Here is a 93748-nt window from a genome sequence, read left to right on the forward strand (position 1 = left end):
GAAAAGGCAACGTGGCGTCAGTCTTTCCGGCCTGTTGATGGGAATCGCGATCATCATTCCGGCTGCCCTATTGGGCATGAAAGTCACGCCGTCGGTGATCGAGTACTACAAGATTCTCAAAGCGGCGAAGACGGTCGGGAAGGACAGCGCATTGCAGAGTGCCAGCGTCCCCGACATTCGCAAGGCGTTCGACAAGCACGCAGAAATCGACAACTTCAAGAAGATTACCTCTCAGGACATCGAAGTCACCAAGGAAGGAGGACAACTCGTTGTTTCCTTCGCCTATCAGGACAAGATCCCTCTGTTTGCCAACGTCAGTCTGGTCATGGATTACGAGGGCAGTTCGCTCAAGTGAGTCATATGGGTCGTCTTGAAACGGCCCTGGGGCATCAGTTCGGCAATGCCGATCTGCTGCGGCAGGCACTGACCCACCGCAGTCATAGTTCGCCGCACAACGAACGGCTCGAGTTCCTTGGCGACGCGGTGCTCAATTGCGTCGTCGCGTCCCTCTTGTACCGGCGATTCGGCGATCTCCGTGAAGGGGATCTGTCACGGCAGCGCGCCAATCTGGTGCGGCAGGAGGCGCTGGCACAGGTCGCGCAAGGTCTGAGCCTGGGCGACCATCTGCGCTTGGGCGAGGGGGAACTGAAGAGCGGAGGCTTCCGCCGCCCCTCTATCCTGGCAGACGCCCTCGAGGCCATCATCGGTGCCATCTTTCTCGACGCCGGATTCGACGCGGCCCGTTCCGTGATCGAGCGGCTGCTGAGTTCGCTGCTCGAGCAACTCGACCCAAGTGACTCCGGCAAGGATCCGAAGACGGCCCTTCAGGAGTTTCTCCAGGCGCAGCGGCAACCGTTGCCGCAATATGCGCTGCTGACCACGCGTGGCGAGGCCCATGCGCAGGAGTTCGAGATCGAGTGCGCCATTGCCTCACTCGGCGTTCGTGCGCTGGGCATCGGCAGCAGCCGGCGCGCCGCGGAGCAGGCCGCGGCCCGCGAGGCCTTGCGCCTGCTGTCGGGGAAGTAATGCGGTCATGAGCGAAACGAGCTTTCGTTGCGGCACGCTGGCCGTGATCGGCCGGCCCAATGTCGGCAAGTCCACCCTGACCAACCGACTCGTCGGCGCCAAGGTCAGCATCACCTCGAAGAAGGCGCAGACGACGCGCCACCGCATTCACGGCATCCTCACCACCGACGCCTGCCAGTACATCTTCGTCGATACGCCCGGTTTCCAGACGGCGCACCGCAACGCGCTCAACCGCATCATGAACCGCAGCGTGACCCAGGCGCTGGCGGACGTGGACGTCGTGCTGTTCGTCATCGAGGCAGGGCGCTGGGGGCCGGGCGAGAAGGAAATCCTCAGGTTGCTGCCGTCCGACCGCAAGGTGCTGCTGGTGATCAACAAGATCGACCGATTGGCCGACAAGTCGCGCCTGCTGCCCTTTATCGACAGCGTCAGCCGCGAATACGACTTCGCCGAAATCATTCCCCTGAGCGCCGAGAAGGGGCACGGAACCGCCGAACTGCTGGCGACGGCCGGGAAGTACCTGCCGGAGTCGCCGCCATTCTTCGACGCCGACGACATCACCGACCGTTCAGAACGCTTTCTCGCCGCAGAACTGCTGCGCGAAAAGCTGTTCCGCAACCTCGGCGAAGAGTTGCCCTACGGCCTGACAGTCGAGATCGAGAAGTTCGAGGAGGAGGGCGCCTTGCGCCGCATCTATGCCGCCATCGTCGTCGACCGCGAGGGTTACAAGGCCATCGTCATCGGCAAGGGCGGCGAACGCCTCAAGCGCATCTCGAGCGATGCTCGCGCCGACATGGAGCGCCTCTTCGGTGGCAAGGTCTGGCTCGAGACCTGGGTCAAGGTCAAGGGCGGCTGGGCCGACGACGAACGCGCGCTGAAGTCGCTGGGCTACGAATGACCGTGCGTCAGCGGGTCGACGGCGCACAGGCCTTCCTCCTGCACGCCCACCCCTATAGCGAGACCAGCCTGATCATCGACGTGTTTGCGCGCGACCATGGCCGCTTGGCGCTGCTGGCGCGTGGCGCCAGGCGTCCACGTTCGGCCCTGCGCGGCGTCCTGCTCGCCTTCCAGCCGCTGGAACTCGGCTGGCACGGCGGCGGCGAGGTCAAGACCCTGGCCAAGGCCGAATGGATGGGCGGGCTGCCGTTGCCGAGCGGCCGCAGCCTGCTGCTCGGCTATTACCTGAATGAGCTGCTGCTCAAGCTGCTGCCGCGCGAGGATGCCCATCCGGCGCTGTTCGACATCTACGCGGCGACGCTGGGCGTTCTGGCGACCGATGCCGATGTCAGCGAACTGCGCCGCTTCGAGAAGGCGCTGCTGCGGGAACTCGGTTATGGGCTGAGCCTGGAGCGTGATGCCGTCAGCGGCCAGCCCCTGCGGCCCGAGGAGCGCTACGTCTATCAGATCGAGCGCGGCGCCGTTGCGGCGGGCGAGAGCAGCGAGGCGATCACTTATCGCGGCAAGACCCTGCTCGACATTGCCGTCGACGACTATCGCGATCCGCGAACGGCGGTCGAAAGCAAGCAACTGATGCGACAATTGTTCGGCCATTATCTCGGTGGCCAGGCGCTGCAGTCTCGGCGCGTCTTCATGGAGTTGAACGAGCTGTGATCGAACTCGGTGTCAATATCGACCACGTCGCGACCCTGCGCCAGGCTCGCGGCACTGCCTACCCGGATCCAATCCAGGCCGCCTTGCTGGCCGAGCAGGCCGGCGCAGACGCGATCACGCTGCATTTGCGCGAGGACAGGCGGCACATCCAGGACCGTGACGTCGAGGTCCTGCGCGGCCGCCTGACGACGCGGATGAATCTCGAGTGCGCCGTCACCGATGAAATGATCGAAATCGCCTGCCGCATTCGTCCGCACGATGCCTGCCTTGTGCCGGAAAAGCGCGAGGAATTGACGACCGAGGGGGGGCTCGAGGTCGCCGGGGCCTTCGAGCGCGTGCGGCATGCGACGCAGCGGTTGGCGTTGGCCGGTGTCCGCGTTTCGCTTTTCATCGACGCCGATCCGGCGCAGATCGAGGCCGCAAAGGAGGTCGGCGCGCCGGTGATCGAAATTCACACGGGGCACTACGCCGACCTGGCCGGTGAGGCCGCAGCGCACGAACTCGAACGCATCCGCGCGGCCGTGGTGCGCGGTACCCGCATCGGCCTCAAGGTCAATGCCGGCCACGGCCTCAACTTCGCCAATGTCGGGCCGATCGCCGCGATGCCCGAGATCGCCGAGCTCAACATCGGCCATGCCCTCGTCGCCGACGCCATCTTCATGGGCTGGCAGAACGCCATCCGCGAGATGAAGCGGCTCATGCTCGAGGCGCGGCAGCGCGGATGAGGTCAAGGCCGTGATCTTCGGCATCGGCACCGACATCGTCGCCGTCGCGCGCATGGCCGACCTGTGGGCGAGTCACGGCGAGCGGGCGCTGGAGAAGCTGCTGGGGCCCGGCGAGCGCGCGGCCTGCCGCGCGGCCGGCGATCCGGCCCGCTTCCTCGCCAAGCGCTTCGCCGCCAAGGAGGCGCTGGGCAAGGCCTGCGGCATCGGCATCCGTGCGCCGGTGCTGCTGCCCCGCATGGAGATCACTCATGACGCCGCCGGCAAACCGCATTTCGTCTTCCTGCCGCCGCTCGCCTCTTGGATGCAGGAGCGCGGCCTGACTGCCCACCTTTCGATCAGCGACGAGGCGGATGCCGCCGTCGCCTTCGTCATACTGGAGCAACGATGACACCTCTCGGACCCCTGATGATCGACATCGCCGGCAAGGCGCTGACGGAACTCGACCGCAGCCGCATGCGCGATTCCCGTGTCGGTGGCGTGATCCTGTTCACCCGCAACTACGACTCGCCGGAACAGCTACAGGGGTTGTGCGAGGAGATCCACGCGCTGCGCCAACCGCGATTGCTGATCGCGATCGATCACGAGGGTGGCCGGGTGCAGCGCTTCCGCGAGGGCTTCGCCGCCTTGCCGGCGATGCATGCGCTGGGCGAATGGTGGGACAAGATGCCGCGGGCGGCGGTCGAATCGGCGCGCGCGATCGGCTACCTGCTCGCCGCCGAACTGCGTGCGCGCGGCGTCGATCTGTCATTCACGCCCGTGCTCGACCTCGACTGGGGCACGAGCGGCGTGATCGGCAATCGCGCCTTCCATCGCGATCCCGCGGCGGTGATCGCACTCGCCGGCGGCCTGATCGCCGGCATGCGCGATGCCGGCATGGCCTGTTGCGGCAAGCACTTTCCCGGCCATGGCTGGGTGACCGCCGACTCGCATGTCGCCATTCCCGTCGACGAGCGCACGCTCGAGGAGATGGCGCCCGACCTCGAGCCCTATCGCCGGCTCAAGCTCGACGCCGTGATGCCGGCGCACGTGATCTATCCCAAGGTCGATGCGCGGCCGGCCGGGTTTTCGCCGGTGTGGATCGCCAAGCTGCGCAAGGAGTTCGGCTTCGACGGCGTGATCTTCAGCGACGACCTGTCGATGGAGGGCGCCAGCGTGGCCGGCGGCATCGTCGAGCGCGTTGAGGCCGCAGCGAGCGCCGGCGTCGACATGCTGCTGGTCTGCAACGCGCCGGACAAGGTCGGCGAAGTGCTGGAGCGCTGGCAGCCGGTGGCGGACCCCGTGCGGGCGGCGCGGATCGCCCGGCTGCTGCCGGATAAGCCGGCCATGGCCTGGGCCGACCTGCGCGACGACATCACCTGCCGCGCCGGCCACCAGGTCATTGCGCGCCTGGCCGGCATCGTGCCCGGCCCGGGGCTGGGCTAGGAACTCGCCGCAGAAATGCAAAGGGGCGGCCGCAGCCGCCCCTCGTGTCGCCAGGCCTTGTGGCTTACTTGACGCGGTTCTTGTACTCGCCGGTGCGGGTGTCGATCTCGATCTTGTCGCCGGTGGCGACGAAGATCGGAACCATCACTTCGAGACCACTGGGTTTGATGCGGGCGGGCTTCAGCACCTTGCCGGAAGTGTCGCCCTTGACGGCGGGCTCGGTGTATTCGACTTCGCGCACGACGCTGTTCGGCATCTCGACGGAAATCGCCTTGCCGTCGTAGAACACGACCTCGACCGGCATGCCATCGTCAAGATAGCTGACGGCATCGCCCATGTTCTCGGCCTCGACCTCGTACTGGTTGTAGTCGGCGTCCACGAACACGTACATCGGGTCGGCGAAGTAGGAATAGGTGCATTCCTTGCGCTCGGGCACGACCTGCTCGAACTTGTCGTCGGCCTTGTAGACGGCCTCGGAGTTGTTGCCGGTGAGCAAGTTCTTGAACTTCATCTTGACCACGGCCGAACTGCGGCCACCCTTGTTGTACTCGGCTTTCTGGATCACCAGCGGGTCGTTACCGACCATGATGACGTTGCCGACGCGGAGTTCCTGAGCGGTTTTCATGGTGTGTTGCCTCGGTTCCCCCAAGGGGGCAAATTGGAAAACCGCGCATTATATTCGGGTTTCGCAGAATTCCGCCAGGTTTCCGGCCAAGTCGCCCTGATTCCGCAACTGCGCCGCCCAGGTTCGAGCATGGGTCGCCAGTGCCGGCAGCACGGCGCGGAACGCCGGCCAGGCAGCGCCCGCATCACCCATGCCATTCCATGACCGCCAGAATTGCGCCACGCCTGAAGACGTTGGCCCGTCGAGTCCTTCGCTGTACAGATTGAGGAAGGCATCGAGCTTGCCGTGATGGACATTGTCGGCCTGCGGATATATCTGCCAGGCGAAAGGCCGCTCGGCCCACTGCGCCCGCACGAAGGAGTCCTCGCCACGGACGAAATTGACGTCGCAGCCGGCGAGCACGGCATCGTATTCCGGCTGGGCCACGAAAGGCAGGGCACACAGCCTCAGGCTGCCGCACCTCGCTTCTGCGCCGGCAGCGAACGCTGCGCCGAGCCAGGCTTCGACCTGGCGGCGCGGCAGGCCTTCGGCCACGCGGCATTCCAGCGGTTCCTTGCCGGCGGCCCAGGCGTCGAGCAGGCGGGGCAGGGCCGGGTTGTCGTAGCAGAACAGCGAGATGGTCAGGGGACTTCGAAAAGTCGGCGCTGGCGGCACGGTGAGAGAGCGTTCGCGGATCAGGCCGCCGGTGCCGGCAGTGAAGCCGGGAAAGAAGAAATGCTTGATCAGCGGCAGGCGTGGATGCGGCGAACCAAGGCCGTGGCAGCCGGTGACCCAAGCCTCGGCCGAGAGGTATTCGAGGTTGATCCACACCGGTGGCCGCGTCTGCCCGGCCATGGCGGTCGCGTAAGCGGGCGGCAGTTCGCAGGCGAAGGCCTCGATCACCACCTGCGCCGGCGTTGTGGCGGGGAACGTCGCGTTCCAGCGGCGGATTTCCACGCCATCGACCGTCTGTTGTTCCTGCAGCGGATCGATACCCGGCCGCAACAACGCCAGCGGCGCCGTGTCGTCGATCCACAGCCGCATCGTCCAGCCACGCTCTGCCGCGAGCTGGCGGGCGAGCCGCCAGCAGACGCCGGCATCGCCGAGATTGTCGACGACGGCGCAGAAGAGATCGCAGGAAACGGGCATGCGGTATCCTAGCCGAATGCTCGAAGAATGCACCGTCTGTCCGCGCCTGTCTGGATTCCTGGTCGAAGTCCGCGGTGCAAATCCCGGCTATTTCGCCCGCCCCGTGCCGCCCTTCGGCGACCCGCATGCGCGGCTGCTGATCGTCGGCCTCGCCCCCGGCATGCATGGCGCCAACCGCACCGGACGGCCCTTTACCGGCGACTACGCCGGCATCCTGCTCTACGAGACGTTGCACCGCTTCGGCTTCGGTTCCCGGCCGGTTTCCGAGGCGGCCGACGACGATCTCCTGCTCAGCGACTGCCGCATCACCAATGCGGTCAAGTGCCTGCCGCCCGCAAACAAGCCCGAGCCGGCCGAGATCCGCGCCTGTAATCAATATCTCGCGGCGGAATTGGCGACCGCGCCCGATGTTCGTGTGATCCTGGCGCTGGGGCAGGTGGCGCACAAGGCGGTGCTGATGGCGACGGGGTTGAAGCAGGCGGCGCTGCCCTTCGCCCATGGTGCGCGCCATGTCCTTCCCGACGGCAGGCTGTTGATCGATTCCTACCACTGCAGCCGCTACAACACGCAGACGCGGCGCCTCACCTGCGCCGGCTTCCACGATGTCTTCCAAGCCATCCGCGACGAACTCGACCGCTGCGTTTGACCCCGGGGAGTTCCTGGCGACACTGACCGAGGCGCCGGGGGTCTATCGCATGCTCGATGCCGGGGGTGCGGTGCTCTACGTCGGCAAGGCGAAGAACCTCAGGCGCCGAGTCGCTTCGTATTTCCAGAAGACCGGCCAGAGTCCGCGCATCGCCTTGATGCTGCAACAGGTGGCCACGGTCGAGACCACGGCGACGCGTTCCGAGGCCGAGGCACTGATCCTCGAGAACACGCTGATCAAGAAGCTCGCGCCGAAGTACAACATCCTCTTTCGCGACGACAAGTCCTACCCTTACATCTGTCTTTCGGGCGAGGAATTTCCGCGGCTAGCGTTCCACCGCGGCGCCTTCGACCGCAAGTCGCGTTACTTCGGGCCCTTCCCGAATGGCTACGCGGTGCGCGAAAGCATCCAGCTGCTGCAGAAGACCTTTCTCCTGCGGACCTGCGAGAACGCCGTATTCGCCCACCGCTCGCGGCCCTGCCTGATGCACCAGATACAGCGCTGCAAGGCTCCCTGCGTCGGCCTGATTTCGGCCACGGATTATGCCGCCGACGTGCGCATGGCCGAATTGTTCCTGCGCGGCCGCCACGGCGAAGTCGTCGAGAAACTGACAGCGGCGATGGAGACGGCCGCCGCCGCCCTGCGCTTCGAGGAGGCGGCCGCCATGCGCGACCAGGTCCGCGCGCTGCAGGCGGTGCTGCACCGCCAATACGTGAGCTCGACGCGCGGCGAGGACGTCGATGTGCTTGCGGTCGCCTGCGTTCATGGCGAGCTTTGCGTGAACCTCGCGATGGTCCGTGGCGGCCTGCACCTCGGCGACCGCGCCTTCTTCCCCAGGGGCGAGGCGGGCGCCACGCCAGCGGAGGCGCTGGCCGCCTTCATCGGTCAGCACTATGCCGCGCACCCGCCTCCGGCGCGGCTCATCGTCGGCGCCGATTGCCTCGAGGCCATCGCGGAGGAAGGGGCCTGGACGGGGGAGGGCAAGCCACTCGCCACCGCCGCCGCCCGCAACGAGATGGAGCGCGCCTGGCTGGCGATGGCCGAGAACAACGCCCGCCTCGCCATCGAGACGCGCCGGCGCAGCAAGAGCCGCGCTGGCGCCAGACTGGATGCGTTGACCGAGGCGCTGGGCCTCGCCGAGCCACCGGCTCGGATCGAATGCTTCGACATCAGCCACACCATGGGGGAGGGCACGGTCGCCTCCTGCGTCGTCTGCGTCGATGGCGCGATGAAAAAGTCCGACTACCGCCGCTTCAACATCGCCGGCATCGAGCCCGGCGACGACTACGCCGCGATGCGCCAGGCGCTCACAAGGCGCTACGAGAAGGTCGCCAGCGGCGAGGCGGCCGCGCCGGACCTGATCCTGATCGACGGCGGCAAGGGCCAACACGGCGTGGCGCGCGAGGTGTTGGGCGAACTGGGCCTGGCCTTCCTGCCCAGCGTCGGCGTCGCCAAGGGCGAGGAACGCAAGCCGGGCGCGGAGACGCTGTTCCGCGACACGCGCCCGAACGAGCCGCTACAATTGTCCCCGGACCACCCCGGCTTCCACCTGATCCAGGAAATCCGCGACGAGGCCCATCGTTTCGCCATTGCCGGACATCGGGCGCGGCGCGCCAAGGATCGCGGGCGCTCCAAGCTCGAGGACGTCGCCGGCATCGGACCGGTGCGGCGGCGCAAGTTGCTGGCGCAGTTCGGCGGGCTCGCTGGCGTGATGGGTGCCACGATCGAAGACCTGTGCCGCGTCGATGGCATCAGCCGCAAGCTGGCCGAAGAGATCCACCAACAACTTCATTCAAGCTGAAGATGCCGCTCAACATTCCGAACCTGCTGACATGGGCGCGCATCCTGCTGATCCCGCTATTCGTCTGCGTCTTCTACCTGCCGGCCGACTGGCTGGTACCTGCCCGGCAAAACCAGCTGGCGACGGTGTTCTTCGTCGTCGCCGCGGTGACGGACTGGTTCGACGGCTGGCTCGCGCGCAAGCTCGGGCAAATGACTTCCTTCGGCGCCTTCCTCGACCCGGTGGCCGACAAACTCATGGTCGCAGCCGCACTCGTGGTGCTGCTCAAGCTCGGCCGCGTGGATGCCATCGTCGCCTTCATCATCATCGGTCGCGAAATCACCATTTCCGCGTTGCGTGAATGGATGGCCAGCATCGGTGCCTCGAAGAGCGTCGCCGTCTCCTTCCTCGGCAAGCTCAAGACCACCGCGCAGATGATCGCGATTCCGCTGCTGCTCTATCATGATCCGCTCGGTGTGCTCGACCCGGAGCTGGCCGGCACCTGGCTGATCTACGTCGCCGCCGTGCTCACGCTGTGGTCGATGGTCTATTACATGCGAATGGCATGGCCGGAGATCCTTGCGCGGACAGGCAGGAACGGCGAGGGCGAGTGAATCGATAAAAAATTGCGCCCCGCGTTGACACAATTCGAAAGGCCGATATAATTCGCGCCTGTTCTGCGGGAGTAGCTCAGTTGGTAGAGCGATACCTTGCCAAGGTATAGGTCGAGAGTTCGAGACTCTTCTCCCGCTCCAGAATCCTGGGGGAAAGCTTTTTGCTTTCCCCCTTTTAGCTTCAGAGCCCCGTGTAACGGGCATGGCGCGGTAGCAAAGTGGTTATGCAGCGGCCTGCAAAGCCGTCTACGTCGGTTCGATTCCGGCCCGCGCCTCCAGAGATTTCTCCTCCCGCACATTGCGCCGATTCCGGCAAACTGATGCCTGAGCCCGGATGGTGAAATTGGTAGACACAAGGGACTTAAAATCCCTCGGCGCAAGCCGTACCGGTTCGATTCCGGTTCCGGGCACCACTGCCACCTGCGTCGATCGCGGCGACGTGCTCGTGCATCGGTACCCGTGCAATCCATGATCGTGCTCAACCTCATCTGCAGTGCAGGGCACCGTTTCGAAGCCTGGTTCGCCTCTGCGGAGATATTCGAGGCACAGGCCGCCACCCGTCTGGTCGCCTGTCCGCATTGCCAGGATACGGACGTCAGCCGTCTCCCGAGCGCCCCGCATGTTCGCCGCGCGTCCCCCGCGGAGGCGTCGTCCCCCGACATAGCCGCGGCTTTGGCCCAGACCATCGCCAAGATGTCGGCCGAAGCCGAGGACGTCGGCACGCGCTTTCCCGAGGAGGCGCGCCGCATCCACTACCACGAAGCCGCAGAACGCAGCATTCGCGGACAAGCCACCATTGCCGACACGCTGGAACTCCTGGAGGAGGGGATTCCGGTGCTGCCGCTGCCCTCGCCGGGGAAGAAAGCAACCCACTAGGAAGCCGCGGCACGGCGCTGGCTTTCGGCCGCCGATTCGGCAAGAATGTCGGCACCTCGAGACTTGAAACCCGCCGGCAGTCGATCACCGTGATCAAGCACATCCCGCGCAAGCTCAAGATTTCCCTTGCCGTCGTCGCCGGCCTGTCGATTGTCTGGCTGTTGTTCGCCTGGCTCGCGCTGCCGCCGCTTCTGCAGTCGCAGGCGATACGTTTCGTTGCCGAGAAGACCGGCCACCGGCTGCGGCTCGATGCGCCCGAATTCAACCCCTTCGAGTTGCGTCTCCGGCTTCGGAATTTCGCGCTGCAGGAACCCGGTGGTGCCCCGCTGCTGGCGTTCCGCGAACTGGAGCTTGACCTCTCGTCGGCCAGCATTGTGCGCCGCGCCTGGGTGTTCGATGCCGTCCGCCTCGAAGGCCTGTCCGCCGCACTGATTGAACGCTCCGGCGACAAGCTCAACTGGTCCGCCTTCCTCGCCGCGCTGAAGAGCAAGGAAGACAAACCCGACGAGCCGCTGCCGCGTCTGGAAATCCGTTCCTTCGTGCTCGTCGCCGGAAGGTTGGAAGTGGCCGACCAGCGCACGCCCGGCGGTTTCACGCGCCGCATCGAGCCCATCGACATCGAACTGAAGGACCTTTCGACGCTGCCGAACGCGCAGGGCAGCCTCCGCCTCGCGGCACGCACGGGCGTCGGCGAGAAGCTGGAATGGGAAGGCCGGATCATCCTCAATCCCCTTGCCCTGGCCGGCCACATCAGCGTCGCCGACGTCGATCTTTCGCGCCTGGCACCGCTGGTGGGCGACGTCCTGCCGATCGCGCCGCCGCAGGGCAAGGTCCAGCTCGCGGCCGACTACCGCGTCACCCAGAGCGGCGAAAAGCTTGACTTCGTCCTCGACCGGGTCGGTGCCAAGGTTACGGGCCTGCGCCTGCAGCGCGACGAGGACGGCGGGTCGGCGGTGACGGTCGAAACCATCGAGGCGCGCGATGGCCAAGTCGGCGTGGTGCAGTCGAAGGCGACGGCGACCCTGGGCAGTCTCGCCCTCGGCAACATCGAACTCGAGTTCGGCGCCAAGGAGGCGAAATCGGTTCAGCTCGGCAATCTCGCGCTTAGCGATGTCCGCGTGGATCTCGGCCAACGCACGGCGATGCTGGGACATGCGCTCCTCGGCGACGGGCGCATCCGCGCCGTGCGCGCGGCATCCGGTCGCGTCAATGTGATCGAGGGGTTGAAGAAGTTCCTGCAGTGGCGCGCCAGAGGAGCGCCCGTTGGCGCCGAAGGGGAGGGGGGCGCTCCGTCCTGGCGCTACCGCATCGAGAAAGCCGAAGTGGCCGGGTTCGCGGCCAGCTTTCGTGACGAGACCCTCACGCCCCCGGCGGAGATCGCGATCGAGGAAGTCGGCGCGTCGATCGAGGGCATCAGCGAAGACCTGAAGGCGCCGCGGCCGCTCACAGCCTCGTTCAGGGCACGCGACGGCGGCCGCTTCGAAGCCAGGGGAATAGTCGCACCCGTACCGTTCGTCGCCGACATCCAGGTCAAACTCAGCGACCTGGCGCTCAAGCTGGCGCAACCCTACGTCTCGGCGACGACGACCGTCGACCTGCGCGGCGGAGCCGTTTCGACCGAGGGGCGAGCGACCTACGGTGCGCGCGGCCCCGCTTATCGCGGTGGCTTCGCCGTGCGCGACCTGCGTGTCAACGAAGGCGGCAGCGACCGGGTATTCGTTGCATGGAAGGCCTTGCGGACCGGAAATTTGCAGGTGACGCCGGCGCGACTCGACATCGGTGACCTGGTCCTTGACGGCCTCGACACCAACCTCGTGATCGAGAAGGACAAGTCGGTGAATGTCGCCAAGATCATGAAGAAGCCGCCGGCAGCGGAGGCTCCAGCGACGCCGGCCGTTGTGGCCGAGGTGAAGGCGCCGGAGCCGCCGCCCGCCGCGCTGGCCGAAGCGAAGGTGCCGGACTTCGCAATCAGCATCGAGCGCCTGCGCGTCACGGATGGCGAGATGGATTTCGCCGATCATTCGCTGGTGCTTCCCTTCGCCACGCGCATCGTGAAGCTCAATGGCGCGATCAACGGTCTGTCGTCGCGTCCCGGGGCGCCTGGACAGGTCGAGATCGACGGTCAGGTCGACGACTACGGCCTGGCCCGGGTCGTGGGACAGATCAACGTGTTCAAGCCGGGCGACTTCACCGACCTCAAGGTCGTGTTCCGCAACGTCGAGATGACGCGACTCACGCCCTACACGGCCACCTTCGCCGGACGCAAGATCGATTCGGGCAAACTCTCGCTCGACCTCGAGTACAAGATAGCCAAGCGACAGCTGCAGGGCGACAACAAGGTTGTGATGGAGAAGCTGGTGCTGGGCGAGCGTGTTGACACCCCGGGAGCCCAGAACCTGCCGCTCGACTTGGCGATCGCCATCCTGCAGGACTCGGACGGCCGCATCGATCTTGGGCTGCCGGTTTCCGGGAGCCTCGACGATCCGCAGTTCAGCTACGGCCAGATCGTCTGGAAGGCGATCGTCAACGTACTCACCAAGATCGTTACCGCGCCGTTCCGCGCCCTGGGTGCACTGTTCGGCGGCGGCGAACAGTTCGACAGCATCGCCTTCGAGGCCGGCAGCCGGAAGCTGACGCCACCCGAACAGGAGAAGCTCGTGCGGCTGGCCGGCGCGCTCAACAAGCGGCCGGGTCTCGGGCTTGGGGTGCATGGCACCTACGCGCCGGCGGACCGCATCGCCCTGCAGGACCTGCAGTTGCGGCAGGCGGTGGCGGTTCGGAGCGGGCAGGGCGTTGAGGGGCAGAGTGACCCCGGCCCGCTTTCCACGGGGCAACCCAAGGTTCAGGCCGCACTTGAGAGCCTCTTTGCCGAGCGCTTCGGCGGTGGCGAGCTCGCTGCCCTAAAGGACGGCTTCCGCCGTGCCAATCCGGGGCAACTCGAGGAAGGTGCCGCCGGCAAGATGGTTTCGCGGCTGGCGAGTCTGGTGCGGGAGCAGCGCACGCTGGGCAACGACGAGGTGGCACGCCTGAAGGGGGCCAACTTCCATGCCGAGCTCTTCCTGCGCCTGCGTGAGAAAGAGGTCGTCGCCGAGCAGCACTTGGTCGAACTCGGGAAGACTCGAGGCGAAGCCATCGTGGCCGGCCTGCGTTCAGCCGGCGCACCTGCCGAACGCATCGAGCTGCGGGCGCCAGAGAAGCTTGAAGGTGACCTCGCCGGTCGCGACATCCCGGTCAAGCTGGTGGTCAACTCGGCTCGCAAGGGATCGAGCTAGGGTAGCGCTTGGCGCGAGAGGCGTGCGCACCTGCCGTCGGTGATCGTGGTGATCGCAAGCAATCGGGAATACAGCGAAGATAATAGTTTACATAATACACATTATGCGACATAACGAGTCCGGATCGCCAATGCAAGAAGCCCGTTCAACGTCTCCGCTGAACGGGCTTCTGGGCCGCTTTGCTCCACTTCTATCGCGCCGGCAAGCTGTCGAACTCGGCGCCGCCATTCAAGGCTGGGGCCTTGAGAGCCCCTGATCATTGCTGGGTGGCTTACATCGGTGTCCCTGTTTCAGCGCTAGGTTCCTCCGCGGTTTGCCTTCGTGTCGAACGCGATTCAACTGTATGCCCGCCCTACGGAATTGTCAATTCTCCTTCACGGCGGGCGGACTCACCGCGGCTCGACGCTTGGACCCATTCTCCAGCCAAAACAGCAAGATGTAATTGGCGACCGCGGTGTGCTTGTTGGCCAATGCGATATCGAGGGCAGTACGGTCCTTGCGATCGACTGGGTTTAGGTCGGCATTCATGTCGACCAGCCACTGGACGACTTCGAGATGGCCGGCACGCGCTGCGAGCATCAGTGCCGTCTGGCTGTTGGGTGCGCGGATATTGATCCCGGCGCCCTGTGACAACAAATACTTCGCGACGTCGAGATGGCCGGCGAAGGCCGCATAGTGCAGCGGCGTCCAGCCGTCGCGGTTTTCCTGCGCCCCGCCCATCTCGAGCAAGCGCTTGACCACAGGAAGGTGGCCGCCAAGCGCGGCGAGCATCAGCGCCGTATCGCCGAACCTGTTTAGAATCAGATGGTTGGCACGCCGCACGAGCAAGGTGTCGACCATGTCGAGGTTGCCGTTGCGAGCTGCCGTCATCAGCAGCGTGGTGCCGTCCGGGGTCGCCGTGTTGGGATCAAGGCCAAGTTCTATCAGCGACACCACGACGTCGATCTGGTTGTGCTCGGCTCCGGCGAGGATGTCTTCGTAGGCACCCGCCCGGGCCGTGCCGAGTTGCAAGGCGGCGGCGAGGAAGAGAGCAAGGGAAAGGACCGGAAACCTAGGCATGGGCGCCCTCCTTCGCCGTCGGGAACAAGCGGAAGAAATTCGCCGTGGTGGCGGCGCCGACTTCCTCGAGCGTGAGCCCGCGCAGACGGGCGATTTCCTCAGCCACATGAAGCACATAGGCTGGCTCGTTGGTCCTGCCGCGATGGGGTGTAGGCGCCAGGTAGGGGGCGTCTGTCTCGATCAGGAGGCGGTCAAGCGGGACGAACTGCGCGACTTCCTTCAAGGCCTTGGCGTTCTTGAAGGTCACGATGCCGGAAAACGACACGTCGAAGCCGAGGTCGAGTGCCGCCTGCGCGGTTTCCATGTCCTCGGTGAAGCAGTGGAAGATGCCACCGACGTCCCTGCCATGCTCTTCGCGCAACAGCCGCAGGGTATCGGCCGAGGCCGCGCGAGTGTGGATGATCAGGGGCTTGCGGCATTGCCGGGCGGCCGCGATATGCACTCGGAAGCGTTGCCTTTGCCATTCGAGGTCGCCGGTCAGGCGGTAGTAGTCGAGGCCGGTTTCGCCGATCGCGATGACCTTCGGGTCGGCGGCCAGGGCGACGAGCCGCTCGACGGTCGGTTCCTCGGCATCCTCCTCGTCGGTGTCCGGATGCACGCCGACGGCGGCGAAGATGTTCGGGTGACGCCGCGCGATATCGAGCACAGTCGGGAAGCGTTCCAGCGTCACGCCGGCGCAGAGAGCCCAGCCGACATGGTTGGCGGCCATGTGCTTGAGTAGCTGCGGCAGCGCGCCGTGAAGCTCGGGAAAATCCAGATGGCAATGCGAATCAACGAGTTGCATGAAGTCAGCGCGTTGGCCGGGGCGTCGCGAAGGTGGCGAGATAGCGCGCCGCCAGATCCTCGAGAAACAAGCGCGGGTTGAGCGGGTGGTTCGCAAGCGGCCGGGCGGTCTGCAATTGATTGTAGCAATGGAACAGCGCCGGGATGCTCGTGCGGGTCAGCAGCCGGCGGTGGATCGCCTCTGCGTCGGCGAAGAAGCGCGCCCGCCCTGCGATCTGCCGGCTGATCAGATCGCTAAGCCACTCCTGCAGCAGCGTGATCAGGTCCTCCATGGCGAATACCTCGACGTTTTTCAGCAGGGCTTCCCACGCGCTCGCCAGGCTCATCTCGTCCTGGTCGACGTCGCCCAGAGCCGCTTGCAGCGCCGCCACCAGCTTGCCCCAGCCCTGCTCGACCAAGGCGAGCGCGCGCAGCGGCATGCCGCCGGAGACACCGAGCAGCTTGCTCGCATCCGCCTGTCGCCCAGCCAGCCAGTCGCTGGCACTCTGGGCGTCAGGGCGGCTCATCGGCAGCATCCGGCAGCGGCTGCGGATGGTCGGCAGCAGCCTTCGGTATGAATCAGAAACCAATATGAAATAGACAGTTGCTGGCGGTTCCTCAAGTATTTTGAGAAGAGAGTTCGCCGCCGAAGGGTTCATCGCCTCGGCCGGCTGGACGATGATGACCCGCCCCCGGGCGCGGTGCGATCCGACATAGACGAAGTCGGACAGCGCCCTCACCTGTCCGACCAATATCTGGCTGCTTTTCTTTTTGTCGGACTTTTCGGCCTTGGGCGGCGCCTCGTCGGATTCGATCTCCTCGACATCGGCCTCGGGAATCAAGCGGCGGAAATCGGGGTGGTTGCCGGAGGCGAACCAGCGGCAGGAGTCGCATTCGCCGCATGCGCGCGACGCGTTCGCGGCCTGCTCGCACAGCAGGCGCATCGCGACCGCCTCGGCGAACTCGCGCTTGCCGACCCCGGCCGGCCCGGCGAGCAACAGCGCGTGCGGCAGGCCACCGGGATGCCCCCAGAGTGCTCCCCAGTCGCCATTAAGCCAAGGTAGCAATTCAGGAACAGACACTTGCGATTGTTTCTTCAAGTTGAGTCTTGACTTGATCAAGCGTCCGGCTGCCATCGATGACGCGGATTCGGGCCGGTTCGTCGGCGGCACGGGCGTGGTAAGCCGCGCGGACGCGGGCATGAAAATCCATCTTCTCCTGCTCGAAACGATCGGCCTCGCGCGCTGCGGCGGCCATGCGGGCCTGGGCCACCTCGAGCGGCACATCGAAGAGCAGCGTCAGGTCCGGCGAAACATGGGGATGAACCCATTGCTCCAGGGCCTGCAGTTTTGCCCAAGGCAGGCCGCGGCCGCCGCCCTGATAGGCGTAGCTGGCGTCGGTGAAGCGGTCGCAGACGACCCAGTCGCCGCGTGCCAAGGCAGGCTCGATGACTTGGGCGAGGTGCTCGCGCCGCGCGGCGAACATCAGCAGGGCCTCTGTTTCCAGATGCATGGGCTCGTGCAGCAGCAGTTCGCGCAGCTTTTCCCCAAGCGGCGTGCCGCCGGGCTCGCGGGTCTGCACCACGGTGTGGCCGCGCCGCTGCAGTTCGGCGACCAGCCAGGCGTGGTGGGTGCTTTTCCCCGCGCCGTCGATGCCTTCCAGCGTGATGAACTTCCCTCTCACTACCCTCTCCCGCCGCGCTGATACTTGTTCACTGCCCGATTATGCTCTTCCAGTGTGCGCGAAAAGACGCTGGAGCCGTCGCCGCGCGCCACGAAATAAAGGTAATCGGTCGGCGGCGGCCGTAGCGCCGCCTGGATCGAGGCCATGCCCGGCAGGGCGATCGGCGTCGGCGGCAAGCCGACCCGGGTATAGGTGTTCCAGGGCGTGTTGGTGCTCAGGTCGCGCTTTCTGATATTGCCATCGAAGGATTCACCGATGCCGTAGATCACCGTCGGGTCGGTCTGCAGCAGCATGCCGCGGCGCAGGCGATTGACGAAGACCGAGGCCACCTTGCCGCGGTCGGCGGCGATACCGGTCTCCTTCTCGATGATCGAGGCCATGATCAGCGCCTCGTAGGGCGTCTTGTAAGGCATTGAAGGATCGCGGCTTTCCCATTCCACGGCGAGCCGCCGCCGCATCGCGCCGTAGGCGCGGCGCAGGATGTCGAGGTCGCTCGACTGCTTGGCGAAGAGGTAGGTATCGGGGAAGAACAGGCCCTCGGGATGCGTCTCGGCAGCGCCGAGGCGTTTCAGTATTTCCGCGTCCGATACACCCGCCGTGGAGTGCCGCAGGTCGGGATGGGCGTCGAGTTGGGCGCGCAACTGGCGGAAGGTTCGCCCCTCGACGACAACGATCTCGGTCTGGGTCACGTCGCCGGAGGTAAGTTTTTTCAGCAGTTCCCAAGGCGTCACGCCTGCGGCGACCTCATAGCTGCCGGCCTTGATATTGCGATCCATGCTGGCCAGGCGGCCGAGCAGCGCAAACTGCCAGGGGGGGAAATCGACCCCGGCCGCCGCCATGGCCTGCGCCGCGCCTTTGAGGCCGAGGCCGGGGCGGATGTCGAAACTCTGGGGATTGACTTTGAGCGACACGGCCGCAAATGCGAACCAGGCCATCCACCCCGAAAACGCGATGGCGCCGAGCAGGCAGAGCAGGAACAGTCGCTTGATCAGGCGCATGAGAAAGCGGTTTCGGGAAGGTGGGTATGATACCAGCCGGCCACAGCCTCCCAAGGACCGTCATGAATTCGAACTGGAACGACTTTCTCGCCAAACAGGGCGCGCAGGACAATTTCGAGCACTTCGGCGATCCGGCCGGAGAACTGGCGGCCAGTCGTTCCGGCACCATCGTCGCGCCGCTGACCGACCAGGGCGTGATCCGCGCCACGGGGGAGGAAACCGCCGGCTTCCTCCACAATCTGCTGACCAACGACATCAACCATATCCCGGCCGATGGCGCGCGCCATGCCGGCATGTGTACCGCCAAGGGTCGATTGATCGCGAGCTTCCTGATCTGGCGCGAAGGAGGCGACTACCTGCTGCAACTGTCGGCCGACATCCTGCCGGCCATCCACAAGAAGCTCTCGATGTATGTGCTGCGCAGCAAGGTCAAGCTGCTCGATGCCAGCAACGAGCGTTTGCTGATCGGCATCGCCGGTCCGCAGGCGGAGGCGTTGGTCAGCGGCCTTGGCGCCAAGCCCGGCGTGGCGATGAGCAGCGCCGCCTTCGACGGCGGCACCGCCGTGCGCCTCGACGATCGGCGCTTCGTGCTCGCGGTCGCCGCGGCTTCGGCCGAATCCGTGTGGAACACGCTGGCCGCTGCGGCCAAGCCGGCCGGCCTCGCCGCCTGGCGGCTGGCCGAGATCGCCGCCGGCCAGCCGCGCGTCGTGGCCGCGACGCAGGAAGCCTTCGTGCCGCAGATGATCAATTACGAAATCCCCGCCGTCGGCGGCGTGAGCTTCCACAAGGGCTGCTATCCGGGGCAGGAGATCGTCGCCCGCACCCAGTACCTCGGCAAGGTCAAGCGCCGCATGTACCGCGCCAGGCTCGATGCCGCCTTCCCGCCCGGTACCGACGTCTTCACCCCCGAGGCCGGCACCCAGCACTGCGGCGCGCTGGTCAGCGTCGCCCCCTCGCCGGAAGGCGGTTACGAGTGCCTGCTGGTGGTGCAGTCCTCGGGCATGGAAGCCGGCGAGGTCCATGTCGGGACTCCGGACGGCCCCAAGGCGAGCTTCCTGCCGCTGCCGTACGCGATCGAGTAGATGTGTCTCATCCTCGTCGCCTGGCGCAGCCACCCGCAGTATCCGCTGGTCGTGGCTGCCAACCGTGACGAGTTCTTCGCCCGCCGTACCGCCAGCGCCGAGTTTTGGGCCGATGAGCCGAACGTTCTCGCAGGGCGCGACCTCGAGGGTGGCGGCACCTGGATGGGCATCGCCCGAACCGGCCGCTTCGCTGCGCTGACCAACTACCGCGACCCGGCGCGCCAGCGCAACGACGCGCCCTCGCGCGGCGCCCTGGTCGCCGATTTCCTGCGCGGCGACGATCCGCTCGACGCTCATCTGGAGAACCTCATGCACGGAGCCGGCGACTACAACGGCTTCAACCTGATGCTCGGCGACGGCGAACGGCTTCTCTGGTTCTCCAACGTTTCCGGCGAGCCTATCGAGCTGCCCCCCGGCGTCTATGGCGTCTCCAACCACTTGCTCGACTCGCCCTGGCCCAAGGTGGCCGCTGGCAAGGCGGCGCTGGCAACCGCGCTGGGTGCCCTACCCGACGAAGCCCCTTTGTTCCAGTTGTTGCGCGACGACGACGTTCATCCCGACGAAGCCCTGCCGCGCACCGGCGTCAGCCTCGACTGGGAGCGGCTGCTCTCCAGCGCCTTCGTCCGCGCGCCGGGCTACGGCACGCGCAGTTCGACGGTGCTGACAGTCGACGCCGCGAATAAGGTCAGCTTCACCGAACAGACCTGGCTCGAAAACGGGCAGCCGGGTGGACGAAAACATTTTTCCTTCGATCGGACATGCTGAATTTCACCTTCGACAACCGCTTCGTCAATGATCTGCCCGGCGATCCCGAAGACGGGTTGCACCGCCGCCAGGTCCACGGCGCCTGCTGGTCGAAGGTTGCGCCGACGCCCGTGGCACGGCCGCGGCTGCTGGCGCATTCGCCCGAGGTGGCGCGGCTGCTCGACATCGCGGCCGACGACCCCTTCACCGGCGAGTTCGCCGAGGTCTTCGGCGGCAATCGCCTGCTGCCGGGCATGCAGCCCTATGCCGCATGCTACGGCGGCCACCAGTTCGGGCAGTGGGCGGGGCAGCTCGGCGACGGCCGCGCCATCAACCTCGGCGAAGTGATCAACGGTCGCGGCGAGCGCTGGGAACTGCAGCTCAAGGGGGCCGGGCCGACGCCCTACGCCCGCCGCGCGGACGGCCGGGCGGTGCTGCGTTCGTCGATCCGCGAATTCCTCTGCAGCGAGGCCATGCACCATCTCGGCGTGCCGACGACGCGGGCGCTGAGCCTCGTCAGCACCGGCGAACCGGTGCTGCGCGACATGTTCTACGATGGCAACCCGCGCGAGGAGCCGGGCGCCGTGGTCTGCCGCGTGGCGCCGAGCTTCATCCGCTTCGGCAATTTCGAGATCCTGGCGTCGCGCGGCGACGAGGCATTGCTGGCGCGCCTGGCCGACTTCACCATCGCCCGCGACTTTCCCGCGATCGAGGGGACCACCGAAGAGAAGCGCGCCCGCTGGTTCATGGAAGTCTGCGAGCGCAGCGCGCGCATGGTCGCGCACTGGATGCGCGTCGGCTTCGTCCATGGCGTGATGAACACCGACAACATGTCCATCCTCGGCCTGACCATCGACTACGGCCCCTACGGCTGGATCGACAACTTCGACCCGGAATGGACGCCCAACACCACCGATGCCCAAGGGCGCCGCTACCGCTTTGGCCATCAGCCGCAGATCGTGCACTGGAACCTGACCCGCCTGGCCGAGGCGCTGGTGCCCCTGTTTCCCTCGCGCGATCCGCTGCTGGTGGGGCTCGAACGGTTTGTCGAAGTGTATTCGGACGAATATGGTGCGATGCTTGCCGCCAAGTTCGGCCTGCGAGCCATGGAGGAAGGCGACGACGAACTGGTCGCCGAGGCCTTCGCCCTGATGCAGCGGGCGGAGGTCGATATGACCGCGTTCTTCCGGAACCTGGCGGAGATCGATATGGCGGCCCCGGCGCCCGCTCCCCTGGGTTCCGCTTTCTACCGCGAGGACTTGAGGGCGCAACACGAGGCGGACTTCGCCGCCTGGCTCAGGCGCTATGCCGCCCGTTCGGCACGGGAGGGCATGACGCCGCAAGCCCGGCGCCAGGGCATGAACGCCGTGAATCCGCGCTACGTGCTGCGCAATTACCTGGCCCAGGAGGCGATCGACCTCGCCGAGCAGGGCGACGGCAGCCGCGTGATCGAGCTGCTCGACGTCATGCGCCGGCCCTGCGAGGAACAGCCGGGACGCGAACGCTACGCCGCCCTGCGCCCCGACTGGGCGCGCCAGAAGGCCGGTTGTTCGATGCTGTCCTGCAGTTCCTGACTCAGACCAGGGACTTGACCGCCTCCGGGTGGGCGTCGAGGATGGCCAGGATCGCCTGGGCGTGCGCAGCGGCCTCCCGCCCCGGCTCGGTCAGGAAACCGCCGTCGCGCAGGGTGATCAGCCCCTTGGCGTAGAGCCGCTCGGCGGCCGCGATCAGCGCCGGGTCCGCGTCCTTGCGCACCTTGATCCCCTGCTGGACGGTCTCGGGGTTGAAACGCAGCAGGGTGTTGAGTTCGTGGACCAGTTCTGGGGTGTAGGGCATGGCGGGGTCTCGCGGATAAGGTTGGAAGTTCTGTCTGCCGGCAATGTTACGCCTAGGCGAGACGCCGTGACATCTTCACATGGGGAATCCCGGCCTCCATGAACTCCGGACCTGCGACGACGAAGCCGAAGCGGCCGTAGAAACCGGCCGCCTGCGTCTGCGCATGCAGAACCAGCTCGCGCTGCCCGGCCGCCGCCGCGATTTCGAGCAGACGCTCGAGCAGTGCGCGGCCGACGCCCCGGCCGCGCCAGGCGGGCAGCACGGCCATGCGGCCAAGGTGGCCGTCGGGCAGCAGGCGGCCGGTGCCGATGGCTGCGCCCGCGGGGTCGAAGGCGACCACATGGCGGCTCGTCGCGTCGAACTCGTCCCATTCCATGTCGAGGGGGACGTTCTGCTCGCGCACGAAGACTTCCTCGCGCACGGGCCGCGCGGCGGCGGCCAGCTCGTGCCAGTCGCCTGCCTCGATGCGGAACTCGACGATATCGACCGGCGTGTAGGCGGGCACCAGGTCGAACAGCTCGACGATGTCGGCGTTCCTCATGCGCACGCAGCCGATCGAGCCCGGCGTGCCCATGGGCACCGCATCCGGGCTGCCGTGGATGTAGATGTAGCGGCGCATGGTATCGACCTCGCCGAGCCGGTTGCGGCCGGGCTCGCGGCCCGAGAGCCAGAGGATGCGGGTGAGGATCCAGTCGCGGCCGGGGTGGGCGGCGGCAAGCGCGGGGCTCCAGGTCTCGCCGGTCGGGCGGCGACGCACGAAGACGGTGTTCGGCGTGGCGCCGGCGCCGACTTTTGCCCGGACGATATGGCGGCCGCGCGGCGTCATGTAGCTGCCGCGCTGCTCGCCGGCGCCGTTCTTCGCCGTCGATACGACATAGCGGCGCAGCAGGCGGCCGTCGTCGGCATGCAGTTCGAGGGTCTGGGCCGGGAGGCTGATGCGGATTCTCATCGTCGGCATCAGGCGACGGCGGTTCTTGCCCGGCGTGCGGCGAAGAAGGCCGACAGCAAGGCGCCGCACTCGTCGGCGAGCACGCCGCCGACGATGTCGGCGTGATGGTTGAGGCGTGCCTCGGAATAGAGATCGACGACGCTGCCGGCCGCGCCGGTCTTTGGGTCGGTCGCGCCGAAGACGACGCGGCCGACGCGGGCGTGCATGATCGCGCCGCTGCACATGACGCAGGGCTCGAGCGTCACGTAGAGCGTGCTGCCGGGCAGGCGGTAGTTGCCGACGCGCGCCGCCGCGTCGCGCAGCGCCATCACCTCGGCGTGGGCGGTCGGGTCATGGCGGCGGATGGGCTGGTTGAAGCCGCGGCCGACGATCTCGCCGTCGATCACCACCACGGCGCCCACGGGCACCTCGTCCACGCTTCCCGCCTCGCGCGCCAGGGCCAGCGCCTCGCGCATGAAAACATCGTCCTGCTCGTCCGTCCGCTCGTCCATATCGCCCGGGATTATGCCCGAGCGCGCGTCGGCATCCGCGTCGCCAGCAGCACCAGGGCGCTCGCCCCCCACAGCAGCCAGGGCAGATCCGCCAGCAGCGGCGCGATCGCCGGTGCCTTCGGCAACTGCGCCGCGACGGCGGCGATGCGGGCCAAGGTCGCAACGGCCAGCAGGCCGAAGAACAGGCCGCTCATGCGTCCCTCGAAGCCGGTGCGGCCGAGTTCGACGGCGGCCGTCAATGCCGCGAGCAAGATGAAAGCCCAACCGGCGCCGGCGAGCAGCTGGCTTCCGATCAGCAGCGCCAGCGACGGCGCCTGGCCGGCGAACCAGCCACCGGCGGCGGCGAGCACGGCACCCGCGAGCATGACGCGGATCTCGCCCAGGCGCCGGCAGGCGAAGCCGACCGGGAGTATCGAAAGATTGAAGCCGATCCAGAACACGGGCATCAGCTGCTCCAGCGCCTCCTTGCCTGCGAAGCGCACGTAGGCAGGGGCGCTGACGACGAAGAAATGCACCTGGAAGGCTGCCGCAGCGAGGAGAAGCGCCAGCAGCAGCCCCGCGCGCGCCCTGGTGGAAGGTTGGGCGGCTCCGGATTCGCTCGCCCCGGCCGGCCCGGGCTTGCCAAACAGCACGTCGGCCTTGAGCAGGACCAGCGTCGCCGCCGCCAGCGCGAGCGAGGACAGGACGAAGGGCACCGCCGGATCGACGCCGCGCAGCCGTGCGCCGAGATAGGGCGCCAGCGCCCCGGCCACGCCGAGGCCGAACAGCGACATCGAAGCCAGCAGCGGCAAGCTCGGCACCGGCGCATGCCTGCCCACCAGGGCCATCACCGGCGCGCGCAATGCGGAGGAACAGAGGGTCCAGAGGATGATCAGCGCCAGGAAGAGCAGCGGGCTGGTGGCCTGGGGCAACAGCAGGAATGCCGCACAGGAGCCGAGGCCGACCGCGGCGAGCCAGCGGCCGAAGCGGGCGACGTTGCGGGCGGCCGCGTCCGCAGCCACCCCGGCGCTGAAGTCGCCCAGCGCAAACAGCACCTGGTCGAGGATCAGGATCGCCGCGATCCAACTGGTGGCGATGCCGGCCCGCGCGGCGAGTTGCGGCAGGAAGGCGACGTAGATGGTCCAGCCGCAGACGAGGAGAAATTGCAGCGCGAACAGCGCGAGAGCAGCGGGAGCGAGTCGAGCAGCAGGCTGGGGCATTTGGAAAACATAGCACAGAGCGTCTTCGCCGGCTCGCCGGAAATCGTGCTTGACAGTTTAAGTTGGACTGTCTATCTTATGTTTTGGACACTCAATACTAGACAGTCCAACTTGATCGGGGGCAGCATGCTTTCAAGTAAAGATTTAATAGAAATAACAGATATTTCCAGGGCTACATTAAATAATTACATTAGCCTTGGATTACTGTCCAAGCCGACGGTGCGCAATCCCGGCGGCGGGGCCGATGGCCCACGCCAGCTCGGCTTCTTTCCCGAGGACAGCGTCGAGCGCATCCGCGAGATCCAGCGGCTCAAAAAAGAGGGGGCAAGCATGGCCGAGATCGTGGCACGCATGGCGATCCGCGGGGCCGAGCGGTCTTCCGCCCAGCAGCAGGTTCTGGCCATCGAAGCGGCGCAGCAGGCTCCTGCCACCTCCCCTCCCCCGGCCACGGCCGCGGGGAGGGTGACGACGACGGAGACTCCGGCAATGGCACGCGGAGTTGCCAGCGGCGGCCTGCGCGTGACCATCGAGGACATCGTCTACCCGGCCTACATGGTCAATCACAGTTTCGAACTCTGCTGGTACAACGACGCGGCCCGGCAGGAAATCTTCAACGGGCTCGACAAGCTGCCCCCGACCGGAGAGGGGCGCGGCCTGTTCCGCCTGCTCGCCGGGCGGGGCATCCAGGCGCACACGGCCGAACTGCTGCGCTTCAACGCCGGCCTGGCCAGGAGCCGGCTGAGCGCGAATCGCTTCGCCGACGCCTGTCATGGCGTTGGCCCCGAGTCCTTCTCCTGGCTGCAGCGCGCCTACGCCGATGCCGTTGCCGAGCCGGCGCGGCCGGTGTCCGACGCGATGCTGACCCTCGGCGCGGAGCCGCGGCGGGCCTACGTTTCGGTGTTTCGCGAGGGCATTTTCGTCGTGCTGACGCCCGAGGAACACGAGGCCGATTCGATGCTCGAGTTCCTCGCCCGCCGCGACGAGGTGATCAGGAGCCTCCTGCAGCGGCGCATGCCGGTGCTGACCAACCTTGCTGTGCTGGTCGCCGACCTGCAGGGCTCGGTGCGCATCTGCTCGGAACTGCCGCCCGACGAATACTTCAATCTGATCAACGATATCTGGGCCGCGATGGCGCCGATCTTCCGCAAGTACCACGGCACCCACGGCAAGCACGTCGGCGATGGCATGGTCTACTATTTCTTCCCGCAGCCCGACAGCGACTACCTCTTCAACGCCCTGGCCTGCGCCAGCGAGATCCGCGAGGAGATGAAGCGCCTGTCGAAGCGCTGGCAATTGCAGAAGAACTGGCTCAACGAGCTGTATCTGAACACCGGTATCACCGAGGGCCAGGAATGGCTCGGCACCTTCCGTTCGACCACCACCATCGAGTTCGTGGTGCTCGGCGACACCATCAACCAGGCCGCGCGCATCTCCGACTTCGCTCGCTTCGGCAGCATCTGGGCGACCAAGAGCCTGATCGGCAAGCTCTCCCCGGACGCGCGCGAACGGCTCCGCTACGGCGTACGCCATGAAACCGAAGGCAATCGCGAGGTGTTCGTGCCCTCGAGCTTCGCCACCGTGGCCTCGCTGATTCCGCCCAACGACGACGCCAGCTGCAAGCTGCGCGACATCGCCACCCTGCCGATCGCCGAGATCATGGACATTGCCGAGGAGCGCGCGCCGACCTAAGCTGGCAGCATGGATGCCACCTTCCGCGCGATGCTGCTCGAGCGGCCCGGCGCGCCCTTGCGCGAGGCCGGGTTGCCGCTGCCCGAGCCCGGCCCAGGGCAGGTGCTGGTCGAGGTCGAGGCCTGTGGCGTCTGCCGCACCGATCTGCATCTGGTCGATGCCGAGTTGCCGGACATTCCCTACCCCATCGTTCCCGGTCACGAGATCGTCGGGCGGGTCCAGAAAGTCGGCACCCCAAGGGTACTTCCTGCGGGGCGCCCCGGCGCCACGGCGAGGCCGGGCCAGCGTGTCGGGATTCCGTGGCTCGGCTGGACCTGCGGCACCTGCGCGCATTGCCGCGCGGGCCGCGAGAACCTCTGCGATGCAGCGCGCTTCACCGGCTATCAGATCAACGGCGGCTACGCGACGCACGCGCTGGCCGATGCCCGCTACTGCTTTCCGCTGCCCGAGGCGGCCGATGCCGCCAGCTTGGCGCCGCTGCTCTGCGCCGGGCTCATCGGCTACCGTGCCCTGGTCATGGCGGGGGATGCCGGACGCCTGGGCATCTACGGCTTCGGTGCGGCTGCCCACATCATCTGCCAGGTCGCCGTCTGGCAGGGGCGCGAGGTGCTCGCCTTCACGCGGCCGGGCGACACGGACAGCCAGGCCTTCGCCCGCAGCCTCGGCGCCAGCTGGGCCGGCGACGCGGAATCTGCCCCGTCCGTGCCGCTCGATGCCGCGCTGATCTTCGCCCCGGTCGGGGCACTGGTGCCGGCGGCCCTGCGCGCCGTGCGCAAGGGCGGCAGCGTGGTCTGCGCCGGCATCCACATGAGCGACATCCCGAGCTTTCCCTATTCGATACTCTGGGGCGAAAGGCGCATCCAGTCGGTGGCCAACCTGACGCGGCGCGATGGCGAGGAATTCCTCGCCCTGGCGGCACGGATTCCCGTGGCCACCGAGGTGACCCGCTTTCCGCTGGCCCGGGCCAACGACGCCCTCTTCCGTCTGCGCGCCGGCGCGCTGCAAGGGGCAGCGGTACTCGTGCCATAAACATCTTTACCTGATCGGCATGAGCGGCTAGCATCTTGTCATTGCAACAACCCGCCCGGACGCCACGGAGGATCACCATGCGAGTCGTCATCGCCAGGCTCGTCGCGGCTTTGGCCGCCTTCGCCGCCGCGTTGCCGCACGCATCGGCGCAGGGCGACGAACTGGTCTTCGGCGTCTATCCCTACCTGACGCCGACGCAGATCGTCGAACAGTTCACGCCGCTCAAGGAATACATCGGCAAGACCCTGGAGCGGCCGGTCGCCATGGTCTCCGCGCCGGATTTCGCCACCTTCATCGAGCGCACGCGCAAGGGCGAGTACGACGTGATATTCACCGCGCCGCACATGGGGCGGCTCGCCGAGAAGCGCGACGGCTACAGCCGCGTGGCGCAGACCGGATACCAGATCGTGGTGGTCGTTCTTGCCCGGCGCGACGGCCCGATCAGGTCGCTGGACGATCTCCATGCCCGCTCCATCGCCATCGGCTCGCGCAATTCGATGACCTACCAGGTCGTCGCCGAGGCACTGAAGAGGAGGGGGCTGGGCCTGGGGCAGGATGTGCGCCTGGTCGAAACCGCCAGCTTTTCCAATGTGTTGCAGGCGGTGATGCGCGGCGAAGCGGAGGCCGGTGGCACCGGAACGCTGCTCTGGGAAGTCGCGACCGACGACCAGCGCGACGCACTGAGGGTCGTGTTCCAGTCCGGCCCGGTGCCGGGGTTTCTGGTGATGGCGCATCCGCGCCTGGGCGAGGCCAGGATCCGCCGGCTGCAGCAGGCCCTGCCGGCCTTCGGCAGGACGTCGGCCGGTGTCGCCTACTTCCGGCAAACCCTCCAGACCGATTTCCGCCCGCTCGATGACGCGGCCATGAGACGGATCGACCCCTACGTCGCGGACCTGACCCGGGGCAAGTGAAGCGTATGCGCGACGACTTGGTCGTTCCCTGGTATCGCTCGATCCGCTTCCGCCTCGTCGCGGCGGCGGTCGTCGTCGAGGCATGCATGCTGGCGCTGCTGCTCAGCAACAGCGTCCGCCTGATCAGCGAGGCGCTCGAGGAACAGACCCGGGGTCGCCTCGAGGCCCTGGCACCACTGCTTAACGCCGCGCTCAACGGCAACGTCTTCCAGCGCAACTACATCGAGATCCAGTCGGTGCTCGACCAGTTGGTGCGCGCCGAAAGCACCGACATCCGCTATCTCGCGGTATTCGACCAGCGCGGCCGCCAGCTCGCCGTGGCCGGGCCGGTGCCGACGCGGCCGAGCATCGACACCAGCATCGGGCAGGCGCTGTCGGACATGGTCTACGACACCGAGGTGAAATTGGTCCTGCGCGACGAGAGCGTCGGGTCGGTCCGTTTCGGACTGTCGCTGACGCAGATGATCAGCCTGCGCGACAGCGTCGCGCAGCAGGGCTTGGTGATCGCCGCGCTGGAGATTCTGCTGAGCCTGCTGCTGCTCGCGTCGGGCGGCTATCTGATAACCCGCCATATCGGGCGCCTGCTGGCGGCGACGCGCCGGGTCGCCGCCGGCGACTACGCATCGCGCATCGCATTGCCGAGCCATGACGAAATCGGGCTGCTCGCCGCCAACTTCAACCGCATGGCCGGCGCGATCGAGGAGCGGGTCGGCCAGCTGCAGGCCAGCGAGGGCCGCTTCCGCAGCATCTTCGACAGCGTCAGCGAGGCCATCTTCCTCCACGATGCCCAGAGCGGCCGCATCATCGACGTCAACCGGGCGATGTGCGAGATGTACCGCTGCAGCCGAGAAGAGGCGCTGCGCGCCGTACCCAACCAGTTCAGCCTGGGCGAGCCGCCCTACTCCACCGCCGAGGCGCTGGCCCTGATGGACAGGGCGGTGCACGAGGGACCGCAGACGTTCGAATGGCACGCGCGCACGCTCGACGGCGACCTGTTCTGGGTCGAAGTCGATCTGCGCATGGTGCACATGGGCGACCAGCCCCGACTGCTGGCCGTGGTGCGCGACATCACCGAGCGGCGGCGCATCGAGTCCGAGCTGCGCCAGGCGGCCAGCGTTTTCGAGCATACCGGCGAAGGCATCATGATCACCGATGCCGACACCCGCATCGTCGATGTCAATGCCGCCTTCAGCGTCATTACCGGCTTCGCGCGAGACGAGGTCATGGGCCGCTATCCAACCATCCTGGGCTCGGGCCGCCACGATCGCGAGTTCTACGCCCAGATGTGGCGCAGCATCAACGAGCGGGGCTTCTGGCACGGCGAGATCTGGAACCGGCGCAAAGACGGCGCGCTTTACGCCGAACTGCTCACCATCACGGCGATGCGCGACGACAATGGCCGCCTCACGCGCTACGTCGGCCTTTTCTCCGACATCACCGAGATCAAGGACCAGCAGCGCCGCCTCGAGCACATGGCGCACTACGACGCGCTGACACGCCTGCCCAACCGCATCCTGCTCGCCGACCGCCTGGCACAGGCCATCGCCCTCAGCGCGCGTTCGCAAAAGCTGCTGGCCGTGGCCTATCTCGATCTCGACGGCTTCAAGCCGGTCAACGACACCTTCGGCCACGACACCGGCGACCAGCTGCTGATCGAGGCGGCACGCCGCTTCGGCGAGTGCATCCGCGCCGGCGACACGGCCTGCCGCCTCGGCGGCGACGAGTTCGTGCTGCTGGTTTCGTCACTCTCGAACATCGAGGAATGCGCCCAGGTCTTCGACCGCATCCTCGCCAGCATCGCGACGCCGTTCCGGATCGACGGCCACGAAATCGCCATTTCGGCCAGCATCGGCGTCACCCTCTATCCCCTCGACGACGCCGATCCCGACACCCTGCTGCGCCATGCCGACCAGGCCATGTACCTGGCCAAGCAGGCCGGCCGCGGTCGCTTCCATCTCTTCGACAGCGAGCAGGATCGTCTGGTCGAGGCCCACTACGAGGCACGCAGCCGCATCCAGGATGGCTTGCGCCTCCACGAGTTCGAGCTGCATTACCAGCCCAAGGTGAATATGCGCACGGGCCGCGTCGTCGGCGCCGAAGCCCTGATCCGCTGGCAGCATCCGCAGCGCGGCCTGGTGCTGCCCGGCGACTTCCTGCCGGTGATCGAAGGCACTGCCTTCGCGGTGACGCTGGGCCGGTGGGCGATGGACACCGCCGTGGCCCAGCTCGACGCCTGGCGTCGTTCCGGCCTGGACCTGACCCTGAGCATCAACATGGCCGCGCGCCACCTGCAGGAAGCCGGCTTCGTCGAAGAGCTAAGCCTCCTGCTGCAGCGGTACCCCGGCCTTCCCGCCGACGTCATCGAGCTCGAGGTGCTGGAAACCGCGGCGATCGAAGACTTCGTCGAAGCCGGCGACGTCATCCGCTCCACCCGGCAGCTCGGCGTGCGCTTCGCACTCGACGATTTCGGCACCGGCTATTCGTCGATGTCCTACCTCAAGCGCCTGCAGGTGGACACCCTCAAGATCGATCAGTCCTTCGTCAAGGACATGCTGGAGGACGAAGGCGACCGCGCGATTGTCGAAGGCATGATCAGTCTCGCCCGCGTGTTCGGGCGCGAGGTGATCGCCGAGGGAGTTGAGAACGCCGAGACCGGCCGGGCGCTGCTGCGCCTCGGCTGCGAGCTGGCCCAGGGCTACGGCATCGCCCGCCCGATGCCGGCGCTCGAAGTGCCGCCATGGATCGAGGCATGGCAGGGCGGTGCCGGCTGGCGACTGCCGGCCGGCTAGCCCTGGCCCGCGTCGGCCAGGGCCGCGGGGGCGTGGGTCTCGAAACGGCGGTGGGCGCTGGCCAGATAATCGTGCGAGCGCATCTCGATCATCCGCGACACCGTGCGCTGAAACTCGGCGGCCTGGAGCCCCGCCGGATAGAGCATTTCCGCAGTGGCGGCCGCGGTGGCGATGAACTTGACACGATGGTCATAGAGCACGTCGACGAGCCAGGTGAAGCGCCGCGCCGCCGAGGCTTGCTCCGTGCCCATCGCGGGAATGCCCGAGAGGAATACCGTGTGGAAGGCGTGGGCGATCTCGAGGTAATCGTTCTGCGAGCGCGGCCCGCCGCAGAGCGTGGCGAAGTCGCACCAGAGCACGCCGGGTGCGCGGCGGATGACGGCAAGCTCGCGCCCGAGCACCGGCAGCGGGCGGTCATGGCCCTCGCCGCCGGCGACCCGGGCGAATGTGAGGCGCATGCGATCCTCGCCGGCCGCGTCGGCCGGCACGTGGTAGATCTCGGCCTGCTCGAGCGCGCGCAGCCGGTAGTCGATGCCGGCGTCGATCTCGATGACGTCGAGCCTGTCTTCGAGCAAGGCGATGGTCGGCAGCAGGCGCTCGCGATGGAGGCCATCGGGATAGAGGCCATCGGGCGGGTAGTTGGAGGTGATGCAGAACAGCACGCCGGCGTCGAACAGCGCCTGCATCAGGCGGCCGAGGATCATGGCGTCGGCGATGTCGGAGACATGGAACTCGTCGAAGCACATCAGCCGTGTTTCCTTCGCCACCTGGGCTGCGACCTTGGGCAGCGGGTCCCCCTCGTTGCCTGGATGCTTCAGCGCCTGCAGCCGCCCATGCACCTCGCGCATGAAGGCGTGGAAATGCACGCGGCGCTTGCGCTGGTAGGGCACGGCTTCGAAGAAGCAGTCCATGAGGAAGCTCTTGCCGCGCCCCACACCGCCCCAGAACCAGACGCCGCGCGGCAGCTCGGGATGGACCAGCAGCTTCCTGAGCTTGCTGCGCCGGGCGGCCTTGAAGGCGACGAGATCGTCGTAGAACTTCTGCAGCCGCATCGCGGCATCGAGTTGCGCCGGGTCGGCGACGATGCCGCGCGCGGCGAGTGCGGCGTTGAAGCCGCGGATCATGCCGTCCTGGGGGACGTTGAGTATGCGGTGGGGCATGGCAATGAAAAAGCCACGGGGAACGCATCCCCCGTGGCCGGTCGGCTAGGGCATGTCAGAAGTGCAGCGCGCGCTTCTCGACCGCGAGCGCCGCCTCGTGCATGGTCTCTGACAGCGTCGGGTGGGCATGGCAGATGCGCGCGATGTCCTCCGAACTGGCACCGAACTCCATCGCCACCACGGCTTCGGCGATCAGCTCGGAAGCGTTGGCGCCGATGACATGGACGCCGAGGATGCGATCGGTCTTCGCGTCGGCCAGCATCTTGACGAAGCCGGTGGTGTCGCCCTGCCCCAGTGCGCGGCCGTTGGCGAGGAAGGGGATCTGCCCGGCGCGGTAGTCGACACCCTCGTTCTTCAGCTGCGTCTCGGTCTTGCCGACCCAGGCGATCTCGGGATGGGTGTAGATGACCCAGGGGATCGCGTCGTAATTGACGTGGCCGGCCTGGCCGGCGATCAGTTCGGCGACCATCACGCCCTCCTCCATGCCCTTGTGCGCGAGCATGGCGCCACGGATCACGTCGCCGACGGCCCAGACGTTCTCGAGGTTGGTCTGGCAGTGGTCGTTGACCTCGATGCGGCCGCGTTCGTCGATCCGGAGGCCGACATTCCCGGCGTCGAGCCCGGCCGTATTCGGCACGCGGCCGACCGAGACGATCAGGCGGTCGCATTCGAGCTTTTGCGCGCCCTCGCCGTTCTCGTATTCGACCGTTACGCCCTTCTTGCCCTGCTTGACCGCGCCGATCTTGACGCCGAGGTGGATCTTGAGGCCCTGCTTCTGGGTGAAGGTCTTCCACGCCTCCTTGGCCACGGCCGGGTCGGCGGCGGCAAGGAAGTCGGGTAGCGCTTCGAGGATGGTGACCTCGGAACCCAGGCGCTTCCATACCGAGCCGAGCTCAAGGCCGATCACGCCGGCGCCGATGACGCCGAGGCGCTTGGGCACCGAGCCGAAGGACAAGGCACCGGCGTTGTCGCAGATCACCTCGTTATCGACGGGGATGCCGTCGAGGTGGCGCGCGCTGGAGCCGGTGGCGACGATCACATGTTTGGCGGCGACGACCTCGGTGCCATCCTTGCCCGCGACCACGATTTCCCACAGTTCGTTCTCGCGGCCCTTGAAGCTGCCGCGCCCGGGCAGCAGGGTGACCTTGTTCTTCTTGAACAGGCCGCGGATGCCGCTGGTGAGCTGGGTGACGATATTGTCCTTGCGGCGGACCATGGTGCCGACATCGACCTTGATGCCCTCGGCCGTGATGCCGTGCATGACGAAGCTGTGGTTGGCCTCGTCGAACAGTTCGCTCGAGCGCAGCAGCGCCTTGGACGGAATGCAGCCGACGTTGAGGCAGGTGCCGCCGAGGCGCACCTCGCCCTTGGGATCGGCGTAGGACTCCGACTCGATGCAGGCGGTGGTCAGCCCCAGTTGCGCGGCGCGGATCGCGGCGATGTAGCCGCCGGGGCCGGCGCCGATGACGACGACGTCGAATTGCTTGTTGGCCATGGAATCAGTCCTCCGCTCAGATTTCCAGGATCAGGCGCGCCGGATCTTCGAGCGCTTCCTTCATCGTCACCAGGCCCAGCACCGCCTCGCGGCCGTCGATGATGCGGTGGTCGTAGGACATGGCCAGGTAGTTGATGGGGCGGATCACGATCTGGCCGTTCTCGACCACGGCCCGGTCCTTGGTGGCGTGGATGCCGAGGATGGCCGACTGCGGCGGGTTGATGATCGGTGTACTCAGCATGGAACCGAAGACGCCGCCGTTGGAAATCGAGAAGGTGCCGCCGGTGAGTTCCTCGAGCGAGAGCTTGCCGTCCTTGGCCTTCTGCCCGAACTCGGCGATCTTCTTCTCGATCTGGGCGAGCGACATCTGGTCGGCGTCGCGCAGGATCGGCACGACGAGGCCGCGCGGGCTGCCGACGGCGATGCCGATGTCGAAGTAGCCGTGATAGACGACGTCGCTGCCATCGACCGAGGCGTTGAGCACGGGGAACTTCTTCAGCGCGGCGACGGCGGCCTTGACGAAGAAGGACATGAAGCCCAGGCGCACACCGTATTCCTTCTCGAACTTGTCCTGGTATTTCTTGCGCAGTTCCATCACCGGGCCCATGTTCACTTCGTTGAAGGTGGTGAGGATGGCGTTCTGCGACTGCGACTGCAGCAGCCGTTCGGCGACGCGGGCGCGCAGCCGCGACATCGGCACGCGCTGTTCCGGGCGGTCCGCGACGATGGCGTCGGCGCGGACGGCGGTCGGCTGCGCCAGGGCCGGCGCGGCGGAAAAACTCGGTGCTGGCGGGACGGCGGTGGACGCCGGGGCCGCGGGCCTGGGGGCCGCCGAGCCGAGCACGTCCTGCTTGGTGACGCGGCCGCCGCGCCCGCTGCCTTCGACCGAACCGGGCGGCAGACCCGCCTCGGCCATGGCCTTGCGCGCGGCGGGCATCACCGCGGGGGCCGCGCCCGCTGTGGGTGCCCCCTGGGCGGCCGCTTCCTTGCTCGCCCCGGCAGGGGCGGCGACAGCCGCTACGGCCTCGGTGTCGATCTGGGCGATGACCTCGCCGGCGATGACGGTTTCGCCGTTGCCCTTAAGCACCTTGACCAGCACGCCGCCATCGGGCGCCGGCAGTTCGAGCACCACCTTGTCGGTCTCGATGTCGATGAGGTTTTCGTCGCGGGTGACGGTGTCACCCTCATTCCTGTGCCAGGAAACGAGCGTGGCCTCGGCTACGGATTCGGACAGCTGGGGGACTTTGACTTCGATGATCATGATCTCTCCGTTCGATTATTGTTGCAGGCCGAGCGCGCGCTCGACCACGTCCTTCTGTTCCTGCACGTGCCGCGCGGCGTAGCCCGACGCCGGCGAGGCGCAGGCCGGCCGCGATACCACCGACAGCGTCTGCCCCTTCTGCAGCGCGGCGTTGAGCCGATGTGCCTTGGCGTACCAGGCGCCCTGGTTCTCGGGCTCCTCCTGGCACCAGACGACCTCGGTCGCCTTGGGGAACTTCCTGAGTTCCTCGACGAAGCGGCGGTCGTCGAAGGGATAGAGCTGCTCGATGCGCAGCAGCGCGACGTTGTCCACCTTGTGCTCGCGGCGCGCGGCGGCCAGCTCGAAATAGATCTTGCCCGCGCAGGCGACGACGCGCTTGACCTTCTTCGCATCCATTTCCGCGACATCGCCGATCACCGTCTGGAAGGTGCCGGTCGCGAGATCCGCGAGGGAACAGGTCGCATCCTTGTGCCGCAACAGGGACTTCGGCGTGAACACCACCAGCGGCTTCCTCTGCGCGCGCAGCATCTGCCGGCGCAGCAGGTGGAAGATTTGCGCCGCATTGGACGGGTAGCAGACCTCCCAGTTGAAACCGGCCGAAAGCTGCATGTAGCGCTCGACGCGGGCCGAGGAGTGCTCCGGCCCCTGCCCCTCGTAGCCGTGAGGCAGCAGCATCACCAGGCCGCAGGAACGACCCCATTTCGCCTCGCCGGCGGCGAGGAACTGGTCGATCACCACCTGGGCGCCGTTGGCGAAGTCGCCGAATTGCGCCTCCCAGATCACGAGCTCGCTGGGCGCGGCGGTGGCATAGCCGTACTCGAAGCCGAGCACGGCCTCCTCGGACAGCACCGAGTCGTAGCACTGCAGGCGCCCCTGCTTGTCGGCGATCGCCGCCAGCGGCCAGAACGTACCCTCGTGCCACTTCTCGCGGTTCTGGTCGTGGAAGGCGGCATGGCGATGGAAGAAGGTGCCGCGGCCGACGTCCTCGCCCGAAATGCGCACGTCGTAGCCGGCGGCGAGCAGCGTGGCATAGGCGAGGTTCTCGCCCATGCCCCAGTCCACCGGCAGTTTTCCTTCGCTCATCAGCCGGCGATCGTCGATGATCTTCTGTACGCGCGGATGCAGGGTGAAGTTGGCGGGGATGGCGGTCAGCCGCCCGGCCAGCTTCACCAGTTCCTTCCGCGGCACGGTCGTGTCGCATTTCTCCGTGTAGACGGCGCCGATGTGCGGTGTCCAGTCGATGGCGAGCTTGCTCTTGAAATCGGTAAGCACGGGATCGACGAGGTGGCGACCTTCGTCAAGCGCGGCGCGGTAGTCCTTGATCATCTGCTCGGCATCGGAGTTGGCGATGACGCCCTGCGCGGCCAGCCGCTCGGCATAGAGCTTGCGCGTGCCGGGGTGGGCATTGACCTTCTTGTACATCAGCGGCTGGGTGACCATCGGCTCGTCGGCCTCGTTGTGGCCGAGCTTGCGGAAGCAGACGATGTCGACGACCACGTCCTTCCTGAATTCCTGGCGGAACTCGAGGGCCAGCTGGGTGACGAAGGCCACGGCCTCGGGGTCGTCGCCGTTCACGTGGAAGATCGGCGCCTCGACCATCTTGAAGATGTCGGTACAGTAGAGCGAGGAGCGCATGTCGCGCGGGTCGGAGGTGGTGAAGCCGATCTGGTTGTTCACCACGATGTGCACCGTGCCGCCGGTGCCATAGCCGCGCGTCTGGGAAAAGTTGAGCATCTCCTGATTGACGCCCTGCCCCGCCACGGCCGCATCGCCATGGATGAGCACGGGCAGGACCTCCCGCATGCCGTCGACGCCGCGGCGTACCTGGCGCGCGTAGACCGAGCCCTCGACCACGGGATTGACGATCTCGAGGTGCGAGGGGTTGAAGGCCAGGGTCAGGTGCACCGGACCGCCCGAGGTGGCGACATCGGACGAGTAGCCCATGTGGTACTTGACGTCGCCGGCGGCCAGCTCGATCTTCTTCTTGCCCTCGAACTCGGCGAAGAGCATGCCCGGCTGCTTGCCGAGGGTGTTGACCAGCACATTGAGGCGACCGCGGTGGGCCATGCCGATGACCATTTCCTTGACGCCGGTCGCACCGCCGGTGCGGATCAGCTGGTCCATCGCCAGGATCATGGCCTCGCCGCCCTCGAGCGAGAAGCGCTTCTGGCCGACGTAGCGGGTGTGCAGGTAGCGCTCGAGCGTCTCGGCCGCGGTGATGCGCTCGAGGAAGCGCCGCCTCTCTTCCGGCGTATAGCGGGGAACGGCGCGCGGCGGCTCGAAGCGCGCCTGGATCCAGCGCTTCTGCGCGACATCGGCGATGTACATGAACTCGGCGCCGATATGGCCGCAGTAGCGCGAGCGAAGGGTCTCGAGGATCTCGCGCAGCGTCGCTTCCTCCACGCCCATGTCGAAGGAACCGGTGCGGAACGAAGCCGACAGGTCGGCCTCGGTGAAACCGTAGTAGGACGGATCGAGTTCGGCGACCTCGGGGCGTTCGTGGCGCTTGAGGGGATCGAGCTGGGCCCAGCGGTTGCCGAGGAAGCGATAGGCATTGATGAGCTGCAGCACCTTGGTCTGCTTCTCGCCGCCGTGTGCGATGTGCGCGATGTGCAGGCAGCCCTCGCGCGCGCGCTCGGCGAACGAGGCGATGATCGGCGCATGGGCGACGTCGCGGCCGAGGTAGGCGCCGGCACCGGGCAGGTTGGCGAGCTTGTCGAAGTAGTCGCGCCACGTCGGCTCGACGGCACCTGGATTCTCGAGGTATTTCTCGTAAAGCTCCTCGATGAAAGGAGCGTTGCTGCCGAATAGGTACGACGTAGACAAGGTTTCTTTCATCATGCCATCACCTTTTCTAATGGGTGAGGAGAAAAAAAGGGGGCGAACGCTCGCCCCCTGCCTCTTACTTGCGCTGATCCATCGGCGGAACGACACGGCGCTCGGCACCGGTGTAGAGCTGGCGCGGCCGGCCGATCTTCTGCTCGGGGTCGCCGATCATCTCGTGCCACTGCGCAATCCAGCCGATGGTCCGCGCCATGGCGAAGATGCCGGTGAACAACTGCGTCGGGATGCCCAGCGCCTTCTGCACGATGCCGGAGTAGAAGTCGACGTTGGGATAGAGCTTCTTCTCGATGAAGTACTCGTCCTCGAGGGCGATGCGCTCGAGTTCCATCGCCAGCTTGAACAGCGGGTCGTCGTGCAGGCCGAGTTCGTTGAGCACTTCGTGGCAGGTCTCGCGCATCAGCTTGGCGCGCGGATCGAAGTTCTTGTAGACGCGGTGGCCGAAACCCATCAGCTTGAAGGAGTCGTTCTTGTCCTTGGCGCGCTTGATGTACTCGGGCACGCGCGAGACGTCGCCGATCTCTTCCAGCATCTTGAGGCAGGCTTCGTTGGCGCCGCCGTGCGCCGGGCCCCAGAGGCAGGCGATGCCGGCGGCGATGCAGGCGAAGGGGTTGGCGCCGCTCGATCCGGCCAGGCGCACCGTCGAGGTCGAGGCATTCTGCTCGTGGTCGGCGTGGAGGATCAGGATGCGGTCGAGGGCGCGGGCCAGAACAGGATTCGGCTCGTAGTCCTCGCAGGGGGTGCCGAACATCATCTTCATGAAGTTGGCCGAGTAGTCCAGCTTGTTGCACGGGTACATGGTCGGCTGGCCGATCGAGTACTTATAGGCCATGGCGACGATGGTCGGCATCTTGGCGATCAGGCGCACGGCGGCCGTCAGGCGGTGCTCGGGATTGTTGATGTCGAGCGAGTCGTGGTAGAAGGCCGACAGCGCGCCGACCATGCCGACCAGCACCGCCATCGGGTGCGAGTCGCGGCGGAAACCCTGCATGAAGCGGGTGATCTGCTCATGCACCATGGTGTGGCTCTTGACGTCCTGGACCCAGGCCGCCTTCTGCACCGCGTTGGGCAGTTCGCCATGCTTGAGCAGGTAGCAGACTTCCATGAAGTCGCAATGCACCGCCAGCTCCTCGATGGCATAGCCGCGGTAGAGCAGCTCACCCTTGTCGCCGTCGATGTAGGTGATCGAGGACTTGCACGCCGCGGTCGACATGAAGCCCGGATCGAAGGTAAAGGCGCCGGTCTTGCCGTAAAGCGAGCGGATGTCGACGACGTCGGGGCCGATGCTGCCGGTCAGTACCGGGAATTCGGTGGTCTTGCCGTCGAGGGTCAGGGTTGCGATGCGCGGTGCGTTCATGTCAGTGCCTCTCTGTCGCAAAGGTGTTGAGATTCGGTGTTGCCTGCAGCCGGGCCAGCAGACGCTGCTGTGCCGGGTCTTCGCTCTGCCTGCGGCCGCTGACCAGTTCCCACAGGTCGTGGTCCTCCTCGGCCAGCAGTCCTTCCATCAAGTCCAGCGTACTTTCGTCGATATCGTCGCCCACCTCGCCCCAGAAACGCTGGAAGACGATGTCGAGCTCGAGCAGGGCTCGCCGGCAATGCCAGCGGAGCCTTCCGATGCGGACGCGGCGTGCTTCGTCCATTCTGTCAGATTGCCCGCTTGACCATCATCGCCTTGATCTTGCCGATCGCCAGCGTCGGGTTCAGGCCTTTCGGGCAGACGTCGACGCAGTTCATGATGGTGTGGCAGCGGAACAGGCGATAGGGGTCCTCGAGATTGTCGAGGCGCTCGCTCGTGGCCTGGTCGCGGGTGTCGGCGATGAAGCGGTAGGCGGCGAGCAGGCCGGCCGGGCCGACGAACTTGTCCGGGTTCCACCAGAACGAGGGGCAGGCGGTCGAGCAGCAGGCGCAGAGGATGCACTCGTAGAGGCCGTTGAGTTCCTCGCGATCCTCGGGGCTCTGCAGGCGCTCGCGCTCGGGTGGCGGGTCGTTGTTGATGAGGTAGGGCTTGATCGAGTGGTACTGCTTGAAGAACTGCGTCATGTCCACGATGAGGTCGCGGATCACCGGCAGGCCCGGCAGCGGGCGCAGCACGATCGGTTTGCCCTCGGGGAAGGTATTGAGGTCGGTGAGGCAGGCCAGGCCGTTCTTGCCGTTGATGTTGAGCGCGTCGGAGCCGCAGACGCCCTCGCGGCAGGAGCGGCGGAAGGAGATGGCGTCGTCCACCGCCTTGAGCTTGACCAGCGCGTCGAGCAGCTTGCGGTCGGTGCTGTCCACCTCGACCGAGATGTCCTGCATGTAGGGCTTCTGATCCTTGTCCGGATCGTAGCGATAGATCTTGAACTGGAGGGTGCGCGTCGTCATCGTCGCTCTCTCGATCTCAGTAGGCGCGCTTCTTCAGCGCGATGGTTTCGACGGTCAGTGGGGTCAGCTTCACCGACTTGTAGTCGAGGCGGTTGCCTTCCTTGTACCAGAGGCTGTGCTTGAGCCAGTTCTTGTCGTCGCGTCCGTCCGGGCATTCCGCCGTGTCGGGGCAGTCGTTGCGGACATGGGCGCCGCGCGATTCCTTGCGCGCCTCGGCCGAAATCATGGTCGACACGGCCACTTCGATCAGGTTGTCGAGTTCCAGCGCCTCGATGCGCGCGGTGTTGAAGACCTTGGACTTGTCCTTGATCTCGGTGCGCTGCACGTCCTTCTGCACCTCGAGGATCTTCTCTACGCCTTCCTTGAGCAGGTCGGCGAAGCGGAACACGCCGGCATGCTTTTGCATGGTGCGCTGCATCGCCAGTCGCGTCTCATGCACGTTGGCGCCGTCCTTCTGGCTGTTGAGGCGATCGACGCGGGCCAGCGCGCGGTCGATCTCCGACTGCGGCAGATCCTTGTGCGCCTTGGGCGACAGCTTGAGCGTCTCCACGGCGGTCTCGCCGGCCGACTTGCCGAAGACCAGCAGGTCGAGCAGCGAGTTGGTGCCGAGGCGGTTGGCGCCATGCACCGAGGCGCAGGCGCACTCGCCGGCAGCATAGAAGCCGGGGACGATCTCGTTCTGGCTGCGCTTGCCCGGGATCACGACCTGGCCGTTGTAGTTGGTCGGGATGCCGCCCATCTGGTAGTGGCAGGTCGGCACCACCGGGATCGGCTCCTTGATGCAGTCGACGCCGGCGAACTGGATGGCGATCTCGCGGATGCCCGGCAGTCGCTTCATGATGGTGGCCGGGTCGAGGTGGGTGATGTCGAGCAGGACGAAGTCCTTGTTCGGCCCGCAGCCGCGGCCCTCGTTGATCTCGGTGGTCATCGCGCGCGAGACCACGTCGCGCGAGGCGAGGTCCTTGGCGTTCGGGGCGTAGCGCTCCATGAAACGCTCGCCTTGCGCATTCCTCAGGATGCCGCCCTCGCCGCGCACGCCCTCGGTGATCAGCACGCCGGCACCGGCGACGCCGGTCGGGTGGAACTGCCAGAACTCCATGTCCTCGAGCGGGATGCCGGCGCGCGCCGCGATGCCGAGGCCGTCGCCGGTGTTGATGAAGGCATTGGTCGAGCTGTAGTAGATGCGCCCCGCCCCGCCCGTGGCGAAGATGGTGGCCTTGGCGTGGAAGACGACGATCTCGCCGGTTTCCATGTCCATGGCGGTGACGCCGAGCACTTCGCCCTCGGCGTCGCGCACCAGGTCCAGCGCCATCCACTCGACGAAGAACTGGGTGTTGGCCTTGACGTTGCGCTGGTACATCGCGTGCAGCATGGCGTGGCCGGTGCGGTCGGCCGCGGCGCAGGAGCGGCGCACCGGCTTCTCGCCGAAGTTCGACATGTGGCCGCCGAAGGGGCGCTGGTAGATGCGGCCGTTGTCGAGGCGGTCGAAGGGCATGCCGTAGTGCTCGAGCTCGATCACGCACTCGTTGGCCTTCTTGCACATGAACTCGATCGCGTCCTGGTCGCCGAGCCAGTCGGAGCCCTTGACGGTGTCGTACATGTGCCAGTGCCAGTTGTCTTCCTCGGAATTGCCGAGCGAGGCCGCTACCCCGCCCTGCGCCGCGACGGTGTGCGAGCGCGTCGGAAAGACCTTGGTGATCACGGCCGTCTTGAAGCCGGACTCGGAGAGCTGGATCGCGGCACGCAGGCCGGCGCCGCCGGCGCCGACGATGACCGCATCGAATTTGCGAACGGTGGGGTTCATCTCACAGCCTCCAGATCACTTGGATGGCCCAGCCGGCGTAGCCGATCAGGGCGATGGCCGTCAGGCTGTGCAGGGTCAGGCGGATGCCCGCGGGCTTGACATAGTCCATCCAGATGTCGCGCACGCCGATCCAGGCGTGCCAGCAGAGACTGATGATGAACAGGAAGGTGAAGAAGCGGACGAAGCCGTGCGACATCAGGGCGCGCCAGCCCTCCTGCCCATTCACGCCGGCCAGCAGCGCGGCCGCCATGAACAGCGTATACAGCGCCATCACGATGCCGGTGATGCGCTGCGTCAGCCAGTCCTTGAGCCCGTAATGGGCGCCAACGACGATGCGGTCCATCAGTAGATCCCCAGTAGTTTGGCGCCGAGAACGGCGGTGAGCGTCAGGCTCACGGCCATCACGGCGATCGATGAGTTGTGCGCCGACACCTTGTCGATGCCGACATGGATGTCGAGCAGCAGGATGCGCACGCCCATGCAGAAGTGATGCAGGAAGGCCCAGAGCAGACCCACCAGAACCAGTTTGACGAGGATGCAGTCGAAGAACGCCTTGAACTGGGCATAGGCTTCGGCTGTGGACAGCGACTTGTCGAGCAGCCAGATCAACAGCGGCAGCATCAGGAACAGGCCGATCCCGCTGACACGGTGGAAAATCGAGGCGTACCCGGCCAGCGGCAGGCGAATGGCGAAAAGGTTCAGAAACTTGGGTCTTGGCTTGATCAGTTCGGGCATCGTCTGCGCCTCACGAGATTTTGTATAAGACAGGTTGCTGCAAAGAAAAATTCTAGTTATCCAAGCTTACCCGTTTCTTGCACTGCAACAATGCGAAGCATAACAGCCGTCAGCCGAGTTCGTTGAGGTAGCAGTGGTCCTGCGTCAGATAGAGTCCGCGCCGCCATTCCATGGGCTTGTCTCCATAGGTGTAGCTGATGCGTTCGACCGACAGCAGCGGGCTGCCCTCGGCGACGTGCAGGATCTCGGCGCTGGCGCGATCGGCGGCCACCGCGCGGACCCGTTCGACGGCGCGGATCATGCGCACGCCGAAGCGCGATTCGAGGAGGGTATAGAAGGAGTCTTGCGCGTCCTTCATCATCTCGAGGTTGAGGCCGGCGAAGGTCTCGCCGGGCAGGTAGATTTCATCGGCGACGACGGCCTTGCCGGCGAATTCGAGGACGCGGCGCACGATCACGATCGGCTCGCCGACTTTCAGTTCGAGCGCCCGCGCCGCCTCGGGGCCGGCCTTGGCGCGCCAGCATTCGAGCGGGACGCTGCGCGCAGGTTCGATGATGCCGGAGAGCGGCACCAGGCGCAGGAAGCGGAAGAAGGCGCGCGGGTCGTTGTGCGTTGCAACGAAAGTACCCTTGCCCTGGCGGCGCAACAGCAGGTTTTCGGCCGCGAGTTCGTCGATGGCCTTGCGTACGGTACCCTGGCTCACGTTGAAGCGGGTGGCCAGTTCCATCTCGCTCGGAATCAGCTCGCCGGGGCGCCACTCGCCGGCCTCAAGGGCTTGAACGAGAAGGCTCTTTATCTGGCGATAGAGCGGGCTGTAGGTGGGGGATTCGCTCGACATCGGCGGCATTCAAGCACAAAATTTTACTATCGTCTATAGGTAGTCTTATAGCTTTTATAAGACATAAGATACTTATTGACACAGTGCAATATTCGCGGCTATGATCACCGACAGCTTTCATGGCTCAACAGCCGCCACCCCGACCCTAACCCGCCACTTCACCCGTCTAGGAGTTTTCTCATGGCCAAAGCCCCCGTTCGAGTCGCAGTCACCGGCGCCGCCGGTCAGATCGGCTACGCCCTGCTGTTCCGCATCGCCAGCGGCGAAATGCTCGGCAAGGACCAGCCCGTCATCCTGCAAATGCTTGAGCTGCCGATGGACAAGGCCCAGGCCGCGCTCAAGGGTGTGATGATGGAACTCGAGGACTGCGCCTTCCCGCTGCTGGCCGGCATGATCGGCACCTCCGATCCCAGGGTCGCCTTCAAGGATGCCCAGCAGGCCCTGCTGGTCGGCGCCAAGCCGCGCGGTCCGGGCATGGAGCGCAAGGACCTGCTGCTCGAGAACGCCAAGATCTTCACCGAGCAGGGCAAGGCCATCGATGAAGTCGCCGCCCGTGATCTGAAACTGATCGTCGTCGGCAACCCGGCCAACACCAACGCCCTGATCACCATGAACACCGCGAAGAGCCTGCCGCAGACAGCCTTCACCTCGATGATGCGCCTCGACCACAACCGCGCCATCTCGCAACTCGCCACCCGCACCCAGGCCAGCGTCACCGACGTCAAGAACATGGTCGTCTGGGGCAACCACTCGCCGACGATGTATCCGGACATCCGCTTCGCCACCGTGGCCGGCAAGGCCGCGCCCGCTCTCGTCAATGACGAGGCCTGGTACAAGAACGAATACATCCCGAAGGTCGGCAAGCGCGGCGCCGCCATCATCGAGGCGCGCGGCCTGTCCTCCGCCGCCTCGGCCGCCAACGCCGCCATCGACCACATGCGCGACTGGAATATGGGCACCAACGGCGCCTGGGTCACCATGGGCGTCGTCTCCGACGGTTCCTACGGCATTCCCGAAGGCATGATCTACGGCATGCCCTGCACCTGCTCGGGCGGCAAGTGGGAAGTGGTCAAGGGCCTCGAGATCGACGCCTTCTCGCGCGAGAAGATGGACTTCACGCTCAAGGAACTCACCGAAGAGCGCGACGGCGTCAAGCACCTGTTCGCTTGATTCCGGCGTCGGCAGGATGAATGCACAGCACCTCCATCCCGCCGACGTGCTGTACGCCGGCAGCAAGCCGTTTCCCGCGCTCGCCGCCTGCGAGCACTACGCCGGCTCGGAAAAGCTGATCCGCAAGTCGCTCGACCTGCAGAACGAACTGGGGCCGCTTTTCGACATCACCGCCGACTGCGAGGATGGTGCGCCCGCCGGCTTTGAGCTCGCCCACGCCACGATGATCGCGGCGCTGATCAACGACCCCGCCAATCGCCATGACCGCCTCGGCGCCCGCGTGCATGACGTGCGCCACCCGCTGTGGCGCGAGGAACTGGAAGCCATCGTCGGCCGGGCGGGCGAGCGCGTGGCCTATGTGGTCTTCCCCAAGCCCGAGTGCGCCGACGATGCGCTGGAGCAAATCACGGCGCTCGACGAACTGCGCGACCGCTACGGTATCCACCGCGAAATCCCGGTGCATGTCCTGATCGAAACCCACGGCGCCTTGCGCGAGGCTTGGCAGATCGCTGCCCTGCCCCACGTCGAGTCGATCGATTTCGGCCTGATGGACTTCGTTTCCGCGCATCACGGCGCGATTCCCGGTAGCGCCATGAAATCGCCGGGACAATTCACCCATCCGCTGGTCGCCCGCGCCAAGGCCGAGATCGCCGCGGCCGCGCTTGGCAACGGCGTCGTGCCGACGCACAACGTCAGCACCGAGCTGACCGACATGGACGCCGTGCGGGCCGATGCACGCCGCGCCCGCCTCGAGTTCGGTTACCTGCGCATGTGGAGCATCCACCCGGCGCAGATCAGTTCCATCGTCGAGGCGATGCGCCCCGATTTTGCCGAGGCGATCGAGGCCGCCGCAATCCTCGTCGCTGCACAGGATGCCGCCTGGGGCCCGATCCGTTTCGGTGGCCGCCTGCACGACCGCGCCTCCTACCGCTATTACTGGAACCTCCTTTGTCAGGCGCAGTCGACCGGATGCCAGCTGCCGGTCGACGTGCGCCAGCGATTCTTCCCCCAACCCCCACAGCCCCACTAATCGAGAGGAAATCACCATGCTCGAAGCCTACCGTGCCCATGTCGCCGAGCGCGCCGCGCTGGGCATCCCGCCCCTGCCCCTGACCAAACAGCAGACCGTCGACCTCGTCGCGCTGCTGCAGGCCCCGCCCAAGGGCGAGGAAGCCTTTCTCGTCGACCTCATCACCCACCGCGTGCCGGCCGGCGTGGACGACGCCGCCAAGGTCAAGGCCGAGTTTCTCCAAAAAGTCGGTGCTGGCGCCACGGCGTGCCCGCTGATCTCGCGCACCAAGGCCACCGAACTGCTCGGCACCATGCTCGGCGGCTACAACGTCAAGCCGCTGATCGACCTGCTCGACGACGCCGAGTGCGGCAAGACGGCAGCCGAGGCGCTGAAGAAGACGCTGCTGATGTTCGACTTCTTCCACGACGTCGCCGACAAGGCCAAGGCGGGCAATGCCAACGCCAAGTCCGTGATGCAATCATGGGCCGACGCCGAGTGGTTCACCTCGCGCCCCGACGTGCCGAAGAAAATCAGCGTCACCGTTTTCAAGGTCACCGGCGAGACCAACACCGACGATCTCTCGCCCGCACCCGACGCCTGGAGCCGCCCCGACATTCCGCTGCACGCGCTGGCCATGCTCAAGAACGCGCGGGAAGGCATCACGCCCGAGAAGCCGGGCGAGCGCGGCCCGATGAAGCTGATCGAAGAACTGAAGAAGAAGGGCCACCCCGTCGCCTATGTCGGCGACGTCGTCGGCACCGGCTCCTCGCGCAAGTCGGCGACCAACTCGGTGCTGTGGTGGACCGGCGACGACATCCCCTTCGTGCCGAACAAGCGCTACGGCGGCTACTGCCTCGGCGGCAAGATTGCGCCGATCTTCTTCAACACCCAGGAAGACGCCGGCGCCCTGCCCATCGAATGCGACGTCACCCAGCTCGACATGGGCGACGTCATCGACATCTATCCCTACGACAAGAAAGTCGAGAAGAACGGCGCCGTCGTCTCCACCTTCGACTACAAATCCGAAGTGCTGCTCGACGAAGTGCGCGCCGGCGGCCGCATCAACCTGATCATCGGCCGCGGCCTCACCACCCGGGCGCGCGAGGCGCTGGGCCTGCCCGTCTCCACCCTGTTCCGCCTGCCCAAGCCGCCGGTCGATAGCGGCAAGGGCTACACCGTGGCACAGAAGATGGTCGGTCGCGCCTGCGGCCTGCCCGAGGGCAAGGGCGTTCGCCCCGGCACCTATTGCGAGCCGCGCATGACCAGCGTCGGCAGCCAGGACACCACCGGCCCGATGACCCGCGACGAACTCAAGGATCTCGCCTGCCTCGGCTTCTCGGCCGACCTGGTGATGCAGTCCTTCTGCCACACCGCCGCCTATCCCAAGCTGGTCGACGTCAAGACCCACCGCACGCTGCCGAGCTTCATCACCGCCCGCGGCGGCATCTCGCTCAAGCCCGGCGACGGCGTGATCCATAGCTGGCTCAACCGCTTCCTGCTGCCGGACACCGTCGGCACCGGCGGCGACTCGCACACCCGCTTCCCCATCGGCATTTCCTTCCCCGCCGGTTCGGGCCTCGTCGCCTTCGCCGCGGCGACCGGCGTGATGCCGCTGGACATGCCGGAGTCGGTGCTGGTGCGCTTCAAGGGATCGCTTCAGCCCGGCATCACCCTGCGCGACATGGTCAACGCCATTCCCTACCAGGCCATCAAGCAGGGCCTGCTGACCGTCGCCAAGCAGGGCAAGAAGAACATCTTCTCCGGTCGCATCCTCGAGATCGAGGGCCTGCCGGACCTCAAGGTCGAGCAGGCCTTCGAGCTCACCGACGCTTCGGCCGAGCGTTCCGCCGCCGGCTGCACCGTGCGCCTGAACAAAGAGCCCATCGTCGAGTACATGCGTTCCAACATCACCCTGATGAAGTGGATGATCGCCGAGGGCTACGAGGACAAGCGGGCCCTGTCCCGCCGCATCAAGGCCATGGAGGAATGGATCGCCAACGGCACCCTGCTGCAGCCGGACGCCGACGCCGAGTACGCCGCCGTGATCGAGATCGACATGAGCGAGATCACCGAGCCGCTGCTGGCCTGCCCCAACGACCCGGACGACGTGAAGACGCTCTCGGCGGTGGCCGGCGACAAGATCGACGAGGTCTTCATCGGCAGCTGCATGACCAACATCGGCCACTTCCGCGCCGCCGGCAAGGTGCTCGACGGCAAGAGCGACATTCCGACGCGGCTGTGGATCGCCCCGCCGACCAAGATGGACGCGATGATCCTCAACGAGGAAGGCTACTACTCGGTGCTCGGCAAGTCCGGCGCGCGCATGGAAATGCCGGGCTGCAGCCTGTGCATGGGCAACCAGGCGCAGGTCAGGAAGGGCAGCACGGCGGTGTCGACCTCGACGCGCAACTTCCCCAACCGGCTCGGCATCGATACCCGCGTCTATCTTTCGTCGGCCGAACTGGCCGCGGTCTGCGCGCTGATGGGCAGGATCCCCACCAACGCCGAGTACCAGGAGCGCGTGCAGGCCGTCAATGCCAAGGCGGCAGACGTCTATCGCTACATGAACTTCGACCAGATCGCCGAGTTCAAGGAAGTGGCGGATACCGTCACCGTCTGAAACCTGCCGCTCGGGAAGGCCCGCCAGGCTCGGCCTGCGCGGGCCTTTTTCTTTCCGGAATCGAGTATTGGAACGAGCGGCAGCGGCTGCTCAAGCCACTTCGTTCAATTCCTGCAGTTCCGCGTCGCCGTCGCCTGCGGACATCCGGTCCGCCCGCACGACCCGGTTCCGCCCGGTCACCTTGGCCGAATAAAGCGCCGTGTCGACGATATTGATCAGTCCTTCAAGGTCCTGGCCGGCTGCCAATTGCCCGACGCCGAAGCTCGCGGTGACCTGCAACCGGACACTGCCCTGCGAGATGAGCAGGTCGCCCATGGCGATGCGGATGCGTTCCGCGAAATCGGCCGCCGCATTCACGTCGGTCTCGGGCAGCAAGAGGATGAATTCCTCCCCTCCCCAGCGGGCGACGATGTCGCCGCGCCGGATCGACCCGGCAAGCACCCCGCCGGTGTCCGTGAGGACCAGGTCGCCGACGGCGTGGCCATAGCGGTCATTGACGGCCTTGAAATGGTCCAGATCCATCAGGACCAGGGACAGCGGGCGCTGGTGCCGGATGGCCACACGGCAGGGAGCCTCCGCCTGCTCGTAGAAGCCGCGACGGTTGAAAATCTGTGTCAACGGGTCGATCCGGGCATCGCGTTCCGCGCGCTGGCGCTCGAGCATCTGCATGCGGACGAACTTCGCCAGTGCCAGCGACAGCAGCGTGGCGTCGAGCATCATGCCGACTTCCATGCCACGGTAGGTCCAGGTGTTGAAGGGAATGAGCCCCCATACCGAGAACAGCGTCAGGCCGACGCCGATCATGGACGCAATGGCCGCGACGAGGAAATAGCCGGCGGCATTCTGCCTTTGCCGCACCGCGTAGATGCCGAGGCCGAGCATTGTAAACACGAAGACCGCCATGACCACGAAGGCGAGCCAGACGGCCGCTTCGTGGAAGTCGGCCAGGATGATCGCCGCCATCAGCGCCAGCGCTGCCCGGGCCGACCAGCGCAGGACACGTCCGAGCTTCGGCGCCCGCTGGTCGAGCTCGAGAAACTCGCGGGCGAAACGCAGGCCGGTGCTCGCCGCAAGCACCATCAAGGCCAGGATGACATAGCGTTGAAACCCGGCCTCGTCCGGCCAGAGCCACGCGAGTCCCCGCCCGGTGTAGGCCAGGTTGGTGACGGCGAAGGTGACGAGGTAGCCAGAGTAGGAGAGGCTGTTCCGCCGCCCCAGGGTCAGGTACATCACCAGGTTGTAGATGATCAGCGCGCCGAGGAAGCCGTAGAAGAATCCGTAGGTGTAACGCTCGACGGCTGCGGCCCGCGCGGCGCGCTCCGGCCCGAGCAGGCGCACGTCGAGGACCAGCGGATCGTTCGTCGCCGCACGGATCAGCACCTCGCTGCGGCCGGGAGGAAAGCGGTATTCGAAGAGATAGCCCAGCGCATCGTCCAGATGCGGTGCGCCGGCGACCGCGTCACCCGTGCGCCAGCTTGTCGTTCCCTGCCCGGGATTGACGATGTGGACATCGAGATGATCGATCCAGGTGGGCTCGATGGCCAGATAACGCGTCACCGGCTGCGCCGACGGGTTGTCGACGCGAAGATGCGTCCAGATAGGGCGGTGTCCGATACCGAGGCCGATGACCTCCGTCGACGCGGCGGCAGTGAAGCCATCCGTTCCGACCAGGCGGAGCACGTCGGCAAGGGACATGGCCGATCCGCTTTCGTCGAGCACGGTCATGTGCGCGCCCAGCGGGTGCGCCGGGGGCGACACCGCGCTGACGGCATCGGGCCCGTCTGCGAACGCGGACGAGGCCACCCAGGGAAGCACGATGGCAATCAGCAGATGGCGGAACGAACGCAGCACCGAAATCAACGCCGAATCCGACATGCTGCGGCCACATTGCTGGTGCTGGTCAAACCATACTCCCGGACTTTGGCGTTGATTTCTGCACAAACGCCGTTCCATGGCGCGGCTGGTTCGTGATTTTGGCCTATATCGCCACGCAAAACCCTCTACTTTCAATATTTTTGAGTTCGGGTCGTGGCGGCAGCGATTCGCTTCTGAACGTGGTCCGCCGGTAAGATTCGGGACACCCCTCTTTCATTCCAAGGCCGCACCATGAGCAACCACCCCTCCGCCCGCCCCGGCTTCGCCACCCGCGCCATCCACCACGGCTACGACGCCTACGCCGGCCACGGCTCGCTCAACCCGCCGGTCTATCTCAGTTCGACCTACACTTTTCCCACGGTCGAGGACGGCAGCGCGCGCTTCGCCGGCGAGCAGGCCGGCTTCGTCTATTCGCGCGTCGGCAATCCGACCACTGCGCTGCTCGAGGCGCGGCTCGCCGATCTCGAAGGCGGCGAGGCGGCGCTGGTGACGGCCTCCGGCCAGGGCGCCACCACCTCGCTGTTGTGGACGCTGCTGGCGCCGGGCGACGAGATCATCGCCGACAAGACGCTCTACGGCTGCACCTTCGGCTTCTTCAACCACGGTCTGGCCAAGTTCGGCGTCAAGGTCACCCACGTCGACCTCACCGATCCCGCCAACCTCGCCGCAGCCATCAGCCCGGCGACCAAGGTCGTCTTCTTCGAGTCGCCCGCCAATCCCAACATGCGCCTGGTCGACATCGCCGCGATCGCCGCCATCGCGCGCGGCCACGGCGCGAAGACGGTGGTCGACAATACCTACTGCACGCCCTACCTGCAGCGCCCGCTCGAACTCGGCGCCGACTTCGTCGTGCATTCGGCGACCAAGTATCTCGGCGGCCACGGCGACCTGCTCGCCGGCGCCATCGTCGGCCCCCTGGAAACCCTGACCCAGGTGCGCTTCTACGGCCTCAAGGACATGACCGGCGCCGTGCTGTCGGCACAGGATGCATTCCTCGTGCTGCGCGGCCTGAAGACGCTCAACCTGCGCATGGACCGCCACTGCGCCAACGCCCAGGCCGTGGCCGAATTCCTCGCCGCGCATCCCAAGGTGGCCGTCGTCCACTTCCCCGGCCTGCCGACCTTTCCCCAGTACGAACTGTGCCGCCGCCAGATGGCGCAGCCCGGCGGCATGATCGCCTTCGAACTCAAGGGCGGCATCGAGGCCGGCCGCCGCTTCATGAACGCGCTGCAGCTGTTCACCCGCGCCGTCAGCCTCGGCGACGCCGAGAGCCTGGCCCAACATCCGGCCAGCATGACCCACGCCTTCTACACGCCCGAGGAGCGGGTGCATCACCTGATCGGCGAGGGGCTGGTGCGGCTGTCGGTCGGCCTCGAAGATGCGGCCGACCTGCTCGACGATCTGCGCCAGGCGCTGGAGGCGGCGTAGCGCCAGAGCCGACTTTTCGGTCCGCCGCTCAGGCGGCGAGCGCGTCGGTCACGATCTTCTGCGCCTCGGCGACGATCTGCTGCAGGTGCTCGGCGCTTTTGAAGCTTTCGGCGTAGAGCTTGTAGATGTCCTCGGTGCCCGAGGGCCGGGCGGCGAACCAGCCGTTGGCCGTGGCCACCTTGAGGCCGCCGATGGGCGCGTCGTTCCCCGGTGCCCGCGTCAGGCGCGCGACGATGGGGTCGCCCGCCAGCGTGGCGGCGGCGACGCGCTCGCCGGTGAGCTGCTTGAAGGCGGCCTTCTGCGCCGGGCTGGCCGGGGCGTCGATGCGGACGTAGTACGGCGTGCCGTACTGCGCGGCGAGATCCTGGTAGTGGCGGCCCGGATCCTTGCCGGTGACGGCGGTGATCTCCGCCGCGAGCAGGCCGAGGATGATGCCGTCCTTGTCGGTGGTCCAGGCGCTGCCGTCGCGGCGCAGGAAGCTCGCGCCGGCGCTCTCCTCGCCGCCGAAGCAGAAGCCGCCCTCGTTCGCCGGATTCAGCAGCCCCGCCGAGAACCACTTGAAGCCCACCGGCACCTCGAGGAACTTGCGGCCGAGGCCGGTGACCACGCGGTCGATGAGCCCGGAGGAAACGAGCGTCTTGCCCACCGCCGCGCCCGCGGGCCACTGCGGCCGGTGGCCCAGCAGGTAGTGGATGGCGACGGCGAGATAGTGGTTGGGATTCATCAGCCCGACCGAGGGCGTGACGATGCCGTGGCGGTCCACGTCGGCATCGTTGCCCCAGGCGATGTCGTAGCGGTCCTTGAGCTTCACCAGGCTCGCCATGGCATAGGGGCTGGAGCAGTCCATGCGGATCTTGGCGTCGTGGTCGAGCGTCATGAAGGCGAAGGCCGGATCGACGCGCGGGTTCACCACCTCGATGTTCAGGCCGTAGCGTGCGGCGATCGGCTGCCAATAGGCGACTGCGGCACCGCCGAGCGGATCGACCCCGATCCTGAGCCCGGCCTTGGCGATGGCCTCCATGTCGATGACGCTTCCGAGATCGGCGATGTAGGCCGCGGCGAAATCCTCGGCGCGGACGCAGGCGGCGGCCATGGCCTGCTCGTAGGGCAGGCGCTTCACCCCGCGGTTGCCGTCCGCCATCAGCGCGTTTGCACGCTGCTCGATCCAGCCGGTGGCGTCGGTGTCGGCCGGGCCGCCGTGGGGCGGGTTGTACTTGATGCCGCCGTCCTGCGGCGGGTTGTGCGAGGGCGTGATGACGATGCCGTCGGCGCGCGGCGCCGCCTTGTCGGCGTTATGGACGAGGATGGCACGCGAGATCACCGGCGTCGGCGTATAGCCGTCGTCGGACTGGATGCGGGTGTCGACGCCGTTGGCGGCCAGCACTTCGAGCGCATTGCGCTGCGCCGGCTCGGACAGCGCATGGCTGTCCTTGCCGAGGAACAGCGGGCCGGCGATGCCCTGCTGCGCGCGGTACTCGCACACCGCCTGGGTGATGGCGAGGATGTGCGCCTCGTTGAAGCTGCCGTTGAAGGCGGTGCCTCGATGGCCGCTGGTGCCGAAGGCGACGCGCCGCGTCGGGTCGCTGACGTCGGGCACGGTGCGGTAGGCGGCCAGCAGCGCGGGAATGTCGGTGAGGCTGGACGGCGGTGCCGGCTGGCCGGCGAGGGGGTGGGCCATGATCTGTCTCCGTTATCTCTTCGGGTCAGGCGCGATTATCCGCCGCCCCCGTCGAAACGGCTACAGGCGCGCCTCCTGATAGTCGAGGATTTCCTCGAGATGGTGCATGACTTCGTCGCTGATCTCGCTGGCGCGCCAGAGCCGGATCAGTTCCCTGCGCTCGGCCTGGATCGCGGCGCGGCGCACGCGGGCCAGCAGTTCGGCGCGCGGCGTCGCATCCGTGTCGTCGGGCGCGAGCAGCGCGATGCGGTCGGCGATGACCGTGCGCAGCTGATCGGCCCACTCGGTGGGGACGCCCTCGGCGGCCAGCATCTCTTCGATGGCCGCCAGTGCCGCCGCGCTCATCGCTGCGCGCACGCGCTGCTGCTCGTCCTTGAGGCTCCAGTTCGAACCGACCTTGAGCTTGCGGATCAGCGCCGGCAGGGTCAGGCCCTGCCCCACCAGCGTCACCGCGATGACGAAGAAGGTCAGGAAGATGATCAAATCGCGCTGCGGAAAGGGCTCGCCGTTGGGCAGGGCCACCGGCAGCGCCAGGGCCGCCGCCAGCGAGACGATGCCGCGCATGCCGCACCAGCTCATGATCCCCAGCTCGCGCTTGCGGAAGTTCGCATCGCCCTCGCGCAGGCTGCCGCTGAGCCAGCGCGGCAGGTAGGCCACCGGATAGACCCAGGCGAAGCGCACGGCGATCGCCACCGCGCTGACGAACAGCCCCCCGCCGATCAGCTGCGCGGCGGAGTAGTGAGCCAGATTCTCCAGCACGTCCGACATCTGCAGGCCGATCAGCATGAAGACCAGGGTGTTGAGCATGAAGACGAAGATGTTCCAGACGGAGCGCGCGAGGATGCGCATTTCGGCCGAGACGATTTCCGGGGAATGACGCCCGCGCACGATGCCCGCCGCCACCACCGCCAGCACGCCCGAGGCATGCACCGATTCGGCGACGACGTAGGTGAAATAGGGCACGATCAGCGACACCAGCATCTCGAGCATGGGGTCGCCCAGACGGCGGTGGATCTCGATAGAAGCGTAGGCGAGAGCGAGGCCGATGGCGATGCCGCCCACCGCCACGCCGACGAACTGCACGCCGGCGTCGGCCAGCGAGAAGGCCCCGGTGAGCACCGCGGCGATCGCGAACTTGTAGATCACCAGGCCGGAGGCGTCGTTCACCAGGCTCTCGCCCTCGAGCACGGTGACGATGCGGCGCGGGATGTTGAGCCGCGAGAGAATCGCGGTCGCCGCCACGGCATCGGGCGGCGAGACGATGGCGCCGAAGACGAAGGCCGCCGCCCAGGGCACCTCGGGCACCACGAACTTGAGCGCCGCGCCGACGATGAGGGTGGTCGCGATGACCAGGCCGATCGCCAGCAGGCCGATCGGGCGGATGTTGGCCTTGAAATCGTTCCATGACGTCAACAGCGCCGCCTGGTAGAGAATGGGCGGCAGCACCAGCACCAGGATCACTTGCGGATCGAAGGGAAACTGCGGCAGCTTTGGAATGAAGCCGAGGGCGAGGCCGCCGGCCACCAGCGCGATCGGGTAGGGGAAACTCAAGCGGCGGGCGATCCAGCCCAGGACGACGGCGCACAGCAACAGCAGGAGCACGAGTTCGAGCAACAGCATGGCGTATGGCGAAAACGGATGGTTACTCGGGTGACGGCAGGGGCCGCGGCATTATCCCCGAATTCCCGCCCCTGATCGTCCGAGCCCGCCGAAGCGCACAATCTCACCATGAGCGACCCCGCCCTGCCCCTGCCCCCCGAGCGCGAACGCCTGCTGCTGCTGACGCTGGCCGGCATCCAGCTCGCCCACATCGTGGACTTCATGGTGATGATGCCGCTGGGCCCGATCCTGATGCGCGAACTCGGCGTCGGCACCCACGAGTTCGGCCTGCTCGTCTCGGCCTACACCTTCACCGCCGCGGCGTCGGGGGTGCTCGTCGCCAGCTTCATCGACCGTTTCGAGCGCAAGCGCCTGCTGCTGGCGATGCTCGCGCTGTTCGCGCTGGCGACGCTCTCCTGCGCGCTGGCGCCGGACTTCGCCAGCCTGCTGTTCGCCCGTGGTGCCGCCGGTGCCTTCGGCGGCGTGCTGGGCGCCATGGTGCAGACCATGGTCGGCGACCTGGTGCCCTTCGAGCGGCGCGGCCGCGCCAGCGGCACCATCATGGCGGCGTTCTCGCTGTCCACCATCGCCGGCGTGCCCCTGTCGCTCTGGCTCGCCAACCATTTCGGCTGGCGCTTCCCCTTCCTGCTGGTCGGCGTCCTCGCCGCGGTCTTCCTCGCCCTGGCCTGGCGGCTGCTGCCGCGGCTGCGCGGCCATTTGGTCGCGGCGGGCGAACGCGCCCACCCGCTGGCGGCGATGGCGGCCGTGCTGCGCGACGCCAACCATCTGCGGGCGCTCGGCTTCCTTGCCCTGGTGGTTTTCGCCAGCTTCATGGTGATTCCCTACATCACCATCGTCCTCGTCGGCAACGTCGGCGTGGCACAGGCCGACATCCCGCTGGTCTACCTCTGCGGCGGCGTGGCTTCGCTGCTTTCCGCGCGCTGGATCGGCCGCCGCGCCGACCGCCACGGCAAGGTGCGCGTCTACCGCGTCGTCGCCGCGGGCTCGATCCTGCCGCTGCTGCTGATCACCCACCTCACGGCGGTGCCGCTGGGCGCGGTGCTGGTCGTCACGACGCTGTTCTTCATCCTGGTGCCGGGGCGCATGGTGCCGGCCATGGCCATCGTCACCTCGGCGGCGCAGCCGGCGCTGCGCGGGACCTTCCTCGCGATCAACGCCGCCGTGCTGCAACTGGCCTCGGGCATCGCCGCCGTCGTCGGCGGCCTGATCATCGCCACCGATGCGGCGGGAACGATCACGCGCTACGACTGGAGCGGCTACCTGGCGACGGGGGTGACGCTGCTGGCCATCGCCGCAGTCGGCCGCGTGAAAATGCGCTAGGCGCTAGTTCCTGGCGGCGTCGGCCGCCAGAATTTCCAACATCTGGCCGACGATTTCCGGCTCGATGTCGATGCCGGCATCGAGGCCGGGATTCACCGAGATGGCGAAGCCGGCGTCCATGCGCTCGACGATCCAGGAGAACTCGGCCAGCAGGCCGCCGCTGTAGCCTGGCATTTCGGCGAGGAAGTCGCGCGCCCGCTCCGGGCTGGTGAACAGGACGAGGATGCGCATGCCCTCGTCGTCCTCGACGACCAGCGGCGTCGCCTTGGTCGTGAGCTGAAAGCCCTTGATGCCGCTGTCCTTGTCATCCCGGACCGGGATGAATATCTGCTGCACCATCAGCTCGCGCATGAAGTCCTCGCTCGACAGCTCGCCGTTCATGGCGGCGAGCAGCTTGTGCTCGAGCTCGTTTTTCGCTTCGAAGACGGATTCGTTCATGATGGCTTTCCGGAAATAGGGTCGCCCTTTATATTGCGCCGCCCCGCCGGAAATCAATCAGCAGTCCTTGTACTTGCCGTAGGCATGGCCGCGACCGGGGTGTTCCTCGTGGCAGCGCTCCTTCTTCTTGTGCTTCTTCTTGCCCTTCTTGCCGTCGTGGTCATCGTCGTAGTAGGCGACACGGCGCGTATCGTCGTAGCGCGGGGCGCTGGCCGTCTTCAGCGACGTCGTCTGCGCATTGGCTTCGCCCACGCTCTTGCCGACCACCGCACCGGAAGCCCCGCCGACACCGGCCCCGACCACCGCGCCGGTCTTGCCGCCGACCGACTGGCCCACGGCCGCGCCCGCGCCGCCACCCAAGGCACCGCCGACGATGGCACCGGTCTTGCCCGTGCCCTCGGTGGTCACTGCAGCCCCGGCGCCGCCGCCGAGCGCGCCGCCGACGATGGCGCCGGTCTTGCCGCCGAAGGTCTGGCCAACCGCCGCGCCGACGGCCGCGCCGCCGCCCCCGCCGATCGCCGTCTTGACCTCGTCCGCAGCCAGCGCCGCGCCCGACATGAGAAACGCGGCGATGGCCGCGACGGAAATCCTGTCCCTGCAATTCATGCTTGAGCCTCTCTGAGCCTTATGGAGGCGCGTACTTTAACGGCTGGCGACGCCTTGTCCAGAAGAAAGTCTGCGGCGGTGTGACTTTCGCACGGACCGGCGGCGCCTCCCCTAAAATGCCGGCTCATCCCGCCCCGGCAGCCATGTCCGCCTTCCTCCACCACTTCGCCCTCGCCAGCCCGCTGTTCCTGCTCGTGCTGATCGGCTACGGCGTAGCGCGTTCGGGCCGCTGGCCGCTGTCGGTGTCCGACGCGCTGGGGCGCTTTGCCTACGCGGTGGCCATGCCGGCCATGCTGTTCCGCATGATGAGCGACTTCTCGAAGATGCCGCCGGTCGATGTCCGTCTGCTGCTGGCCTTCTTCGGCGGCTGCCTGATCGTCTTCTTCATCGGGCGGCTGGTCGCCGCGACCCTGTTCCGCCTCGACGGTGTGGCGCAATCGGTGTTCGCGCTGGGCGGCGTCTTCTCCAACAACGTCATGCTCGGCGTCGCCATCGCCAAGACCACGCTCGGCGACGCCGCCCTGCCGACCGTCTCGCTGATCATCGTCTTCAACGCGCTGATCCTGTGGACCCTGGTCACGCTCTCGGTCGAATGGGCGCGCCACGGCGAGTTCTCGCTGCGCGGCTTCGGCAAGACCGCGCGCGGCGTGCTGACCAATCCCATCGTCGCCTCCATCCTCGCCGGCACCGCCTGGGGCTTCGCCGCCCTGCCGCTGCCGGCCTTCGTCGACGCGCCGCTGGCGATGCTCGGCCAGGCCGCGGTACCGCTCTCGCTGGTCGCGCTCGGCATGAGCCTGGCCGAGTACCCGGTGCGCGAGGGCCTCGGCCAGAGCCTCGTCATCAGCGCGATCAAGCTCGTCGTGCAGCCCTTCGTCGTCTGGCTGCTGGCCCGCGCACTGGGCCTGCCGCCGCTCGAGACCCAGGTGGTGACGCTGCTCGCCGCCCTGGCGATGGGCGTCAATGTCTACATGATGTCGCAGCAGTTCCGCACCATGCAGGGCCCGGTGGCGGCCAGCCTGGTGCTCACCACGCTGCTCTCCGCCTTCACCGCGCCGCTGGTGCTGGCGCTGGTGGCACGCTGATGCCCTGGGAAACCTTCGCCCATGAGGCCGACGTCGGCGTGCGCGGCAGCGGCGCGACGCTGGCCGAGGCCTTCGCCGGCGCCGCGATGGCGATGACGGCGGCGATCTGCGATCCGCAAAAAGTCGGTGCCGGCGTGACGGTGAACATCGAATGCGCGGCGCCCGACCTTGATCTGCTGCTGCTCGACTGGCTCAACGCGCTGGTCTACGAGATGGCCACGCGGCGCATGCTGTTCTCGCGCTTCGATGTGCGCATCGAGGATAACCGCCTGGCCGCGACGGCCACGGGTGAAGCGGTGGATGTCGGCCGCCACGCGCCGGCGGCCGAGGTCAAAGGTGCGACCTTCTGCGAACTGGCGGTCCGCCAGTCGCCCGACGGAACGTGGACAGCGCAGTGCATCGTCGACGTGTGAGGACGGCATGGACCTGAAGCAACTGCAACAGCGCGGCGAGTTCGAGTGGCTGCTGCCGGCCACGGGCCGCATGCGCGTGCCCGGCGTGATCTTCGCCTCGCGCGAACTCGTCGCCGCGATGGACGAGAAGGTGCGCGAGCAGATCGCCAACGTCGCCGGCCTTCCGGGCATCGTGTCGGCGGCCTACGCCATGCCCGACGCCCACTGGGGCTACGGCTTCCCCATCGGCGGCGTCGCCGCCTTCGATGCCGACGACGGCGGTGTCGTCTCGGCCGGCGGCGTCGGCTTCGACATCTCCTGCGGCGTGCGCACGCTGCACACCGGCCTCAAGCTCGCCGACGTGGAACGCGACAAGCGACGCCTCGCCGACGCGCTCTTCGCCCGCATCCCCGCCGGCGTCGGCAGCACCGGCACCATCCACCTCGGCGCGGCCGAGATGAATGCCATGCTCAAGGGCGGCGCACGCTGGGCCGTGGCCGCGGGTTACGGCTCCGATGCCGATCTGGCCCACATCGAAGAGCACGGCTGCGTCGCCGGCGCCGATCCCGCGGCGGTCTCCGACCAGGCCAAGAAGCGCCAGCGCGACGAGATGGGCACGCTGGGCTCGGGCAACCATTACCTCGAGGTGCAGGTGGTGAGCGAGATCTTCGACGCCGCCGCCGCCGCGGCCTACGGCCTCGCGGCCGGCGACGTCGTGGTCAGCATCCATTGCGGCTCGCGCGGCCTCGGTCACCAGATCGGCACCGACTACCTGCGCGAGATGGTCGTGGCCGCGCCGGCGGCGGGCATCAGCCTGCCCGACCGCGAACTGGCCTGCGCCCCGCTGAAGTCCTCGCTGGGGAAGCGCTACCTCGGCGCCATGCGCGCCGGCATCAACTGTGCGCTGGCCAACCGCCAGATCCTCACCCACCTCGCCCGCGGCGCCTTCGCCGCGGTGTTTCCCGGGGTGAAGCTGCCGCTGCTCTACGACGTCTCGCACAACACCTGCAAGGAGGAAAGTCATCGCGTCGATGGCAATAAACGTCGCCTGTTCGTGCACCGCAAGGGCGCGACGCGCGCCTTCGGCCCGGGCCACGTCGAACTGCCGCCCGAGTATGCGAAGGTCGGCCAGCCGGTGCTGATCGGCGGCAGCATGGGCACGGCCTCGTGGATATTGGCGGGCTCCGCCGGCACCGAGGAACGCGCCTTCGGCTCGGCCTGCCACGGTGCAGGCCGGGCGATGAGCCGCCACGAGGCGATGCGGCGCTGGCAGGGCCGCGCGCTGGTCGACGAACTAGCCGCACGCGGCATCCTGATCCGCAGCCCGAGCCTGCGCGGCGTCGCCGAAGAAGCGCCGCTGGCCTACAAGGACGTCGGCGCGGTGGTGGATTCCTCCGATCGTGCCGGACTGGCCGGCAAGGTCGCGCGGCTGACGCCGCTGGTCTGTATCAAAGGCTAGCCGTGCAGCCCATCCACGATCTGCTGGCGCGCATCCGCTGGGATCCGCAACTCGCGCAAAGCCGCTTCCGCATCGGCTACTGGGACCGCGTCACCCACGAGGTGCTGCACGCCGACCTGGGCGAGATCGCCTGGGACGCGGACAACCCGTCGTTCTTCGACCTCACCGACGACGACGGTGTCGCGCACAGCATTCCCTTCCACCGCGTGCGCGAGGTCTGGCGCGACGGCAGCCTGATCTGGCAGCGGCACCCGGCCGGCGACCAGGCCTAGCGGCGCCTTGCCCTGGCCGCGCGCGGCGGCTATGGTGGAAGCAAGGCGGATGCCCCCATGAAACCCAAAATCGACGGCAGCGAATTCGGCTCCCTCACCATCGGCGGCCAACGCATCGACCATGACGTGCTGATTCGCCTGTCGGGCGAAGTCGCCAAGCGCAGGAAGAAGCTGTCGAAGGCCGTTTATGGTACTTCGCACGTCGTTGCACTGGCCGAGGCCGAGTTCATCTACGAGAAGGACGCGGAGCGGCTGATCGTCGGCGCCGGCCAGAACGGCATGGTCGAGTTGTCGCCGGAGGCCGCGAGATATTTCGCGGAGCGCAAGGTCACGGTCGACCTGTCACCGACACCCGATGCGCTGGCGCGCTGGAACAAGGCCAAGGGTAAGGTGATCGGCCTGTTCCACGTCACCTGCTGAAGTGGATCTCATGGCAGCGCCCAACGGTCATGGCGGATGGCTTGCCGGCTGACGCACCGGTGCCGAGCCGATTCAGGGAGACAACGATGCGACTGCTGCCACTCGCGATCATGGCCACGGCCCTGGCCCTCGACGGCTGTGCCGTTGCAGAACATTGGGTAAAGCGCGGAGCCACCGATCAGGAGTTCCACGCGGACCTGTCGGGCTGCGAGGCGATGGCCGCGCAGACCTATCCGTACCTGGAGAAGACAACCCAATTCGGCAATGTCCATGCCCGGAATCGCGCCAGTTGCACTCAGTCGGGCGTTTTCATGACTTGCACCGGCACGGGCGCGGACCTGGCCCCGCCGACCACGATCGCCTATGACGCCAACGAGGGGAACAGGAAAGACCTCGTCCACTCCTGCATGCTGGGCAAGGGCTGGCAGCTCGCTCGATAACCGCACTAAACTACGCCCCCCTTCTGCCGGCCAGCGAGCCGCCTCCCCGATGGAACTCATCAATCCCCGCAGCCTTCTCTTCGTCGCCAATCTGCTCGGCATGCTCTGCGCGCTGGTGCTTTGGGTGCAGGCAAGGAGCTTTCCCGACGACATCGAAGGCTTGCGCGATTGGGCGAAGGCCGTGTTTCTCATCGGTTGCGCCTCCGGCCTCGCCTCCATGCGCGGCATCCTGCCGGATGCCGTCACCATCATCGCGGCGAGCGGCATGCTCCTGCTCGGCCAGTTCCTGCTGGTCATAGGCCTGCAGCGCTATTCCGGCAAGACGCCCTACTGGCGGCCGACGCTCGATGCGATCGGTGCGGTGCTCATCATCATCACCTGGCTGACCTACGGCACCCACAACTACCAGGGCCGGATCTTCATCATGGCGCTGGCGCACATCGGCTTCTTTTCCTTTGGCGCGCTCCTGGCATGGCAGGCCGAGCCCAAGGGCTTTGGCAGCCGCTTCCTCGGCATCGCCTTCCTGCTGGGTGTTGCCATTGCCGTCTGGCGTCTCGTGACGCTTCCTGTCGTGGTCGACGACGCCGATGTGACTCTCGACTACGAGCTTGTCCAGCAGCTCTATCTCGGCGTGTTCTCGCTCGGCATCCTCGGACTGTCGATAGGCTTCATCATGCTGACCAACGAGCGCCTGCGCGTCGAACTCGAGTTCATGGCGACGCGCGATCCCATGACCGGTGCGCTCAACCGACGGGCCTTCTTCAGCCGGGCCGAAGTCGAATGGGCACGCAGCATGCGCTCGCGCCGGGCGCTGGCGGTGATCACGTCGGACATCGACTTCTTCAAAAAGGTGAATGACACGCACGGTCACCATGTCGGCGACCTCGTCATCAAGGATTTCGCCCATCGCGCGGCGCAGATGCTGCGCTTTCCGGACATCCTCGCGCGCTTCGGCGGCGAGGAATTCGTGATCCTGCTGCCCGACACCGGCATGGCCGAAGCCAGGCAGGTCGCAGAACGCATCCGGCACGCAATAGGGACGCACCGCGACAAGGCGCTGCCGCCCTATACGGTGAGTCTCGGCGTGTCGATAGCGCAGGGCAATGCCGGCCAGGCGGCCGACGTGGAGGCATTGATCGCCGAAGCCGACGCGGCGCTCTACCGGGCGAAGCAGGGGGGGCGGAACCGCGTCGAGTCGTAGCGAGCGACGCAGCGAACTCGCCGACCGCCGCTCAGCATCTGCTCCCGTCAGGGATGCGGGCGAAGCCGAAGCCGCCTCCGCCCAGATGTGCGGGAAGGATGCAAATGATCATGGCCAGCGACTGCGCCGACTTCTGGATATCGGCGGGGAAGGCGGAAAAGGGAACCGCCCGCTCGACGACGGACCTGATGAATTCGATTTCCGCCTGCTGATCGCCTGCATTGAGCACCCTGAAGCTGCGCAGGGAGCCGTTGGGGTTGAGGCGGATCAATACGGCCGCAGTCTTCATCCCCCGGCTTCGCGGGTCATTCCTGACGAAAGCGGCGCTGCGGTTGAGCTTCTTCACCAGCCCGTCCAGATACATTTCCAGGCTAAAAGGATCGACTGGCGGGCTGTTGGGCAGGCGCTCCAGCAACACGTCATCTTCGTCGTCCCGCCTCGCCTGTTGCCGGCCGGCGGCCCGAGCCATGTTCAGCGAACGCTGTGCCAGATCCGGCCCCGCCTTGGCCTGGTCGTCCAGCTCGCGGAGGAACTTGTTCATGTCCTCCCGTTCCGCTTTCGACCAAGCGGGGGGCGCGGCGTCCGCAAGCCGCTTTTCCGATTTCTCCAAAGCCAGCAGCTTCCTGGTGACTTGCGGCTTGAAGGGCGCGATCTCGGCAGGAGCGGCAGCTGGCGGCTCGGCTGCGGGCGGCGCGCTTGGGCGCGGTGCCAATGTCGCCTCGATGCGCCTCGCAGGATGGTCCGCGATCCGGGGCTCCTGCCTGGGAAAGAACAGGATCACTCCGTGGAATACCAGTGAAACCGCAATGGCCCAGTTGAGCGATTGGTTTGAGCGCGTGAAAACTCGATCCTCAAGGGGCATTGTGGATATTTTAATCCGTCCTCCTCCCAAGGATCGACCGTTGACGCCGATGGCCTATTGGCGCAGGCTTTTGAAAAGTTGCGTTGCCTATCGTGGATGCCGTTCCGTTCCGGAAACCAGGGACAGAACGCGATTGAATCAACACTTGAGGGGATCAATCATGCAATCAGAACAACTGACTCAGGCGTGGCGCAGTTTCTCGGGATCGGACTGGCAGCGCGAGATCAACGTCCGCGATTTCATCGTCTCCAACGTGACGCCATACTCGGGCGGCCCCGAATTCCTCGCCAAGGCCACGCAGCGGACGCTCGCCGTGTGGGACAAGCTCCAGCCCTACTTCCGCGAAGAGGCCAGGAAGGGGGTTCTCGACGTCGACGTGGCCACCCCCTCGTCGCTGACCTCGCACGGTCCTGGCTACATCGATCGCGACAACGAAGTGATCGTCGGCCTGCAGACCGACCAGCCGTTCCGCCGGGCGATCATGCCCACGGGCGGCTGGGGCATGATCGAGTCGGGACTGAAAGCGATCGGCCGCGAGCCCGACCCCGCAGTGCGCGAAACCTTCACCAAGTACCGCAAGACGCACAACGCGGCCGTGTTCGACATGTACACGCCGGAGATCAGGAACTGCCGGCGCTCCAGCATCATCACCGGGCTGCCGGACGCCTACGGGCGCGGGCGCATCATCGGCGATTACCGACGCGTTGCGCTGTATGGCGTCGACCGCCTGATCGAAGCGAAGAAGGCCGAGCGCACCGAGATCGACGCGCGCTGGCCGTCGGAGGACGTGATGCGGCTGCGCGAGGAGATGGCTGACCAGCTGCGCGCGCTTGCCGACCTGAAGACCATGGCGGCGACCTACGGCTGCGACATCGGCAAGCCTGCAGCCAATGCCCGCGAAGCCGTGCAGTGGACCTATTTCGGCTACCTCGGCGCGATCAAGGAGATGAACGGTGCCGCGATGTCGGTGGGCCGCATCTCGACGTTCTTCGACATCTACATCGAGCGCGACCTCGCCGAGAAGACGCTGACCGAAGCCGAAGCGCAGGAACTCATCGACCAGCTCGTGATCAAGCTGCGCATCGTCCGCTTCATGCGCACGCCGGAATACGACGCGCTGTTCTCGGGCGACCCCTATTGGGCGACGGAGTGCATCGGCGGCATGACGCTCGACGGACGCACCCTCGTCACGCGGTCGAGCTTCCGCATGCTGCAGACCCTCGCCAACCTCGGTCCGGCGCCCGAGCCCAACCTCACGGTGCTGTGGTCGAAGAACCTGCCCGAGCCCTTCAAGCGCCACTGCCTCGTCTCGAGCGCCAACTCGTCGTCGCTCCAGTACGAGAACGACGACCTGATGCTGCCGCAGTTCGGCGACGACTACGGCATCGCGTGCTGCGTTTCGGGGATGCGCCTGGGCAAGCAGATGCAATTTTTCGGCGCACGGGTCAACCTCGCCAAGTGCCTGCTCTACGCCATCAACGGCGGGCGCGACGAGGTCAGCGGCCTCCAGGTGGGGCCGGCCTTTCGCCCGGTAAGCGGCGACGCCCTCGACTACGAGGACGTGATGGCGAAGTTCGACGACATGATGGACTGGCTGGCGCGGACCTACGTCCATGCGATGAACTGCATCCACTACGCGCATGACCGCTACAACTACGAACGGCTGATGATGGCGCTCCACGACCGCGACATCCTGCGCACCATGGCCTTCGGCATCGCCGGCCTGTCGGTCGCCGCCGATAGCCTCTCGGCGATCAAGTACGCGAAGGTGAAGCCGATCCGGGACGACAACGGCCTCGTCGTCGATTACGAGACGGCGGGCGAGTTCCCGGTGTTCGGCAACAACGACCCGCGGGTGGACGACATCACCGCCGACCTGGTGAAGAGGTTCATGGACAAGCTGCGGCAGCACCCGACCTATCGCAGTGCGATCCACACGCAGTCCGTGCTGACCATCACCTCCAATGTCGTTTACGGCAAAGCCACCGGCAGCACCCCGGACGGCCGTCGCAAGGGCGAGCCTTTCGCCCCCGGCGCGAACCCGATGCACGGCCGCGACTCGCATGGCTGGCTGGCGTCGTGCCTGTCGGTCGCGCACCTGCCCTACCAGCATGCGCAGGATGGCATCAGCTACACGCTTTCCGTCGTTCCGGCGGAAACCCGCCAGGGCGATACCGAGGCGATCACGCGCGCCATCAGCGCGCTGGACACCTACTTCGGCCAGGGCGGCTTCCACATGAACCTCAATGTGCTCAGCAGGGAGACCCTGCTCGATGCGATGGAGAACCCGGACAAGTACCCGCAGCTCACCATCCGGGTGTCCGGGTATGCGGTGAACTTCATCCGCCTCACGCGCGAGCAGCAGCTCGACGTCGTCAACCGCACCTTCTTCCATGGCAATATCTGAGATGGCCCAGTCTGGTATCGCAGCCGCTGCGGCGGCGGAAATTCCGGAAGGCGGTCGCCACGACCTGCGCCATGATCTCTCGCCGGACGCGCCGGAGATCGAGAATTACAGCGAAGGCGAAGGCGCGTTCGGCTATGCCCACTCCTACGAAACCGGCTCCCGCCTCGACGGGCCGGGCATCCGGGTCACGCTCTTCCTTTCCGGCTGCCCGCTGCGCTGCCAGTATTGCCACAATCCGGATACGTGGCGCCTGAAGGACGGCATGCGCATCCCGCTCGAACGCGTCGTCACCCGGCTCGGGCATTTCGCGCCGGCGCTGCGCTCGATGCAAGGGGGGCTGACCCTCTCCGGCGGCGAACCGCTGGTGCAGCCGGCGTTTTCGCGACGCATCTTCGCCGCGGCGAAGTCGTTCGGCCTGCATACCGCGCTCGATACCTCCGGCTACCTCGGCGATCGCGCAACGGACGAATACCTGAAGAGCGTCGATCTCGTCCTCCTCGACATCAAGTCCTGGGACCCGGACACCTATCGCCGCGTGACCCGGCAGGATGTCGCGCCGACCTTGCGCTTCGCCGAGCGCCTGGCGGCGATGAACAAGCCGGTCTGGGTGCGCTACGTGCTCGTACCGGGGCTCACGGACGATCCGGCCAATGTCGAGGGCGTCGCCAAATTCGTCGCACCGATGAAGAACGTCGAGTGGGTGGAAGTGCTGCCCTTTCATCAACTCGGTGCGTTCAAATGGAAGGAACTCGGCCTCGACTATCCGCTCGTCGATACGCCGCCTGCCCCCCCGGAGCTCCTGGCCCGGGTGCATGGGCAGTTCCGCGCCGCCGGCTGCAACGTGCGCTAAGCAAAGACGGGAGGCATCATGGACTTCATCAAGACCCTGCTCGAGCAGCAACCGCTGATGGCGCTGTTCCTGACCATCGCCCTCGGTTACCTCCTGGGTGAGGTCAACGTCAAGGGCTTCTCCCTCGGCGTGGGCGCGGTGCTCTTCGTCGCGCTCGCCATGGGCTGGTTCGCGCCCAAGTCGGTACCGTCACCGATGGTCGGCACGCTCGGCCTTGCGCTTTTCCTCTACGGCGTTGGCGTCCAGTACGGCAAGCAGTTCTTCATCGGCCTGGTCAGCCCCACCGGGCGCCGGGCAAACCTGATGGCGCTGATCGGCGTGCTGTCGGCGGGCGTGGTGAGCCTCGTGTTCGTGAAGACGATGGGCATCAATCTCGGCTACGCGCTCGGGCTGTTCGCGGGTTCGGGCACCAGCACGCCGACGCTGCAGGCGGCCATCGCCACGCTCGGCAACGACGATCCGGCGGTGGGCTATTCGGTTTCCTATCCCTTCGGCGTGGCGGGACCTATCCTGTTCCTCTACCTCGCATTCATGATCCTGAAGCCGAAGATCGAGGTGCCGACGGCCACGGGCCTCGAGATGCTCGAAATCGCCTTGCGCAACCCGGAGCTGTCCGGAAAGACTCTCGGTGAAGTGATGGCCGCGCTGCCCGCGGGCGTTCAGATCGCGGCCCTGCGTCGCGAGAGCCGCAACGAACCGGCCTCCCCCAACCTCGTCGTCGCGGAAAATGACGTCCTCCTCGCCGTCGCCCCCACCAAGGAGGCGCTCGCGCAGGCGAGCGCCTTCCTCGGCGAGGCCGCGCCCGGACGCCTCGTCATGGATCGCCGGGACCTCGACTACCTGCGCGTGTTCGCTTCCCGCCCGACCGTGGTCGGCCGGGCGCTGGGCGATCTCGACCTGCCGGGGGAGAAGGGGGCCGTCCTCATCCAGGTCCGCCGCGGCGATACCGACATCCTGCCGCGCCCGGATCTCGTCCTCGAGTTCGGCGACCGCGTCGGCGTGCTCGCGAATCGCGCTGATTTCGCGGCGATGCGCAAGTACTTCGGCGACTCGATCAAGGGCACCGCGGAATTCAGCTACATCTCCATCGGCATCGGCATGGCGCTCGGCTTCCTCATCGGCGCGATCCAGATTCCGCTGCCCGGCATCGGCAAGATCGCGATCGGGCTCTCGGGCGTCCTGCTGATGGCGCTCATCCTCGGCAACCAGCGCCGCACGGGGGGCATGAACTGGACCATCCCGCTTTCCGCCAACCTCGTCCTGCGCAACCTGGGCCTCACGCTGTTCCTGGCGCAGGTCGGCATGTCCTCGGGACCGAAGTTCGTCGCCACGGTCAGCGAGACCGGACTCATGATGCTGGGCCTGGGAGTGCTCGTGCTGATCGCGCTGGTCGTGCCGATCATGATCCTCGGGCTCCTCGTCTTCCGCATGCCCTATGACGAGGTCGCGGGCATCGTCGCCGGCGCCTGCGGCAATCCGGCGATCCTCGCCTACGCCAACAAGCTCACGCCGACCGATCGGCCGGACCTCGGCTACGCCATGATTTTTCCGGGCATGACCATCCTGAAGATACTTTTCGTGGACATTGTTCCGGCATTCTTCTGAACGACCCGACGCGTAAGCGAGGGCCGCATGCCTTGGGGAAATGCCGGCCTGAAAGGGCTCCCGGCCGGCTGGCCGGGCCATGTTCAGCGAGCGATGGGGCGGATCCCGGCGGGCGCTGACCTGGTCGCCAGTTCGCGGAGGAACCTGTCCATGTCCTCCCATTTTCCCCGCCCTTTTTCGGCGCGCCGCAAATGCGATTGAAGCGCTGCCCGACCAAGCGATTCCGCAGAATGACCGGATGGTTGACAACATTCGCCCATTCGTTAGAATATTAGCCTATGAGCCGCGAACTGAAAGACATCCTCTACGAACAAGTCGCCCGCGTCGGCAAGGCCTTGTCCAGCCCGAAGCGCCTCGAAATCCTCGAATTGCTCGCCCAGGGCGAAAAGACCGTCGAGGTCCTGGCCAACGAAGCCGCCATCGACATCAAGCTCGCCAGCGCGCACCTTCGCGTGCTCAAGGAGTCCCGCATCGTCGAGGTGCGACGCGATGGCCGATTCATGGCCTACCGCCTTGCCGGCGAGGATGTTGCCGGCCTCTGGGCCAATCTGCACGCCGTTGCCACAGAGCACCTCGTCGAACTCCAGATCGCCCTGGCCCGGATCCTCTCCGGTCCCGAGCGTCTCACCGAGGAAACCCGCATCAGCCTGCTCGACAAGGCGCGGCAAGGCGATGTCGTCGTGCTCGATGTTCGTCCCGAGACCGAATACCAGACCGGGCACCTGCCCCACGCCCGCTCCATCCCCATTTCGGAACTGAAGCGCCGTCTGGCCGAACTGCCCAAGGACAAGGAAATCGTCGCGTACTGCCGTGGCCCGTTCTGCCTGATGTCCAACGAAGCGGTGGCCCTTTTGAAGAAGCGTGGCTTCAAGGCCCGCAAGATCGGCGACGGTGTCGCCGAATGGGCAGCCGCCGGCCTGCCCATCGAGAACGAAGCCTGATCGGAGGTCGATATGCAAACCCTGTTCATCCTGAACGATCCCCCCTATGGTACCGAACGCAGCTACAACGGCCTGCGTCTTGCCAAAGCCCTCTCCAGGCAGGCTGACCAACAGGTCAAGGTGTTCCTGATGGGCGATGCCGTCGCCTGCGCCAAGGCCGGGCAGAAAGTACCCGAGGGCTACTACAACGCCGGGGACATGGTGAAGATGGTGGCCACGTCCGGCGAAGTCGGCCTTTGCGGCACCTGCATGACCGCACGCGGTCTTGCCGATGAGGAACTGGTCCCCGGCGCGGCGCGCCGTACCCTCGCCGACCTCGCGACATGGACCGCCGCGGCCGACAAGGTCCTGGTCTTCTGAGCAACCGCACACAAAAGGGAGCAGACATGTTCTTTCGGCAACTGGCCACCAAGGAGGCCACGCTTTCCTATCTTTTCGGCTGCGGCAGCTGCCATGTCGCCGTCGCGGTCGACCCGGTGCTGGGCGACGAGGAATGGTTCCTGGCCGAGGCCAGGAAGCAGGACGTCAAGATCACCCACGTGATCGATACCCATGTCCATGCCGACCACTACTCCGGAGGCCGCGCCCTGGCCGAGAAGTGCGGCGGCCTCTACTGCCTGCACGAGAGCAATGCCGGCCGGGTGCAATTCCCGTTCGAATCCCTGCGCGACAGGCAGCACATCGTCGTCGGCAATGTCGTCGTCGAGGTCGTTCATACCCCCGGCCACACGCCCGACAGCATCTGCCTGAGCGTCACCGACAAGCGCCGCGCCGATGCGCCGTGGTTCGTGCTGACCGGAGACACGGTCTTCGTCGGGGCTGTCGGCCGTCCCGACCTGGCCGGCAAGGAAAGGGAAATGGCCAGCGTGCTGTTCGACAGCCTGCATCAGCGCGTTTTCACGCTGCCGGGCGAAGTCGAGCTCTATCCCGGTCACACCTCGGGCAGTGTTTGCGGTGCCGGCATTTCCGGCAAGCCCGGCTCGACGCTGGCCTTCGAAAAGCGCTGGAACCCGCTGCTCAACATGGAACGCGATGCCTTCGTCGAGGCATTGACGCAAGAGATTCCGCCCAAACCCGCCGAGATGGAGCGCTGGGTCGCCGCCAACCTGGGCAACTGAGGTGAGCGTCGCCGACGACATCCAGCACGGCATCCGCGCAAACCTCGGCCAGTTCGCTCACCAGTTGTTCCAGGTGTTGCTGGTCGGCATGACCATCGGCATGATGCGCACGGTCGTGCCGGCCCTGGCCGAGAGTGAATTCGGCGTGCCGCGCGGCAGCTTCGCACTGCTGGTCGCCTTCGTCGTCGGCTTCGGCTTCGTCAAGGGCGCGCTCAATTTCGTCGCCGGACGGCTGGCCGAATCCTGGGGCCGGCGGCGCGTGCTGCTGCTGGGCTGGGTCACGGCCATCCCGATTCCTCTGCTGATCTACTTCGCGCCGTCGTGGGACTGGATCGTCGTCGCCACGCTGCTGCTCGGCGTCAATCAGGGCTTCACCTGGTCGATGACGCAGACCGCCAAGCTCGACCTCACCCGCCCCGACCAGCGCGGCCTTACCATCGGCTTCAACGAATTCGCCGGCTACATCGGCGTGGCCATCGCCGGCATCGCCACCGGCTATCTCGCCGCCGAACTCGGGCCGCGCACGGGTCTGCTGATCTTCGGCCTCGCGGTGATCGGCCTCGCGACACTGACCACGGCACTGTTCATCAAGGACACGCTGCCCTGGGCGCGCAAGGAAAAGCCGATGGCCGCTGCCACCGGCGAGGCGCTTCATCCGCGCTACCCGGCGGGGGTGTCGGCCAAACCCTCGACCGGCGAGATCTTCACCCTTGTCACCTGGCGCGACCGCCGCTTCTTCGCCATCTGCCAGGCCGGCCTCGTCGAGAAATTCGTCGATGCCCTGATCTGGGTGTTCTACCCGGTCTACCTGTACGGCAAGGGCGTCAGTCTTCCGGGTATCGGCTGGATCGTCGGCGTCTATGGCTTTACCTGGGGCGCGTCGCAGCTTGTCACCGGGCGCCTGTCCGATACCTGGGGCCGGCAGAAGCTCAACGTCGCCGGCATGTGGGTCTGCGGCGGCGGCGTCGCCCTGATGCTGCTCGGCGAGGGGGCCGCATGGTGGTCGTTCAGTGCCGCGGTATCCGGCCTGGGCATGGCCATGCTCTACCCGAATCTTTCCGCCGCCATCGCCGACATCTCGGCGCCGCACTGGCGCGCCTCGGCCATCGGCACCTACCGCTTCTGGCGCGACCTCGGCTACGGCATCGGCGCGCTGGGGCTGGGACTGGCGGCGGCTTCGACGCACTCCATCGAGGGCGCATTCTTGTTCGTCGCGGCTTCGATGGCGCTGTCGGGACTCGGGCTGGCGATACTCGGCGAGGAGACGCACCCGCGGCTGAATCCCGCTATCCACCACGTCGTTGGCCTCCCTCGAGGGGACTACCTCCGGGGCGCCCCCCAAGGGGACTACCTCCGGGGCGTCCCGCCAGAGCCGACATTTTCGGCACAGCCACGCCTGGAGGTGCGCGTGATCTCGCAAACCGTTCCCGGTGGCCGCTGCGGCCTTTACACCGGCTACGGCCAGGCACTGGCCCGGCATATGGGTGCCCGCTTCCAGCTTGACATCAGCGCCGAGCGCGATGCCCACGGCCACGGCTTCCCTTCGATCTGGATCAACGGCAGCCCGCTGCAACCCTCCGACGGCTTGATCGTGATGCCGAACGACATCATGGCGGTGCTGGGTGCGAACGGCATCGGTGCCGATGACGATCTAGGCCCGGCGCTCGACGCCGAGATCGCCAAAATGCTCCACGAGGGGGGATGATCGCCATGACGCCGCTGGTCCCGGTTTCCGGCAACGTCAATCTGCGCATCTCGGCCGTCTTCGGCCTGTTCGGCGTCATCGGCACCCATGGCGGCGCCCGTCGGCGTGCTGACCGGCATGGTCGGCACCCACGTCGCGCGTCGCGTGCACGGCGCGATGCTGATCCGCGAATTCGCGTGGTTCCTGGTGCTCGTGGCGAGTTACATTCTGCTGACGAGCGCGCTCGGCACCTGATGCGGGAAGAACACCGGAATGTGCGAATTATTCGGCTATAGCGGAGACAGGGAACAGAGCCTGGCCACCTGGCTCATGCCGTTCCGCACGCGTGGCGGCAGCGACAACCCGGACGGATGGGGCGTGGCCTCGTGGCACGGTCTGGATGCGGACGTCGTCAAATCCCCCAAACCAGGCGCCTCCAGCGAGCGTTTCGCGCAACTCGCAACGGAGCTGCGCACGGCGCTTGCCATCGCCCATGTGCGCCATGCCCGCCACCCGCCCGTACCCGGCATGCTCAATACCCATCCCTTCGTTCATGAATGCTGCGGCCGGCAGTGGGTCTTCGCCCACAACGGCCTCGTGCCGGAGGTGATTGCATGGGGAGACGCGGGGCGCCTCTGTCATCCGGACGGGGAGACCGATTCCGAACATGCCTTCTGCCATCTATTGACGGAGATCGCCGCAAGCTACGGCGGCGCGAAATCGTCGGCATGGATCGCCCATCTCGCCAAACTGGCGGAGAGGATTGCCACCCTGGGCAAGTTCAACTTCCTCCTTTCCGACGGCCAGGTCCTGATCGCCTATGGCCACGACCGCTTGCATCATCTCGAATTGGACGATGCACAAGACCGCAGAAGCATTGTTGCGACAGAGGCACTGACCGACGATGGCTGGCAGCTATTCTCGCCAGGCGAATTGCGGGTGTACCGCAACGGCGCTCTGCTCGCGCAACGCCTCGCCGACCAGCGGCATCGGTAACCGGGCTTCACTGCCCCAAATAGGGACATGCATCTTCCACGCCCCTCGATCCACGCCGCGGCCGTTGCCGTCGTCGGCCGCGAATTCGATGCCCCCGCAATCCTCTCCCAACTGCGTCCACCGATTGGAAGGAAGAAGCCATGACCGAAGGACTCTCCACCCGTTGCGTCCATGCCCGCGAGATCGACGACGCGCACGGCTCGCCGCCTACACCGATTTATACGACGACCACCTTCAAGATCCCGTCGACCGCCGACCGGCTCGACGTGGTGGATGACGTTTCATCCTTTCCTACCGTCGAGGTCACCGTGCGAAGAAAACTCCATTGCTTCTTCGTCGGCCTGGTGGCAGCCCTGAGCTCGATCGGAGTTCGTGCCGAATATCTTCCCAAGGCCGAGCGCGTGACGGATCAGGTCTTCGCCATCGTGGGCCCCCTGGGCCAACGCAGCGCCGACAACGACGGACTGAATGCCAACTATGGCGTCGTCGTGACCGCCTCCGGAGTGATCCTGATCGATTCCGGCGCAAGTCGCCTGGGCGCCGAAAAGATCGAGAAGGCCATCCGCGCCGTGACGGACAAGCCCGTGCGCTGGGTCATCAACACGGGCGGACAGGACCATCGCTGGCTCGGCAACGAGTACTTCGCCGGTCGGGGAGCGGAGATCATGGCCTTGAGCCGAACGGCAGCCAACCAGGCGCAATCTGCCTCGCAGCAAATGGAGGGGCTCGCGCGCTTCCTCGGCGATCGGCTGCAGGGAACGAAACCCATGCCGGCGAACAGCATCCTGGCCGGCGATGTGGCGACTATCGAGCTGGGAGGCGAATCGCTTTCCGTTCGTTATACGGACGCCCATTTCCCGGGCGACGCGATGGTCTACCTGCCCAAGCGGAAAGTCGTGTTCACCGGCGACCTGGTGTACGTCGATCGCATGCTCGGCGTCATGCCGGGATCGAGCGTGCGCAACGGGCAAAAGGCATTCAAGGTCATGGTCGGGCTCAATCCCGCATATGTCGTTCCCGGCCACGGGCGCGTTTGCGATCTGGCCAAGGCCCAGCGCGAAACCGGCGATTACTACGAATTCCTCGCGAACAAGGTCGGTGCGGCGGCGAAGGATCTGGAGTCCATGGATGATGTTCTGAAGCGCTACGCCGACCTGCCGCAGTTTCGGCGGCTCGAGAACTACGACAGCCTGCATCGGGCCAACATGAATCGAGCCTTCACCGAATTCGAGACGCAATAGTTCCCGACGGACCCGATCGTCCGCGCAGCGCGGGAAGTCATCCATGGTTTATTTCCGCTACTTTCGTTCCGGCAGAACCATCACTGCGTGACAGGAGTATTCTGTCCTCGTCGGGCCACGCAACTCAAGCGTCGACCCGATGCCTGCCGCGGCGCGTTTCGTCGCCGCGAGGATGAAGTGGGAGGGAATCATCATGACACCCCAGATACCCGAAACCGGGCCCGACTTCGACCGCACGCGCCTCATCGAGCGCCCTGACGGCTTCTACTGGCAGAGCACAGGCGGCGGCCGCGAATACGGCCCCTTCGCCAGCCTGATCGCCGCCGTGGAGGACATGGCGGTCACCGACAGCGGTGGCGACGACACCAGCCTGCAGGAGGCCGAAGAGGCCTTCGGCGTCGCCGAATGGCTCGATGCCGAAACCGGCGCGCCGGCCGAGGATTCCGTGCCCCGCCTCGAGGACCACTGACCCGGGCGGTTGCATTCGGCGTTCAACCTTTCTTCATGGGAGGTAGATCATGAACCAGCAAACAGCGAGCACCGGATTTCGTCCCGTCCGTCGCGACCAGTTGCGACAGGAACGCGTGCATGACACCTACAAGCTGAAGGAAAAACCGGCCGAGCCCTCCGTGTGTCCGGATTGCGGCGCCGTCTACCACGCCGGGCGCTGGCAATGGGGCGAGCGGCCGGCCGGCGCGCAGGCGGTCGTTTGCGCCGCCTGCCACCGCGTGCGCGACCGCTACCCGGCGGGCTTCGTCGATGTCGGCGGCGCCTTCTTCGCCGGCCATCGCGAGGAGATCGTCAATCTCCTGCGCCGCCACGAAGAGCGGGAAAAGGCCGATCATGCCCTGGCCCGCATCATGGCGGTCGAGGACACGGCGGATGGCGTATTGATCACCACCACCGACATCCATCTGGCGCGCGACCTCGGCGAGGCCCTGCACCACGCCTACCAGGGCGAGCTCGAGTTCCACTACAACGACGCCGAGAACCTGCTGCGCGTGCACTGGCGGCGCTAGGGACCAAGCCATGGCCGGGCCCGGCGCCTCCATCCTCGCCAGGGCGACGGAGGCCGAGCGCGCGGCGATGCTGCGCGACATCGTCGAGGAAGTCGGCTACACGCGGACGGAGATCGGCAAGGACGCCTTCGATGCCCGCATCATGGCTGCCATGGCCGGCGTGCCGCGGGAATCGTTCGTGCCGGAGTCGCACCGGCTGCTGGCCTTCGCCAACGGCCCCGTGCCGATAGGCCACGGCCAGACCATCTCGCAGCCCTACATCGTCGCGCTGATGACCGACCTGCTCGAGCCGCGCCCCGGGCACGTCGTCCTCGAAATCGGCACCGGCTCGGGCTACCAGGCGGCGGTGCTGGCCGGGCTCGTGCACCGGGTCTACAGCGTCGAGATCATCGCGGCGCTGGCCTCTGCCGCCGCAGGGCGCCTGGCCGGGCTCGGCTGTGACAACGTGATCGTCCGCCACGGCGACGGCTACCAGGGGTGGCCCGAACACGCTCCCTTCGACGGCATCATCGTCACCGCCGCCGCGCCGCACGTGCCGCCGCCGCTGGTCCAGCAACTCAAGCCCGGCGGCCGCCTCGTGATCCCGGTCGGGCTGCCCGGCTGCATCCAGCAGCTGTCGGTCATCGAGAAGAACGAAGAGGGCAGGACCAGCCAGCGCGACGTGCTGATGGTGGCCTTCGTGCCGCTGACCGGCGAACTTCGATGAGATGCGGCGCTAGAAGCGCTCGTCCTCGCGCAGGTAGCGCCACTGCCCGAGCGGCAGGTCGCCGAGCTTGACCTTGCCGATGCGCACGCGCTTGAGGCCCGTCACCCTGAGGCCGACGAGTTCGCACATGCGGCGGATCTGCCGCTTCTTCCCTTCTTTGAGGACGAAGCGCAGCTGGTCCTCGTTCTGCCAGCTCACCTTGGCCGGCTTGAGCGGCTTGCCGTCGAGCTCGAGGCCGTGGTTGAGCAGGGCAAGGCCCCGCTCGTCGAGGCGGCCCTCGACGCGCACGAGATATTCCTTTTCGATGGCGGAATCCTCGCCGATCAGCTGGCGCGCGACGCGGCCGTCCTGCGTCAGCACCAGCAGCCCGGTCGAGTCGATGTCGAGGCGGCCGGCCGGCGCCAGGCCCTGGAGCGATCCGGGACGGAAACGCTGCGGGTCGACTTCCATCTGGGTGCGCGGCCCGACCAGCACGACGGCCGGCTGGTGGCCGTCCTCGGCCTGGCCCGAGACGTAGCCGATCGGCTTGTGCAGCAGGATGGTGGCCTGGCGCGCCTGCTGCGCCTTGGCCTCGCCGGCGAGGACGATCACGGCGTCGGGGGCGGCGCGGGTGCCGAGCTGGTTCACGCGCTCGCCGTCGACGAAGACCAGGCCGCGCTCGATGTAGGCGTCGGCCTCGCGCCGCGAGCAGAGGCCGCGCTCGGCCATGAGCTTCGAGATCCGTTCGCCACGGTTGTCCGTGGTCGGCGCGGTGGCGGCGCTGGCGGTGGCCGTGGGAGCCGGGGCGGCGGCCCGCTTAACCACCCGAATCTTCGGGCGGCCTGGTGGCGGGGCGGGGTTATCATTCATGGCCCGGATTCTAGCGCCCCGCCATGCTCAGCTACCGCCACGCCTTTCATGCCGGCAACCACGCCGACGTGCTCAAGCACTTCGCGCTGGTGCAGTTGCTGCGCCACCTCAACCAGAAGGACAAGCCCTGGTGGTACGTCGACACCCATGCCGGCGCCGGCGCCTACGCGCTCGACTCGACCTACGCCAAGAAGAACGCCGAGTTCGAGGGCGGCATAAGTCGGCTCTGGCAGGACGCTGACCTGCCCGCCCCGCTGGCCGATTACGTCGACCAGGTCAGGGCGCTCAACCTCAACGGCCGGCTGCGCCACTACCCCGGCTCGCCGCTGATCGCCCTCAAGCTCGCCCGGCCCGACGACCGCCTGCGCCTGTTCGAGCTGCACAGCACCGACCACAACCTGCTCCAGCAGAACATGCGCGAAGCCGGCCACCGCGTCGCCATCCGCCAGGCCGACGGCTTCCTCGAGATCAAGTCGGTGCTGCCGCCGCCGCCGCGGCGCGGCCTGACGCTGATCGATCCGTCCTACGAGGACAAGCAGGACTACGTCCGCGTCATCGGTGCGCTCAAGGAAGGCATCAGCCGCTTCGCCACCGGCATGTTCATGGTCTGGTATCCGCAGCTGCAGCTCGGCACCGCCCACCAGTTGCCGGAGCGGCTGCGCAAGCTCGCCGACAAGTGGCTCGACGTCAGGCTCACGGTGCAGGCGCCCGCGCCCGACGGCTTCGGCATGCACGGCAGCGGGCTGTTCATCGTCAATCCGCCGTTCACGCTCGCCGACACGCTGCGGCAGGTGATGCCGGTTCTGGTCGATAAGCTCGGCCGGGACGGCGCGGCCGGCTATGCCCTGGATATGGCCGGCTGAGGACTCCGCGTGCGCGGCGTCCCTAGCGGACGGGTGGCACGAGAGGGACGAGGGGCTGGTTCAGCACCGGATAGGCCTGCCAGTCGCGGTAGTCGAAGTGCCACCACTCGTTGGGGTAGACGCTGAAGCCTTCCGCCTCCATGGCCGCGCGCAACCGGTCGCGCGCATCGCGCTGCGCCTGCGTCCCGCCGGCGTAATCCGGATGGGCCCGCTCGCTGAAGTCGTCGTAGGCGCTCGGCATCTCGACTTCCCGGTCGGTGTTCAGATCGAACAGCGTGACGTCGACCGCGGCGCCGCGGTTGTGGCGCGAGCCCTGCAGCGGATCGGCCAGATAGGCGCGGTCCCCGGGAAAACGGTCCCACATCGTCCGCGTCACCTGCCAGGCACGGTAGGCGTCGAGCACGACGAGGCCATAACCCTGGGCGCGCAGCCGTTGGTGCGCGCGCTGCAGGGCCTCCGCCGCCGGGCGCTGCAGCAGCGCGCGGGCGGCGGGATACATCGCCATCGACATGAAGTTGTTCGTCGTCGCGTAGCGGATGTCGAGCCGGAACCCCGGCTCGAACCCGGCGAGATCGACGAGGTCCGGCGCGGCGGTCGCCGCCGGCGATGCGGGTGGCGTATCCGGCGGGGGAACGGGGATGGTCTTCGCCGCGCCTTCCGCCCCCATGAAGACGGCCAGCACGCGCGCCGGCTCCCGGCCGAGATTGGTGCCGATGTGCGGGACCGCCATCGCCTCCATCAGCGCATCGCCGGCCCTGAGGGTCGTGCGCCTGCCCACGGCATATTCGACTTCGAGCTCGCCGGAGAGCAGGTAGGCGAACATCGGCGTGCCGTGGCGATGCCAGTCGGTGGAAGAGCCCGGGGCGATGTTCACGATGACGGCCGTGACCCGGGCCGGCGCCTGCTCCGGATAGCGCAGCGTTTCGCCGACAACGGTCTTGCCGGTCTCGATCAGGACCTGCAGCGGCGGGTAGTCGGCGCCGGCCGGCGCCGCTGCCAGGGTTGCGCACAGGGCGCCGGCGGCGAGGCCGCCCCGGAGGCTGAATCGTGGATTGCGTGGCGCCGGGCACATCGGGTCACCTGCCCTGTTTGCGATATGGCCAGTATTCCACAGCGGCCGCCGGCAGGGAAAGCACTTCTTGCCCGACGACGCGATTGCGTTTAGACTGGACGGTCCAGTCCAATCGGGTCACGCGCATGGGCCTCCCCGCAGAAGCCAGCATCACCGAAAGTCACGACAGCCGCACGCGGCTGATCGAAGCCGCCACCGCGGCCTTCCTCGAGGAAGGCTACCGTGCCAGCGTCGAACGCATCGCCGCGCGTGCCGGCGTCGCCAAGCAGACGCTCTACAACCATTTCCCGCGCAAGGACGACCTGTTCAGCGAGGTCGTCCGCCACGGCACCGCCTCGGTCCTGGTGTCGCTCGACGGCGACGGCGCACCGTTGCCGGAGCGCCTGCAGCGCTTCGCGGTCGCCTTCCGCAAGCGTGTGCTGGATGCCGAGGGCATCGCCTTCTACCGCGCCGTCGTCGCCGAGGCGCCGCGCTTTCCCGAGCTGACGACCGCCTTCTACGGCAGCGGACCGGCGCAGACCATCCGCCGCCTCGCCGCCGTGATCGCCGAGGCGATGGACGCCGGCGAACTCCGCCGCGACGATCCCGTTTTCGCCGCCGAGCAGCTGACCTCGATGCTGGTCGAAACCGAACGCACCCGCCGGCTGCTGTCCGACAAGCCGGCGCCGCCGCCCCGGCCTGCCGACGCGGCCCGCATCCTCGACGTCTTCCTGCGCGCCTATGCGCCCGATGCCCCAGACACCAAGCGGAGCCCACGATGAAAAACACCCTCCCCCCGACCGCTGCCCTGATCGCCATGCTGCTCGTCGCCGGCTGCGGCGACGGCGGCAAGAAGGCGCCCGCCGCCGGCGCCCCCGGCGGCATGCCACCACCCGAGGTCGACGTCATCACCGTCACCCCGGGCAACGCCACCATCACCCAGGACCTGCCGGGCCGGCTGCTCGCCGTGCGCTCGGCGCAGGTGCGCGCGCGCGTCGAGGGCGTGCTGGAGAAGCGCCTGTTCGCCGAAGGCAGCGACGTCGCCGCCGGCAAGCCGCTGTTCCAGATCGATCCGCGCACCTACCAGGCCGGGGCCGCGGCCGCCGAGGCAGACCTCGCCGCGGCCAAAGCGACCTTCGAGCGCTACAAGCCGCTGCTCGACATCAAGGCCGTGAGCCAGCAGGAATACGACGGCGCACTGGCCAGGTATAAGCAGGCCGAGGCTCAGCTTTCGAAGGCCAGGCTCGACCTCGAAAACGCCGTGCCGCGCGCGCCGATTTCCGGTCGCGCCGGCCGTGCGCTGGTCACCGAGGGCGCGCTGGTCGGCAAGGGCGAGGCCACGCATCTCGTCACCATCGAGCAGCTCGACCCCATCCGCGCCGAGTTCACCCAGACCTATTCCGATCTGCTGCGGCTGCAGCAGGCGGTCAAGGCCGGCAAGCAGAAGAAGGCGGACGCCGCCAAGGTCGAGCTCGTGCTCGAAGACGGCTCGATCTACGCCGCGAAAGGCCAGGTCCAGTTCACCGACCTCGCCGTCGATCCCAACAGCGGCTCGGTGATTCTGCGTGCCGAGTTCCCCAACCCGAACCGCGAGCTGCTGCCCGGCACCTTCGTCCGCATCCGCTTCCCGCAGGCCCAGCTCGACGACGCCATCCGCGTGCCGCAGCGCGCCGTGCAGGGCGGGCCGACGGGGCAACTGGTGATGGTCGTCGACGCCGAAGGCAAGGCCATGGCGCGCCCGATCAAGACCAGCGCGATGTCCGGCACCGACTTCATCATCTCCGACGGCCTCAAGGGCGGCGAGAAGGTCATCGTCAACGGCCTGCAGAAGGCCCGCCCCGGCACGGTCGTGAAGGCCGTGCCGTGGAACCCGGCGGCGCCGATCATGCCACCGCCCGCCGCCGGCGCCCCCGCTGCTCCCGGCGCTCCTGCCGCACCGCCTGCGCCCGCACCACAAGCCAAGCCCGCCGAAGCTGCCGCCGCGGCCAAGCCCGCGGAAGAGAAGAAGTAAGCCATGTTCGCCAATTTCTTCATCGACCGCCCCATCTTCGCCTGGGTCATCGCCATCATCATCCTGCTCGGCGGCGGCCTCGCCCTGCGCCAGCTGCCGGTTGCAAGCTATCCCGCCGTGGCGCCGCCCGCACTGGCCATCACCGTCAGTTACCCCGGCGCTTCGGCCAAGGTGGTCGAGGAAACCGCCGTTGCGCTGATCGAGCAGGAACTCAACGGCATCGAGAACCTGCTCTACATGGATTCGGCCTCGGAGCAGAACCTCGGCACCATCACCCTGACCTTCAAGGCCGGCACCAACCTCGACCTGGCCTCGGTCGAGACGCAGAACCGCATCAAGCGCGCCGAACCGCGCCTGCCCGAGGAGGCGCGGCGCCTGGGCGTGACCGTCGTCAAGTCGGCGCGAAACTTCCTGATGATCGTGGCGCTGTTCTCGCCGGACAAGACCCTCGACAACGTGGCGCTCGGCAGCTACGCGGCCGCCAACGTGCTCGAGAGCATCCGCCGCACCCCGGGCGTGGGCGAGGCCCTGCTGTTCGGCACCGAGTACTCGATGCGGATATGGATCAAACCGGAACGCCTGCAGTCCTTCGGCCTGACGCCGGCCGACCTCGCCAAGGCGGTACGGGCGCAGAACGCGCAGATCGCCACCGGCGAACTCGGCCAGGTTCCCGCCGTGCCCGGCCAGGAATACGCGGCCACCATCATCACCCAGGGACGCCTGATCACGGTCGAGGAATTCGGCAACGTCATCGTCAAGAGCGACGAGCGCGGCGCGACGGTGCGCGTCAAGGATGTCGCCCGCGTCGAGCTCGGCGCGCAGGACTACAACATCGCCGCCCGCGTCGACGGCCAGCCCACCGCCGCCATGGCCGTGCGCCTGGCGCCAGGCGCCAACGCGCTGGACACGGCCAAGGCGGTCAATGACCAGATGACCGAGCTGGCCAGGTACTTCCCGCAAGGCATCTCGTGGATGGTGCCCTACGACACCTCGACCTTCGTCGACATCTCGATCCGCGAAGTGGTGTGGACCCTGATCGAGGCGATGATCCTCGTCGTGCTGGTGATGTACCTGTTCCTCGAGAACATTCGCGCCACCTTCATCCCGACCATCGTCGTGCCGGTATCCCTGTTCGGGGCCATGATCGGCCTCTATCTGCTCGGCTATTCGATCAACGTGCTGACGCTGTTCGCCATGGTGCTGGCCATCGCCATCGTGGTGGACGATGCCATCGTGGTGATCGAGAACGTCGAACGCATCATGAGCGAGGAAGGCCTGCATCCGCGCGAAGCGACGCGCAAGGCCATGGGCCAGATCATCAACGCCATCATCGCCATCAGCGTCGTGCTCTCCGCGGTGTTCGTGCCGCTGATCTTCTTCGGCGGCACCGTCGGCGCGATCTACCGCCAGTTCGCGGTGACGCTGATCCTGACCATGCTGTTCTCGGCGGCGATGGCGCTGACGCTGACGCCGGCGCTGTGCGCCTCCCTGCTCAAGCACGAGGCGGGGGAGACGATGCCCACCACCGGCTTCTTCGGCTGGTGGAACCGCTTCTTCGCCGCCACCGTGCGCCGCTATGTAAGCGCCACGCGGCGCCTGCTGGGCCGGCCCGGCCGCTGGCTCATCGTCTATGGCACCATCCTCGCCGCCACCGGCTGGTTCTTCATGAAGCTGCCCGGCAGCTTCCTGCCCAGCGAGGACCAGGGCTACTTCCTCAGCATCATCCAGCTGCCATCGGGGGCGACGAACGAGCGCACGCTCGAGGTGCTCAGCACCGTCGAGAAGCACTACCTGGCGCAGAAGGAAGTGGCCCATGTCATCGGCGTCGCCGGCTTCTCCTTCTTCGGCCGCGGCCAGAACGCCGCGATCGCCTTCGTCCGCCTGAAAAGCTGGGACGAGCGGCCGGGCAAGGAGCACGAGGCCGACTCCATCGTGCAGCGCGCCAACATGGCCTTCTTCCGCATCAAGCAGGCCATGATCTTCGCCATCAACGTGCCGCCGATTCCCGAACTCGCCGCCGTCGGCGGCTTCGACTTCCGCCTGCAGGACCGCGGCGGCCTCGGCCGCGACAAGCTGATCGAGGCACGCAACATGGCGCTCGGGCTGGCCGGCAAGCAGCCGGCCCTGGTCGGCGTGCGCCCCGAAGGCCAGGAACCCGGACCCCAGCTCTACCTCGACGTGGACCGCAGCAAGGCCCGCGCCATGGGCATCGACCTCGGCGACCTCAACGACACCCTGCAGGCCACGCTCGGCACCGCCTACATCAACGACTTCGTGCGCCAGGGCCGCATCCTGCGCGTGCAGATGCAGGCCGAGGCCGACGTGCGGCGCACGCCGGACGACCTGCTGCGCCTGCCGGTCAAGAACGCGCGCGGCGACATGATCCCGCTGGCCGAGATCGCCTCGGCGAAGTGGATCATCGGCAGTCCCAAGCTGGACCGCTACAACGGGCTGCCATCGATGAAGATCGCCGGCAGCCCGGCACCCGGCCGCTCGTCCGGCGACGCCCTGGCCGCGATGGAAGAGGTGGCGAAGCAGCTGCCGCCGGGCATCGGCTTCGAATGGTCGGGCACTTCCTTTGAAGAGCGTCTCTCCGGCACGCAGGCGCCCTTCCTCTTCGCCGTCTCGCTGATCGTGGTTTTCCTCTGCCTCGCGGCACTCTACGAGAGCTGGTCGATCCCCTTCGCGGTGATGCTGGTGGTGCCGCTCGGCGTGTTCGGCTCGGTGCTCGCGGTGACCATGCGCGGCCTGCCCAACGACGTCTATTTCAAGGTCGGCCTCATCGCCATCATCGGCCTCTCGGCCAAGAACGCGATCCTCATCATCGAGTTCGCCCGCGAGTTGCAGGAACAGGGCATGGATCTGATCGAAGCGACGCTCGAAGCCTGCCGCCTGCGCTTCCGCCCGATCCTGATGACTTCGATCGCCTTCATGTTCGGCGTGCTGCCGCTGGCGATCTCGACCGGCGCCGGCGCCGCCAGCCGGCACGCCATCGGCACCGGCGTCATCGGCGGCATGTTCACCGCCACGCTGCTCGCGGTGTTCCTCGTGCCGGTGTTCTTCGTCGTCGTGCGGCGCATCTTCCCCGGCCACGCCCGCCATCACGTGGAGAAATAACTATGCCCCCCCACGCTCACATTCGTTCGCTGCCCCCCACCGGGGGGCGTATGTCTCCTTGGGGCGGCCCTGCGGAGACATTCCATGAATAAGCTGCTGCCCCTGTACGCCACGGCCGCACTCGCCCTCACCCTCTCGATCTCCGGCTGCTCGCTGGTGCCCGAGTACCTGCGCCCGGCGGCGCCGGTGCCGGCCGATTGGCCGACCACGACCAGCGCCGCCAACGGCAAGACCGCGCTGAAGTTCTCCGACGACTGGAAGGCCTTCTTCCCCGATGCCACGCTGCAGGCGCTGATCAGTACCGCGCTCGAGCACAACCGCGACCTGAAGATCGCCGTCGGCCGCGTCGACGAGGCCCGCGCGCTGGCAGGGCTGGCCCGCGCCGACCGCTACCCCACCGTCGACGTCAACGCCCAGCGCTCGGCCGGCCTCACGCCCGCCGACCTCTCCGGCACCGGGCGCGAACTCTCCACCCAGCGCTACGACGCCGCCTTCGGCATCACCGCCTTCGAGCTCGACTTCTGGGGCCGGGTGAAGGCGCTCGACGACGCGGCGCGCGCCAATTTCCTCTCCAGCGAATACGCCCAGCGCTCCTTCCGCCTGACGCTGATCAGCGACGTCGCCGCAAGCTACTTCAGCCTGCGCGAACTCACCTTGCGCACCGCGCTGTCCGAAGCCACGGCACTGACGCGCAAGGACAGCCGCCGCCTGATCGAGAAGCGCCGCGACGTCGGCCTCTCCGGCGACCTCGACTTCTACTCCGCCGACGGCGCCTGGCAGGCCGCGCGCGCCGAGACCGCCAACCTCGCGCGGCAGAAGGCCGCGGCGGAAAACGCCCTGCGCCTGCTGGTCGGCAGCAATCTCCCGGCCATCCTCGACGCGGCGACCGCGGCCGACGCGGCCTTCTCCCGCAGCGCGGCAAGCGAGGTCGCCGTGGCGCCGCCGCCGAGTTTCGCCCCGCCGGCCGAGATCGCCGTCGAGCTGCCCTCCGAGGTGCTGCTGCGCCGGCCCGACGTGCTCGCCGCGGAACAGAAACTCCTCGCCGCCAACGCCAACATCGGCGCGGCGCGCGCCGCCTTCTTCCCGCGCATCTCGCTCACCGGCGCCGTCGGCAGCGCCAGCCGCGAGCTGTCCGGCCTGTTCGACTCGGGCAGCGGCGCCTGGAGCTTCATCCCGCTGCTGAAGTGGCCGATCTTCGACGCCGGCCGCACCCAGGCCAACGTGGACCTCGCCGAGGCGCGCAAGGTCATCGCCGTGGCCGAATACGAGCGCACGATCCAGCAGGCCTTCCGCGAGGTCGCCGACCTGCTCGATGCGCGCACCCGCTACGCCGAGCAGCTCGCGGCACTCGAAGGCGCGGAGAAGTCGCAGGCCGAGCGGCTGCAGCGCGTCGATGCCCGCTATCGGGCCGGCGTCTCCAACTACCTCGAGCTGCACGATGCCCAGCGCGAACACTTCCTGGCGCAGCAAGCCATGCTGGCGACACGGCGCGCCTGGGCCGCCAACGCGGCCGGCCTCTACAAGGCGCTGGGCGGCGCCTAGCCGGTCCATGACGGTCGCCCCGCAGGACCTGATCTACTGGGTCGGCATGGCCGCCGTGGCGGTCACCGCCGTGACGGCCGTGCTCGAGACCGAGGACAAAGGCATGGATCTGGTCGGTGCGATCATCGTCGGACTGGCGGCCGGCCTCGGCGGCGGCACGCTGCGCGACCTGCTGCTGACGCGCCAGGTGTTCTGGCTCGGCGACCCCGCCTACCTCGTCTGCGGCCTCGTCGCCGTGGCGGCGACCTTCGTCGTCGCCCGCCGCGTCCGCCTGCCGGCGGGCGTGTTCGTGATTCCCGACGCCATCGGCCTGGCGCTGTTCACCGTCGTCGGCGCGCGCGTTGCCCTGGCGCTGGACGTGCCGTGGCTCGCGGCATCGCTGCTCGGCGTCGTCACCGGCGTCTTCGGCGGAGTGCTGCGCGACGTGCTGGTCAACGAGGTGCCGCTGGTGATGCGGCCTGGCACGCTCTACGCCACCGCCTCATGGTGCGGCGCGCTGGCGTTCATCGCCATCGAAACCCTCGGTGGCGGCGAGGCCGTGGCCATGGCGGCCGGCGGCCTCGTCGTGTTCGGCATGCGGCTGGCCGCCATCCGCTACCGGCTGCGGCTGCCGACCTTCCATTCGCGCGGGCCGAGCGACTGAGCGTTCGACGCGTCGCGCTCAACAAAAATCACGACTGACCACCTCGAGCCGACCGAGCAGTTCGCTGTGATCGACGAGGCGCTTCGCGATCAGATGCACCACCGCCCCTTCGCGCTGCAGCACGCCGAGCACGCCGAGCAGCCGACTGCCCAATAACGCCTCCCGCTGGCGCTCGGCCAGCTTCGCATGGACGATGACATTGGCGAGTCCGGTCTCGTCCTCGAGCGTCAGGAAGATCACGCCGCTCGCCGTGCCCGGCCGCTGGCGGCAGGTGACCAGCCCGGCGCAGCGCACCGGCCGGTTGTGTGGCAAGGCACGCAGCGCCGTGGCGTCGACGTAGCGCAGCGCGGCGAGCCGCGAACGCAGCAAGGTGAGGGGATGGCGGCCGAGCGTGAGGCCGAGGCGGGCGTAGTCGGCGATAATCTCCTCGCCCTCGCGCGGGGCCGGCAGTTGCGGCACCGCCTCCACCGTCGGCACGCCGAGGAAGAGGTCGCGCTGGAAGGGCACGGCGGCCGCCTCCCACGCCGCCGCGCGGCGATGGCCCGACAGCTGCGCCAGCGCGCCGGCGGCGGCAAGCCGCTCGAGGTCGCCGCGGTCGAGCCGGGCGCGGCAGGCGAGATCGACGAGGTCGCGCAGCGGCGCTTCACCTCGTGCCGCCGCGATGCGCTCGCCCGCGCCCTGCCCCAGCCCCTTCACCCGATGCAGCCCCAATCGCACCGCCGCGCCTGCGAGCGTGCTCTCCCAATCGCTCGCCGTGACATCGACCGGAAGAACCTCGACGCCGTGGCGGCGCGCGTCCTGCACCAGTTGGGAGGCCGAATAGAAGCCCATCGGCTGGCTGTTGAGCAGGCCGAGCAGGAAGGCCGCCGGCTCATGGCACTTGAGCCAGGCCGAGACGTAGACCAAGAGCGCAAAGCTCGCCGCGTGCGATTCCGGAAAGCCGTATTCGCCGAAGCCCTCGATCTGCCGGTAGAGGCCATCGGCGAACTCGTCCGGGTAGCCGCGCGCCCGCATGCCGGCCAGCAGCTTGTCGCGGAAGGGTTCCAGCCCGCCCTTGCGCTTCCATGCCGCCATGGCGCGGCGCAACTGGTCCGCCTCGCCCGGCGTGAAGCCGGCGGCGACCACCGCGAGCTGCATCGCCTGCTCCTGGAAGATCGGCACGCCCAGCGTGCGCTCGAGCACGCCGCGCACCGCCTCGGACGGATAGCTCACCGGCTCCAGTCCCTGCCGCCGCCGCAGGTAGGGATGCACCATGTCGCCCTGGATCGGCCCCGGGCGGACGATGGCGACCTCGATCACCAGGTCGTAGAAACGCGCGGGCTTCAGGCGCGGCAGCATGGCCATCTGCGCGCGCGACTCGATCTGGAACACGCCGACGGTGTCGGCCTTGCGGATCATGGCGTAGGTTGCCGGGTCCTCGGCCGGAATGTCGGCGATGGCGAGACGGCGGCCGCGCTTCGCCGAAACGCAGTCGAGTGCGCGCCGGATGGCCGAGAGCATGCCCAGCGCCAGCACGTCGACCTTCATCAGCCCGAGCGCGTCGATGTCGTCCTTGTCCCACTGGATAACGCTGCGCTCCGCCATCGCCGCGTTCTCGATCGGCACCAGGCGGTCGAGCCGCCCACGAGCGATGACGAAGCCGCCGACGTGCTGCGTCAGGTGCCGCGGAAAGCCCTTGAGTTCGCCGGCCAGCCACAGCCACTTCCGCACCCGCGGGCTCTCCGGGTCGAGCCCCACGGCAGCAAAGCGCTCGGGCCAGTCCTCCCGCCGGTCCCACCACGACAGGCTGGCTGTCAGCGCGTCGATGGCGGCGAGGTCCATGCCCAGCGCGCGGCCGGCGTCGCGCAGCGCGCCCTTCGTCCGGTAGGTGATCACGGCCGCGGCCAGCGCCGCGCGGCTGCGACCGTACTTGGCGTAGATGTACTGGATCACCTCCTCGCGCCGCTGGTGCTCGAAATCGACGTCGATGTCCGGCGGCTCGTTGCGCTCCTTCGAGACGAAGCGCTCGAACAGCATCGAGGCGCGCGCCGGATCGACCTCGGTGATGCCCAGCGCGAAGCACACCGCCGAGTTCGCCGCCGAGCCGCGCCCCTGGCACAGTATCCCCGCGCGCCGCGCGAAGCCGACGATGTCATGCACCGTGAGGAAATAGGCCTCGTACTGCATCTCGGCGATCAGCGCGAGTTCGTGCCCGACCTGCGCGCGCACCTTGTCCGGAATTCCGCCCGGATAGCGGCGCAGCAGCCCCGCCCCGGTCTCGGCGCGCAGGTATTCGGCCGGGGTCATGCCCTTGGGCACGATTTCCTCGGGATACTCGTAGCGCAGCTCGTCGAGCGAGAAGCTGCACAGCGCGGCGACCTTCAGCGTCTCGGCCAGCAGCCCGGGCGGATAGAGCCTTGAGAGCCGCAGCCGGGACCGCAGGTGGCGCTCGCCGTTGGGAAACAGCGCGTGGCCGGCGCGATCCACCGTGGTCTTGAGACGCAGGGCGGTCAGCGCATCCTGCACCGGCCGGCGCGAGCGCGCGTGCATATGCACGTCGCCGGCCGCGACCAGCGGCAGGCCCAGCGTTTTCAACTGCGCGAGCCGCTCGGCATCGTCGGGCGCGAGATGGCGCCCGAAGGCGATCCAGCAGCGGTCCGGGAAGCGTTCGGCCAGCCAGCGCGCATCGGCCCCGGTGGCATCTGCCGGCGCCACCCACAGCGCGATGCAATCGGGAATCCCCTGCGCCAGATCGCCGCGCGTGAGGCGATAGGCGCCCTTCTCCGCGCGTCGCCGCCCCAGCGTCACCACCGCCGAAAGGTTGCCGTAGCCGGCGCGGTTCATCGCCAGCAGCACCAGCTTCATGCCGCAGGCGAGCACGACTTCGGTGCCGACGATCAGCCTGAGCCCCGCCGCCTTCGCCGCCAGGTGCGCCCGCACCACGCCGGCGAACGAGCACTCGTCGGTGATCGCCAGTGCCGCGTAGCCCAACTCGTGCGCACGCCCCACCAGTTCCTCGGCGTGCGAAGCACCGCGCAGGAAGCTGAAGTTGGAAAGGCAGTGGAGTTCGGCGTAGGCGGGAAGCATGGGCGTCCCCGGCGCGGAATCAAAGTGCAGAGCGAAGGCCGTACAGCATGACCAAAAGGTCGAATTTCGTCAGCGAGAGCTGCCGATCCTCATGGCATCGAGATCACCTTGCCACTCCAACTTGCCGCGGGATCGGCGCATTTCTGCCTGTCGGGTCAGTTGAAGGAGAGTGCGCAGTCCGAGCTCGATGGCCTCCCGCTTGGTTTTCGCTCCGGTCACACGAAGGGCTTCCTTCATCAACCTGTCGTCAATCACAACGGTGGTACGCATGACGTACAGTTCCTTAATTTACCTACGGCTGGCTTCGGCATGCAGTTTCAGTCCCAGCGCGCTGACAACCCGAAGCACAGTATCGAAGCTGGGGCTGCGCTCGCCCGAGAGCGCCTTGTAAAGGCTCTCTCGGGACAAGCCGGCATCCCGCGCTACCTGGCTCATGCCCTTGGCTCGAGCAATGTCGCCCAGCGCCTTGGCGATGAACGCGGCATCACCATCGGCCTCTTCGAGGCAAGCCTCGAGATACGCCGCCATCTCCTCGGGCGTCCGGAGGTGCTCGGCGACGTCATAACGAGTGGTAGTGGTCCTGGCCATCGTGGCTACTCCGAAAGGTCGCATGCGAGGCGCAACGCCGCCTTGATGTCCCGGGCCTGGGTACTCTTGTCGCCACCAGCTAGCAGTATGATCAACTCGCGCCCTCGTTTCGTGAAATAAACCCGGTAACCGGGTCCGTAATTGATCCGCAATTCGGAGACGCCTTCGCCGACAGGCTCCACATCCCCAGGATTCCCTGACGCCAGTCGTTCGATCCGCACCTGAACGCGCGCCCTCGCCTGAAGATCGCGCAGGCCATCGAGCCAGCGGGCGAAGACCTCGGTCTTGCGAACCTCAATCATGATGAAATGTATCCCCCTGGATACACCCTGTCAACGGCGACGACAAAATCACGCGACGCCCCTCCCACGTCGAGCGGGCTGACCACTCCTCGCCCACCCCGGTTCAGCACATGGGTGTAGATCATGGTCGTCGACACGTCGGCGTGGCCGAGCAGCTCCTGCACCGTACGGATGTCGTAGCCGCCTTCGAGCAGGTGGGTGGCGAAGGAATGGCGCAGGGTGTGCGGCGTGGCCGGCTTGACCAGCCCGGCTTCGCACAGGGCCTGCTTGATGGCGCGCTGGATGCCGTGGTCCAGCAGGTGGTGGCGACGCACCGCGCCCGAGCGCGGGTCCGTCGACAGCGTCGCCGACGGGAACACGTATTGCCAGCCCCATTCCCTCCCCGCCCCCGGATACTTGCGGTCCAGCGCATAGGGCAGGCCGGTCTCGCCGCCACCATCGCGCAGGTCCTGCTCATGCAGTGCCAACACGCGCGCCAGATGATCCCGCAGCGGCCCGGCGAGCGTCGCCGGCAGCATGGTCACCCGGTCCTTGAAGCCCTTGCCGTCGCGTACCAGGATCTCGCCGCGCGCGAAATCCACGTCCTTCACGCGCAGGCGCAGACACTCCATGATGCGCATGCCCGTGCCGTAAAGCAGGCTCGCCACCAGCCAGTGCGTGCCCCGCAGCCGCCCGAGCAGCGCCTGCACCTCGTCGCGCGTCAGCACCACCGGCAGCCGCTTCGGCGCCTTGGCCTGCTGCACGTTGTCCAGCCACGGCAGCTCGACCTCCAGCACCTCGCGGTAGAGGAACAGCAGCGCGCTCTTGGCCTGGTTCTGCGTCGAGGCGGCCACCCGTCCCGCCACCGCCAGATGGGTCAGGAAGGCCTCGACCTCGCCCGCTCCCATGTCGCGCGGATGCCGCTTGCCATGATGCCGAATAAATCGTCTAATCCAATCTACATAAGCTTGCTCGGTCCGCAGGCTATAGTGCTTCAGACGAATCTTCCCGCGCACCTGGTCGAGCAGCCGGGGCGCAGAAAGCGAGCCGGACGGTGAAATCAGCGCATCCATCATTAGGTCCCCCTAAATTCCGACAACCCATTGATGGAACAAGCATAGCACAAACTACTGTATTTTTATACAGCCACCCGTCGGAAAGTTTTCCGACTTTTAGGCACTACACATTACGTTGGGCCTCTTGATGAGCGGATTGACATAGCGTACGCGAAAGCGTACCGTATTAGCTCCAAGAGAAGGAGATTAAACATGGCAACCCTTACTGCGAGTGAAGCCCGCGCCAACCTGTATCGCCTCATCGACCAGACGGCTGAGTCACATCAGCCGATCCACATTGCCGGAAAGAGAACCAGCGCGGTTCTCCTCGCTACCGAGGATTGGGACGCGATTCAGGAAACGCTCTATCTGCTTTCGATTCCTGGCATGCGCGAATCAATCAAGGAGGGTATGGCTGAGCCTCTTGGCAAGAGTGCCAAGGAGCTTAAGTGGTGAGTTGGCACGTCCTCTACTCGAAGCATGCGCAGAAGGACGCGAAGAAACTGGCGGCGGCCGGCTTGAAGGACAAAGCGAAGGAACTACTAGCTGTTCTCGCTGCCGATCCCTTTCAAAACCCGCCGCCGTACGAAAAGCTCGTAGGCGACTTGGCCGGTACCTACTCGCGACGCATCAACATCCAGCACCGGTTGGTTTACGAGGTGTTTGCCAAGGAGCGCGTTGTCCGTGTGCTTCGCATGTGGTCGCACTACGAATAGAGGCCCAACCCATCGTTGCAGGGGACGCTCCGCCTATCGGCGCCGCATCCCTGAACCAGGACGTTGGACGTCACAGCCCGGCAATGCCTATCAACGCCGTAACGCCAGGCCTCCGCCGAGCGACGATTTAAGAGGAGAAACGTAGATGGCTACAGGTACAGTGCGACTGCATCGTGTGCTCCGCGCGCCTCCGGAGCGTGTGTATCGGGCGTTCCTGGACGTCGACGCAATGGCAAAGTGGATACCGCCATACGGCTTCACCTGCAAGGTTCACCACATGGATGCCAAGGTCGGCGGCACCTTTCGGATGTCGTTTACCAATTTCACATCAGGGAACGGCCACTCCTTCGGTGGCGAGTATCTCGAACTTGTTCCTCACGAGCGGATTCGCTACACCGACAAATTCGACGACCCGAACTTGCCGGGAGAGATGAAGGTGACGGTCGCCTTGACGAAGGTGTCCTGTGGCACCGAGATCAACATCATGCAAGAAGGGCTGCCTGAAGTTATTCCCCTTGAGATGTGCTACCTCGGGTGGCAGGAATCCCTTGCGCAACTTGCAACGCTCGTCGAACCCGAGATCCCCGGCTAACACGCGACCTTCGCCTTCGAGCGCCGGCCATGAGGGCCGCTGGCCGTCGTCTCGCCGAACCTGCGCGAAAAGTCGCGCCGGTCGCCGACTGCAGGCGTTAGACTCCGCCATGCCTTTCCCGCAGCGCCGTTGATGCAGCGCGCTTTCCAGGTGCCGCATCCCTGATCCAGCAGACCTCGCAGCCGCTGTTCCCATCAACCATCGCAGGAGGCATCCCATGACGTTCATCGAATCGCTTCGCACCTGCTTCTCGAAATACGCGGACTTCAACGGGCGCGCTTCCCGCCCGGAATTCTGGTGGTGGACGCTGTTCACCTTCCTGGTGTCGATGGCGACCGGCATCGTCAGCGAGATGCTGTCGGGGCTGTTTTCGCTGGCGGTGCTGCTGCCCTCGCTCGCGGTCGGAGCCCGGCGGTTGCACGACACGGACCGCAGCGCCTGGTTCCTGCTGCTCTGGTTCATTCCGGTGATCGGTTGGCTCATCCTGCTGTTCTGGGCGATCCAGGAAGGCAGGGAGCCCAATCGCTATTCATAGCCCGAGCAAGGTCGCATTCCCTGCCGCTGCGCTCAGGCGAACCAGCCGTGAAGGTACCAGCCGCCCGGCGCGCGCAACTCGCGGAAGATCCAGGCCCAGCGCGAGTCGGCGGTGAGCGCGACGAAGTAGTCGCGGCGGACGTCGCTGAAGAGTTCGCCTTCCCCCTTCGCTTCCCCTGACTGCCACCAGCCGGACTCGATGCGCTCGGGGCCGGCGAGCAGGCGCAGCGCGCCGCGGCGCCAGGGCCGGCCATCGACCTCGGCCAGCGCCTCGGGCCGTTCGAGCAGCCAGAAGGGGCGCGGCGGCGCGGCGATGACGCCCGCCGCCGTGCCGCCGGAGCGCCCCGCAGGAAGTACCCTTGGGGTGCAGACTTTTCGGGTGGCGCATTCCGGGCGGTGATCGGCGTGCGGCGCGAGGCCGTAGACGCTGTCCTCGCCGAGGCGCGCGCGCAGCCGCTCGACCAGCGCGGCCATGGCCGTGGCGGCGAGGCTGCCGCCGCCGAACAGCGCGCCGTTCTTCCCCGGCAGGGCCTCGACGGTTTCGGCCTTGAGGCGCAGCGCGGCGACCGGCGCCGTCAGCGCCAGGCGCTCGAGCCGCTCGCGCAGCACGCGCTCGAAGCGCCGGGAATCACGTGTCGCTTCGGCGAAGCGCAATACGAGGTGCGTGGCCTCGCGCGCCGAGTGGGCAAGCTCGAGCACGCATCCATCGACGCCGCCCTGGCGCAGTTCGAGCCAGCCGGCGAGCGCCGCGGTGAGGCGCCGTGCGACGAAGAGCAACGCGGCGGCGGCCTCGACCGGGGCCGGCATTTCGATCTGCTGCGAGAATTTTTCGGGGAAGGCGAAATCGGGCCGGGGGTCGGCGGCCTCGCCGTAGGCGCGGGCGATGGCGAGCACGGCTTCGACCCCGTGCGGCGCCAGTCGACGAGCGAGGCCGTCG

General features: G+C 66.9%; 90 protein-coding genes, 3 tRNA genes and 1 pseudogene (1 of these 94 running past the window's edge). 57 read left to right on the plus strand and 37 right to left on the minus strand.

What is annotated here, in order from left to right:
* The 7 genes in view from EJE94_RS11040 to nagZ are tightly spaced (at most 10 nt apart) and all read left to right on the plus strand, a layout consistent with a single transcriptional unit that may run on beyond the window.
* Nucleotides 1-355, plus strand: the 3' portion of a protein-coding gene (locus EJE94_RS11040; protein ID WP_121241439.1) for a DUF4845 domain-containing protein. It extends 2 nt beyond the left edge of the window; only the last 355 of its 357 coding nucleotides appear in the window; its start codon straddles the left edge of the window (only 1 of its three bases is visible, at nt 1); the stop codon is at nt 353-355.
* Nucleotides 356-360: 5 nt separating this feature from the next.
* The gene (rnc, locus tag EJE94_RS11045; RefSeq protein ID WP_121241441.1) at nt 361-1026 is read left to right on the plus strand and encodes a ribonuclease III; all 666 of its coding nucleotides are present in this window, start codon (nt 361-363) and stop codon (nt 1024-1026) included.
* Between the two features lie 7 nt (nt 1027-1033).
* Nucleotides 1034-1924, plus strand: coding sequence for a GTPase Era (era, locus tag EJE94_RS11050; protein ID WP_121241443.1), 891 nt, complete (start codon nt 1034-1036; stop codon nt 1922-1924).
* Nucleotides 1921-2637 carry a DNA repair protein RecO gene (gene recO / locus EJE94_RS11055; protein WP_121241445.1) on the plus strand — a complete coding sequence of 239 codons (717 nt, stop codon included), beginning with the start codon at nt 1921-1923 and terminating at the stop codon, nt 2635-2637. The genes era and recO overlap by 4 nt, the downstream gene beginning before the upstream one ends.
* Nucleotides 2634-3362, plus strand: a complete 729-nt coding sequence (gene pdxJ / locus EJE94_RS11060; protein WP_121241447.1) for a pyridoxine 5'-phosphate synthase — start codon at nt 2634-2636, stop codon at nt 3360-3362. The genes recO and pdxJ overlap by 4 nt, the downstream gene beginning before the upstream one ends.
* A 10-nt stretch (nt 3363-3372) precedes the next feature.
* A complete protein-coding gene (gene acpS, locus EJE94_RS11065; RefSeq protein WP_121241449.1) occupies nt 3373-3750 on the plus strand; it encodes a holo-ACP synthase in 378 nt (125 codons plus the stop codon).
* Nucleotides 3747-4784: a beta-N-acetylhexosaminidase gene (gene nagZ, locus EJE94_RS11070; protein ID WP_121241451.1), complete on the plus strand. Its 1038-nt coding sequence runs from the start codon at nt 3747-3749 to the stop codon at nt 4782-4784. Before acpS ends, nagZ begins: the two co-directional genes overlap by 4 nt.
* A 64-nt stretch (nt 4785-4848) precedes the next feature.
* Here nagZ and efp read toward each other — a convergent pair whose 3' ends face one another.
* Both efp and earP read right to left on the minus strand, forming a co-directional pair.
* Entirely contained in the window at nt 4849-5409 is a 561-nt protein-coding gene (gene efp, locus EJE94_RS11075) for an elongation factor P (protein ID WP_121241453.1), read from the minus strand.
* A 48-nt stretch (nt 5410-5457) separates the two neighbouring features.
* On the minus strand, nt 5458-6537 hold the full coding sequence (gene earP / locus EJE94_RS11080; protein ID WP_121241456.1) for an elongation factor P maturation arginine rhamnosyltransferase EarP: 1080 nt from the start codon (nt 6535-6537) through the stop codon (nt 5458-5460).
* Nucleotides 6538-6553: 16 nt separating this feature from the next.
* On the opposite strand from earP, the gene EJE94_RS11085 reads away from it, so the two are divergent.
* From EJE94_RS11085 to EJE94_RS11120, 8 genes are all read left to right on the plus strand, one after another.
* On the plus strand, nt 6554-7183 hold the full coding sequence (locus EJE94_RS11085; RefSeq protein ID WP_121241458.1) for a uracil-DNA glycosylase: 630 nt from the start codon (nt 6554-6556) through the stop codon (nt 7181-7183).
* Nucleotides 7140-8984, plus strand: a complete 1845-nt coding sequence (gene uvrC / locus EJE94_RS11090; RefSeq protein WP_121241460.1) for an excinuclease ABC subunit UvrC — start codon at nt 7140-7142, stop codon at nt 8982-8984. Before EJE94_RS11085 ends, uvrC begins: the two co-directional genes overlap by 44 nt.
* 2 nt (nt 8985-8986) lie before the next feature.
* Nucleotides 8987-9577 carry a CDP-diacylglycerol--glycerol-3-phosphate 3-phosphatidyltransferase gene (gene pgsA / locus EJE94_RS11095; RefSeq protein WP_121241462.1) on the plus strand — a complete coding sequence of 197 codons (591 nt, stop codon included), beginning with the start codon at nt 8987-8989 and terminating at the stop codon, nt 9575-9577.
* Between the two features lie 65 nt (nt 9578-9642).
* Nucleotides 9643-9718 (plus strand) — tRNA-Gly (locus EJE94_RS11100).
* Between the two features lie 63 nt (nt 9719-9781).
* Nucleotides 9782-9855: transfer RNA gene (locus EJE94_RS11105), tRNA-Cys, on the plus strand.
* Nucleotides 9856-9905: 50 nt separating this feature from the next.
* Nucleotides 9906-9990 (plus strand) — tRNA-Leu (locus tag EJE94_RS11110).
* 55 nt (nt 9991-10045) lie between these two features.
* Nucleotides 10046-10453 (plus strand): DUF1178 family protein, encoded by a 408-nt coding sequence (locus EJE94_RS11115; RefSeq protein WP_121242229.1) that lies wholly within the window; start codon nt 10046-10048, stop codon nt 10451-10453.
* A gap of 89 nt (nt 10454-10542) precedes the next feature.
* Complete coding sequence (locus tag EJE94_RS11120) at nt 10543-13725, plus strand: DUF748 domain-containing protein (protein WP_165904812.1); 3183 nt, start codon at nt 10543-10545, stop codon at nt 13723-13725.
* 363 nt (nt 13726-14088) lie between these two features.
* On the opposite strand, the gene EJE94_RS11125 is transcribed toward EJE94_RS11120, so the two are convergent.
* The 5 genes from EJE94_RS11125 to mltG are packed head-to-tail and all read right to left on the minus strand — an operon-like array spanning nt 14089 to nt 18227.
* Nucleotides 14089-14784: an ankyrin repeat domain-containing protein gene (locus EJE94_RS11125; protein ID WP_165904813.1), complete on the minus strand. Its 696-nt coding sequence runs from the start codon at nt 14782-14784 to the stop codon at nt 14089-14091.
* Nucleotides 14777-15568 carry a TatD family hydrolase gene (locus EJE94_RS11130; RefSeq protein ID WP_121241468.1) on the minus strand — a complete coding sequence of 264 codons (792 nt, stop codon included), beginning with the start codon at nt 15566-15568 and terminating at the stop codon, nt 14777-14779. The genes EJE94_RS11125 and EJE94_RS11130 overlap by 8 nt, the downstream gene beginning before the upstream one ends.
* 4 nt (nt 15569-15572) lie before the next feature.
* A complete protein-coding gene (gene holB / locus EJE94_RS11135; RefSeq protein ID WP_165904814.1) occupies nt 15573-16628 on the minus strand; it encodes a DNA polymerase III subunit delta' in 1056 nt (351 codons plus the stop codon).
* Nucleotides 16615-17229, minus strand: coding sequence for a dTMP kinase (gene tmk, locus EJE94_RS11140; protein WP_121241472.1), 615 nt, complete (start codon nt 17227-17229; stop codon nt 16615-16617). The genes holB and tmk overlap by 14 nt, the downstream gene beginning before the upstream one ends.
* Nucleotides 17229-18227 carry an endolytic transglycosylase MltG gene (gene mltG / locus EJE94_RS11145; protein ID WP_121241474.1) on the minus strand — a complete coding sequence of 333 codons (999 nt, stop codon included), beginning with the start codon at nt 18225-18227 and terminating at the stop codon, nt 17229-17231. The genes tmk and mltG overlap by 1 nt, the downstream gene beginning before the upstream one ends.
* A 62-nt stretch (nt 18228-18289) precedes the next feature.
* Between mltG and ygfZ the strand changes: the two genes are divergently transcribed.
* The 3 genes from ygfZ to EJE94_RS11160 are packed head-to-tail and all read left to right on the plus strand — an operon-like array spanning nt 18290 to nt 21627.
* Complete coding sequence (gene ygfZ / locus EJE94_RS11150) at nt 18290-19309, plus strand: CAF17-like 4Fe-4S cluster assembly/insertion protein YgfZ (RefSeq protein ID WP_121241476.1); 1020 nt, start codon at nt 18290-18292, stop codon at nt 19307-19309.
* A complete protein-coding gene (locus tag EJE94_RS11155) occupies nt 19310-20074 on the plus strand; it encodes an NRDE family protein (RefSeq protein WP_121241478.1) in 765 nt (254 codons plus the stop codon). It abuts the gene before it with no gap.
* The gene (locus tag EJE94_RS11160; protein WP_121241480.1) at nt 20068-21627 is read left to right on the plus strand and encodes a protein adenylyltransferase SelO; all 1560 of its coding nucleotides are present in this window, start codon (nt 20068-20070) and stop codon (nt 21625-21627) included. The genes EJE94_RS11155 and EJE94_RS11160 overlap by 7 nt, the downstream gene beginning before the upstream one ends.
* Before the next feature lies 1 nt (nt 21628).
* Here EJE94_RS11160 and EJE94_RS11165 read toward each other — a convergent pair whose 3' ends face one another.
* The 5 genes and pseudogenes from EJE94_RS11165 to EJE94_RS11180 form a co-directional block, all read right to left on the minus strand.
* Complete coding sequence (locus tag EJE94_RS11165) at nt 21629-21889, minus strand: TIGR02647 family protein (RefSeq protein ID WP_121241482.1); 261 nt, start codon at nt 21887-21889, stop codon at nt 21629-21631.
* Between the two features lie 52 nt (nt 21890-21941).
* Complete coding sequence (locus tag EJE94_RS14645) at nt 21942-22310, minus strand: GNAT family N-acetyltransferase (protein WP_306307957.1); 369 nt, start codon at nt 22308-22310, stop codon at nt 21942-21944.
* A gap of 51 nt (nt 22311-22361) precedes the next feature.
* Nucleotides 22362-22838: pseudogene (locus EJE94_RS14850) on the minus strand (L,D-transpeptidase family protein); the annotation flags it as partial.
* 8 nt (nt 22839-22846) lie between these two features.
* On the minus strand, nt 22847-23329 hold the full coding sequence (tadA, locus tag EJE94_RS11175; protein ID WP_121241486.1) for a tRNA adenosine(34) deaminase TadA: 483 nt from the start codon (nt 23327-23329) through the stop codon (nt 22847-22849).
* An 11-nt stretch (nt 23330-23340) separates the two neighbouring features.
* The gene (locus tag EJE94_RS11180; protein WP_121241488.1) at nt 23341-24528 is read right to left on the minus strand and encodes an MFS transporter; all 1188 of its coding nucleotides are present in this window, start codon (nt 24526-24528) and stop codon (nt 23341-23343) included.
* Between the two features lie 126 nt (nt 24529-24654).
* On the opposite strand from EJE94_RS11180, the gene EJE94_RS11185 reads away from it, so the two are divergent.
* The 4 genes from EJE94_RS11185 to EJE94_RS11200 all read left to right on the plus strand — a co-directional run bounded on the left by EJE94_RS11185 (nt 24655) and on the right by EJE94_RS11200 (nt 30946).
* Nucleotides 24655-26217: an adenylate/guanylate cyclase domain-containing protein gene (locus EJE94_RS11185; RefSeq protein ID WP_346252866.1), complete on the plus strand. Its 1563-nt coding sequence runs from the start codon at nt 24655-24657 to the stop codon at nt 26215-26217.
* Nucleotides 26218-26226: 9 nt separating this feature from the next.
* On the plus strand, nt 26227-27246 hold the full coding sequence (locus EJE94_RS11190) for a zinc-dependent alcohol dehydrogenase family protein (protein ID WP_121241492.1): 1020 nt from the start codon (nt 26227-26229) through the stop codon (nt 27244-27246).
* Nucleotides 27247-27323: 77 nt separating this feature from the next.
* Nucleotides 27324-28157, plus strand: a complete 834-nt coding sequence (locus EJE94_RS11195) for a phosphate/phosphite/phosphonate ABC transporter substrate-binding protein (RefSeq protein ID WP_121241494.1) — start codon at nt 27324-27326, stop codon at nt 28155-28157.
* A 5-nt stretch (nt 28158-28162) separates the two neighbouring features.
* Complete coding sequence (locus tag EJE94_RS11200) at nt 28163-30946, plus strand: bifunctional diguanylate cyclase/phosphodiesterase (protein WP_124962454.1); 2784 nt, start codon at nt 28163-28165, stop codon at nt 30944-30946.
* On the opposite strand, the gene zapE is transcribed toward EJE94_RS11200, so the two are convergent.
* From zapE to EJE94_RS11255, 11 genes are all read right to left on the minus strand, one after another.
* Nucleotides 30943-32106 carry a cell division protein ZapE gene (gene zapE, locus EJE94_RS11205; protein ID WP_121241498.1) on the minus strand — a complete coding sequence of 388 codons (1164 nt, stop codon included), beginning with the start codon at nt 32104-32106 and terminating at the stop codon, nt 30943-30945. The genes EJE94_RS11200 and zapE overlap by 4 nt on opposite strands.
* A 55-nt stretch (nt 32107-32161) precedes the next feature.
* Nucleotides 32162-33601, minus strand: coding sequence for a dihydrolipoyl dehydrogenase (gene lpdA / locus EJE94_RS11210; RefSeq protein WP_121241500.1), 1440 nt, complete (start codon nt 33599-33601; stop codon nt 32162-32164).
* 16 nt (nt 33602-33617) lie between these two features.
* On the minus strand, nt 33618-34862 hold the full coding sequence (gene odhB / locus EJE94_RS11215; RefSeq protein ID WP_121241502.1) for a 2-oxoglutarate dehydrogenase complex dihydrolipoyllysine-residue succinyltransferase: 1245 nt from the start codon (nt 34860-34862) through the stop codon (nt 33618-33620).
* Between the two features lie 15 nt (nt 34863-34877).
* Nucleotides 34878-37700 (minus strand): 2-oxoglutarate dehydrogenase E1 component, encoded by a 2823-nt coding sequence (locus tag EJE94_RS11220; RefSeq protein ID WP_207855944.1) that lies wholly within the window; start codon nt 37698-37700, stop codon nt 34878-34880.
* Between the two features lie 64 nt (nt 37701-37764).
* Nucleotides 37765-39060 (minus strand): citrate synthase, encoded by a 1296-nt coding sequence (gltA, locus tag EJE94_RS11225; RefSeq protein ID WP_121241506.1) that lies wholly within the window; start codon nt 39058-39060, stop codon nt 37765-37767.
* A 1-nt stretch (nt 39061) separates the two neighbouring features.
* Nucleotides 39062-39343 (minus strand): FAD assembly factor SdhE, encoded by a 282-nt coding sequence (locus EJE94_RS11230; protein ID WP_121241508.1) that lies wholly within the window; start codon nt 39341-39343, stop codon nt 39062-39064.
* Nucleotides 39344-39347: 4 nt separating this feature from the next.
* A complete protein-coding gene (locus tag EJE94_RS11235; protein ID WP_121241510.1) occupies nt 39348-40064 on the minus strand; it encodes a succinate dehydrogenase iron-sulfur subunit in 717 nt (238 codons plus the stop codon).
* 16 nt (nt 40065-40080) lie between these two features.
* Entirely contained in the window at nt 40081-41868 is a 1788-nt protein-coding gene (gene sdhA / locus EJE94_RS11240) for a succinate dehydrogenase flavoprotein subunit (RefSeq protein ID WP_121241512.1), read from the minus strand.
* Between the two features lies 1 nt (nt 41869).
* The gene (gene sdhD, locus EJE94_RS11245) at nt 41870-42211 is read right to left on the minus strand and encodes a succinate dehydrogenase, hydrophobic membrane anchor protein (RefSeq protein ID WP_346252867.1); all 342 of its coding nucleotides are present in this window, start codon (nt 42209-42211) and stop codon (nt 41870-41872) included.
* Nucleotides 42211-42603, minus strand: coding sequence for a succinate dehydrogenase, cytochrome b556 subunit (gene sdhC, locus EJE94_RS11250; protein ID WP_121241516.1), 393 nt, complete (start codon nt 42601-42603; stop codon nt 42211-42213). The genes sdhD and sdhC overlap by 1 nt, the downstream gene beginning before the upstream one ends.
* Before the next feature lie 109 nt (nt 42604-42712).
* A complete protein-coding gene (locus EJE94_RS11255; protein WP_121242230.1) occupies nt 42713-43441 on the minus strand; it encodes a GntR family transcriptional regulator in 729 nt (242 codons plus the stop codon).
* Between the two features lie 180 nt (nt 43442-43621).
* On the opposite strand from EJE94_RS11255, the gene EJE94_RS11260 reads away from it, so the two are divergent.
* The 3 genes from EJE94_RS11260 to acnB are packed head-to-tail and all read left to right on the plus strand — an operon-like array spanning nt 43622 to nt 48243.
* Nucleotides 43622-44611 carry a malate dehydrogenase gene (locus EJE94_RS11260; RefSeq protein ID WP_121241518.1) on the plus strand — a complete coding sequence of 330 codons (990 nt, stop codon included), beginning with the start codon at nt 43622-43624 and terminating at the stop codon, nt 44609-44611.
* A gap of 16 nt (nt 44612-44627) precedes the next feature.
* Nucleotides 44628-45641 carry an HpcH/HpaI aldolase/citrate lyase family protein gene (locus EJE94_RS11265; protein WP_121241520.1) on the plus strand — a complete coding sequence of 338 codons (1014 nt, stop codon included), beginning with the start codon at nt 44628-44630 and terminating at the stop codon, nt 45639-45641.
* Nucleotides 45642-45657: 16 nt separating this feature from the next.
* A complete protein-coding gene (acnB, locus tag EJE94_RS11270) occupies nt 45658-48243 on the plus strand; it encodes a bifunctional aconitate hydratase 2/2-methylisocitrate dehydratase (protein ID WP_121241522.1) in 2586 nt (861 codons plus the stop codon).
* Nucleotides 48244-48333: 90 nt separating this feature from the next.
* Here the strand turns inward: acnB and EJE94_RS11275 are convergent, their stop codons facing one another.
* Nucleotides 48334-50118, minus strand: coding sequence for a sensor domain-containing diguanylate cyclase (locus EJE94_RS11275; RefSeq protein ID WP_165904815.1), 1785 nt, complete (start codon nt 50116-50118; stop codon nt 48334-48336).
* 231 nt (nt 50119-50349) lie between these two features.
* Between EJE94_RS11275 and EJE94_RS11280 the strand changes: the two genes are divergently transcribed.
* Nucleotides 50350-51546, plus strand: a complete 1197-nt coding sequence (locus EJE94_RS11280; protein ID WP_121241526.1) for a methionine gamma-lyase — start codon at nt 50350-50352, stop codon at nt 51544-51546.
* A gap of 28 nt (nt 51547-51574) precedes the next feature.
* On the opposite strand, the gene pgm is transcribed toward EJE94_RS11280, so the two are convergent.
* Nucleotides 51575-53224 (minus strand): phosphoglucomutase (alpha-D-glucose-1,6-bisphosphate-dependent), encoded by a 1650-nt coding sequence (gene pgm / locus EJE94_RS11285; protein WP_121241528.1) that lies wholly within the window; start codon nt 53222-53224, stop codon nt 51575-51577.
* A gap of 60 nt (nt 53225-53284) precedes the next feature.
* Entirely contained in the window at nt 53285-54844 is a 1560-nt protein-coding gene (locus tag EJE94_RS11290) for a Na+/H+ antiporter (protein ID WP_121241530.1), read from the minus strand.
* Between the two features lie 108 nt (nt 54845-54952).
* Between EJE94_RS11290 and EJE94_RS11295 the strand changes: the two genes are divergently transcribed.
* Nucleotides 54953-56164, plus strand: a complete 1212-nt coding sequence (locus EJE94_RS11295; RefSeq protein WP_121241532.1) for an MFS transporter — start codon at nt 54953-54955, stop codon at nt 56162-56164.
* Nucleotides 56165-56167: 3 nt separating this feature from the next.
* Here EJE94_RS11295 and EJE94_RS11300 read toward each other — a convergent pair whose 3' ends face one another.
* Entirely contained in the window at nt 56168-56602 is a 435-nt protein-coding gene (locus EJE94_RS11300) for an SseB family protein (RefSeq protein ID WP_121241534.1), read from the minus strand.
* Between the two features lie 57 nt (nt 56603-56659).
* Complete coding sequence (locus EJE94_RS11305; protein ID WP_121241536.1) at nt 56660-57208, minus strand: glycine zipper domain-containing protein; 549 nt, start codon at nt 57206-57208, stop codon at nt 56660-56662.
* Between the two features lie 143 nt (nt 57209-57351).
* On the opposite strand from EJE94_RS11305, the gene EJE94_RS11310 reads away from it, so the two are divergent.
* The 7 genes from EJE94_RS11310 (at nt 57352) to EJE94_RS11340 (ending at nt 62474) form a co-directional block, all read left to right on the plus strand.
* Nucleotides 57352-58290 carry an AEC family transporter gene (locus tag EJE94_RS11310; RefSeq protein ID WP_121241538.1) on the plus strand — a complete coding sequence of 313 codons (939 nt, stop codon included), beginning with the start codon at nt 57352-57354 and terminating at the stop codon, nt 58288-58290.
* Nucleotides 58290-58703, plus strand: coding sequence for an archease (locus EJE94_RS11315; RefSeq protein ID WP_121241540.1), 414 nt, complete (start codon nt 58290-58292; stop codon nt 58701-58703). The genes EJE94_RS11310 and EJE94_RS11315 overlap by 1 nt, the downstream gene beginning before the upstream one ends.
* Before the next feature lie 7 nt (nt 58704-58710).
* The gene (locus tag EJE94_RS11320; protein WP_121241542.1) at nt 58711-60141 is read left to right on the plus strand and encodes an RtcB family protein; all 1431 of its coding nucleotides are present in this window, start codon (nt 58711-58713) and stop codon (nt 60139-60141) included.
* A gap of 2 nt (nt 60142-60143) precedes the next feature.
* Nucleotides 60144-60413: a DUF504 domain-containing protein gene (locus tag EJE94_RS11325; RefSeq protein WP_121241544.1), complete on the plus strand. Its 270-nt coding sequence runs from the start codon at nt 60144-60146 to the stop codon at nt 60411-60413.
* A 57-nt stretch (nt 60414-60470) separates the two neighbouring features.
* The gene (locus tag EJE94_RS11330) at nt 60471-60833 is read left to right on the plus strand and encodes an Mth938-like domain-containing protein (RefSeq protein WP_121241546.1); all 363 of its coding nucleotides are present in this window, start codon (nt 60471-60473) and stop codon (nt 60831-60833) included.
* Between the two features lie 86 nt (nt 60834-60919).
* The gene (locus EJE94_RS11335; RefSeq protein WP_124962455.1) at nt 60920-61273 is read left to right on the plus strand and encodes a hypothetical protein; all 354 of its coding nucleotides are present in this window, start codon (nt 60920-60922) and stop codon (nt 61271-61273) included.
* A 49-nt stretch (nt 61274-61322) separates the two neighbouring features.
* Nucleotides 61323-62474, plus strand: a complete 1152-nt coding sequence (locus EJE94_RS11340; RefSeq protein WP_165904816.1) for a GGDEF domain-containing protein — start codon at nt 61323-61325, stop codon at nt 62472-62474.
* Between the two features lie 31 nt (nt 62475-62505).
* Here the strand turns inward: EJE94_RS11340 and EJE94_RS11345 are convergent, their stop codons facing one another.
* Nucleotides 62506-63255 carry a hypothetical protein gene (locus EJE94_RS11345; RefSeq protein ID WP_207855912.1) on the minus strand — a complete coding sequence of 250 codons (750 nt, stop codon included), beginning with the start codon at nt 63253-63255 and terminating at the stop codon, nt 62506-62508.
* A gap of 241 nt (nt 63256-63496) precedes the next feature.
* Here EJE94_RS11345 and pflB point away from each other — a divergent pair, with 241 nt between their 5' ends.
* From pflB to EJE94_RS11405, 13 genes are all read left to right on the plus strand, one after another.
* On the plus strand, nt 63497-65743 hold the full coding sequence (pflB, locus tag EJE94_RS11350; protein ID WP_121241554.1) for a formate C-acetyltransferase: 2247 nt from the start codon (nt 63497-63499) through the stop codon (nt 65741-65743).
* A gap of 1 nt (nt 65744) precedes the next feature.
* On the plus strand, nt 65745-66593 hold the full coding sequence (gene pflA / locus EJE94_RS11355; RefSeq protein ID WP_121241556.1) for a pyruvate formate-lyase-activating protein: 849 nt from the start codon (nt 65745-65747) through the stop codon (nt 66591-66593).
* Nucleotides 66594-66611: 18 nt separating this feature from the next.
* Complete coding sequence (locus EJE94_RS11360; RefSeq protein ID WP_121241558.1) at nt 66612-68198, plus strand: aspartate:alanine exchanger family transporter; 1587 nt, start codon at nt 66612-66614, stop codon at nt 68196-68198.
* 278 nt (nt 68199-68476) lie between these two features.
* Nucleotides 68477-69139 carry an ArsR/SmtB family transcription factor gene (locus EJE94_RS11365; RefSeq protein ID WP_121241560.1) on the plus strand — a complete coding sequence of 221 codons (663 nt, stop codon included), beginning with the start codon at nt 68477-68479 and terminating at the stop codon, nt 69137-69139.
* Between the two features lie 12 nt (nt 69140-69151).
* A complete protein-coding gene (locus tag EJE94_RS11370; protein ID WP_121241562.1) occupies nt 69152-69499 on the plus strand; it encodes a DsrE/DsrF/TusD sulfur relay family protein in 348 nt (115 codons plus the stop codon).
* A 26-nt stretch (nt 69500-69525) separates the two neighbouring features.
* Nucleotides 69526-70257 carry an MBL fold metallo-hydrolase gene (locus EJE94_RS11375; RefSeq protein WP_121241564.1) on the plus strand — a complete coding sequence of 244 codons (732 nt, stop codon included), beginning with the start codon at nt 69526-69528 and terminating at the stop codon, nt 70255-70257.
* A 1-nt stretch (nt 70258) separates the two neighbouring features.
* Complete coding sequence (locus tag EJE94_RS11380) at nt 70259-71962, plus strand: MFS transporter (protein WP_243642592.1); 1704 nt, start codon at nt 70259-70261, stop codon at nt 71960-71962.
* A gap of 87 nt (nt 71963-72049) precedes the next feature.
* The gene (locus EJE94_RS14650) at nt 72050-72196 is read left to right on the plus strand and encodes a hypothetical protein (RefSeq protein WP_165904817.1); all 147 of its coding nucleotides are present in this window, start codon (nt 72050-72052) and stop codon (nt 72194-72196) included.
* 18 nt (nt 72197-72214) lie between these two features.
* Complete coding sequence (locus EJE94_RS11385) at nt 72215-72937, plus strand: class II glutamine amidotransferase (RefSeq protein WP_121241566.1); 723 nt, start codon at nt 72215-72217, stop codon at nt 72935-72937.
* A 140-nt stretch (nt 72938-73077) separates the two neighbouring features.
* Nucleotides 73078-74178 carry an MBL fold metallo-hydrolase gene (locus EJE94_RS11390; RefSeq protein ID WP_121241568.1) on the plus strand — a complete coding sequence of 367 codons (1101 nt, stop codon included), beginning with the start codon at nt 73078-73080 and terminating at the stop codon, nt 74176-74178.
* 193 nt (nt 74179-74371) lie between these two features.
* Complete coding sequence (locus EJE94_RS11395) at nt 74372-74647, plus strand: hypothetical protein (protein ID WP_121242232.1); 276 nt, start codon at nt 74372-74374, stop codon at nt 74645-74647.
* Nucleotides 74648-74696: 49 nt separating this feature from the next.
* Complete coding sequence (locus EJE94_RS11400; RefSeq protein ID WP_121241570.1) at nt 74697-75197, plus strand: BCAM0308 family protein; 501 nt, start codon at nt 74697-74699, stop codon at nt 75195-75197.
* A gap of 10 nt (nt 75198-75207) precedes the next feature.
* Nucleotides 75208-75903, plus strand: coding sequence for a protein-L-isoaspartate(D-aspartate) O-methyltransferase (locus EJE94_RS11405; RefSeq protein WP_243642593.1), 696 nt, complete (start codon nt 75208-75210; stop codon nt 75901-75903).
* 9 nt (nt 75904-75912) lie between these two features.
* On the opposite strand, the gene EJE94_RS11410 is transcribed toward EJE94_RS11405, so the two are convergent.
* The gene (locus tag EJE94_RS11410) at nt 75913-76707 is read right to left on the minus strand and encodes a pseudouridine synthase (protein ID WP_243642594.1); all 795 of its coding nucleotides are present in this window, start codon (nt 76705-76707) and stop codon (nt 75913-75915) included.
* Between the two features lie 68 nt (nt 76708-76775).
* On the opposite strand from EJE94_RS11410, the gene EJE94_RS11415 reads away from it, so the two are divergent.
* A complete protein-coding gene (locus EJE94_RS11415) occupies nt 76776-77615 on the plus strand; it encodes a 23S rRNA (adenine(2030)-N(6))-methyltransferase RlmJ (RefSeq protein WP_121241574.1) in 840 nt (279 codons plus the stop codon).
* Nucleotides 77616-77637: 22 nt separating this feature from the next.
* Here EJE94_RS11415 and EJE94_RS11420 read toward each other — a convergent pair whose 3' ends face one another.
* Nucleotides 77638-78687, minus strand: a complete 1050-nt coding sequence (locus tag EJE94_RS11420) for a M15 family metallopeptidase (protein WP_121241576.1) — start codon at nt 78685-78687, stop codon at nt 77638-77640.
* A gap of 125 nt (nt 78688-78812) precedes the next feature.
* Here EJE94_RS11420 and EJE94_RS11425 point away from each other — a divergent pair, with 125 nt between their 5' ends.
* The 5 genes from EJE94_RS11425 to EJE94_RS11445 all read left to right on the plus strand — a co-directional run bounded on the left by EJE94_RS11425 (nt 78813) and on the right by EJE94_RS11445 (nt 85979).
* Nucleotides 78813-79448: a TetR/AcrR family transcriptional regulator gene (locus EJE94_RS11425; RefSeq protein ID WP_121241578.1), complete on the plus strand. Its 636-nt coding sequence runs from the start codon at nt 78813-78815 to the stop codon at nt 79446-79448.
* Nucleotides 79445-80677 carry an efflux RND transporter periplasmic adaptor subunit gene (locus EJE94_RS11430; RefSeq protein WP_121241580.1) on the plus strand — a complete coding sequence of 411 codons (1233 nt, stop codon included), beginning with the start codon at nt 79445-79447 and terminating at the stop codon, nt 80675-80677. Before EJE94_RS11425 ends, EJE94_RS11430 begins: the two co-directional genes overlap by 4 nt.
* A 3-nt stretch (nt 80678-80680) precedes the next feature.
* The gene (locus tag EJE94_RS11435; protein ID WP_121241582.1) at nt 80681-83794 is read left to right on the plus strand and encodes an efflux RND transporter permease subunit; all 3114 of its coding nucleotides are present in this window, start codon (nt 80681-80683) and stop codon (nt 83792-83794) included.
* 84 nt (nt 83795-83878) lie between these two features.
* The gene (locus EJE94_RS11440) at nt 83879-85336 is read left to right on the plus strand and encodes an efflux transporter outer membrane subunit (protein ID WP_121241584.1); all 1458 of its coding nucleotides are present in this window, start codon (nt 83879-83881) and stop codon (nt 85334-85336) included.
* A gap of 7 nt (nt 85337-85343) precedes the next feature.
* Nucleotides 85344-85979, plus strand: coding sequence for a trimeric intracellular cation channel family protein (locus EJE94_RS11445; protein ID WP_121241586.1), 636 nt, complete (start codon nt 85344-85346; stop codon nt 85977-85979).
* An 18-nt stretch (nt 85980-85997) separates the two neighbouring features.
* Here EJE94_RS11445 and EJE94_RS11450 read toward each other — a convergent pair whose 3' ends face one another.
* The 5 genes from EJE94_RS11450 to EJE94_RS11470 all read right to left on the minus strand — a co-directional run bounded on the left by EJE94_RS11450 (nt 85998) and on the right by EJE94_RS11470 (nt 90990).
* Nucleotides 85998-89045 carry an error-prone DNA polymerase gene (locus EJE94_RS11450; RefSeq protein ID WP_121241588.1) on the minus strand — a complete coding sequence of 1016 codons (3048 nt, stop codon included), beginning with the start codon at nt 89043-89045 and terminating at the stop codon, nt 85998-86000.
* 69 nt (nt 89046-89114) lie between these two features.
* A complete protein-coding gene (locus tag EJE94_RS11455) occupies nt 89115-89315 on the minus strand; it encodes a type II toxin-antitoxin system VapB family antitoxin (RefSeq protein ID WP_121241590.1) in 201 nt (66 codons plus the stop codon).
* Nucleotides 89316-89333: 18 nt separating this feature from the next.
* Nucleotides 89334-89633, minus strand: coding sequence for an addiction module antidote protein (locus EJE94_RS11460; RefSeq protein ID WP_121241592.1), 300 nt, complete (start codon nt 89631-89633; stop codon nt 89334-89336).
* A gap of 5 nt (nt 89634-89638) precedes the next feature.
* Nucleotides 89639-89935, minus strand: coding sequence for a type II toxin-antitoxin system RelE/ParE family toxin (locus EJE94_RS11465; protein WP_121241593.1), 297 nt, complete (start codon nt 89933-89935; stop codon nt 89639-89641).
* Entirely contained in the window at nt 89932-90990 is a 1059-nt protein-coding gene (locus tag EJE94_RS11470) for an integron integrase (protein WP_370685662.1), read from the minus strand. Before EJE94_RS11470 ends, EJE94_RS11465 begins: the two co-directional genes overlap by 4 nt.
* Nucleotides 90991-91182: 192 nt before the next feature.
* Between EJE94_RS11470 and EJE94_RS11475 the strand changes: the two genes are divergently transcribed.
* The 4 genes from EJE94_RS11475 (at nt 91183) to EJE94_RS11490 (ending at nt 92812) form a co-directional block, all read left to right on the plus strand.
* A complete protein-coding gene (locus EJE94_RS11475; protein ID WP_121241595.1) occupies nt 91183-91425 on the plus strand; it encodes a type II toxin-antitoxin system Phd/YefM family antitoxin in 243 nt (80 codons plus the stop codon).
* Nucleotides 91422-91685, plus strand: a complete 264-nt coding sequence (locus tag EJE94_RS11480) for a Txe/YoeB family addiction module toxin (protein ID WP_121241597.1) — start codon at nt 91422-91424, stop codon at nt 91683-91685. Before EJE94_RS11475 ends, EJE94_RS11480 begins: the two co-directional genes overlap by 4 nt.
* A gap of 145 nt (nt 91686-91830) precedes the next feature.
* Complete coding sequence (locus EJE94_RS11485; protein WP_121241598.1) at nt 91831-92277, plus strand: SRPBCC family protein; 447 nt, start codon at nt 91831-91833, stop codon at nt 92275-92277.
* Nucleotides 92278-92494: 217 nt separating this feature from the next.
* A complete protein-coding gene (locus EJE94_RS11490) occupies nt 92495-92812 on the plus strand; it encodes a DUF805 domain-containing protein (protein WP_121241600.1) in 318 nt (105 codons plus the stop codon).
* Nucleotides 92813-92844: 32 nt separating this feature from the next.
* Here the strand turns inward: EJE94_RS11490 and EJE94_RS14660 are convergent.
* A partial coding sequence (locus tag EJE94_RS14660; protein WP_502697168.1) for a DNA polymerase Y subunit UmuC family protein occupies nt 92845-93748 on the minus strand: 904 nt, incomplete at its 5' end.

It is taken from the genome of Sulfurisoma sediminicola (assembly GCF_003865015.1).
GTDB classification, from domain to species: Bacteria; Pseudomonadota; Gammaproteobacteria; order Burkholderiales; family Rhodocyclaceae; genus Sulfurisoma; species Sulfurisoma sediminicola.

Excerpts from the sequence above, each read along its gene's own strand:
- EJE94_RS11230 (WP_121241508.1), bottom strand. The coding sequence starts at position 39,343 with ATGGACGAAGCACGCCGCGTCCGCATCGGAAGGCTCCGCTGGCATTGC.
- tadA (WP_121241486.1), bottom strand. The coding sequence starts at position 23,329 with ATGGACGAGCGGACGGACGAGCAGGACGATGTTTTCATGCGCGAGGCG.
- EJE94_RS11465 (WP_121241593.1), bottom strand. The coding sequence starts at position 89,935 with ATGATTGAGGTTCGCAAGACCGAGGTCTTCGCCCGCTGGCTCGATGGC.
- EJE94_RS11415 (WP_121241574.1), top strand. The coding sequence starts at position 76,776 with ATGCTCAGCTACCGCCACGCCTTTCATGCCGGCAACCACGCCGACGTG.
- EJE94_RS11425 (WP_121241578.1), top strand. The coding sequence starts at position 78,813 with ATGGGCCTCCCCGCAGAAGCCAGCATCACCGAAAGTCACGACAGCCGC.
- EJE94_RS11155 (WP_121241478.1), top strand. The coding sequence starts at position 19,310 with ATGTGTCTCATCCTCGTCGCCTGGCGCAGCCACCCGCAGTATCCGCTG.
- EJE94_RS11460 (WP_121241592.1), bottom strand. The coding sequence starts at position 89,633 with ATGGCCAGGACCACTACCACTCGTTATGACGTCGCCGAGCACCTCCGG.
- acnB (WP_121241522.1), top strand. The coding sequence starts at position 45,658 with ATGCTCGAAGCCTACCGTGCCCATGTCGCCGAGCGCGCCGCGCTGGGC.
- sdhC (WP_121241516.1), bottom strand. The coding sequence starts at position 42,603 with ATGCCCGAACTGATCAAGCCAAGACCCAAGTTTCTGAACCTTTTCGCC.
- rnc (WP_121241441.1), top strand. The coding sequence starts at position 361 with ATGGGTCGTCTTGAAACGGCCCTGGGGCATCAGTTCGGCAATGCCGAT.
- EJE94_RS11115 (WP_121242229.1), top strand. The coding sequence starts at position 10,046 with ATGATCGTGCTCAACCTCATCTGCAGTGCAGGGCACCGTTTCGAAGCC.
- EJE94_RS11335 (WP_124962455.1), top strand. The coding sequence starts at position 60,920 with ATGCGACTGCTGCCACTCGCGATCATGGCCACGGCCCTGGCCCTCGAC.
- EJE94_RS11475 (WP_121241595.1), top strand. The coding sequence starts at position 91,183 with ATGGCAACCCTTACTGCGAGTGAAGCCCGCGCCAACCTGTATCGCCTC.
- EJE94_RS11265 (WP_121241520.1), top strand. The coding sequence starts at position 44,628 with ATGAATGCACAGCACCTCCATCCCGCCGACGTGCTGTACGCCGGCAGC.
- EJE94_RS11490 (WP_121241600.1), top strand. The coding sequence starts at position 92,495 with ATGACGTTCATCGAATCGCTTCGCACCTGCTTCTCGAAATACGCGGAC.
- EJE94_RS11360 (WP_121241558.1), top strand. The coding sequence starts at position 66,612 with ATGGACTTCATCAAGACCCTGCTCGAGCAGCAACCGCTGATGGCGCTG.
- EJE94_RS11300 (WP_121241534.1), bottom strand. The coding sequence starts at position 56,602 with ATGAACGAATCCGTCTTCGAAGCGAAAAACGAGCTCGAGCACAAGCTG.
- EJE94_RS14650 (WP_165904817.1), top strand. The coding sequence starts at position 72,050 with ATGGCGGCGCCCGTCGGCGTGCTGACCGGCATGGTCGGCACCCACGTC.
- EJE94_RS11320 (WP_121241542.1), top strand. The coding sequence starts at position 58,711 with ATGGACCTGAAGCAACTGCAACAGCGCGGCGAGTTCGAGTGGCTGCTG.
- EJE94_RS11130 (WP_121241468.1), bottom strand. The coding sequence starts at position 15,568 with ATGCAACTCGTTGATTCGCATTGCCATCTGGATTTTCCCGAGCTTCAC.
- EJE94_RS11165 (WP_121241482.1), bottom strand. The coding sequence starts at position 21,889 with ATGCCCTACACCCCAGAACTGGTCCACGAACTCAACACCCTGCTGCGT.
- EJE94_RS11255 (WP_121242230.1), bottom strand. The coding sequence starts at position 43,441 with ATGTCGAGCGAATCCCCCACCTACAGCCCGCTCTATCGCCAGATAAAG.
- EJE94_RS11310 (WP_121241538.1), top strand. The coding sequence starts at position 57,352 with ATGTCCGCCTTCCTCCACCACTTCGCCCTCGCCAGCCCGCTGTTCCTG.
- EJE94_RS11125 (WP_165904813.1), bottom strand. The coding sequence starts at position 14,784 with ATGCCTAGGTTTCCGGTCCTTTCCCTTGCTCTCTTCCTCGCCGCCGCC.
- EJE94_RS11275 (WP_165904815.1), bottom strand. The coding sequence starts at position 50,118 with ATGTCGGATTCGGCGTTGATTTCGGTGCTGCGTTCGTTCCGCCATCTG.
- EJE94_RS11450 (WP_121241588.1), bottom strand. The coding sequence starts at position 89,045 with ATGCTTCCCGCCTACGCCGAACTCCACTGCCTTTCCAACTTCAGCTTC.
- pgm (WP_121241528.1), bottom strand. The coding sequence starts at position 53,224 with ATGGCCCACCCCCTCGCCGGCCAGCCGGCACCGCCGTCCAGCCTCACC.
- EJE94_RS11195 (WP_121241494.1), top strand. The coding sequence starts at position 27,324 with ATGCGAGTCGTCATCGCCAGGCTCGTCGCGGCTTTGGCCGCCTTCGCC.
- pgsA (WP_121241462.1), top strand. The coding sequence starts at position 8,987 with ATGCCGCTCAACATTCCGAACCTGCTGACATGGGCGCGCATCCTGCTG.
- EJE94_RS11385 (WP_121241566.1), top strand. The coding sequence starts at position 72,215 with ATGTGCGAATTATTCGGCTATAGCGGAGACAGGGAACAGAGCCTGGCC.
- earP (WP_121241456.1), bottom strand. The coding sequence starts at position 6,537 with ATGCCCGTTTCCTGCGATCTCTTCTGCGCCGTCGTCGACAATCTCGGC.
- lpdA (WP_121241500.1), bottom strand. The coding sequence starts at position 33,601 with ATGGCCAACAAGCAATTCGACGTCGTCGTCATCGGCGCCGGCCCCGGC.
- era (WP_121241443.1), top strand. The coding sequence starts at position 1,034 with ATGAGCGAAACGAGCTTTCGTTGCGGCACGCTGGCCGTGATCGGCCGG.
- EJE94_RS11375 (WP_121241564.1), top strand. The coding sequence starts at position 69,526 with ATGTTCTTTCGGCAACTGGCCACCAAGGAGGCCACGCTTTCCTATCTT.
- uvrC (WP_121241460.1), top strand. The coding sequence starts at position 7,140 with ATGTCTTCCAAGCCATCCGCGACGAACTCGACCGCTGCGTTTGACCCC.
- EJE94_RS11455 (WP_121241590.1), bottom strand. The coding sequence starts at position 89,315 with ATGCGTACCACCGTTGTGATTGACGACAGGTTGATGAAGGAAGCCCTT.
- EJE94_RS11390 (WP_121241568.1), top strand. The coding sequence starts at position 73,078 with ATGACCGAAGGACTCTCCACCCGTTGCGTCCATGCCCGCGAGATCGAC.
- EJE94_RS11160 (WP_121241480.1), top strand. The coding sequence starts at position 20,068 with ATGCTGAATTTCACCTTCGACAACCGCTTCGTCAATGATCTGCCCGGC.
- EJE94_RS11440 (WP_121241584.1), top strand. The coding sequence starts at position 83,879 with ATGAATAAGCTGCTGCCCCTGTACGCCACGGCCGCACTCGCCCTCACC.
- EJE94_RS11180 (WP_121241488.1), bottom strand. The coding sequence starts at position 24,528 with ATGCCCCAGCCTGCTGCTCGACTCGCTCCCGCTGCTCTCGCGCTGTTC.
- EJE94_RS11370 (WP_121241562.1), top strand. The coding sequence starts at position 69,152 with ATGCAAACCCTGTTCATCCTGAACGATCCCCCCTATGGTACCGAACGC.
- sdhD (WP_346252867.1), bottom strand. The coding sequence starts at position 42,211 with ATGGACCGCATCGTCGTTGGCGCCCATTACGGGCTCAAGGACTGGCTG.
- EJE94_RS11260 (WP_121241518.1), top strand. The coding sequence starts at position 43,622 with ATGGCCAAAGCCCCCGTTCGAGTCGCAGTCACCGGCGCCGCCGGTCAG.
- mltG (WP_121241474.1), bottom strand. The coding sequence starts at position 18,227 with ATGCGCCTGATCAAGCGACTGTTCCTGCTCTGCCTGCTCGGCGCCATC.
- EJE94_RS11185 (WP_346252866.1), top strand. The coding sequence starts at position 24,655 with ATGCTTTCAAGTAAAGATTTAATAGAAATAACAGATATTTCCAGGGCT.
- sdhA (WP_121241512.1), bottom strand. The coding sequence starts at position 41,868 with ATGAACCCCACCGTTCGCAAATTCGATGCGGTCATCGTCGGCGCCGGC.
- pflA (WP_121241556.1), top strand. The coding sequence starts at position 65,745 with ATGGCCCAGTCTGGTATCGCAGCCGCTGCGGCGGCGGAAATTCCGGAA.
- EJE94_RS11200 (WP_124962454.1), top strand. The coding sequence starts at position 28,163 with ATGCGCGACGACTTGGTCGTTCCCTGGTATCGCTCGATCCGCTTCCGC.
- EJE94_RS11190 (WP_121241492.1), top strand. The coding sequence starts at position 26,227 with ATGGATGCCACCTTCCGCGCGATGCTGCTCGAGCGGCCCGGCGCGCCC.
- efp (WP_121241453.1), bottom strand. The coding sequence starts at position 5,409 with ATGAAAACCGCTCAGGAACTCCGCGTCGGCAACGTCATCATGGTCGGT.
- EJE94_RS11340 (WP_165904816.1), top strand. The coding sequence starts at position 61,323 with ATGGAACTCATCAATCCCCGCAGCCTTCTCTTCGTCGCCAATCTGCTC.
- ygfZ (WP_121241476.1), top strand. The coding sequence starts at position 18,290 with ATGAATTCGAACTGGAACGACTTTCTCGCCAAACAGGGCGCGCAGGAC.
- EJE94_RS11365 (WP_121241560.1), top strand. The coding sequence starts at position 68,477 with ATGAGCCGCGAACTGAAAGACATCCTCTACGAACAAGTCGCCCGCGTC.
- pflB (WP_121241554.1), top strand. The coding sequence starts at position 63,497 with ATGCAATCAGAACAACTGACTCAGGCGTGGCGCAGTTTCTCGGGATCG.
- EJE94_RS11420 (WP_121241576.1), bottom strand. The coding sequence starts at position 78,687 with ATGTGCCCGGCGCCACGCAATCCACGATTCAGCCTCCGGGGCGGCCTC.
- EJE94_RS11085 (WP_121241458.1), top strand. The coding sequence starts at position 6,554 with ATGCTCGAAGAATGCACCGTCTGTCCGCGCCTGTCTGGATTCCTGGTC.
- EJE94_RS11485 (WP_121241598.1), top strand. The coding sequence starts at position 91,831 with ATGGCTACAGGTACAGTGCGACTGCATCGTGTGCTCCGCGCGCCTCCG.
- EJE94_RS11395 (WP_121242232.1), top strand. The coding sequence starts at position 74,372 with ATGACACCCCAGATACCCGAAACCGGGCCCGACTTCGACCGCACGCGC.
- EJE94_RS11435 (WP_121241582.1), top strand. The coding sequence starts at position 80,681 with ATGTTCGCCAATTTCTTCATCGACCGCCCCATCTTCGCCTGGGTCATC.
- odhB (WP_121241502.1), bottom strand. The coding sequence starts at position 34,862 with ATGATCATCGAAGTCAAAGTCCCCCAGCTGTCCGAATCCGTAGCCGAG.
- EJE94_RS11305 (WP_121241536.1), bottom strand. The coding sequence starts at position 57,208 with ATGAATTGCAGGGACAGGATTTCCGTCGCGGCCATCGCCGCGTTTCTC.
- recO (WP_121241445.1), top strand. The coding sequence starts at position 1,921 with ATGACCGTGCGTCAGCGGGTCGACGGCGCACAGGCCTTCCTCCTGCAC.
- EJE94_RS11280 (WP_121241526.1), top strand. The coding sequence starts at position 50,350 with ATGAGCAACCACCCCTCCGCCCGCCCCGGCTTCGCCACCCGCGCCATC.
- EJE94_RS11295 (WP_121241532.1), top strand. The coding sequence starts at position 54,953 with ATGAGCGACCCCGCCCTGCCCCTGCCCCCCGAGCGCGAACGCCTGCTG.
- gltA (WP_121241506.1), bottom strand. The coding sequence starts at position 39,060 with ATGAACGCACCGCGCATCGCAACCCTGACCCTCGACGGCAAGACCACC.
- EJE94_RS11445 (WP_121241586.1), top strand. The coding sequence starts at position 85,344 with ATGACGGTCGCCCCGCAGGACCTGATCTACTGGGTCGGCATGGCCGCC.
- EJE94_RS11220 (WP_207855944.1), bottom strand. The coding sequence starts at position 37,700 with ATGAAAGAAACCTTGTCTACGTCGTACCTATTCGGCAGCAACGCTCCT.
- EJE94_RS11315 (WP_121241540.1), top strand. The coding sequence starts at position 58,290 with ATGCCCTGGGAAACCTTCGCCCATGAGGCCGACGTCGGCGTGCGCGGC.
- EJE94_RS11330 (WP_121241546.1), top strand. The coding sequence starts at position 60,471 with ATGAAACCCAAAATCGACGGCAGCGAATTCGGCTCCCTCACCATCGGC.
- EJE94_RS11430 (WP_121241580.1), top strand. The coding sequence starts at position 79,445 with ATGAAAAACACCCTCCCCCCGACCGCTGCCCTGATCGCCATGCTGCTC.
- EJE94_RS11290 (WP_121241530.1), bottom strand. The coding sequence starts at position 54,844 with ATGCTGTTGCTCGAACTCGTGCTCCTGCTGTTGCTGTGCGCCGTCGTC.
- EJE94_RS11405 (WP_243642593.1), top strand. The coding sequence starts at position 75,208 with ATGGCCGGGCCCGGCGCCTCCATCCTCGCCAGGGCGACGGAGGCCGAG.
- nagZ (WP_121241451.1), top strand. The coding sequence starts at position 3,747 with ATGACACCTCTCGGACCCCTGATGATCGACATCGCCGGCAAGGCGCTG.
- EJE94_RS11400 (WP_121241570.1), top strand. The coding sequence starts at position 74,697 with ATGAACCAGCAAACAGCGAGCACCGGATTTCGTCCCGTCCGTCGCGAC.
- EJE94_RS11470 (WP_370685662.1), bottom strand. The coding sequence starts at position 90,990 with ATGATGGATGCGCTGATTTCACCGTCCGGCTCGCTTTCTGCGCCCCGG.
- EJE94_RS11235 (WP_121241510.1), bottom strand. The coding sequence starts at position 40,064 with ATGACGACGCGCACCCTCCAGTTCAAGATCTATCGCTACGATCCGGAC.
- zapE (WP_121241498.1), bottom strand. The coding sequence starts at position 32,106 with ATGCCCCACCGCATACTCAACGTCCCCCAGGACGGCATGATCCGCGGC.